Source organism: Microbacterium maritypicum, from assembly GCF_008868125.1.
Taxonomy (GTDB): domain Bacteria; phylum Actinomycetota; class Actinomycetes; order Actinomycetales; family Microbacteriaceae; genus Microbacterium; species Microbacterium maritypicum.
Map to the genome: position 1 here is coordinate 1 of NZ_WAAQ01000001.1, position 110,675 is coordinate 110,675.

Consider the following 110,675-nt stretch of genomic DNA (forward strand, 5'->3'; position numbering starts at 1 on the left):
TGAGTCGGTGACGTGCACGGCGGATGCGCCGTATACGGTCACCGAGCAGGACATCATCGATGGCGGTGTCGTGAACACCGCGACCGGTAATGCCACGACTCCTGAGGGTGTCGATCCGATCACCCCGCCGACCGATACGGTGGTGACGCCCACGGGGCCGGTTCCGGCGCCTCCGACGACGCCTCCTGGCGGCGGTCTCGCGACGACGGGAGCCGACAGCCTGGCTCCGATCCCGGTCGCGTTGGCACTCGTGCTCCTGGGTACAGTGATCTTCCTCGTAACGCGGCGCCGTCGGCAGAGCATGGAATCGAACTCCCAGTAACAGCAGGGGCCGCAGCGGGCAGACGTATCCTCAGCGGGTTACGTCTGCCCGCCGCCTCTCTGTGGCGTGTCGGTCCTGCGATAGCCATCGATGGCTCTGGTGCGCCCCCCAGGGAACTGGCGCCTGCGACGTTGCTGATCCCGGACGTGGCTCGGATCAGCAGTGTCACGCGTTCACTTGGTGTCGGTGCCGAAAACCGAGCAGCGAGGACTCGAACGCTGGCCGCGCCGGGCACGCGCAGGATGGCGATCCGTGAGGCGGCTGCGCGATTCCGACGGTGCGAGGCACACTTTCTTGCGGCAGCTCGGGTATTGCCGCTCGGACGCGAGAGGCACTGCGTGGAGGGTACGTCAACCTCGGATGCGGAATTGCACAGCACCTACTACTTAAGTCTAGACATTCTGGAACAACGTCCGCCCTGCTCCGGAGATGCTGTGGGTGGAGCAGGCGGGATGCCCGTCGGCGCTCTGATCTGCGGGGGAGGGCCGCTATCGGGGTGGCGCCCTATGGGGAGGCTCCTTGGGGGTGGCCTTGCGATGGGGAGCAAGGTCACCCCGGCCCTGCCTGCCGTGCGAGCAACGGCCGCGTCGAGAGTGATCGTGGGTCAGTGTCGCACGCGACGACGGGCGCGGAATGCGGCGATCGCCGTCCGCAGACGGCCGTCCTCCGTCTCCAGATAGCTCTTCTTGAGTGCGCGTCGAGCACGGTGGTAGAGCATCGCCTCTGCCGTCGCCGCGATTCCGAGGTCGGCGGCGGACTCTCTGTTGGACTTGCCCTCCAGCACCCGTGCCCAGAGCACACGCTGGTAGCGCTCGGAGAGCCCGGCGAACGCCGCCGCGAGATCACTGTCGAGGTCGCGTCCGAAGTCGGCGTGATCGGGCACGTGGTCGACCACGATCCGCTCGATGTTGTCGATCGTGTGCATCCTCGCCCGGTGTCGCAGCGCGCTGAACGAGGTGTTGCGCACGGTGGAGCGGAGGTACAGCGAGAAGGAGTCGGCGGGTCCACCGCCCCGACGGATCGCTTCCAGAACCCGGGCGAAAGACTCGCTCGCGATCTCTTCGGCCTCCGAAGGGTGAGGGGCAGTGCGTCGCGCAAGTCGCACCGCCATCTCGAAATGCCGTTGATACAGCAGGTGAGCGGAGTCGGCGTCACCAGCGCGGAAGAGTCGCACGAGCTCAGTGTCGCTGATGCTCTCGTCGACCCCGGCAGTGTCCTCCATCCCTGAATGATCCACCTCGGCGGGGCTCGGGAGCAAGAGCCGCGTCACCTATGGTGTCCATCCACACGCAGGAGGAGGGGCGGGGAGTCGAAGTTCCGGGCGGAGATAGGGGCTGCCCTCGGCGAGTCCATTCATGACTTCCATCGCGTCCTCGGAAGACCGAGCACGCGGATTGACCCATCGGAACCTCTGCTCCGTCGTCGTTCGGTCATTGCACGCACGATTGTGACGGCCGCGTAGAGGAAGAGTCCGCCGGCAATCAGGGGGACCAGGAGCACACGGACGTCACCGCTCAGGGTGTTCTGCACCCAGCCGAGACCCGGGACCGCGTAGAGGAGCTTGCCCTTAAGCTGCACTTCCCGCACGGCCTGCACATCGGGATCGAGGTTGTTGTCACCCTGCGTGCGGAAGACGTGGTCTCCCGCCGCGTTCACAGCGACTTCGATCACCCGGTGAGTGACGACAGTCGGCTCGCCCGAGTGCAGCTGAAACGTGATCACATCGCCGCCGCGGATGGCGTCGGCGGGGGTCGGCTGCACCACGATGAGCGTGCCGGGCGGGTAGGTCGGCTCCATCGAGGAGGTCAGCACAGCGAGCGGGGTGGCCCCGAGGAGAGCGGGGACGGCGATCGTTGCACCTGCGACGAGCAGCAACCCGACCAGGACGAAGAGGCCGATCCCCTGGCCCACGAGGTACAGCGATCGACCCAGGAAGCCTGTGGAGCGAGGACGTGTCGCCGGGATCGCGAGAGTGGTCATGGGGGTCCGTTCATCGAGTGCGTCGAAAGGACGCGGGGGACCGGGCGGGATGGGGATCCCGCCCGGTCGGGGAAATCAGGCGGGGTGGGAGTCCGCCCGCGGGGAGTCAGGCCTGGGTGGCGGTGATGGCGAAGTCTGCGAGAGACACGCTGCCGAGCTTGGCGAGGTTGTCCGTTGCCGGGTTTCCCGACGGCCAGCTGATGGTCACGGTGACGTCGACCGGCTGGGGTGTCCCGGTAGCGGTGAAGGTGTTGACCGCCGAGCCGTTGACGGTGAAGGTCGCCGACTCGGTCAGCAGAGCGGCGAGTTCGGTGTCTGCCGCGCCCGCCGTGGCGGGGGCGATCGACGCCGTGCCGATGCCAATCGTTCCGGTGAGGTTGTCGCCGATCGCCGTGACGTCGATCGTGGTCGTGTAGGTGAGCACGTCGCCCGGGACTGCACGGAAGCTCGCGATGTCGAGCGCATTGCCGTTCTGGTCCGTCCAGGAGCCGGCGGTCGCGTTCGAGAGCGACAGGGTTCCAGCGCTGATCGAACCGGTGGTACCGGCGTCGATCGTGTCGTTCCAGAAGGCGAGGGATCCAGCGCCTCCCATGAGGAGGGCGATTCCGGCGGTGACGGCGATGGAGCTCTTGGCCAGCTTGTTCATGTGGGTTCCTTTTCTAGGAGTGGAGGTCGAAGCTCTGGTGGTGCTTGTTTCATTGGAGAGACGGCGGGCGGGCGCATTCATAACACCTCCGCCGAGAGAGATCTGGTGGCTCATCGATCTCGTTGTGTTCCGGTGACGGTGGCCGTGAACGACGCCGACTGTCCGGCCTGTGTGATCGGTGTGGTGTCGAGGAGTGAGAGCTCGAGGCACACGATCACGGACTCGCCGGCCTCGACGGTCGCGTAGCCGGAGGAGCTGAAACCGTCGAGCGCGCCTTGTGCGCCGGCGAGATTCGCTACACAGCCCTCCCTATCCGCGACCGTCGTCACGCGTGCGCGCATGCTCTCCTTGATCGGCTCTGTGGACGACACCGCGATCGTCGTGGTCAGGTCGGCTGCCGTGGTCCCCGTGTTGGTCACCGTGAACGCATGGGCCTGTGGCGCTCCGGGGACCACCGAGTACGCTCCGAGTTCTGCGCTGTCGGTGCCGTTCACGGTGAGGTCGAGGCTTCCCGCTGTGATGGTGGCGCCGGGCATGGTCTGGCTCGCCGAGAGAGCCGCCGTGGTCGTCCCTGCCGCGGCGAGTCCCAGCGCGATCGCGCCGGCGACGACACCCGTAGCGATGAGCACGGGAGTTCTCCGGGTGCGGGGCCGCGATCTCCGCCTGCTTGTCCTCGTCATGGTCTCTCCTCCGGGGTGCCTCATGGTCTGGGGTTTTCAGGGGAGAGACGAGGAGAGCGCTCGTTCATAACGGTGCGGGCCTCAAGGCGCCGCGAACGTCCTCTACGAAGCGCTGTCTACGCCCGCGGTGTGACCGTGGTGGATGGCCTCGCCGCCGGCGAGCAGCGTAAGTGGAGCACGTCAGCCGATCTGCCGGAGTCGGCGACCAACGTCACCACCGTTCTCGGCGCCGTCATCATGGAGGCGTGAACGAACCGTCACGCGGACTCGCCAACCACCAGTCCGTCTTCGACAGCGCGCCGGAAGAGATCCACCTTGGTGAAGGCCGGCCGTCCTGCGACGACGTACTTCAGGCGGATGCGCTTGATATGGTCCACGACGGTGTTCCGGGTGATGCCCAGCGCTTCCGCGACCTGCGAGGCCGTAGCGCCGGCGGCATACAACTCCAGCACCTGGTGCTCACGCGGTGACAGCGAGACCTCGGGTGCGGAGTCGGGGGTTCGCATCTGGGAGCCGACGATCGACCACCCTGATCGACTCCGCTGCGCTGCACGTATGCCCGCGACGACCCGATGGAGCGGGTCGGTCTTCTGGATCGTCTCCACGCCTCCGTGCTCGAGCGCATCGAACGAGGATCGGGGTTGCGTGGCGGCTGTGAAGAAGAGAACCCCGATGCCGCACGACAACAGTGCCGCCACAGAAGCCGCCTGTGCCCGTCCCTCGTCGAGCACCGGGTCGACCAACACCACGTCCAGTGTCGTCCCGGCAGACAGAAGCTCGGGAACGCTGCGGAACGCGCCGATGAACGTCATATCAGGCTGAGCATTCACCAGGACCGTGATGCCCAACACCAGTGCCGGTTGATCGTCGATGATCCCCACACGTATAGGCACGTTTCAAGTCTTGGTGTTGCGAGTGCACGCAACCGCGATGCATCCCGCAATCGGTAACTGGAGGCCATGATCCTGCGTGCTCCCGAGACGGCGATGCGTAGGTCTTCGCTCTCGTGCCGTGGTGACGCAGATCCCACATCAGGGCTGGACGACCGTGGGGGAGGGGGAGAGTGGGCGTCCAGCCCTGAGCGTTGACCTCGTCATACCCTACGATCGCGCTCGATCGAGGGATAGACCCAGTTGTGGGGGGTGTCCTCGGAATACGAGTGGTCTGAGAGTCCTTGCCGCAGGATCGCGGTCCAGCGTCGTACAGATCGTCGCCGATGCGTGTCAGCGAGTCGAAGCGCGGGGTGTGGAAGATCGGCAGTTCGCCGTCGCGGCCCCGGCGTCACCGGTGACAGTGAGGGTGGTCATTGTGGTCCTTTCATTCCGAGCCGTGGGTAGCGGGGTGGGGGACGTCATCGGATGACGGGGAGACCGGTGGCCTCTGCGGCCTCAGAGATCCCGCCCGCGTCCTGCACGTCGAGTCCCGCGGCTTCCATCGCGGCGACCGCCTGCGCGGATCGGTTGCCGGACTGGCAGTAGACGACGTACTCATCCTCGGGATCGAGCTCCGAGATGGTCGTGTCGAATTCCGGGGATTGAAGGTCGATGTTGATGGCGCCGTCGAGATGGCCCTCGGCGTACTCCGCGGGGGTGCGCACATCGACAACGACCGTGTCTTCGCCGATCGCTACAGAGGGAGACGCCGTGGCAGCGCAGCCGCTCATCGCGACGGAGAGGGCGAGAGCCGCCCCGAGTGCGACGGCTCGCAGGCTACGCCGCGCCATGCGGGTGCCCCTCGCACCGCTGATCGTCGGGGACCCCGTAGAGCGCCTCCTCCACATGCTGACCGCAACCTTCCCACGTTGCTTTACCGCACTGGCCACACGTCACGCGAGCGCACATCTCCTGCACCTTTCCTTGGATCGAAGTGATTCCGATTATACCCCCCGGGGTATTATTTCGTCCATGCGCTCATCTCAGCCCGTGAAGGAACAGCCCGTCGTCGGTCAGTGGGTCGAGGGCATCGACACTCCGGTCGTGAACGAACGCGCGGTTCGAGCGTCAGCGGGGATCCTGTTCCTGGCTGGTTTCTCGGCGTGGCTCTGGAGTGTGATCACCGGTGACCTGCAGCCGATGCGGATCTTCGGAATCGTGTTCGCCATCGAGATGATGCTGCGGTTGTTCGTCGGAACAGCTTTCACTCCTACGCTCATCCTGGGTGCGCTGATCACTCGCCCGCAGCGTCCGGAGTGGGTGGAGGCGCGGTCGAAGATCCTTGCCTGGGGCATGGGGTTAGGAATGTCCCTCGCGGGGTGCTTCAGCTTGGGATGGTTGGGCCTGCCGACAATCGTCGCTCAGGTGATCTGCGGGGTGTGTCTTCTCCTGCTGTACCTGGAGACAGCCTTCGGGATCTGCCTGGGATGCGTTGTTGCCCAGCGCTTCGCGCGGCGCAAGCCGCAGTTGTGTGCGGGTGACACCTGCGCATACACACCGCCGGCGAAGGGCGAGCAGCACTCGATTCTCCGCGACTGAACCCGGGTCGATGCAGCGACCTCGATCAGCGAGAGGCGTCGCGACGCGGTGCGGTGTCGTCCCAGCGGGGCGAGGGGAGGTGCAGCAGCACCAGGCCGATGCCGGCGATCACCGAGTTGCGGAAGGCGGGGTCGAGTCCGTTCCACGAGGTGGAGCGCCACATCTGGAACCACTCGCCGCCGATCGAGATGAACCCGCCCACGAAGAGGAGGATGATCATCACCAGTCCGATCGACGACCACACGCGGGCGGCGTGGAAGCCGTGGCCGAGGAATCCGCGCACGAAGAACACGACCGCGACGATCAGGACGATCGCGCTCAGCGACTCCCAGATGATCACGCCGATGTAGGCGATGTTCCACAGCACAGGGTTGTCGATCGCCCGCCACATCACGTCGGGATCGAGCCCCTTGCCGGCCTCCTGGCCGAAGTTCGTGGTGTCCATCGCCAAGACGTGCTGCACGAAATCGAAGTTGGTGCCGTAGTCGGTGATGTTTCCGAGCGCCACCAGGAAGATGTAGAGCCCGTTCACGAGGACGAGCGCGGCCGCCGCGAAGGGCAGCGAACCGAGAAGGTGCCAACGAGGTGAGCGCACCGGCGCGTCGGTCGTAGTCATGACCAGACAGTATCGGTCGTCGTGTCCGGGCGTCGAGGGGGTGCTGCGGCGGGATCCGGATACCGTGGACGACGGTGATCGCGAATGGACGCTGAGGGGAGAGCCGTGGTGGACGACTCAGGGAGCGACCGGCGCATCCGAGACGGATACGCCGCACGTGCCGCCGAGTACACGCAGCTGTTCGGCGACATCGGGCAGATGGACGAGGCCGACCGGGAGCGCATCGGGGGCTGGGCGGATGCGGTCGACGGGCGCATCCTCGATGCCGGGTGCGGCCCGGGGCACTGGACCGCGTTCCTCGCCGAACGAGGGATCGACGCCGAAGGCATCGACCTGGTGCCGGAGTTCGTCGCCGGTGCCTGCGCGCGGTTCCCGCACGTTCCGTATCGGGTGGCATCGCTGACAGACGTCGGCGTCGCCTCGGGCTCCCTCGGCGGCGTGCTCGCCTGGTACTCGCTGATCCACGCAGGGCCGGATGAGCTCGCGGTCCTCCTCGCCCATGCTCGACGCGTTCTCCGCGACGGGGGAGCCCTGTTGGTCGGGTTCTTCGCCGGGGTCGACGGGGAGCCCTTCCCGCATGCCGTCACGACGGCGCACTACTGGTCAGTCGAGGGGCTGTCCGTGCTGCTGGAGCGCGCCGGCTTCCGCGTGGTCGACAGCGACGCCCGGGTGCAGGACGGACGCCGTCCGCACGCATCGATCAGCGCTGTCGCGGTCTGATCAGAGCGCCGGCGCTGTCCTTGCTGCGTCAGGGGATCGGCACGGCCCGATCGGCCCCGAGCCGCTTCATCACCATGGTCGAGGTGAGACGCTGCACGCCGGGCAGGGCGCCGAGGGTGTTGTCGTAGAGCTCCTGGTAGGCGCCCATGTCGCGGGTGAGGATGCGCAGCATGTAGTCGGGGTCGCCGAACAGACGCTGCGCCTCGACGACCGCGGGGATCGCCACGACGGCCTCTTCGAACGCCACGATCGTGTCCTTGTCGGTGCGCCCGATCGTCACGAAGACGATGGCCTCGAAGGTGAGGCCGACCGCTGCCGGGGCGACCACCGCGCGGTACCGCTCGATCGCGCCGGACTGCTCCAGTTCTTTGAGCCGGCGATGACAGGCGGACAGGCTCAGGCCGACCTGCGAGGCGAGGTGGGTCGCGCTCATCCGGCCGTCATCCTGCAGCAGAGAGAGGATCTCCCGGTCGAGTGCGTCCATGACGACAATTCTTGCAGGTGAAGGCGCGGATGGCTCGAAGAATCGGAGCACCTTTCGCTTGATCCTTCGTAGTCTCTTCCTCGGATTGAGGAGAACCGATGGATATCGCTCTGGTGATGCAGTTCTGGGTGGTCGCCGTCATGCTCGCGCTGACCCCCGGCGCCGACTGGGCGTATGCGATCTCCGCAGGCCTGCGTGCACGCTCCCTTGCACCGTCGATCCTCGGGATGATCGCCGGATACACCGTCGTGATCGTCGCCGTCGCTCTCGGTCTCGGCGCGCTGGTCACCGCGTATCCCGTCACCCTCACGACCCTGACGGTGGTCGGTGCGCTCTACCTGATCTTCCTCGGAGCCACGACCTTGGCCAGCCGTCCGGCTCCGATCGCGGAGAGCGGCGAGCCGATCGCGACCGGAGGGTGGGGGCAGTTCCTGCGCGGATCCGGTGTCAGCGGCATCAACCCGAAGGGGCTCCTGCTGCTCCTCGCCCTGCTGCCGCAGTTCACGAGTCCGAATGGCTGGCCGTCGACGACGCAGATGCTCGCGCTGGGCGGACTGCACCTGCTCAACATCGCGATCGTCTATACGACGGTCGGTCTGCTCGCCCGTCGACTGCTGCGCACCCGGCCCCGCGCGAGTTCGGTGGTCACGCGGATCGCCGGCATCGCCATGACCGTCATCGGCGTGGGCATCCTGATCGAGCAGGTGCTCGAATGGATGTGACGCCTGCGTGAGCGGCGGCTGACGAGGAGTCAGACGGTCACGGGCGGACGCGGACCGTTCGTCCCTCGAACGACACCAGGTCGCCGTCGCGCAACTGGCGTCCTCGGCGGCGGTCGATCTCGCCGTTCACCGTCACGTACCCGTCGATGATGACCTCTTTGGCGTCGCCACCCGAGTCGAGGAGTCCGGCGAACTTGAGGAACTGCCCGAGGCGGATCACCTCACCGCCGATGGAGATGTCGTCGATCGGATCGGAGTTCGTCATCCTTGAATGCTAATCGGCTTCGAGGCCCGGCGGATGCGACGGTGCCGCCGCCCCCGGGTGGGAGCGGCGGCACCGTCGAGTCGGGCGTCTCGGGTCCGCCCGACAGGACGCGGCCCTGATCTGCTCAGTCGATGTCGGTTCCGACGACGGCGAAGTCGGCGCTGAAGTCGATGTCGATCGAGCGGTTGTCCGAGGTGAGCACCGAGGCGTCGTAGGGGCTCACGTCGTCGCCGTCGACATCGAGGTCGGTGATCATCCCCTCGGCCTCGGCGAGTGCGGCGGAGACCAGGGCGCGGATCGTCTCGTCGTCGAGGGTGAGCGCGGGGCCGGTGTCGTCACCGTCGGCCGCGTCGGTGGAGGTGACGGATGCGACCAGGGCCTCGTCGACCCGGACCTCGGTCTCCGCCCCGGCGGCTGTCGTCAGCTGCACCTCCCAGGTGCCGTCGCGCTTCGCGTCGATCGAGGTGACCTCGCCATCGGCTGCTCCCCGCGCGGCGTCGGCGATCTCGATGAGCTCGTCGGCGGATGCCGTGCCGATTCCGGTCACCGGGCCGCGGCCGTTCGAGGGGGCGTTGCCGCGGTCGTCGTCTCCGCGGTCGTCGCCGCGCGGACCGTGGTCATCCGCATCGTGGCGGGGGCCGTCGTCGGACATCGACGAGCGATCGTCGTCGCCGAACTCGTCGCCGATCGCCGCGCCGACCGCGACGCCGCCACCCGCCAGGACGACGGCCGCAGCGATGCCTCCGCCGATGAGGAGCGCGCGCGTGCGGCCGGGCTTCGATGCGGCCGTCGCGGGAGCGGGCACGGGTTCTGCGGCGGGGAAGACCGGGTGCTGTCCGGAGCCCGCGATCGGGGCCTCCGCGCCGGGCGTCGGGGGCGGGGTCACCGGCACGGTCTCGGCATCCGGAGTGCTCTGCGGCGTCTGGTCAGGAGCGGGCGTCTGGTCGGGGGTGGGTGTCTTGTCGTCCATGTCTCGATGGTCTCCCGCGGGCGCTGAAGCCTCCCTGAAGCGTCCTGAAGACCTCTTCAGGAACCTCGGGTCCGTCTGGTCAGGCGCCGAGGGGCAGGGTGAGCACGAAGCGCGCACCACCCCAGCGGGAGTCGTCGACCGTGAGGGTGCCGTGGCCGCTGGCGGCGATGCCGCGGGCGATCGCGAGGCCCAATCCGCTGCCTCCGGCGTCGCGGCTGCGGGCCTCGTCGAGGCGGACGAAGCGTTCGAAGATCCGCTCCCGCTCCTCGGTCGGCACTCCGGTGCCGTCGTCCTCGATCGTGACGAACACGTATCCGTCCGATGGCGTCACCCCGATCGCGACGCGCCCGCGGCTGTGGCGCACGGCGTTGTCGGCGAGGTTTCGCACCAGCTGCCCGAGCAGTCGCGGGTCGCCGTGCACCCGGGCGGCGTGGATCCCGGAGCCGTCGACGTCGATTCCCGCGGCCCGGAGCCGGCGCACCTCGCCGAGGGCGATGTCGTCGAGGTCGACCGCCTCGTCATGGGTGCTCGCTCCCTCATCCAGGCGGGCGAGCAGCAGCAGTGATTCGACGATGCCCTGCAGGCGCAGTCCCTCCTCCGACACCACCTCGGCGAGTTCGCCGATGCTCGTCACATCGGGATGGGCCTGGGCCAGTTCGGCATGCTGACGGATCGTCGCGAGGGGCGAGCGCAGCTCGTGGGAAGCGTCCGAGACGAAGCGCCGCTGCGCGGTGGCCGCCGCGTCGAGCCGATCGAGCATGCCGTTCATGGTCGTCGCGAGCGCGGCGATCTCATCGGCGGTCTCCGGCACCGGTACCCGCTGGTGCAGGCGCTCTGCGGTGATGCCGTCGACCTCTTCGCGGATGAGCTCGACCGGGCGGAGGGCCCGGCCGACCACCGACCATGTGGTCACGGCGACGAGCAGCAGAAGCAGGGGGAGGGCGATGGCCAGCAGCGTCGCGACCGTGGCGAGGGTCTCGGCATCGTCCTCCATCGAGACGGCGAGCACGAGGGTCTGGTCGCGCTCGATGTCCTCCGAGACGACGAGGACGGTCTCTCCGTCGACAGTGGTCGTCTGCGGATCGTCGTCGACGGGGAGGGGTGTCGACCCGAGCTTCTCCCTGGCGTCTTCGCTGGCGGCGCGCACCGAACCGTCCGCACCGATGATCTGCAGGATCTCGTCGTCGAGCGCATCGATGCCCTTGCCGCCTGGGCCGTCTGTGCGTTCGGTGAGCTCTTCGAGGCGCTGTTCCGCCGCGCGCTCGGTGCTGCCGTGGATGCTGGCGCTGAGCACGCCGTAGAACGAGAAGGCGCCGATGAGGAGTGCGACGGCGACGACGACGGTGGCGCCGAGCGTGGTCCTGCCGCGCACAGAGCGCCAACTGCGACTAGCCACCGTCGGCCGCCAGCCGGTAGCCCGCTCCACGGATGGTCTCGATCGCCTCGCGTCCGAACGGCTTGTCGAGCTTGCGGCGCAGGTGCCCGACGTAGACCTCGACGATGTTGGGATCGCCGTCGAAGTCGTCGTCCCAGACGCCGTCGATGAGGGTGCGCTTCGACAGCACCTGGCCGCGATGACGCATCAGGTATTCGAGCACCGAGAACTCCCGAGCGGTCAGGCTCACGGGAGTCTCGCCCCGCCAGACCCGGTGCGCTGCGGGATCGAGCCGCAGATCGCCCGCTTCCAGGATCGCCGGACGCGCGACGGCTCCGCGCCGCACGAGAGCACGCAGGCGCGCGACGAGGATCGCGAACGAGAAGGGCTTGGTGACGTAGTCGTCGGCCCCGGTCTCGAGCGCTTCGACCTGGTCCCACTCGCCGTCCTTCGCCGTGAGCATCAGCACGGGGGTCCAGTTCTCTTCGGCCCTGAGCGCCTCGCACACCTTCCAGCCGCTCATGCCCGGCATCATCAGGTCGAGCACGATCGCGTCGTACCGTGTCTCACGCGCGCGCCAGAGTCCGTCGACGCCGTTGTGTGCCACGTCGACGGCGAAGCCCTCGGCCTCCAGGCCGCGGCGCACGCCCTCGGCCAGACGCACCTCGTCGTCCACCACCAGGATCCGCATGCCTCCAGTGTGGCCGCTCGACGCTGAATCGGGGCTGAAGCGGGTCGTGAGCCTCAGGCGCCGAGGGCGGCCTGGATCTCGCGGATCACCTCCCCGAGCGTGCCGGAGGCGAGCAGGCCCGGGCCGAGGGGGCCCGCGGTGTCGGAGCCGAGGGGAGGCAGTCGCCGGAGTGCGGATGCGACCTCGGGCGACAGGGCGGCGAGCTGCCACCGCACCTCGGCGGCGCGGGCATCCGGGTCCTCCGGGTGCGTGAGCTCCACGGCCTTCACGGCGTAGGCGGCGGCTCCGAGCGCATGGGCACCCATGTGCGCGACCCCTGCGGCCTGGGCGGCCGAGCGGGCTGCGGCGACCCCCGCGGGTGAAGCGGCGCTGTGGGCGGCCCGGCCCGCGACGAAGCGGCGACGGATCTCTCCCGCAGCCGTGAGCTCACCCCGTGCGAAGGCTCGAGCTCGCGCGATGGCGTCGCGCGCGCGGTCGTCGTCGGGTGCCTCCGCGTCGAACAGGGGCAGCACCCGTTCCGCGCAGTCGGCCGCCCACACCGCGACGATCCGTCGCTCGGTCTCGGTCATGCCCTGCGCAGTGGACATGCTCACCCCACCCGCCGTTCGGCACCCTGCGGGAAGCCGCGGACCGTCTCGATGATCTCCTGCATCTCCATCCCTCAATGATGAACCCCACGTGCTTATGTGGACTCTGATGCCGAAAGGATGGGGAAGATCATGACAAACCCTCCAGAGCATGTGATGACCACGGTCGCGCTCGGGCGACGGGTGGGGTACTCGGCGCAGCAGCTGCGCGACCTCGCCCGGGCGCTCGTCATCCGCGGCGTCGGACGGCTCGCCTAGGGTGGCTCGTATGACATGCAGCTCTCTGTCGGCGACGCCGACGCGCGGGGTCGCCGCGCCGACCCGGAAGCCGGGGGGCTGAACGTGCAGAAGTCAGGACGCTACGTCCGCGTCGGGAACACGGAGTACCCGCTCGCCACACCCGGAGGCCATTGGGCACTCTGGAGCTCGACCCCGGTCGAGGGTTTCCGGCGGATCGGGAACGGGTGGGTACGCAACATCTCTCCGGATGAACAGCTGGAGTGCTTCCGCGTCGAACACCGCGGTACGTATCGCGGCATCACGGTCACCGTAGAGCCCGGCAGAGACGGGCCGGACCGTCGAGGGCTGGCGCGACTCGGCACCCTCGATCCACGAGCAGCCGAGCAGGGATTCGAGATGCTCGGGTTCGAGCGGCCGGAGCTGCAGCCGTGGCTGAAGTTCGTACCCATGGATGATCCCGACCTCGACTTCGAGACGATCCGCACGCCTGAGCCGATGCCGTGGGCTGCGACGAGCCGAGACGCCGTCGCGCAGCGTTCCGTCCCGCGGGCATCCGACGCGCAGCCGTCGGCGTGGGGAGCCTTCGGGCTCCGTCTCGTCACGGCGCTCCGCGGTGTGACCGACCAGGTGTTCCTCATCGTGTCGGTCGACGGTGACCCGCTGCGCTACGTCCAGTTCGCCGGAGATCCCGACAAGCTGTACGCCGAGGCGCCGGGACTCGATGTGGTCACGGATGCCGACGAGACGGTGCTGAAGGCCGCCGGCTGGGAAGAGCCGGGGGTCGCGCAGCCGAACTGGACCTCGGAACTCGCGCTGCCTGCGTACGCGGCCGACTATCGGGAGTTCGCCGATAGGTGCGTCGCCGCGCTGCGCGACGCCTATCGGGTGTCGAGTCCCGACGTCCTCGTGCACCGTGCCTGGCGCGATCAGGAGCAGACCTCGCTCGACTTCCCCGGACTCGGTCGCGCCCAGCTCTGACCGGCGTCGGCCGGAACCGGAGGGGCGTGAAGCTCAGGGGATCATGCTCGTGCGCTCGCCGCCCACGCCCATCACTCCTGTCCGGCGATCCTCGACTCGACCTCCGCGGTGAGCGGGTTGTCGTCGGCCGGGTCGGTGATGATCGCGGTGACGGCGTCGAGCGCGAGGATGGGATAGCGCGCGACAGCGCCGATCTTCTCCTCGCTCGCGAGCACGACGGTCTCGGTGCAGCGCGAGGCCAGTGCCCGCTTGGTGACGGCATCGTCGAGCTCGCCGGTGGTCAGGCCGCGTGCGGGATCGATGCCGGTGGCGCCGAGGAAGAAGGTGTCGGCCGCGAGGTGCTGGATGGCCTCCATCGCCATTCCGCCGCCGGTCACCAGTGAGTGTCGAGAGAGCTCCCCACCGACCATGATCACCCGTGCGTCCGAGTGCTCCGCCGCCGCGAGTGCGACGGTCGGGCTCGCCGTGATCACCGTGAGCCCCGTGCCGGAGGGCAGTATCCGGGCCATGGCGAGAGTGGTCGTGCCGGCATCGAGGATGATCGTCGAGTCGGGCCGGATGGTGGCCACGGCCGCGCGTGCGACGCGCTCCTTGCTCGCGGTCGCCAGCTCGGTGCGTTCGCTCACCGGGGCCTCCGGGGCAGGGATCGGCAGGGCGCCGCCGTACACGCGCTGGAGCTTTCCCTCTTCGGCGAGTTCCCGGAGGTCGCGTCGGATCGCGTCCTCCGAGACCCCGACCTCGTCGGCGACGGTCTTGGCCACCACCCGTCCATCACGGGCGAGAAGGTCGAGCAGGTGGTCTTTGCGCTGGGCGGCGAGCATGCGTTTCCTCACGAAGTTGCACGATTGTGCATGATTCAGACTACAGTCATCCCCATGACGACGCCACTGCTGATCCTGATCGCCGGCCCCTACCGCTCGGGCGCCGACGGCGACCCCGCCCTCATCGCGAGGAACCTCGCCCGCCTGGAGGAGGCCGCGGGCCCGATCTTCCGCCTCGGCCACGTGCCGATGATCGGCGAATGGGTGGCGCTTCCGGTGCTGCGCACCCTCGACCCGGTGGATGCCGGAGAGGGCGACGTGATGTACGAGACGGCCCGCCGCCTGCTGCAGCACTGCGATGCCGTGCTGCGTCTGCCGGGGGAGTCGTCGGGTGCGGACAAGGACGTCGAGATCGCGCAGGAGCTCGGACTTCCCGTCTACCGGTCGCTCGACGAGATTCCCTCGGCCGCGACTCCGTAGGCTGGAGGCATGACCAAGAACATCTGGACCATCCTCGGCGTCATCCTCGCCGTCGTGATCGCGTGGTGGATCGTGAGCGCGCTGTTCTCGGTGCTGGCCTTCATCTTCAAGCTCATGATCGTCGCCGTCGTCGCGGTCGTGGTCTTCCTGGTGCTCCGCGGGATCTTCAGCCGCAGCGACGACTGACGTCACCTCTCACGCCTTCGCGAACGCCCCGACGCGGTACTTCGCGGCGCGGTGCGTGTCCTGCACCCGGTCGCCGCGGCCGTGGAGCTTGTTGCGAAGAGTGCCCGGCGCGTACTCCTCGGGATAGGCGCCGCGCTCGCGCAGCACCGGGATCACGTGCTCGATGATGTCCTGCCAGGTGCCGGGGGTGACCGCGTAGGCGAGGTTGAAGCCGTCGATGTCGGTCGCCTCGATCCAGGACTGCAGCTCGTCGGCGATCTCGACGCCGGACCCGACGATCGTGGGGCCGAGGCCGCCGATCGCGTTGTGGCGTCCGAAGTCGCCGACGGTCCATTCGCGGCCGAGGTCGGCCTCTTCCTTCAGATGCTGCAGAACCGACTGGATCGCGTTCGACTCGACGTTCCCGACCGGCTCGTCCTCGGCGTACTGCGACAGATCCACGCCCATCCACCCCGACATGAACGTCAGGGCGCCTTCGGGGCTCGCATAGGAGAGGTACTCCGCGTGCTTCGCCGTCGCCTCTTCGGCGGTGGCGGCGGTGATCACGGTGAGCAGCGTGTAGATGCGGGCGTCGTACCGGTCGCGTCCTGCCGCCTCGAGGGCGTCGCGAATGCGCTTGACCGTTCCGGCGAGCACCTCCTTCGAGGGGGCGGCGACGAAGATGGCCTCGGCGTTCTCGGCCGCGAACTTCACGCCGCGCGGACTCGCACCGGCCTGGTAGATCACCGGCGTGCGCTGTGGCGAGGGTTCGGAGATATGGATGCCGGGCACGCTGAAGTGCTTCCCCTCATGCCCGATCGGGTGCACCTTGGCCGGGTCGGTGAAGATGCCGCGCTCGCGGTCCTCGACCACGGCGTCGTCTTCCCACGACCCCTCCCAGAGCTTGTAGAGCACCTCGACGTACTCGTCCGCGTGGTCGTAGCGGTCATCGTGGGCGAGCTGGTCCTCCTGGCCCATGTTGCGCGCGGCGCTGGGCAGGTATCCGGTCACGACGTTCCAGCCGACGCGGCCCTGCGTGAGATGGTCGAGGGTGCTCAACCGGCGCGCGAACGGGTAGGGGTGCTCGAACGCGGTGCCGGCCGTGATGCCGAAGCCCAGGTTCTCGGTGACCGCGGCCATCGCGCTCACCAGCAGGATCGGGTCGTTCACCGGCACCTGCGCGCCGTTGCGGATAGCGGCCTCGTTCGTGCCGCCGTACACGTCGTAGGTGCCGAGCACGTCGGCGATGAAGATGCCGTCGAAGGTCGCGCTCTCCAGCAGCTTCGCAAGCTCCGTCCAGTACGAGATGGTGTTGTACTGGCGCGAGCGGTCGTCGGGGTGCCGCCACAGGCCGGACGACTGGTGGGCGACGCAGTTCATGTCGAAGGCGTTGAAGCGGATCTGACGGGTCATGCCCCCATGAAAGGGGAAGGGCGTGGACGAATCCAGAGTCCCCGAAATGCACGGACACATTCCGGTTGCGGGTCTGCCTCGCCCTGGCATTCGGCCACCCCCGCGGGCTCTACCCTTGACTGGTGACCGACGAGACCGTGACCGCCCAGCGGCTGGTGCGCCGCTTCGCCCGTGAGACCAACCTGCTCGTGTCGGGCCGGGACTTCTCGGTCATCGGGACGGATGGCGTGGCCGAGGCTCTCCGCGCTCTGCTTCCGGCGCTCGGTGCGCATCTCGGCGACGCGGGGGTCGTGTTCGCGCCGGGAGGGACGCCCGAGATCCTGCTCGACGGTGAGGCGCTGCCGCCCCGCGAGAGGGCCGAGGATCGCGTCGATGCGGCCGGACGCCATATGCCCGTCGCGACCGACCGTGCGCGGCGTCTGCGCGAGAACGGCACGGTGCGCGGAGTGCGCATCGGCATCGCGATGGTGCTCGAGCCGAAGACCGCCCAGCTCGCCCTGCTGCTGCGGGATGCGGGAGCCACGGTCGCCGTCTACGCCCACCCCGATGAGATCGACGTCGAGGTCGCCGAGGTGCTGCGTTCCCGCGGGATCCCGGTCGACGGCGATCCCTCGCTCTCGGGAGCCGCCGAACGCGCCGCCGCCGTGTCGTTCCTGCGCCGCGGCTTCGACCTGCTGCTCGACGACGGCTCGCACCTGATCCGCCTCGCGCATGAGGAGTCTCTCGCGCCGCAGCTGCGAGGTGCGGCCGAGGAGACCACGAGCGGTCTCACACCGCTGCGGCTCATGGAGCGGGAGGGCGTGCTCGAGATCCCCGTGATCGCGGTGAACGACGCCCTGACCAAGACCTCCTTCGACAACCGATACGGCACCGGGCAGTCGTGCGTGTTCGCGATCGCGGACGCGTTGGACGACGCCGGCATCCGCCTTCGTGACCAGCCGGCGGTCGTGGTCGGCTACGGGCCCGTCGGCGAGGGCGTCGCCGCCCACCTGCGTGCGCTCGGCGCGCAGGTCGGCGTCAGCGAGACCGATCCGGTGCGCGCCCTCAGGGCCGCGCACGACGGGTACCGCATCGGACGTCTGCACGATCTCGCCCCCGGTGCGCTCGTCGTCTCGGCCACAGGGGCGCCGCACACGGTCGACGCCGAGGTGCTGCGCACGGCGGCGATCGTCGCGGTCGCGGGTGGCGTCCCGCACGAGATCGACCTCGATGCCTCGACGCTGCGACCGTATGAGGGAGTGAACGGCGAGGTCTCCACTTTCGTCGAGCGCGCCGGCACCGGGGCGCTCGTGATCGCCCGCGGCGGATGTGTGAACCTGTCCGCGGGGGAGGGCAACCCGATCGAGATCATGGACCTGTCGTTCTCGGTGCAGCTCTTCGCCGTCGAGCACCTTCTCGCCCATGAACTGCCCGCCGGCGTGCATCCGCTCCCGGCCGAGGCCGACGTCACGATCGGCACCGCCGCTCTCGCCCTGCGCGGAGAGCACATCGACCAGCGCAGCCGCGCGCAGGTCGACGCGCAGCGCGAGTGGCGCTCGCCGCGATTCCGAGGAGAGTCCGCATGACCGCCGTCACCGTCTACTCGGCAGGTCTCGTGGTGCCGATCACCGCGCCTCCCATCGTCGACGGCGCGGTCGCCGTGCGCGAGGGGCGGATCATGCATGTCGGCGAACGCGAGTGGGTGCTCCGATCGCTGTCCGAGCGCGGCATCGACGCGGACGAGGTGCACTGGCCGGGCGTGCTGACCCCCGGACTCGTGAACGCCCACACGCACCTGCAGTACACCGGCATGGCCTCGGTCGGCCGTGGCCAGTACGACGGCTTCGACGACTGGGTGCGGGCATTCGACCCGGTGTACGAAAGCGGTCGCGACTGGGCGGCGGATGCGGCGGACGGCGCGGCTCAGGCGCTGCGCTCCGGCACGACGGCCGTGGCCGACGTGGTGACCGATCGTGCGGCGGCGACAGCTCTGCACGACGCCCGGCTGCACGGCATCACCTACTGGGAGGTGATGAGCTGGACCAACGCCGACTGGGCGCGCACCGGACGCACCCAGGTCGAGCAGGCCCTCGACGCGCTGCCGACCCCGCCCGGAACCGGCCTGTCGCCGCACGCCCCGTACTCGCTCGACATCGAGCCGCTCCTGGAGATCCCCGACATCGTGCGCGAGCGCGGCGGGCGCATCCACATCCACCTCGGAGAGGCCGCGTTCGAGAGCGAGTTCGCGCACGAGCATCCACAGGCCTGGCATACCGCGGGGCTCGCCAGCTTCCAGGAGCTGCGCAAGGCCGGATTCGGTACCAGCGCCACCGAGTTCGTCGATCAGCTCGGCGTGCTCGGGCCCGATTGCCATATCGCCCATGGTGTCTACATGAGCGCCAGGGACCGTGCCATCCTGCGCGAGCGCCGCACGACCGTGGCCCTGTGTCCGCGGTCGAACGCCGTCATCGGACTCGAGGAGCCGCCGATCGCGGCGTATCTGCGCGAGGGCAGTCCGATCGCCGTGGGCACCGACTCGCTGTCGTCGAGCCCCTCGCTCGATGTGCTGGCCGACGTGGCCGAGCTCGCGCGCATCGCCCGCTCGCAGGGCTACACCGACCGCGACCTGCATGCCCGCCTGCTGGGTGCCGCGACTCTCGGCGGGGCACACGCCATGGGGATCGACGTGGGCCCCGACCGCACCGGCTACCTCGCCGTGGGTGCCCTCGCCGACCTGACGTTCTTCGACGTGCAGGCCGGCCCCGACGCCGTTCCCGAACTCGTCGAGCACGGGGCGGGCCGCACCGCTGCCACGATCGTCTCCGGCGAGGTCCGTTTCGCGATCGACTCCTTCGACCGCGCCGCGGTCACCCCCGAGACCGGAGGTGTCTCATGACACAGCGCCCCACGACCGCCGAGCGGCTCGACCTCGCCCCGCACCCCGAGGGTGGCTGGTTCCGCCGAACCTGGACGAGCCCTCTGCCGGTCGAGACGCCGAACGGTCCACGACCGGCGGCCACCTGCATCCACTACCTCCTGCGTCCATCGGAGAAGAGCGAATGGCACGTCGTGACCAGCGACGAGCTGTGGCTGTGGCACGGACCTGGGCGGCTCGAGCTGAGCCTCGGCGGCGATGGCGCGGAACCGGGCGAGGCGACCGCCGTGGTGCTCGGCCCCGACGACGCCGCGCAGGTGCTGGTGCCCGCCGGCGTCTGGCAGGCCGCCCGTCCGCTGGATGCGGAGGAGGTCCTGGTGTCGTGCTTCGTGTCCCCAGGTTTCGATTTCGCCGATTGGCGACTGGCCGCATCGCCTACTCTGTAGAGGCAGACCCGTCTCTGCAGAAGCAGACCCGTCCTGCCTCGCCGTCTTCTCCATACCCTTCCTCGCCCTGGAGTCATCGTGCCCTTCGCCCCCTCCCTCCGCCGCGCGACGGTCGTCGCCGCTGCGGCCGCCGCCATCGCCCTCACCCTCTCCGCGTGCAGCACGCCGTCGACCGACTCCGGCAGCGGAGATGGCTCGGGACTTCCGACCGTGACCGAGGGCAAGCTCACCATCGCCACGGGTGAGCCCAACTACGAGCCGTGGTTCGTCGACGACGACCCCTCCAACGGCGAGGGCTTCGAGGGTGCGGTCGCCAACGCCGTCGCCGAGCAGCTCGGCTACACGGCCGACGACATCGTCTGGGTGCGCACCACCTTCGACGGCGCCATCGCGCCCGGCCCCAAGGACTGGGACATCAACCTGCAGCAGTTCTCCATCACCGACGACCGCAAGAAGGCCGTCGACTTCTCGTCGCCGTATTACACGACCACGCAGGCCGTCGTCGCGGTCGGCGGCTCGCCCGCGGCGTCGGCGACGACCATCGACGAGCTCAAGGCCACCAAGGTCGGCGTCGCCAGCGGCACCACCAGCTACACGGTCGCCAAGGCTCAGCTCGGCGAGGCCGACCTCAACGTCTTCAACTCGGTCGACGACGTCGTGCTCGCACTCAAGGGCGGTCAGATCGACGCCATGATCACCGACCTTCCCGGTGCCTTCTACGTCGTCGGCGCTCAGCTCGACGACGGCGTGGTCACCGGACAGTTCGCCGACGCGAACGGCGGAGACGACTTCGGCATCGTGCTGCCCAAGGGCTCAGCCCTCACGGCCGATGTCACCAAGGCGGTCGACGCCCTGCGTGACAACGGCACGCTCGACGAGCTGCAGCAGAAGTGGCTCAGCGACGCGGTCGACGTCCCCGTCCTGAAATGACCTCGACCTCCGTCGACGCGGAGTGGCAGCCGAGCGAGCTCGAGCTGTCACGCCGCGCTCTGCGGCGTCGGGCGACCACCCGATCCGTCCTGATCGCGTTCGGCAGCAGCATCGCGCTGTTGGCGGTGCTGATCGTGGTCGTCGTCAACACTCCAGGCTGGGCGATCGTCAGCCAGACGTTCTTCGACCCGCAGGTCGCACTCCAGAGCATCGGACCGATCTTCCAGGGCCTGCTCGTCAACCTGCTGGTGCTCGTCATCGCCGTGGTGTGCGTCGCGATCCTCGGCACGCTCCTGGCCACCATGCGCTCGCTGCGCGGCCCGGTGTTCTTCCCGCTGCGCGCGCTCGCCGCGGCCTACACCGACTTCTTCCGCGGCATCCCGCTGCTGATCGTGCTCTACCTCGTCGGCTTCGGCATCCCCGCGCTGGGGATCTTCCCGCGCATGCCTCCGATGTTCTGGGGCACGATCGCGCTGGTCCTGACCTACTCGGCCTATGTCGCCGAGGTGCTCCGCGCGGGCATGGAGGCGGTGCACCCCTCGCAACGCATCGCGGCGCGTTCGCTCGGCCTCACTCACGGCCAGACCCTGCGGATCGTCGTGATCCCGCAGGGCGTGCGCAAGGTCGTCCCCGCCCTCATGAACGACTTCGTGTCGATGCAGAAGGATGTCGGCCTGATCTCGGTGCTCGGGGCGGTCGATGCGGTGCGCGCGGCTCAGCTGATGGTCGCCGAGACCTACAACTTCACGCCCTACGTCGTCGCCGGTCTCATGTTCATCGTGCTCAGCTGGCCGATGATCCGCCTGACCGATGTCGTCACGGCGCGTCTGAACAAGCGCGAGCAGGCCGGAGGAGTCGTATGAGCGTCCCCGTGATCGAGGCCAGGGGCGTGCGCAAGCGCTTCGGCGACCACGACGTGCTGCGCGGCATCGACCTCTCGGTCGGCACGCACGAGGTCGTCGTGCTGATCGGCGCCTCGGGCTCGGGCAAGTCGACGCTGCTCAAGACCATGAACCTCATCGAGGGCATCGACGACGGACAGATCTTCCTGTCCGGCGAAGACATCACCGACCCGCGGGTCGACGCCGATGCCGTGCGGGCGCGGATCGGTGTCGTTTTCCAGCACTTCAACCTGTTCCCGCACCTCACCGTGCTCGACAACGTCACGCTCGCGGCGGTGCGCGTGCACGGCATGCGCAAGACGGAGGCGCGGGCCAAGGCGCGCGAGCTGCTCGATACTCTCGGGCTCGGCGCCAAGGCCGACGAGTATCCTGACCGGCTCTCGGGCGGACAGCAGCAGCGCGTGGCGATCGTGCGCGCCGTCCTCACGCAGCCCGAGGTGCTGCTGCTCGACGAGATCACCAGCGCGCTCGACCCGCAACTGGTCGGCGAGGTGCTCGACCTGGTGCGGCAGCTGAAGCGGCAGGGCGCCACGATCGTGATGGCGACCCACGAGATGTCGTTCGCCCGCGAGGTCGCCGACCGCATCGTGTTCCTCGAACACGGCGTCGTCGTCGAGCAGGGCCCGCCCTCTCAGGTGTTCGACGCCCCGCAGCACGCGGCCACCGCGGAGTTCCTGGCACGCGTGCAGCACTGAGTCGGGGTGCTCGACGAAGCGCTCAGGCGAGCTCGTCCTCCGGCCGTCGAGGACTCGGGTCGGGCGGCAGGATCTCGATCGGATGCGCGGCGGTGCGCTGAGCCCGCCACCAGATCACGAAGCCGATCGCGGTGAAGACGCCGTAGAACACGTACATGAAGCCCGTCGCGTAGTAGCCCGAGCTGAACAGCAGGGGCACCCCGACCACGTCGACGGCGATCCAGACCAGCCAGAACTCGGTCCAGCCCTTGGCCATGCCGTAGGTGGCGAGCAGCGACCCGACGAATGTCCAGGCATCGGCCCAGACCGGCTCCCACGACCCCAGCAGACGGAACAGCGGCGTGAGGGCTACGGTGCCGACGACCATCACCAGCACCATGCCGATGCGCGCGCTCGTCGGTGCCCAGCGCGGCACCACACGTCCGCCGTCGAGATTCCGCCAGCGGATCCAGCCGTAGATCGCCACGGCGATGAACATGATCTGCCGCCCGGCCTGACCCAGCAGATGCGGGAGTGACGGATCGGGGCTGAGTGCGGAGCCCAGGAACACCGTGAGCAGCAGCAGGTTGCCGATGATGCCGACCGGCCACGCCCACACCTTGCGACGCATGCCGCCGAGCGCACTCGCGAGACCGAACGCGTTGCCCACGACCTCGCGCACCAGGAGCGTCTGCCCGCCGGGCAGCATCCACTGCGAGTTGAAGGCGTCGACGAACCACTCGAGCAGGTTCATCGTCAGGAACCGGCGTCGGGCTCGACGCGGTCGTCGAGCACCAGCTGCAGCATGCTCAGATCGAGCCAGCGCCCGAACTTGGTGCCCACCTGCGGCATGCGTCCGACCTCGACGAAGCCCAGGCGCTCGTGCAGGGCGATGGAGGCGGCGTTCCCGCTCTCGATCCCCGCGATCATCACGTGCATCCCCGCGGCGGTGGCGCGCTCGACGAGCGCGGCCATCAGGGCCGTGCCGATGCCGCGACCGTGCTGACCGCCGAGAACGTAGACCGAGTGCTCGACCGTGAGTCGGTAGCCGCTGTGGGGACGCCACTGCGCGTATGACGCATAGCCCAGCACGCCGGTGTCGTCGACCGCGACGATGACCGGGTAGCCGCGGGTGGTGCGATCGGCGAGCCAGGCGACGCGGTCGGCGAGGTCGACCGCCTCCTCGTTCCAGATCGCGGTGGTGTGCAGCACGGCATGGTTGTGGATCGCGGTGATCGTTTCGAGATCGGCGGTCTCGGCATCCCTGATTCGCACGGCTGTCATCGGCGGGCGGTCTCTCTTCTTCAGCGCTTCGGGTGCGCGTGCTTCGTCGGCGCTCGGGTGCGCATCGCCGACGCTAGCAGGAGGAACCGGTGTCCGGGGGGAAGCAACCGAACAGTTACGCAGCTCAGCCCACGGGCCTCGCGCTCACGGCCTCGCGCACGAGGATCGCGCGCCTCATGTCGACCATGATCGGGTCGAAGAAGCGCTCCCGATAGCGGGCCTCGCTCACGGCGGAGAACACGAACGGCAGGGCCGCGATCACCGAGAGCAGGGTGGCCGCCTTGAGCAGGTTCACGGTGAGCGGCAGCTTCGCTCCGAAGAACTCCAGAGGCTGGACGGCGAGCGGCTGCGCGGCGCTGCCGGGGCCGAGCCAGATGCCGACGACCCCCGTGGGGACCGCGATGCCGCCGATCACGATCAGCAGCGCCGCGAGGAGGCCCGCGAAGAACAGCGCCTGCACCAGTTGCGCGACGGTCATGGCGAGCAGGATGTTGATGCGCTGCGGTGCGCGCAGTCGACCCGGAGCGCCGGGCAGGAGGCGGTGCCCTTCGGCGGGGGTGCCGAGCAGCAGTGCGCTTCGCTGTTCCGCTGTGGGCGCCTGCGCGTCGTCGTCGATCTCGGACGCACTGACCCGCAGTACGACGATGCCGGCGAGCACGGCGACGACGAGGCCGAGCAGGGCGATCGATCCCCAGGACAGGGCGGAGGCCATCTGCCACACCTCGGCCGAGAAGAAGGAGAACACGACGAGCATCAGGATGACCGGGAGAGCGATCGAGGCCATGTGTCCGATCGCCGAGGCGTTGCGCACCGCGAGGCGCGAGGCCCAGGAGATCATCGCGCCACCGCCCATGCCGGTGACCAGGATGCAGAGAGCGAGGACGAGTATCGTCCGCAGGACCGGACCGACGGTCGCATCCGGCTGGACGCTGTAGCCGTAGCTGATCGTGAAGGCGAGGCACGCGGCGATCAGGAGGAGCGCGACCGCCGTGCCGATGCCCATCGGGAGGCGACGCAGCACGGCGCGCACCAGGAAGTAGGCGGCCCAGGCGAGCCCTGCCGAGAGCGTGAAGAGTACGACGGCGACGACCACGACGAAGGCGGCCTCCTCGGCCGAGTCGTCGAGCGCGAAGTCGAACACGACCTCGATCCCGTCCTGGAAGAGATAGGCCGCCACCGCGACCCAGGCGATCAGCGGCGCGACGCGTCGCGGAAGGTCGGTGAACCAGCGCCGCAGCGGCACGAACGTCGGAAGGCCCTGTTCACGGAACCAGCGGTCGGCGTCGCGCTTCGTGCTGTGCGGCTTCGGCGAGGGCGGGGACGTGGGCATGGCGATGAGATTACGGCATCCGCGATGCCCGAGTTATCCACAACCCTTCTGAATCTTCGAATATATGTTCTAAACTGGAGGCATGGCGAACCCGCATCTGAACCCCGTCCTCGAGGCAGTGAAGTGCCTCGAAGACGTGTGGGGCGATGCGACGAACGCGAGCGACCTGACCCGAGCGGAGCTGCTCGAGGCGCACCGGGCGTTGGGGCTGGTGCAGCGTCGGCTCGACGGCGTCCACGCCGAGATCGCGGCGAGCATCGCCCGGGAATCGCGTCCCGAACTGGGAGCTGCGGGTCTCGCCAAGCAGCAGGGCTTCCGCAGCCCGGCGACCATGATCGCCGCAACGACCGGCGGATCGACAGGCGACGCGGTGCGGCTCGTGAAGGTGGGGGAGGCGACCGCGCCTCGGGCGAACCTGATCGGCGAGCCGCTTCCGCCGCGGTATCCCGAGGTGCAGCGGGCGATCGGTGCCGGCGTGCTCGGTGCGGCATCCGCGGCGCTGATCGTGACCCTGCTCGATCGGGCGCGACTCAAGGTCGGCGTCGACCGCCTCGTCGAGGCCGAGCGACTGCTCGTCGAGCGTGCCGAGGGGCTCTCGCTCGATGATGTGCGCAAGCTCGTCGCGCATGCCGAAGCCTGGCTCGACTCCGACGGTGTGGCACCGCGCGAAGAAGAGGCCCGGTCGCGGCGCTCGCTGACGATGTTCGAGCGCGACGGGTCGCTGCACCTCACCCTGCAGACCGACATCGCCTCCGGGGCTCCCGTGAAGGCGGCGATCCAGGCCTACGTCACGGCGACGTTCCAGACGCGGGCGCACGCGCTCGACCCCGAGGCGCCCGATGCCGACCGTCGCACGGTCGGAATGATCCAGGCCGACGCGCTCACAGAGATCTGCGCGCATGCGAGCGGATGCGACAACGGCGGGCTGCCGGTGTCCGGGGCGACCGTCGTCGTCCGTGTGGGGCTCGGCGACCTGACGACCGGCGCCGGGTTCGCGACGGTCGACGGCCTTGACGAGCCGGTCAGCATCGCTGCATGTCGTCGGATGGCGGCGGGCGGTGGCATCATCCCCGTCGTGCTCGGCGGTGCAGGCGAGATCCTCGACTGGGGACGCGAGAAGCGGTTGTTCACCCGTGCGCAGAGGCTCGCGCTCGTGGAGCGCGACGGCGGCTGTGTCATGTGCGGGCTGCCCCCGCAACTGACCAGGGCGCATCATCTGCGCTGGTGGCAACGTGATGGCGGATCGACCGATCTCGACAACGGCGTGCTGCTCTGCGACAGCTGTCACCACCGCATCCACGACAACGAGTGGGAGATCAGGATCGAGGGGTGCGGCTTCGCCGCGCGGGTGTGGCTCATCCTGCCGCCGAGCGTCGACCCCGAGCGCAGACCGAGACTCGGCGGCAGAGCCCGGTACGACATCGCGGCGTGAGGTGTGAGGGTGTGAGGGTGTGAGGGCGTGAGGGCGCGCTACGGTCGCTCGGCGCCGTCGCGTCGCTGGATTCAGACGTGCACGTCGGCGGGGGATTCCTCGCCCTCGTGGAAGTTGGGCGTCTTGCCGAACAGCCGCGCGACGCCCAGCACGATCCCGACGATGACCAGTCCCAGAAGAAGGCCAGCGATCGCGGAGATGATCGTGTCCACGATCCAGACCACGACCGGACCGAGGCCGTGGAGCGCGTGCTCCACGGCGTGCAGCATGTCGACCGGGAAGTGCCAGCCCACCTCGCCGAGGTTGACGAGCACCAGGTGGCCACCGACCCACAGCATCGCGACCGTGCCGAGGATGCTGATGAAGCGGAACACCGCGGGCATGGACCGCACGATCCTGGTGCCGGTGTGACGCACGCGCTGCACCGGGTTCTTCGCCATCTTCAGGCCGATGTCGTCGATCTTCACCAGCAGCGCGACGGCGCCGTAGACGACGCCCGTCATCAGAAGCGCGATCACGGCGAGGATCGCCAGCGTCGCCCAGATGTCGAGGCCCTTGTCCAGACTCGCCAGCGAGATCAGCATGATCTCGGTCGAGAGGATCAGGTCGGTGCGCACCGCACCCAGCACGAGCTTCTTCTCATCGCGCGCGCCTTCGTCGGCGTGGCCGTGCTGCACGCCGAACCACTCCAGCACCTTCTCGGCACCCTCGAAGCAGAGGTACGCGCCACCCAGGATCAGCAGGTACGGGAGCACCCAGGGCGCGAACGCGGTGAGCAGCAGGGCGGCCGGGATGATGATCAGGAACTTGTTCGCGAGCGACCCGAGGGCGATCTTGCCCACGACGGGCAGCTCCCTGGCCGGTGTGAGGCCCTGCACGTACTGCGGGGTGACCGCGGCGTCATCGATCACGACGCCGGCCGCCTTCGCCGACGCCTTCATCGCAGCGCTCAGGATGTCATCGACGACGGCGAGCAGTCCAACGGACATGGGCGGTTCCCCTCGGCAGGTGTGCAGTGCGGAGGCAACTCTATCGAGTCGGAGGGGCCTGGAAACTCACAGCCCGCTCCCAGGGCCACGGGACCAAAACGGGCCGCTCGTCGGTTCTCCTTCTATGACGCCGCAGCCAGCGACGTCGGACAAGGAGTCAGATCATGTCGAACGACTACCGCAAGACCCCCGAGGCCGTCAGCGGCCTCAGCCACCTGCAGTACGAGGTGACCCAGGAGGACGCGACCGAACCGCCGTTCCGCAACGCGTACTGGAACAACCACGAAGACGGCATCTACGTCGACGTCGTCTCGGGAGAGCCCCTGTTCTCGTCGACAGACAAGTTCGACAGCGGCACCGGGTGGCCGAGCTTCACCAAGCCCATCGAGGCGGACGCGGTGACCACGCGCACCGACCGCTCGCTGTGGATGAAGCGCACAGAGGCGCGTTCGGCCGGAGCCGACAGCCACCTCGGGCACGTCTTCGACGACGGCCCCCGCGCCGAGGGCGGACTTCGCTACTGCATGAACTCGGCGGCCCTCCGCTTCATCCCGGCTGCCAGTCTGGAGGAGGAGGGGTACGGTCGCTACAGTCCCCTCTTCGCCGCGACGACGGACACCCCCACCACCGACACCCCCACCGACACCTCTGAGGAGCAGTCATGACCGACACGGGAAACATCACCCGCACCCCTGGCACCGAGACCGCCGTGCTCGCCGGCGGCTGCTTCTGGGGCATGGAAGACCTGATCCGCCGCCAGCCCGGTGTGCTCAGCACCCGGGTCGGCTACACCGGCGGCTCGAACGACCACGCCACCTACCGCAATCACCCCGGTCACGCCGAGGCGGTCGAGATCGTGTTCGACCCGGCCCAGACGACCTACCGCGACATCCTGGCGTTCTTCTTCCAGATCCATGACCCGTCGACCCTGAACCGTCAGGGCAACGACGTCGGGTCGAGCTATCGCTCCGCGATCTTCCCGCTCTCCCCTGAGCAGGAGACGGTCGCGCGCGACACGATCGCGGATGTCGACGCCTCCGGCCTCTGGCCCGCGAAGGCCGTCACCACGATCGAGCCTGCCGGCCCGTTCTGGCAGGCCGAGGAGGAGCACCAGGACTACCTGATCAAGTACCCCAACGGCTACACCTGCCACTTCCCCCGTGCGGGATGGGTGCTGCCGAAGCGCGACGAAGCCGCCGCCGTCTGACGACAGCGGTCTCCGGCTGCGCGTAGCCCGGTCGTTTCGACCGGGCTACGCCTCTGCCAGGAACGCCACGGCCGCGTCCTTGAAGTCACGCGAGCCCGGGGCGTTGAAGTGATTCCGGTTCGGGATCTCGAAGAATCGTCCGTCGGGGGTCGCTGAGGCCAGCGCCCGCGAGCCCTCGATGATGGCGTCCTTCGATCCGGTGGCGAACAGGATGGGCCGGGTCGGCGCATCAGAGGGGTCGGGGTCGATCATGCCCGACGCCCGCATACCCTCCGCGAGTGCGACCAGCGCCTGCAGGTCGTTGCCCGGCACCCGCTCGGTCAGCGCGATGTAGTTCTGGGTCGTCCGATCCGCCACCGGCGTGCCGTCGGCGATGTATCTGCGCACCTGGTCGAGATCCAGGCGGGCCAGCGGAATGCCGTCAGGAACTCCGCCCAGCACCGCGCGTCCGATGCGGTGCGGCAGCTCGCGCACCACCTCCCAGCCCACGCGCGCACCGAGCGAGTACCCGACATAGAACGCGTCGTCGACGAGATAGGTGTCCATCACCGTCTCGACATCGGTGACGAGGGTGCGGATGCGGTAGCCGTCGGGGTCGTGCGGCTTCTCGCTGAGCCCGTGCCCGCGCTGGTCGAGCGCCAGCACGCGATAGCCCGCGCGGGTGAGCTCACGCACCCAGCCGGTCAGCACCCAGTTGTCGCGTGCGTTCGAGGCGAAGCCGTGCACGATCACCACGACGGGGGCGTCGGGCTCGCCCCAGGTGTAGGTCGCCAGCCGGGTGCCGTCGGCGGCGTACACCTGCTGGGGCTCGGGCATGCTGGTCAGGTCGGAGAGAGGGACGGCCACTCCTCCATCTTGGACCCGTTCCCGGGTCGTCGGCGCAGGACGGTTCCCCCGGGAAAGGCGACACGACGAAACGGCCTCCCGGGGACGAGGTGTCCCCGGGAGGCCGTGCGGATCAGGTGACCGTGCGGATCAGGTGACCCAGCCGATCAGATGATCGTGCGGATCAGAAGCGCGCACGCAGCGCGGCGCCGAGGTCGGCGTCGACGTTCGTCCAGTACTGGAAGAAGCGCTCGCGGATCGCGTCGATCGTGATCGAGCGCCCCTGGCCGGTGAGGGTCTCCAGGAAGCGCGCCCGCTGCTCGGCGTCGAAGACCTCGCGGTAGAGCGTGCCGGCCTGGCCGAAGTCGTCGTCTTCGGAGTGCAGGGTGGCGGCGGCGCGCATGAGCTCGCCGTCCGACTCCCAGCTCGCCTCGACGCCGGCCGCGGGATCGGCCTCGGGGCCGCCCGCAGCGCCGTAGGAGTTCGGGGTGTAGGTGCGGTGCTCGGCCGGGTTGAACCGGTACTGCATCTGCCCCTCGTGCATGTAGTTGCGCACCTCGGCGGCGTGCGGCTGGTTCACCGGCAGCTGGTTGTAGTTGGCGCCGATGCGGTAGCGCTGCGCGTCGGAGTAGGAGAACACGCGGGCCATGAGCATCTTGTCGGGCGAGATCCCGGTGCCGGGCACCTGGTTCCCCGGCGAGAACGCGGCCTGCTCGATCTCGGCGAAGAAGTTCTGCGGATTGCGGTTCAGCGTGAACGTGCCGACCTTGATGCGCGGGTAGTCCTTCTTCGACCAGGTCTTCGTGAGGTCGAAGGGGTTGAAGCGGTAGTCCTTGGCCTCGTCGTACGGCATGATCTGCACGAACACATCCCACGAGGGGTTCTCGCCGCGCGCGATCGCGTCGAACAGGTCGCGACGGTAGTAGTCGGCGTCCGAGCCGGCGAGCTTCTCTGCCTCGTCGGCCTCCATGGTCTCGAAGCCCAGGGTGGAGAGGAAGTGGTACTGCACCCAGAACCGCTCGCCGGCCGCGTTCACCCACTGGTAGGTGTGCGAGCCGTAGCCGTTCATGTGGCGCCAGCTGCGGGGAAGGCCGCGGTCGCCCATGAGGTACGTGACCTGGTGGGCGGTCTCGGGCGAGAGCGTCCAGAAGTCCCACTGCATGTCGGCATCGCGCAGACCCGAGTCGCCGAGGCGCTTCTGCGAGTGGATGAAGTCGGGGAACTTCATGGCGTCGCGCAGGAAGAACGTGGGGGTGTTGTTGCCGACGATGTCGAGGTTGCCCTCGGTCGAGTAGAAACGCAGCGAGAATCCGCGCACGTCGCGCCAGGTGTCGGGCGACCCCTGCTCTCCGGCGACCGACGAGAAGCGGATGAGTGTCTCGCTCACGGCGCCGGGCTGGAACACCGCGGCCCTGGTGTACGCCGACACGTCTTCCGTGACGACGAACTCGCCGAACGCGCCGCCGCCCTTCGCGTGCGGGTTGCGCTCCGGCACACGCTCCCGGTTGAAGGAGGCGAGCTTCTCGACCAGGTAGCGATCGTGCAGGACGGTGGGGCCGTCGGCGCCGACCGTGAGGGAGTGCGCGTCGCTCGCGACGGGGGTCCCGGTCTGGGTCGTGGTGGCAGGTTTCGTCATGGTGTTCTCCTTCTCCTTATCCGCATCCGCGCAGGCGCGACGAACACCCCATCCGAGGATGGGCGATCGGCGGACTGCTACTGTGCGGCGTTCTGGCAACTGGGGCAGAGGCCCCAGAAGGTGACTTCGGCTGTCTGGACGGTGAATCCCCCCGTCGAGGACGGGGTGAGACACGGCGCTTCACCGACGACGCAGTCCACATCGCCGATGGCACCGCAGGAGGTGCAGACGACGTGATGGTGGTTGTCGTCGATGCGCCGCTCGTAGAGCGCCGCGGAGCCTGCCGGTTCGATCCGGCGGATGAGGCCCGCCGTCGTCAGGTCCGCGAGGATGTTGTGCACCGACTGGATCGACGTGGTCGGCAGCACTTCGGACACAGCGCGGTAGAGCCGTTCCGCGTCTGAATGGGCCATGGAGTCGAGAGCCTCGAGAACGGCGACGCGGCCCGCGGTCGCACGAAGCCCGGCACCGCGAAGCGCTGAGTCGAGTTCCGTCTCCATGCCTCGAGTGTACCCCGTGATTTGAATAACTCAAAAGAACGAATGCCGGGATTCTGCCTCGGGTCCTTCCGGCACGTTCGGAACTCACCCAGGTGAAGTGGAAAAAACCTGTGGGCTCCGGTGACGCCTCCTGTACTCTGGGCAAAATCTCAGCTTGAGCGACGAGGACGTCGCTTCTGCGACGCGAGGGGGCCTCGATGCATTCTCAGACCAGCACGTCCGGTGCCATCCAGCGAGTGCGCGAGCGGCGGCGCGAATCGTTCCTCGCTCGTCTTCGGCTCTCCCGGGCGCGTCGCAAGCCCTTCGCCGTCGTCGCACTGCTGACGCTCGTGCTGGCGGGTCTCGTCGTTCCTGCGACGACGGCGGCGGCCGCCCCCGGTGACGCCGCCCAGCTCTACCTCGGCCCGTCGTTCGAGGCCGCGGTGGTGGGATCCGACAAGGATCTGACCGCGCCGACCGAGTGCCCATCGAACTCCGTGCTCACGGGAGTGCGGACCGAGAACCGCCAGAACATCAACCCGACCAGCGCGAATGCCATCCTGACGCGCTTCGCCGTGCAGTGCTCGACGATCACGGTGAGCAACGCCGGCGTCGTCACCGGCACCGTGAACCCGACGTGGATCAACGGCCCGGTCTACGACCAGAGCCGGGGCAACCTGCAGACCGGCACGTGCCCCGCCAACACGTTCGTGCATCGCATCACCGGCACGACCTTCGTCGGCGACGGGGTGGCGCGCTGGCCGTCCTCCGTCCAGATCACCTGCCGACCGATGATCCTCACCGCAGCCGGGCAGCTCCGTGTCAACCTGGCGGCCACCCCGACGGTGCTGACCATCGGCGAGAACTTCAACACCACCGGGGGGCTCCAGACTCCGACCCCTCGCTGCGGTCCCGGGACCACGACCGGCACGAGCGACATCGTGGTGCGCGGCTACCGCGCGCAGAGCGGCGGCGAGGGCATCGACGGATTCAACCCCTCGTGCGCCACCATCCCGGACGACTTCGGCGATGCTCCCGCCAGCTACGGCTCCGCCTCCCACGAGCTGAACGCCGCGACGTATCTCGGATGGTCCGCCGACACCGAGGCGGCGATGCAGTACAGCGCGAACGCGACCGGTGACAACCAGGTCGGCGGCGCGGCCCCGAACCAGTTCATCAACGACGAGAACGGCGTCTCGACGTTCGGGCCCATCACGGCCGGCATCACGAGCAGCTACTCCGTGTCGGTGCTGGTGGCGAACAAGGCGCCGGGAACGAACGCGACCCTCGTCGGCTGGGTCGACTTCAACCGGAACGGTGTCTTCGACGCCAACGAGGGCGTCTCCGCGCCCGTGCCTGCAGGAACTGCGGATGGTTCGTCCGTCACGCTCACGTGGCCGGGGATCATCTCCCAGACGGTCGCCGGCCCGACGTTCGCGCGATTCCGGATCGCGAACGGCACGGATCTGACGACGGCGACCCCGACGGGTGCCGCCATCACCGGCGAGGTGGAGGACTACGCCCTCACCATCGCCGCCGTGAATCCGGGGATCTCGCTGGTCAAGTCCGCGACACCCTCCGGCCCGGAGGCCTTCACCGTCGGGCAGGTCATCGACTACTCGTTCTTGGTGACCAACACGGGCGACGTGACTCTCACCGGCGTCGCGGTCACCGAGACCGCGTTCGACGGCTCGGGGACGATCTCGCCGGCAGTGTGTCCGACGACGACCCTCGCCGCCGGCGCCTCGACGACCTGCACGGCGAGCTATACGCTCACACAGGCCGACATCGACAGAGGCTCCCTCTCCAACACGGCGACGGCGACGGGAACACCTCCGGGCATCCTCGTTCCTCCGGTGTCTCCCCCCTCCACTGTGACGGTGCCCGCCGCGGCGGCCCCGGCGTTGACGGTGGTCAAGAGTGCGGACACGACGGAGATCACTTCGGCGGGTCAGACGATTGCGTATTCGTTCCTGGTGACGAACACCGGCAATGTGACGTTGACGGATGTGAGTGTGGATGAGACGGCGTTCACGGGGACGGGGACTGCTCCGGTGGTCACGTGTCCGGCGGGTGCGGCATCATTGGCTCCCGAGGCAGCGGTCACGTGCACGGCGACGTATACGACGACGGCAGCCGATTACCGCACCGATTCGCTCGACAACACGGCGACGGCGACGGGTACTCCGCCGTCGGGTGAGCCGCCGGTGTCTCCGCCGTCGACTCTGGAGATTCCGGTGGTGCCGGCTCCGGGGATCACGGTGGTGAAGTCGGCGGATGCGACGGAGATCAGTTCGGCGGGTCAGACGATCGGGTATTCGTTCCTGGTGACGAACACCGGCAATGTCACTCTCACCGATGTGAGTGTGGATGAGACGGCGTTCACGGGGACGGGCACCGCTCCGGTGGTGACGTGTCCGGCGGGTGCGGCGTCGCTCGCGCCGGGGGCCAGCGTGACGTGCACGGCGACGTATACGACGACGGCAGACGACTACCGCACCGACTCGCTCGACAACACGGCGACGGCGACGGGTACTCCGCCGTCGGGTGAGCCGCCGGTGTCTCCGCCGTCGACTCTGGAGATTCCGGTGGTGCCGGCTCCGGCGTTGACGGTGGTGAAGTCGGCGGACACGACGGAGATCAGTTCGGCGGGTCAGACGATCGGGTATTCGTTCCTGGTCACGAACACCGGCAATGTGACGCTGACGGATGTGAGTGTGGATGAGACGGCGTTCACGGGGACGGGGACTGCTCCGGTGGTGACGTGCCCGGCGGGTGCGGCGTCGTTGGCTCCGGAGGCAGCGGTGACGTGTACGGCGTCGTATGTGGTGACGCAGGCGGATGTGGATGCGGGTGGCGTGTCGAACACGGCGACGGCGACGGGTACTCCGCCGTCGGGTGAGCCGCCGGTGTCTCCGCCGTCGACTCTGGAGATTCCGGTGGTGCCGGCTCCGGGGATCACGATGGTGAAGTCGGCGAGCCCGAATACGGCTGATGCGTATGTGGTGGGTCAGGAGATCACGTATTCGTTCGTGGTGACCAACACCGGCAATGTCACTCTCACGGATGTGAGGGTGGATGAGGGTGTGTTCACCGGTTCGGGGTCGTTGTCGGCGATCACGTGTCCGGCGGGTGCGGCCTCGCTCGCGCCGGGTCTTCAGGTGGTGTGCACGGCGTCGTATGTGCTGACGCAGGCGGATGTCGATTCCGGGAGCCTGTCGAACACGGCCACCGCGACCGGTACCCCGCCGACGGGCGAGCCCCCTGTCTCACCTCCGTCGACGACCGAGGTGCCGGTGGACCCGGCCCCGGCGTTGACCGTTGTGAAGTCGGCGGATGCGGACGGGCTCACATCGGCGGGTCAGACGGTCGAGTATTCGTTCCTGGTCACCAACACGGGCAACGTCACCCTCACCGACGTGAGCGTCGATGAGACGGCGTTCACGGGGACGGGCACCGCTCCCGTGGTCACGTGTCCGGCGGGAGCCGCGACTATGTTGCCGGGGGCTGCGGTCACGTGCACGGCGTCGTACGTCGTCACGCAGGCCGACCTGGACTCCGGAGGCGTGTCGAACACGGCCACGGCGACGGGCACTCCGCCTTCCGGCGAACCGCCGGTGTCGCCCCCGTCCACTCTGGAGATCCCGGCGGACCCGGCCCCGGGATTGACGGTGGTGAAGTCTGCTGATCTGGACGAGTTGTCGGCAGCGGGTCAGACGATCGAGTATTCCTTCCTGGTCACGAACACCGGCAACGTCACCCTCACCGACGTGAGTGTGGATGAGACGGCCTTCACCGGGACGGGGACCGCTCCGGTGGTGACGTGCCCGGCGGGTGCGGCGTCGCTGGCTCCGGGAGCCGACGTGACGTGCACGGCGTCGTATGTGGTGACGCAGGCGGATGTCGATTCCGGAGGCGTGTCGAACACGGCCACCGCGACGGGTACCCCGCCGTCGGGCGAGCCCCCCGTCTCACCCCCATCCACCACCGACGTCCCGGCGGAGCGGGCCCCGGCGTTGACGGTGGTCAAGAGTGCTGACACGACGGAGATCACTTCGGCGGGTCAGACGATTGCGTATTCGTTCCTGGTGTCGAACACCGGCAATGTGACGCTGACGGATGTGTCGGTGGCGGAGACGGCCTTCACCGGGACGGGGACCGCTCCGGTGGTCACCTGCCCGGCGGGTGCGGCGTCGCTCGCACCGGGAGCCGATGTCACGTGCACGGCGTCGTATGTGGTGACGCAGGCGGATGTCGATTCCGGAGGCGTGTCGAACACAGCGACGGCGACGGGTACCCCGCCGTCGGGCGAGCCCCCCGTCTCACCCCCATCGACGATCGAGGTCCCGGCGGAGCCGGCTCCGGCGTTGACGGTGGTCAAGTCGGCGGACACGACGGAGATCACCTCGGCGGGTCAGACGATCGGGTATTCCTTCCTGGTCACGAACACCGGCAATGTCACCCTCACCGACGTGAGTGTGGATGAGACGGCCTTCACCGGGACCGGGACCGCTCCGGTGGTCACCTGCCCGGCGGGTGCGGCCTCGCTCGCACCGGGAGCCGATGTCACGTGCACGGCGTCGTACGTCGTCACGCAGGCCGACCTGGACTCCGGAGGTGTGTCGAACACGGCGACGGCGACGGGTACTCCGCCTTCGGGCGAGCCCCCCGTCTCACCCCCATCGACGACCGAAGTCCCGGCGGTGCCGGCTCCAGGGATCACGGTGGTCAAGAGCGCTGACACGACGGAGATCACTTCGGCGGGTCAGACGATCGGGTATTCGTTCCTGGTCACGAACACCGGCAATGTGACGCTGACGGATGTGAGTGTGGATGAGACGGCGTTCACGGGGACGGGGACTGCTCCGGTGGTGACGTGCCCGGCGGGTGCGGCGTCGTTGGCTCCGGAGGCAGCGGTGACGTGTACGGCGTCGTATGTGGTGACGCAGGCGGATGTGGATGCGGGTGGCGTGTCGAACACGGCGACGGCGACGGGTACTCCGCCGTCGGGTGAGCCGCCGGTGTCTCCGCCGTCGACTCTGGAGATTCCGGTGGTGCCGGCTCCGGGGATCACGATGGTGAAGTCGGCGAGCCCGAATACGGCTGATGCGTATGTGGTGGGTCAGGAGATCACGTACTCGTTCGTGGTGACCAACACCGGCAATGTCACTCTCACGGATGTGAGGGTGGATGAGGGTGTGTTCACCGGTTCGGGGTCGTTGTCCGCGATCACGTGTCCGGCGGGTGCGGCCTCGCTCGCGCCGGGTCTTCAGGTGGTGTGCACGGCGTCGTATGTGCTGACGCAGGCGGATGTCGATTCCGGGAGCGTATCGAACACGGCCACCGCGACCGGTACCCCGCCGACGGGCGAGCCCCCCGTCTCACCTCCGTCGACGACCGAGGTCCCGGCGGACCCTGCTCCCGGAGTGAGCATCGTGAAGTCCGCGACGCCGGAGACGATGACGACCGTGGGGCAGACGCTCACGTACTCGTTCGTGGTCACCAACACGGGCAACGTCACCCTCACCGACGTGAGCGTCGATGAGACGGCGTTCACGGGGACGGGCACCGCTCCCGTGGTCACGTGCCCGGCAGGAGCCGCGAGTATCCTGCCCGGCCAGTTCGTCACCTGCACGGCGGAGTATCAGACGACGCAGGCCGACGTGGATTCCGGGCTGCTGACGAACACCGCCACCGCGACGGGTACGCCGCCTTCCGGTGAGCCGCCGGTGTCGCCGCCGTCGACGGTCGAGGTGCCCTTCGACGGCACCAACTCGCTCGGACTCGAGAAGCGCGCGAATCCGGTCGACGTCAACGGGAACGGCGTGATCGATCCGGGTGATCGCATCGAGTGGACGATCATCGTGACGAACACCGGCGCTCAGACGGTCGCCGACATCGTGGTGTCCGACCCCACCGCGGGTGCGGTCTCGTGTCCGCAGACCAGCCTCGCCTCCGGAGCGCAGATGACCTGCACCGTGCCCGCGCACACCGTCACCGCTGCCGACGTGCGAAACGGACAGGTGCGCAATGTGGCCACGGCAACGGGAACCACGCCCGGTGGGGACCCGATCGACCCGCCGACCTCGGAGACGACCACACGGGTCTTCCCGTCGCCGCCGCCCACCCTCGCGGTGACCGGCGGAACGCTCTCGGCCGGTCTGCTCCTCGGAGGGTTGATGCTGGTCGTCGGGTCGGCGCTCATCCGGCGTCGTCGACTGACCTGACCCTGAGCGCCTGATCGTGAGGCGCAGTGCAGGCCCACGAGCTGGTCCCACGACCAGCTCGTGGGCCCGCACGGCCGACCGGCGTCAGACGAAGCGGACGGTCTGCTGCAGTCGGGTGCGCACGTCGAACAGTTCGTTCCCGCCGATCGCCCGCGCCTGCGGAACGCCCTGACGCAACACCATCGCCAGCGCGCTGCGGCGCACGACGACGACCGGAACGCCGCGGCTCGTGCCGAGCGGTGTGACGGCCTGCGCGAGGTCGTCGTCGGGCAGCACGATGATCGCACCGCTGAAGCGCACGCGGGCGGTCTTGGCGATCGAGCGCATCCGACCGAGGGCAGCCGTGACCGGCGCGCGGGTTCCCAGGCTCGGCCCGGTGATCTCGCCGCGCCGGAAGCCGACCACCCCTCCGAAGTCCTCCGACATCACCCCGTACAGGCCGGAGGGGCCCAGCACCACATGGTCGAGCTTGTCGTCGGCATCCGTCCCCACGGCCACGTCGTGCCACACCGTGAAGCCCATGCCGAGGTCGGAGACCGTGCGCGCCGTGGCCTCTTCCGCCAGGGCATCGGCGAGCAGTCGGCGCAGATCGCGGGGAGCCGAGCGCACCAGGGCGGGGTCGTAGGGGTCGGGGACCTCGACGCCACGGCCCGCCCATTCGCGGATGAGGACGAGGTAGCGCTCACGACGCCATCCGCCGGGGTGGCCGTAGGAGCGGGCGCGCGGACGGGTGTCGGTGCGCGCTGCCTGAGGGCGCCATCCGCTCCACCCGGTGTCGGCGTCGGGTGTCGCCGCTGACGCCACACCTGAGCGGCGGTCGTAGGCGGCACGGCTCTCGACGGTGCCGACCAGCTCCCACGCGCGCTGCACCTGGATGAAGATCGCGGCGTCGCCACCGGCGTCCGGGTGCGTCTGGCGCAGCCGCAGACGGTAGGCGCGGCGCAGCTCGGCGTCGTCGACGGAGGGGTCGACCCCGAGGATCTCGTAGGCCGAGGCCGAGAGCGGACTGTCGAACATCGCTCTCCCTCCGCGACCGCGGCATCCAGGATATCCGTCGTTCGTTGTGGTTTCGCCGATGCCCGTCGGTGTCAGGCGGGCACGTCGACGATGCGCTCGACACCGAGGACAGGCGCGATCGCACCCGCGGATGCCGCGGCCAGATCATCGACGAGCCGGGGGACTTCGGCCTCGGGGACCCACAGCTCGAGCGTGGCCATCGCGGCATAGCTCGGCGCGCCCAGCGTCGCACCATGATGGACCGCCCAGTCGCGCAGCAGATTGTCGTAGCGGCCGGCGTCTGCGTGCGGCACCTCGAGCGTCACCTGCCGGAGGGCTGCCCGCCGCACGAGGGACGCCAGATCGAGTGCCTCAGACACGGCGGACGAGTAGGCGCGCACGAGGCCTCCCGCCCCGAGCTTCACACCGCCGAAGTAGCGGGTCACCACCGCGACCACATCGGTCAGCTCGCGCCGACGCAGCACCTCGAGCATCGGTATCCCCGCGGTGCCGGAGGGCTCGCCGTCATCCGAGGACCGCGCCTGATCGCCGAGCAGACCCGTCACCATCGCGGTGCAGTTATGGTTGGCGTCCCAGGCCCTCTTCCGGATGGCGGCGATCACGGTGTCGGCCTGCTCGACCGAGGAGACGGGCTCGATGCGGGTGAGGAAGCGTGACTTGCGGATGACGGTCTCGTGCTCGACAGCGGACGCGATGGTCGCGGGATAGCTGCGGGCGGAGATCACCCGCCTCACGATACCGAGGCCGCGGAGGACTCAACGGTCGACGAACGCCATCTGCTGCGGGTTGTAGCGGTCGCCGCTCACCCCGACGCGCGTGGCGAGGGTCGAGAGGTCGGCGACCTCGTCGGCCGACAGGGCGACCGCCGTGCTTCCGGCGTTCTCGGCGATGCGCACGGTGCGTCGGGTGCCGGGGATCGGCACGATCCACGGCTGCTGTGCGAGCAGCCATGCCAGAGCGATCTGACCGGGTGTGGCCTCCTTCGCCGTGGCCAGCTCTGCCACGTGCGCCACGAGCGCATGGTTCGCCGCCCGGTTCTCGGCCGTGAACCGCGGGATCGTGGCGCGGATGTCGCCGGCTGCGAAGTCGGCTGCCGTGTCGACCGTCCCGGTCAGGAACCCCTTGCCGAGCGGACTGAAGGGCACGAATCCGATGCCCAGCTCCGCGAGCACCGGCAGGATCTCGGATTCGGGATCGCGGGTCCACAGCGAGTACTCGCTCTGCAGCGCGGTGACCGGGTGCACGGCATGTGCGCGGCGGATCGTGTCCGCCGAGGCCTCGGAGAGCCCGAAGTGGCGCACCTTCCCTTCGGCGATGAGCTCGCCGACGGTCCCGGCGACGTCTTCGATCGGCACGTCGGGGTCGACGCGGTGCTGGTAGAAGAGGTCGATCACGTCGGTGCGCAGACTCCGCAGCGACGCCTCGGCCACTCGCCGGATCTGCTCGGGCCGACTGTCGAGCCCCACGCTCCTGCCGTCCTGGATGTCCCACCCGAACTTCGTCGCGAGCACGACGCGATCGCGGATCGGCTCGAGCGCCTCGCCGACGAGCTCCTCGTTCACATACGGGCCGTACACCTCGGCCGTGTCGAAGAAGTCGACGCCGTGCTCGATCGCCGACCGCAGCACCCCGATCATGTCATCGCGGCTTCCGGGGTTGGGCCCGTAGCTCTGCGACATGCCCATGCAGCCGAGTCCGACCGCAGAGACCTGGAGGCCCTGTCCGAGAGTGCGCGTGTGCATGGGATGTCCTTTCGTCGTGGCCGCAGACGGATCGACGGCCTGCCCCGACGCTACGCGCACGCACGGTGCCGAGGGAGGTCCTGTCGGGACCCCGCTGGCCGGGACCCCGCTGGCGGGAAGGTCGCGGGCGGCAGGGCCGCATCCATCGAACGGTGGAGACGAGTCTCAGCCCCCCGCCCGATCCTCGGAAGGGCGGCGACGGCTGGACTGGATCCATGCTCCGCACCCTCCGCTCTCTTCCCCTGTGGCTCACCTCGCGACGCGGCGGGTGGATCTCCCTGCTGGTCGCCGTCGTGGCGTTCACCGCGCTCCTCGGGGCGCTCGGCCGGGCGTCGCTGCCCTCGGGCACCGATGTGGCTCCGCCGGATTCCGAGTCGGCCCGGACGGCCGCCCTCGCCGAGCAGTTCCCCGACGCGGATGAGTCCACGGTGCTGCTGGTCGCGTCCCGAGACGACGGTGAGCGACTCGCCGCCGACGACATCGCCGCCCTGCGTTCCCTCTCGGCAGAGGTCGAAGCGGAGACAGGGCACGAGCCGCACGGGCCGATCGTCAGCGAAGACGAGAAGGCCGCGGTGCTGCAGGCGACGCTCACGCTCGCCGACGACGATGCCGCCGCAGAGGCCGTGCACGGTCTGCGCGACACCGTGACGGAGCATCCGATCGAGGGGGTGAGCGTGCAGGTCACGGGTGGACCCGCGTTCGGTGTCGACGTCGCCTCCGCGTTCGACGGCGCCGACTTCACGCTGCTGATGGTGACACTCGGGATCGTCGCGCTGCTGCTCATCGTCACCTACCGCTCGCCCGTGCTGTGGATGATCCCCCTCGTCGTCGTCGCCCTCGCCGACCAGCTGGCGAACAAGGCCACCGCGGCGATCGGTGCCGGACTCGGGCTGCAGTTCGATTCCGGCATCGTGAGCGTGCTCGTGTTCGGCGCCGGGACGAACTATGCGCTCCTGTTGATCTCGCGCTATCGCGAGGAACTCGCGCATGAGTCCGATCACCGTCGTGCGCTCGTCGGCGCGTGGCGCGCCACCGCACCCGCGATCGTCGCCTCGAACCTCACCGTGGTGCTCGCCCTGTCGACTCTCGCCCTCGCGGTGATCCCTGGCACGCGTGGACTCGGCATCGCCTCGGCCATCGGCCTTCTGATCGCCCTCGCCGCCGTGCTGCTGGTGTTGCCGCCCGCTCTCGCGGTGTGCGGCCGCCGCATCTTCTGGCCGTTCGCGCCGCGGGTCGGCGATGACGCGAAGACCGGTCGCGTGTGGGGTGCTGTCGCGCAGCGCGTCTCCCGGCGTCCGTGGGTGCCGCTGGTCGGCGGGCTGGCGTTGCTCGGTGTCTTCGCGGGTGGTCTCGCCGGAGCATCCGTCGGGCTCACCCAGGTGGAGAAGTTCCGTGTCGCGTCGGAATCGGCAACGGGGCTCACGGTGCTGGGCGAGCACTTCCCCGCCGGTGAGGCTCAGCCGATGATCGTGATCGGTGACACGGCGGCAGCCGATGCGCTGGCCGGCGCGGTCGAAGACGTGCCGGGCGTGCTCCGGGTGTCGACGACCGGTGAGAGCACCGATGGCGCACTCACGCGACTGATGGTCGTCGGGGAACCGGCGCCGGGCACCCCGGAGAGCCTCGATCTCGTGAGTGCAGTGCGAGAGGCCGCGGCCTCGGTGCCGGAGGCCGATGCCGTGGTCGGTGGTCCGGTGGCGGCGGATCTCGACGCGCGCGAGGGCAATCAGCGCGACCTGCAGCTGCTGGTCCCGCTCGTGCTCGCGGTCAGTCTGCTCGTCCTGATCGTGCTGCTGCGCTCCCTGGTGGCACCCGTGCTGCTGCTCTTGGTGAACATCCTCAGCGCCGTCGCCGCGATCGGCGCGGGCACCTGGCTGAGCCGGGTGCTGTTCGGATGGGATGCCCTCGACCTGCAGGTGCCGCTGCTGTCGTTCCTGTTCCTGGTGGCGCTCGGAATCGACTACACGATCTTCCTGGTGCACCGGGCGCGCGTGGAGGCGCGGACGGTCGGCACGCGGCAGGGGATGGTCCGAGCGCTCACGGCGACGGGGGGCGTGATCACCAGCGCCGGTGTCGTGCTCGCAGCGGTGTTCGCCGCCCTCGGGCTGCTGCCGCTGGTCACTCTCGGACAGATCGGGCTCATCGTCGGCATCGGCGTGCTCGTCGACACCTTCGTGGTGCGCACCCTCGTGGTCCCCGCGATCTTCGCGATCGTCGGGGATCGGATGTGGTGGCCGGGAAAGAGCGGTGCGGATGAATCCACCACCGATCGAGGTGCGCAGCGACCGCACGGGGGAGAATACGAGGATGCCGCAGTCGACACCTCTCCCGCCGCGAGCTGACCCCACGCGGGCTCAGCGAGCCGGCCGCGACGAGCGCGCGGCCGGCTCGGGCACCCCGCGCACCTGGGCGAGCCTGGTCGGATCGATCCGGATAGGCCAGGCCGTCATCACGGTCGTGCTGCTCGTGGTCGGCGCCGGGCGCGCCGCAGCCGACGGAGTGCCGCTTCCGTGGGTGCTGGCCCTCTCGCTGGTGTTCCTCGGCTGGTACGGCGGCGGGCTGCTGCTCAGCGAGCGCATCTCCGACCGTCGGTTGGCGACGTGGTGGCTGCTCGGGCTGACACTCATCTGGCTCGGCGCGGTCGTGGTCTCGCCCGAGTTCGTGTGGCTCGCCTTCCCGCTGTGGCTGCTCGCCGGGTTCGTGATGCGCCTGCGGTGGGCGTTGCTGCTCAGCGTGGCGATCCTCGCGGTCGTGGTGAGCGCCCCGCTGCTGCACACCGGTGCCACGACCTATGCGAACGTGATCGGTCCCCTCGTCGGCGGCATCTTCGCGCTGGGGATATCCCGCGGATACCTCGAGCTCGTCCGTGACGGGCGGGAGCGGCGTCGGCTGATCGCCTCGCTCGTCGCGACCCAGGAGGAGATGGCCGCGCTGCAGGACGAGCTCGCCCGCACTCAGCGCGAGTCCGGGGCGAGCGCCGAGCGCACCAGGGTGTCGCGCGACATCCACGACACGGTCGCCCAGAGCGTGTCGTCGATCGGGATGCTGGCGCGTTCGGCCCTGGAGGCGGACGATCCGGCCCAGCGCACGCGAGCCCTCGAGCAGATCGGTGCCCTCGCCACGGAGGGGATGGCGGATGCGCGGCGCATCGTGAACGCGCTGATGCCGGCCGAGCTGGAATCCACCGCGCTCGGCGACGCCCTGGCCCGGATGCTCGAACGCCTGGCCGACGAGACCGGTATCGAGGTGACGCTGCACGCCGACGACGACCTGCCCTCGCTCGGCATCGACGCCGAGGTCGCCCTGCTGCGGACGGCGCAGTCGGCCCTCGCGAACGTCCGCTCCCACGCGTCGGCCACCCGGGTCGTGGTCACCCTCGCCGATGCCGGCGACACCGTGCGGCTCGACATCGTCGATGACGGGCGCGGCTTCGACGCCCGGCACTGGGATGCGCAGGGCGGGGTGGGCAGTCGGGGCGGCGGCTACGGGCTGCGCTCGATGCGTGCGCGCCTGCGGGAGCTCGGCGGTGGGCTCGATGTGGAGAGCGCCCCGGGTGACGGCACCGCGCTCTCGGCGCACATCCCCCTGGGCGGCACTGCTCAGGCACGGCGACCTGGGGGTGAAGGATGACCGCGGTGCGCGTGCTGCTCGTGGACGACCACCCCATCGTCCGGGCCGGGGTGCGCTCGCTGTTCGACCATCGCGACGACGTCGAGGTGGTCGGTGAGGCGGCATCCGGCGAGGAGGCCGTGACCCTCGCGCGGCATCTGCGTCCCGACGTCGTGCTGTGCGACCTGCGGCTGGGTGACGGCATGGACGGGGTGGAGACGACCGCCGCGCTGCGTGCGCAGCAGCCGGCCCCCGCCGTGCTGATCCTGACGACGTTCGACCGCGACGCCGAGATCCTGGGCGCTATCGAGGCGGGAGCGGCCGGCTACCTGCTCAAGGACGTCGCCCCCGACGACATCGTGCGCGCGATCCGGCAGGCGGCTTCGGGCGGACTCGTGCTCACTCCCGAGCTGAGCGCACGCGTCGTGCAGGTCATGCGCGCACCGCGGGTGCGCCTGACCGACCGCGAGCTGGAGGTGCTCCGACTGCTCGACACGGGGGCATCCAACCGCGAGATCGCGAAGACCCTGTTCGTGACCGAGGCCACCGTGAAGACCCACCTCGTGCACGTGTTCGAGAAGCTCGGCGCCGACAGTCGTGCGCGCGCCATCGCCATCGCGCGCGACAGCGGCCTGCTCTGAGCCCTCCGCTTGCGCGTCGGGCCCGCTTCCGGCATCTCAACCGTTCGATGGATCCCGGGAATCCGCGCGGCGACGAGGCTGGAATCAGACCGAAAGGATTCCCGATGCGCAGGCTCTTCTCCGCCGCGTTCGCCTACGGAGTGAGCTTCACTTCATGCAGACACCGAAGACGCTGATGCGCACGAGCCTGAACCGAGCCTGAACCCGTTGAGGAAGTCTTCTCCGACCAGCATCTCGGTCGGAGAAGTGCTCTCAGGGCAGTGTCACGGGGCGAGGAGCGCCGAGATGCTACCCGGCGTCGACGTGACGCCGGCGGTGTCGCTCACCTGATAGGGCAATGGGAACAGCGTGGTGTAGTCGACCGCGAAGGGGGCCTGCATCGTGAGCATCTGCGTCGTCGCGTCGAAGGCGACCGTGATCGTCGCGGCGTCGATCACGAAATCCCTCGTCTGCTGGATGCCGGGTGCGGAGGTGTCGAGATCGAAAGTCGTCCAGTCGATGGTCGCCTCGGGCGAGCTGGGCTCGATGACCACCGTCGCGAAGTTGAAACCAGCCGTATACCCGGTGTCGGTGAACGAGAGGAACTGGTCGATGACGATGTCCGGTACGGCGAACGGCTCGGGCTGGGGCGTCTCGGTTGGCGTCGGTGTTGGCGTCGGTGTCGACGTCGGCGTTGCAGTGGCTTCACTGCCCGGGAGACTGGACTCCGGCGCGCACGGGTCGACCCCCGCGGCGTGAGCTGACGTGGGGGCGATCGCGAGTCCGAAGGCTCCGACGGCCACGAGCACCGCGGCGGCGAGCACTGTCCCGCCGGTTTTGGGCGACCTGCGCTTCCGCAGTGCGAAGATGCCGGCGCCGACGACGATCAGGAGCACGCCTATGGCCAGCGGCAGGGCAGGATTCGCTCCGGTTTCAGCGAGGCAATCGGGTGTCATCGGTGGGGTCCTTCCGGGGGGGGCAGTGCGGCCGAACCCGGGAGAGCCGGGCCGTCGAGAGACGAATGGCGAGAGTGTGTCTGTCATAGAGATAGACACATGAACTGCGTTTTCATGACGCGATTACGTAGAACGCGAGCCCCGTCGGGAGAGCGCTTGTGCCTCGCCGGTATCGCCGCGGGGTGCGGAGAGTCGGTCCGGCGTGGCGTCTCAACCGAACGATGGATCTGCTGTCGGGGTTGCGGCGCGAGGCTGGAGTCGGCCTCGAAAGGACATTTCTCATGCGCAAGCTCTTCTCCGCCGCGTTCGCCTACATGCTCGTGGGCGTCGCCTCCGGACTCTTCTACCGAGAGTTCACCAAGATGAACGACTTCCCCGAGGGCGAGGCGACGCAGCTCGGCCTCGTGCACACGCACCTGCTCACGCTGGGCTTCGTCGTGCTGCTGATCGTCCTGCTCCTGGAGAAGGCGTTCGCGCTCTCCGAGAGCCGTCTCTTCAGCTGGTTCTTCTGGCTGTACAACGCCGGCCTCGTGCTGACGTCGGCGATGATGGTGTGGCACGGCTGCCTGACGGTGCTCGGCCAGGAGTCGTCGAGCATGATCGCGGGCATCGCCGGCATGGGGCACATCCTGCTCAGCGCCGGGATGGTCCTGCTGTTCCTGGCACTACGCAAGCGCCTGTTCGCCACGGCACCCGCGACGCCGGCCATCCCCGCGGCCCCCGCCTCTGCCGGCTAGTCCGCCTCGACCGAGTCGTCGCGCAGGTGGGCGATGTGCGCCGCATGCCGGGCCAGGTGGTTCGGTGAGCGGCGCACGAAGATCCACGCCACGAACAGCAGCACGAACCAGAGCGGCGTCACCAGAAGTGCCGTCAACGTGTCGGGCTGCGTCGTGAGCGCCCACAGGATGAACACGAAGAAAGCCAGCACCACGTAGACCATGAACACGCCGCCCGGCAGCCGGAACGTCGAGGCGGCGACCTTGTCCTTGCGGGTGCGCCGGTACACGAGGTAGCTGCACAGGAAGATCGTCCACACGAACATGAAGCACAGCGCCGAGACCGTCGTCACCATGTCGAAGGCGGTGCCGATGTCCTTGCCCGCGTAGAGCAGCACGACGCCGGAGAGCAGCAGGATGCTCGACAGGAACAGCGCGTTCTGCGGCACCCGGCGGCGGGAGAGCCGGGCGAACACCCGCGGGGCATCGCCGTCCTGCGCCAGGCCGAACACCATGCGCGAGGTCGAGTAGATGCCGGAGTTCGCGCTCGACATGGCCGAGGTGAGCACGACGAGGTTGACCACGGTCGCGGCGATGCCGAGCCCGGCGAGGGCGAACATCGCGATGAACGGGCTCTCGCCGGCGACGTACTCGGTCCACGGAGTGACCGCCATCAGCACGATGAGCGCGCCCACGTAGAACAGCAGCACACGGATCGGGATCGCGTTGATGGCCTTGGGCAGGTTGCGCTTCGGGTCCTTGGTCTCCGCCGCGGCGGTGCCCACGAGCTCGATGCCGACGAAGGCGAACACCGCGATCTGGAATCCGGCGACGAAGCCCATGAACCCGTGCGGGAACATGCCGCCCTTGTCCCAGAGGTTCGAGAAGCTCGCCGTGCCCGCGTCATGCTGGAAGCCGGTGAAGATCATCACGAGACCGGTGATGATGAGCGCGACGATCGCGACGATCTTGATCAGCGCGAACCAGAACTCCATCTCGCCGAACGCGGCGACGGTGGGGAGGTTCAGGGCGAGCAGGATGACGATGACGAGGACGCCGGGGATCCACAGCGGGACGCCGGGGATGAGAGCATCCGTGTACCCGGCGATCGCGATCACGTCGGCGACGCCGGTGACCACCCAGCAGAACCAGTAGGTCCATCCGGTGAAGAACCCCGCCCACGGGCCGAGCAGATCGCTCGCGAAGTCGCTGAACGACTTGTACTTCAGGTTCGACAGCAGCAGCTCGCCCATGGCCCTCATGACGAAGAACAGCATGAACCCGATGATCATGTAGACGAAGATCACCGACGGGCCCGCGACCGAGATGGTCTTGCCGCTGCCCATGAAGAGTCCGGTGCCGATGGCCCCGCCTATCGCGAGGAGCTGGATGTGGCGGTTGCTCAGCGCGCGCCGCAGGTGCTGTTCCTCTCCGTCCGCGGCGACGTCGTGCGCGCGTCCGGTTCCCCCCGTGTGCTGCGTGGTCACTTTCTTCCTCCGGTCGTCGTCGACGGTGTCGTTCCGACGGTACCTTCCGAGTCCGGGATGCTCGGAATCCTGATCCGGTATTCCGCTCCGCCGAATCGATTCGATAGGCTTGTTCCACCCCCGATCATCCCTTCAGTTCTGCGAGCCGCTCCTTCATGGCCACCTCCCTCACCACGGGCCGTCCGTGGCGCGTCATCCTTGCCTTCTCCATCCCCCTCCTCCTCGGCAACGTGGTGCAGCAGCTGTACCAGTTCGCCGATGCCATCGTCGTCGGCCGACACCTGGGCGTTACCTCGCTCGCGGCCGTCGGTGCGACCGGCAGCCTGCTGTTCCTGCTGCTCGGGTTCGCCTGGGGGCTGACGAGCGGTTTCGCGATCCCGATCGCGCAGGCCTTCGGCGCGAGAGACGACGCGGCCGTGCGTCGTTCGGTCGCGACCGGCGTTCTCCTGAGCGCCCTCACGAGCGTGATCCTGACCGTGGGAGCGCCCCTCCTCGCCGCCCCGATCCTCGCCCTGCTGCAGACGCCGCCGGAGCTGATGGCCGAGGCCACGATCTTCACGCAGATCAGCTTCCTCGGCGCGAGCGCGACGATGTTCTTCAACTACCTCTCCGCGATCATCCGCGCGATCGGCGACTCGAAGACGCCGCTGGTGTTCCTCACCGTCTCGTGCGTGCTGAACGTCGGGCTCGTCGTGCTCATGGTCGGCCCCCTCGAGTGGGGCGTGGGCGGAGCCGCCATCGCCACCGTCGTCGCGCAGGCCGTGTCGGTGGCGCTGTGCCTCGAGTTCGTGCGCCGCCGCCTGCCCATGCTGCATCTGCGCCGTGCGGACTGGCGCATCACCCGGGCCGACATCGCCGAGCACCTGCGCCTCGGCCTGCCGATGGGCTTCCAGGCGTCGATCATCGCGATCGGCACGCTCACCGTGCAGGTGGCGTTGAACACCCTCGGAGCCGATGCGGTCGCGGCCTACACCACGGGATCCCGCGTCGACAGCCTCGCGGTCGCCCTGCTCTCCTCCCTCGGCCTCGCGGTCTCGATGTACGCGGCGCAGAATCACGGCGGACGTCGTCCCGACCGCATCCGCCGCGGTGTGGTCGAGGCGACCTGGATGGCCGTCGTCGCCGGTCTCGTGCTCGGCGGGCTGCTGATCGCGTTCGGTGCGCCGATGGTGCGCCTGTTCATCGGAGAAGGGTCCGACGCCGTCGTCGACGACGCGCACCGGATGCTCATCATCAATGGCTGCGGCTACTGGGCGCTGGGCATGCTGTTCGTGCTGCGCGGCGCCCTGCAGGGGCTCGGCCATACTCTCGTGCCCACCGTGACCGGCGTGATCGAGCTCGTGATGCGCGTGGGGGCGGCCATCGTGCTGGGCGCGTGGATCGGTTTCGACGGCGTCGCCCTGAGTAACCCGCTCGCGTGGCTCGGCGCGATCGTGCTGCTCGTGCCCGCGTACGTCCGCGCCCATCGGGCGCTCGGGCGGCTGCCCATCGACCCCGCGGAGGCGACCGAGACCTCGGCCATCGCGATCGTCGGGCCGATCGACGGGTCGATGGTCGTGGATGCGGTCGTCACCCGGCCGGTGCGGGTGCAGCGGGCGCGCCGCCTGCGCTGGCCGAGACGCCGCTGAAGCCGCGTCTCGGTCTGTCCGATCCGTACGGATATCCGCCTCCAGGATGATGCGCGTCGCACTTGAGACGGATGCCCTTTCCGGGAGACACTTCTAATGTCGAATGAGTGGAGTAACCACTGACGGGGGGTCGTCATGACGACAATGAGAGTGGCCAGCGATCTGGCCGCGGTGATGGTGCCGATCGGTTACGCGGGTGCGGCGCTCGCCGCCATCTTCGCGATCGTCGCGGCGGTCGCGATCATCCGAGGAGCCGGTGGGCTCGCCGGGGGCGCGGTGGGTCTGTGGATCGTGGGCGCGCTGATGAGTGTCGCAGCCTCGTTCGGGCAGGACTGGACGCCGCTGATCGTGGCGTGCGGATCGCTCGTGGCGATGCTGATCGTCGGCGCCATCGTGCGTGCGATCGTGAACGCGGCCGGTGACGGACGGGTCGACCGTGCGGCCGAGGACGCGCTGCCGAAGGCGGTTCCCGCCTCGAAGGCACCCACGGCTCCGACCTCGAAGCCAGCACTGTCGAAGACCGGGCCGGCGACGGCATCGGTCGCGATCGTACGCTGAGCGTTCAGCGGTAGTCGCGATCGCGGTGCTGTCCGCTCTCGTCTCCTGATTCCACCCGCGCGGCCTCGCGAGCGCGCAGCTCGACACGGCGGATCTTGCCCGAGATCGTCTTCGGCAGCTCCGGAACGAACTCGATGATCCGCACCCACAGGTGCGACGACAGCCGCTCGTGCGCGTAGGCGAAGATCGCGCGCGCCGCGTCCGAGTCGGCGGCTGCGACATCGGAGGTCAGGCACACGTAGGCCTTCGGCACGGCCAGACGCGTCGGATCGGGACTCGGGATCACCGCCGCCTCGATCACGAGGTCGTGCTCCAGCAGCACGGACTCGAGCTCGAACGGCGAGATCTTGTAGTCGGAGGCCTTGAACACGTCATCGGAGCGTCCGACGTAGGTGAGGTAGCCATCGTCGTCGCGCACCGCGATGTCGCCGGTGTGGTGGTAACCACCCGCCCGGGACTCGGCGGTCTTCTCTGGGTCGTCGTAGTACCCGGCCATGAGCCCGAGCGGAGGCCGGGACAGGTCGAGCGCGATCTCGCCCTCGGCGTCGACGACCTCTCCGGTGACGGGGTCCAGCAGCACCACCGGGTATCCGGGCAGGGGGCGGCCCATGGAACCGACCTTCACGGCTTGACCAGGGGAGTTGCCGATGCAGGCGGTCATCTCGGTCTGGCCGAAGCCGTCGCGGATCGTTCCGCCCCAGGCGTCGCGCACCCGGTCGATGACCTCAGGGTTCAGCGGCTCACCCGCCCCCACCAGCTCCCGCGGCGGGTGGGTGAGGCGGGCGAGGTCGGCCTGGATCAGCATCCGCCACACCGTCGGCGGCGCGCAGAACGTCGACACGTGGTGGGTGTCCATGACCTGCATGAGCGTGTTCGCGTCGAAGCGGGCGTAGTTGTAGACGAAGACGGTCGCCTCTGCGAGGAACGGCGAGTAGAAGCTCGACCAGGCGTGCTTCGCCCAGCCGGGGGAGGAGATGTTGAGGTGCACATCGTCGGGGCGCACACCGAGCCACCACATGGTCGACAGATGCCCGATCGGATACGAGGCGTGCGTGTGCTGCACGAGCTTCGGCCGGTTCGTGGTGCCCGAGGTGAAGTAGAGCAGGGCGGTGTCGGACGAGGGGGTCGGGCCGTCGGGCTCGAAGACCGCCGTGGCAGCGGTCGAATCATCGAAGCGCGCCCAGCCGGACGGGATGCCGTCGCCCACACCGATGCGCAGGATGTCGGGCCCGATGCCGTCGAGGCGGTCGGCGAGGGCTCCGAGCGTGATGACCGCCCGCGCGCGGCCGTGGTCTACGCGGTAGGCGAGATCCGCCGCGGAGAGGAGGGTCGAGCTCGGGATGGAGACGGCGCCGATCTTCGTGATCGCCAGCATCACCTCCCACAGCTCGATCGTGTTGTTCAGCATCACGATCACGTGGTCGCCGCGGCCGATGCCGAGAGCGGCGAGCCAGGCGGCCACCTGGTCGGATCGTGCCGACAGCTCGCCGTAGGTCCAGGAGCGCAGGCTCAGGTCGGCCTCGACGATCTGCACCGCCGGTCGGTCGGGATTCTCGCCAGCGACCACGTCGAACCACTCCAGCGCGAAGTTGAACTCCGGCACCTGCGGCCAGGCGAACCCGGCCCGCGCCGCCTCGTAGTCCGTGGCGTTCGCGAAGAGGAAGTCCCGCATCTCGCGGACGGTGTGCGTGGCGGCGGTGGCGCTGCGGCTCATGGTGCTCCCTTGCTCCTGGCTGACGTGCATTCCATCCTCGCGCACGCACCGACGCCCCGCTCGTTCCGGTCGCAGTTCCTGCCGCCTGAGACGGAATCGGACGGCAGGAACTGCGACCGGAAGGGTCAGGTGGAGAGCACTCCCGGTCCGTCGCGCAGCTCGAACACGAGCTGGGTCTCGGTGCCGCGCACGACCGGATGGACCGTGATGTGCTCGAGCACGATGTCGCGCAGTGCCGTCGCATCCTGCACCGCCACGTGCACGAGGAAGTCGTCGACGCCGGCCACGTGGAAGACCTGCAGCACGCGCGGGATGTCGGCGAGGGCATCGAAGAGCGCGGTCACCTTCGCCCCGGTGTGGTTCGCGAGGCGCACCTTGATGATCGCCTGGAGCGGGAAGCCGAGGGCGGTCCCGTCGATGCGGATGCGGGTGTCGCGGATGACGCCGCGCTCGCGCAGCGCCCGCACCCGATGCGCGCAGGTCGACTCGGCGAGGCCGAGCCGATGCGCGAGCGCCTTGTTCGTCGTCTCGGCATCACGAGTGAGGACCGCGAGCAGTTCGAGGTCGATCTCGTCGAGTTGTGCTTTCGCCAACGGAAGGCCTCCTTGCCTGCTGGATATTGCACAGAGTAGCGTTCCGCATCGATTTTCTGGCGGCTTCTGTCGATCTTCTGCGCATTCATCGTGATTCCGGCAACGTGGAGGCATGACTGCACCGCTGCATCCCGACACCGTCGCCGTCCACAGCGGACGCTCCGATCTCGAGGGTCTCGGGGTCCACGCGCTGCCGATCGACCTGTCGACGACGAACCCGCTCCCCGACATCGAGCGCGGCGGGGACTCGTACGAGGCGATGGCGACGGGCGGGCGTCCCCCGGCCGACGGCAGCATGGTCTACGCGCGGCTGTGGAATCCCACGGTCGCCCGCTTCGAGGAGGCACTGGCCGAACTCGAGCACGCCGATGCGTCCGTCGCCTTCGCCTCGGGCATGGCCGCGATGACGGCCGTGATCCTCGCACACACCGGTGCGACGGGGGCGCGCCACGTGGTCGCGGTGCGTCCGCTCTACGGGGGCACCGACCACCTGCTCGGATCCGGGCTGCTCGGCGTCGAGACCACCTACTGCCATCCCGACGAGGTCGCGGCAGCCGTCCGTCCCGATACCGGCCTCGTGGTCGTCGAGACCCCGGCGAACCCGACGCTCGAGATCGCCGACATCGCCGACGTGGTGCGTCAGGCCGGGTCGGTGCCGGTCGTCGTCGACAACACCTTCGCGACCCCGGTGCTGCAGAATCCGATCGACCTGGGCGCTGCGATGTCGTTGCACAGCGCCACCAAGTACCTCGGCGGCCACGGCGATGTGATCGCTGGCGTGGTCGCGTGCGGGGAGGAGACGGCGCAGGCGCTGCGCCGCGTGCGGGCGGTGACCGGTGGGCTGCTGCATCCCCTCGGGGCGTATCTGCTGCACCGTGGCCTCACGACCCTGCCGGTGCGCGTGCGGCACCAGCAGGAGAGTGCGCGACGGATCGTGCAGTGGCTCATCGATCGGCCGGAGATCGCCGAGGTCTACTACCCGGGTCTGGACGGTGACCCGCGCGGCATCCTGGTACGGCAGATGCGGGGCACCGGTGCGATGATCGCGATGCGGATGCGGGGCGGTTTCGCCGCAGCCTCCGCCGTCACGACCGCGACGACCCTGTTCACGCACGCCGTCTCGCTGGGCGGCGTCGACTCGCTGATCCAGCACCCCGCCGCACTCACCCATCGCCCGGTGCCGCCGGAGGCGCGGCCCGCCGCCGACGTGCTGCGGCTGTCGATCGGCCTGGAAGACGTCGACGATCTCATCGCCGATCTGGCTCAGGCGTTCGCCGCTGCGCCGGCCTTCACGGTCGAAGCGCCCCTCTCCGACCGGGTCACCTCCTCGAGCGAGACACACCGGGGGGCTGTTCGCGCCTGAGGAGGTGGCTCGGCGCTGTCGAGCAGTGTCAGGGAGAGGGGAGCCGGATCGTCCCGGTGACGATGTGCTCGGTCGGCATCCGGTCTCGGTCGTAGGTGATCTCGGTGTAGCCGTGCGGAGTCGGTGTCCCGTCGTCGTCGAGGCTCACGAACACGATCTTCTCGATCGTGAGGATGCGCTTGCGCGTGATCATGTTCCTGGCCACCGCGCGCATCGTCAGGGAGGTCCTGCCGAAGTGGGTCGCCTGCAGGCCGATCTCGATCAGGTCGCCCTGCACGGCCGAGGCCTCGAAGTTGATCTCCGAGATGTGCTTGGTCACGGCGCGGTAGTTGCCCAGCTGCACGATCGCGTAGATCGCCGCCTCTTCGTCGATCCACTTCAGCAGGCTGCCGCCGAACAGCGAGCCGTTCGCGTTGAGATCCTCCGGGCGCACCCACTTGCGGGTGCGGAAGTTGAGTCCGTCCTCCGACCACTGCCACGCCGGTGCCTTCTGCTTCGCCATGGGCACGAGACTAGGCGGGCCGTGAGTCCACGATGTTACGTTCCGTTTTCGTGGAAGACACAGCGGTCTGCGCCCATCGTTTGTGCACTCGCCACAAGAAACTGAGTCCCAGGCGTGCTGAGACTTGGTATCGAACGGCAAATCCGGGGGTCGGGGTCGAGCCTGCCCATACAGTCGCCGGTGGCAACGACGCCACTGACCTCGGGAGTCCTCGATGACGAGTACCACACCCCATTCGCACGGCATCGGCATGCGCATCGCCGTGATCGTCCTCAGCCTGCTGCTGGCCGCCATGGTGATCCTGTTCTTCGTGACGACGAGCAAGATCGCCGCCGGAGCGTCCGAACTCGCCGACGGCACCACATCGGCGAAAGACGGTTCCGCCGATCTCGCCGCCGGCGCCGCAGACCTCTCGGCCGGCGCATCGCAGCTCGCCGAGGGCAGCATCGACCTCTCCGCGGGGGCAGCCAGCGCGCACGCGGGATCGCAGAAGCTGAGCGACGGTGCCACGACGGCCGCGACCGGTGCCACGACGCTCGCCGAGGGTGCCAGCAGCCTCGCCGCCGGAGCGTCTTCGGCGGTGGCCGGCGCGGACAAGGTCAGCGGGGGAGCGCAGACGGCGCTCGCCGGAGCTCAGGAGCTCGCGTCGAAGCTGGCGACGGCGGATGCCGGGGCCCAGGCGCTCTCCAGCGGGATGTCGACGCTCGCAGCAGGCGTCAACGGTGCGCACGCATACGCGAACGGCGTGCTCGTCGGCGCGACGGGTTTCAGCGACACGCTTCGCAAGGGTGTGACGCCCGCAGTGCAGGGCCTGGCGCAGCCGTCCACCGAGGCGACGCTCAAGGGTCTCGCGTCCATGGCCCCCGGCCACTCCCAGCAGCTCGCCGATGGCCTCGCCGATCTGCTCGCGACCTCCCCCGACGACGCGAAGCTCCGTGACCTCGTCACGCTCGCCATGCAGGTCGACGGGGAGGTCGACGCTCTGGTGGCCCCTGCGGCGTCGGCTCCCGCTCTCGCACAGGGGCTCGTTGCCGCAGCCGGTGGCTCCGCGAGGGTCACGGCCGGCGTCAACGCGCTCATCAGCGGAGACGCGTCCCAGAAGTGGCCCGGCACCGCGGCGCTCATCGCACCTCAGGGGGCGCCCGCCCTCGTCGCCGGCGCGCAGACTCTGCAATCGGGCACGTCGCAGCTCTCGGCCGGCGCCGCGAAGCTCGCCTCCGGTCTGCAGGCACTCTCCACCGGTGCATCGTCCCTCTACTCGGGCACGGCCAACCTCAGCGCGGGCGCGACCCGCCTGAACGACGGGGCGAGCACGCTCGCCGCCGGCGTCGGCGCGCTGCAGTCCGGTGCCGGCGACCTCAACATCGGCATCGGCGAACTCTCGACGGGAGCCTCCGCGGTCGCGGACGGCTCTGGTGATCTCGCAGCGGGCGGGGACAAGCTCGAAGTCGGAGCCGCCGATCTCGCCGAGGGCAACGGCCTGATCGCGGAAGGCTCCGGCACCCTCGCCACCGCCACCGCAGGGGCCGCGCCCTCGATGCTGCCCTGGATCCTCGGTGTCGCCCTGGCCGGGCTGATCGCGATCGGCTTCTGGGTCGGTCACCGCATCACCCACCGGCGCGCTCTCGCCCTCGCTGCCTGACCCCACCCACCCCCATCCCCACCCCCACCCGAGTCCCCCTGGGCGGATGCCGCCCCCACCAGCATCCGCCCAGGGGGCTCGGTGAACAGCTCCGAGGTGGACGCCACCGGTGAGCCCGCGTCTGCACGCATCCGCTCAGGGCAGAGCCGCCCACGGCAGAATCCGGTCCTGCTCGGAGCGCTGCGGCAGATGCTGGGGGCATGAGCGAAGACAACCCCATCCGGCAGTTCGGTCCTGAAGCCCGGCGGGCGCTGTTCCACGAGCGGGTGCTCGTGCTCGACGGTGCTCTCGACGACGACAACGGCACGCTGCTGATGACGCAGCTGCTCGCGCTCTCGACGGAAGACCCCCTCGCCGAGATCGCGCTCTGGATCCACTCGCCCGGCGGCTCCGTGCCATCGATGCTCGCGATCCGCGACATCATGCGGCTCATCCCCAACGATGTCGCGACCCTGGCCCTCGGGCTCGCGTGCAGCGCCGGGCAGTTCCTGCTCTCCTCCGGCACGCCGGGCAGACGGCGGGCGCTCGCGCACGCGCGCATCCTCATGCATCAGGGGTCTGCGGGCATCGGCGGCTCGGCCGGCGAGATCGAGACGCAGGCCGACGACCTCCGACACATGCGCGACACCGTGCTCGGGCTCATCGCCACCGACACGGGTCAGCCGGTCGCCCGCATCTTCGAGGACTCGCTGCACGACCGCTGGTACACCGCGACACAGGCGCAGGAGTACGGCTTCATCGACGGCATCGTCGCCTCGATCGCCGAGGTCATGCCGCGACGACGCACACGAGTCGGGCTGGGGACGGACGCGTGAGCGGCTACACGATCCCGAACGTCATCGCGCAGCATCCGCGAGGGGAGCGCATCATGGACGTGTACTCGCACCTGCTCGCGGAGCGCGTCATCTATCTCGGAACCGGCATCGATGCGGGGGTCGCGAACGCCCTCATCGCGCAGCTGCTGCACCTCGACGCGGACAGCCCGGAGTCCGGTGTCCAGTTCTACATCAACAGCGAGGGTGGGGATCCCGGCGCGGCGCTGGCGATCTACGACACGATGCGGCACATCCGTCCGCGCATCGCGACGACGTGCGTGGGGCAGGCGATCGGCCCCGCCGCGCTGCTCGTCGCCGCCGGATCACCAGGGGAGCGGGCTGCCCTCGCGCACGCCCGCATCGTGCTGCATCAGCCGGCCGGGCAGTCTCGAGGCGCGATCCCCGACCTGATCCTCGCGGCCGACGAGGTGGTGCGGGTGCGCTCGGATATGGAGGAGATCCTCGCCGGGCACAGCGGCCGCGCGGTCGCACAACTGCGCGCCGACACCGACCGCGATCGGGTGTTCACCGCCGCGGCCGCGCTCGAGTACGGACTGATCGACACGGTGCTGGGCGCGCGGGGCTGAGGTGGCGTCCGGGCTGGCGGACGGATGCATGAGCGTTGGACGGATGCATGACCGAAGTGGGACCTGTGGTCATGCATCCGTCCGTCGATCATGCAGATGACGGGTCCGGGGATCAGGCGGCGAGGGCGAGTGCCCCACGTGACACCGCAGCGGAGATCGACACCGCAGCGGATGCCGACACCGCAGCAGAGCGCAGCTCATCGGCCACGGCGCTCGTCAGCTCGATGAGGCTCGTGTCGAGAGCGCCGGCTATCGCAGCGATCATCTCGCTCGACGGCTCCTTCAACCCGCGCTCGACCTCGGAGAGGTACTGCGGAGAGACGCCGGCCTTCTCCGCGGTCTCCGTGAGGGTCTCTTCGCGGTCGTGGCGTCGACGCCGCAGCTGGTCGCCCAGCATGTGCCGCCAGAGCGGTTCGGGTCCGCTCGGCTGCGGACGGTCGGGGCGAGGGGCGCGCGGGAACGAGAGGATGTCGGCCATGCCTCACGATAATCCGGGGCATCAGGCGCGTTCGAGCGGTTCTGCTCAGAGCAGAACCACGCGGCTCAGGCCTCCGCGCGGTCGGATGCGGATGCCGCGGAGGGGAATGCCCCCGCATCCGTCGCCGCCCAGCTGGCGAGCATCCTCAGCTTGTCGGCCGAGGGTGTTCCCGGTTCCGCCGTATAGGTCGACAGGTGCAGGCCGGGATCGGCGGGCAGCTCGAACGCCTCGTATGTCAGCTCGATCTCCCCGACCACCGGATGCGCGATGCGCTTCACACCCGTGCGGTGGAAGCGCACGTTGTGGGCAGCCCACAGTGTGCGGAACCGCTCGCTCCGCGTCGAGAGCTCGCCGACGAGATCGGTGAGCCTGCGGTCGAAGGGGTTGCGTCCGGCTTCGCCCCGCATCGCGGCCACGAGCTCCTGCGTGTTGCGCTCCCATTCGGGGTAGAACTCCTGCGCCGCCGGATCGAGGAAGGCGAAGCGGGCGCTGTTCGGCTGCGGCTGGGCGAACACGGGAGCGTACAGGGCTCGCCCCAGGGCGTTTGCGGCGAGGTAGTCGAAGTGGTTGTCGCGCACGATCGCCGGCGCCTCGGTCATCGCATCGAGCAGACGGAGGATGCTGGGCCGCAGCACCGTCGACTTCTTGCGAGGTGTCCGCGCGACCGGGGAGGCGTTCGCGGCGCGGGCGAGGTCGAACAGGTGCGCGGTCTCGGCCTCATCCAGCTGCAGCGCGCGGGCGAGAGCTTCGAGCACGCTGTCGGAGGCGCCGGACAGGTCACCGCGTTCGAGCCGTGTGTAGTAGTCCACACTGACGCCTGCGAGCAGTGAGACCTCCTCGCGACGCAGGCCCGGAACCCGGCGGTTGCCACCGAATGCGGGCAGTCCTGCCTGGTCGGGGGTGATGCGTGCGCGCCTCGTGGAGAGGAACTCGCGCACCTCGCTGCGGGTGTCCATGCTCCGACGCTACGCGCTCAGTGACCGTGGAGGGAGGTACTGGCGGTACCGGTGACCGGCCCGCACCCGTTCACAGCGCCGCCGTCACGCCCGGCAGGAGCTTCCCGAGGATCGCCCTCAGCTGTTCGCGCTCCTCGGCGGTGAGCGGATCGAGCACGAGTTCCCGCACCTGTTCGACGTGCACGGGAGCGGCCGTGCGCAGCATCTCCCGCCCCGCCGGAGTCAGGGCGGCAGAGAGGGTGCGCTTGTCGGCGCCGCACGAGGCACGCTCGACCCAGCCTCGCTCCTCGAGCGAGTCGAGCGCGTGGCTCAGACGCGAACGGCTGAGCCCGGCGATGCGGGCGAGCTCGGTCATGGTGACGGCGCCCTCGCCCCGGCCCGCCAGGGTGACGAGGATGGCGTAGCGCGCGTGATTGAGCCCGACCTCTTCCTTCAGTGTGCGATCGAGCACCTGCGGCAGCAGCTGGACGAAGCGGATCACGGGCAGCCACGTGTCCATCTCGGTGTCGTCGAGTCGACGCGGATGCGGCTGCTCCGCCGTCATGGTGTCCTCCTGGACTCTCACGCCGCCGACAGGTCGAGCGTGTGCGCCGTGTGGTCCCGCTTGGCCTGCAGGTAGCGGGAGTTGGACTCCGACAGGTGCACCTCGGTCGGCACCCTCTCGGTCACGCGGATGCCGAGCTCCTCGAGCTGCACGGCCTTGTCGGGGTTGTTGCTCAGCAGACGGATGCCGTCGACCCCGACGGCCTTCAGCATCTGGGCGGCCACGGTGTAGTCGCGCTCGTCCTCGCCGCGGCCCAGGGCGACGTTCGCCTCGTACGTGTCGAGCCCCGCATCCTGCAGGGCGTAGGCGTCGAGCTTGGCGTAGAGGCCGATCCCCCGACCCTCCTGGCGCAGGTACAGCAGGAAGCCGCCCTCGGCGGCGATGCGCTCCACGGCCTCGCGCAGCTGGGGGCCGCAGTCGCAGCGCTCCGACCCGAAGACGTCGCCGGTGAGGCATTCGCTGTGCGGTCGCACGAGCGGGGCATCCCCGCCGTCGGTCGCGCGTTCGATCGCGGCGTTCCAGTCGCCGAGCCCCAGCAGAAGGTGCTCGCGGGCGTCGATCAGTCCGTCGAACGTGACCACGTCGGCGGTCGTGGAGAAGCCGTCGCCGAAGCGCAGCGGCACGCGGACGCGCGTGCGCTCCGTGGCGACCGGAGCGACGGTTGAAGTTTCAATCATGTCGGGTGCAACACGTGCTCCTGCGGAGTATTCCCGGATCTGTGAATCTCGAAGGGGTTCCCTCAGTACCTCCCATCCGAGGCGGAATCGGCGTAGACTGGATGTCACGCGAGAGAAGGAGCATCACGAATGCGCGGAGTAGTCATGCACGCCCCCGGCGACGTCAGAGTCGAGGAGCGGGAGAAGCCCACCATCACCCGACCCACCGACGCCGTGATCCGGATCGCGGCGACCTGCATCTGCGGCTCCGACCTGTGGCCGTACCGCGGTGCGAACGAGGTCGATCATGACCCGATGGGGCACGAGTACGTCGGCGTCGTGGAGGAGATCGGCGCCGAGGTGCAGACGCTGAAGGTCGGCGACTTCGTGGTCGGCTCGTTCATGGCGTCCGACAACACGTGCGAGATCTGCCAGGCGGGCTACCAGTCCCGCTGCGTGCACGTCGTGCCGATGGGCAGATACGGCACGCAGGCCGAGTACGCGCTCATCCCGCACGCCGACGGCACGCTGGTCGTCACACCCGGACAGCCCGATGCCGACCTGATCCACTCGCTGCTCGCCGCATCCGACGTCCTCGGCACGGGCTGGTTCGCGGCCGTCGCCGCCGAGGTCGGACCGGGCAAGACCGTCGCCGTCGTCGGTGACGGTGCCGTGGGGCTCCTCGGCATCCTCGCCGCGCGGGAGCTCGGCGCCGAGCGCATCATCGCGATGAGTCGGCACGCCGATCGGCAGGCGCTGGCGCGCGAGTTCGGCGCGACCGACATCGTCTCCGAGCGTGGAGACGCGGGTGTCGCGCGCATCAAGGAGCTCACGAACGGCCTCGGCGCGCACTCGGTGATCGAGGCGGTCGGCACGCAGGAGTCCATGATGCAGGCGATCCGCTCCACCCGCCCCGGCGGCCATGTCGGCTACGTCGGCATCTCCCACGACGTGGCGATGCCGGGCGACGAGCTGTTCTTCTCCGGCGTGCACCTGCACGGCGGTCCTGCGCCGGTACGCCGCTTCCTCCCCGAGCTGATCCAGCTCATCTGGGACCGGAAGATCGACCCGGGCAAGGTCTTCGACCTGACCCTCCCGTTGGAGGAGGCCGCGGAGGGCTACCGGGCGATGGACGAGCGCCGGGCGACCAAGGTGCTGCTCACGCTCTGACCTCCGGGGGTGCTTCCTGCTTCGCGCGTCGCCGGACGAGCTTCAGCTCGCTCGCGAGGATCCCGAGCACGACGAGCGCCCCGCCGATGAGTGCGGTCGCGGGCAGGCGTTCACCGGCGATGCGTCCGATGACCCCTGCCCACACCGGCTCTCCGGCGTAGATGATGGTCGCGCGGGTGGGTGACACCGACTTCTGCGCCCAGTTCATGGTCAGCTGGATCAGACAGCTCGCCGCCCCCAGCCCGACCGCGCAGCCGACCCAGACCCAGGAGAACTCCGGCACGCCCTCGCCCACCACCGGCATCGTGAGCAGCCCCAGCACTCCCGCGGTCAGCAGCTGCACGACGGTGATGCGTCCGAGGTCGATCTTCCCCGCGAACAGGCTGATCAGGATGATCTCCGCGGCGATCGGCACGGTGCTGATCATGGTCGCGATCTCGCCGGCGCCGAGCGTCAGCGCGAAGGCGTCGGGTCCCGCGATGAACAGCAGCCCGACGAAGGCCAGCCCCGCGCCGACGAACGCCATGGCGGGCGGACGCTTGCGGAACACGGCCCACTGCGCGAGCGGCACCAGCGGCACGTACATCGCGGTGATGAAGGCCGAGGTGCTGCTGTCGATGCTCTGCAGCCCCAGCGTCTGCAGACCGTAGCCGAGGTAGATCATCACGCCGATCGCGACGCCGGCGCCGATGTCGCGCCAGCGGATGCCGTGCAGCACGCGGCGGAAGATCACGACGCTGATGAGCCCTGCGATGAGGAACCGGATGCCGACGAAGAACCAGGGACCCGCGTGCTCCATCGCCCAGTGCACCAGCAGGAACGTGCTGCCCCAGACCGCGGTGATCGCGATGAGCGCGGCCTCCTGCGGACGCAGCCGCATGAAACGCAGACGAGAGGGCATCGTTGGCCCTTTCTCGACGTTGCCGGATAGAGCCTAACGGGCCGCGACCGCCGCACGGATCGTGACGGGAGAAGACGTACGCGCACCGGATGCCGTGGCCGACTCGGTAGCCTCGCAGCATGAGCGACTTCGTGAGTGCCGTCGAGCTGAACGACCTTCTGACCCGGGGAGAGCCGGTGCGCGTGATCGATGTGCGCTGGCGGCTCGACCGTCCCGAGGCGGGGCATGGCGACTACCTCACCGGACACATCCCCGGTGCCGTGTTCGTCGGGCTCGACACCGAGCTGTCCACCCACGGCGAGCCCTCGGAGGGACGGCACCCGCTGCCGTCGACGGCCGCCCTCCAGGAGGCGGCCCGTCGATGGGGCGTGCGAGCCGGTGAAACCGTCGTCGCCTACGACGACTTCAAGAGCATCTCGGCTGCCCGCGCGTGGTGGCTGCTGCGTCAGGGCGGCATCGACGTGCGCGTGCTCGACGGCGGTATCCAGGGCTGGAAGGCCACGGGGTTCGACGTCGCGACCGACGATGTGCGCCCGGAGCCGGGCGACGTCGTGCTCCGCCCGATCGGCGGCGATGCGATCTCGATCGACGAGGCTGCCGCCTTCCCGGCATCCGGCGTGCTGATCGACGCCCGTGCTGCCGATCGGTATCGCGGTGACTCCGAGCCCTACGACCCGGTCGGCGGGCACATCCCCGGCGCGCGCAACCTTCCCGAACCCGTGCACTTCGACGCGCAGGGGCGCATCCTCGATCGAGAGACGATCCTGGCGAGCTTCGCCGAGGTCGGCGTGACCCCGGGGACGACGGTCGCGGCGTACTGCGGTTCCGGTGTGACGGCCGCCCACACGGCGCTGGTCCTGCACGAGGTCGGCATCGACGCGAAGGTCTTCCCCGGATCGTGGAGTCAGTGGTCCAACACCCCTGGCCGTCCGGTCGCGACGGGCGATCAGCCCGGCTGATCCTCGCGGGGACCGTATCCCCAGTGCAGGCTGAGGGTGCCGGGGCCGAACGCCCTGCGCACCAGATGCACCGACGTTCCGCGCGGCGGCGGCAGCGGCGTCACCGTCACGCCGTCCGGCGTCTCGACGTGCTCCTCGCACCAGTCCGGGATGGCATCGGGGTGAAAGCGCGTCCACACCAGCAGCTCTCTGGCCTTCTGAGCCACGGCGTGACCGGTGTCGTGCGTCTGCGGATAGTCGGGCGGATACTCGACCGACCATTCGACCATCGCGGTCTCCGGCGCCGTCAGAGGCACGTCGAGCTCGAACAGCACCCCGTGCACCTCACCGTCCGGGTGGGAGTATCGAGCGGCGATCCTGCCGCCGGACACGGCCGCCAGCTCCGGTGCGGGGGTGCGCACCCCGGGGTTGATCTCCAGGAAGGGGATCGCCGTGATGGTGCCCACCGTGGACTGCACGATGCTGCGCGTGATGCTGGAGGCGATGTTGCCGTCGGCGCCCACATCGGTCACCGAATGGGTCGTGAGCTCGCGCGAGGTGTCGGGATACGAGGCGCCGAGCGCGCGGAAGGCCTCGATCACGGCCAGCTCGAGCTCTTCCTCCTCGATCGGGAACTGGTTAGGGCCGAGCGGCCCCGTGCGGTTCGTCGAGCGGAGCAGTCTGCTCAGGGCGCCGACGTCGAGCCCGAGGAGCTCCTCGATGTCGGAGAGCGCGGCCAGCGACTGCACGCCCTCCGGCCGTCGCGCGCCCGATCGCCAATAGCTCAGCGTCGCCATGGACACGCGATTCCCGCGGGCCTTGAGCTGCCGCTGCAGCCACGACAGCGTCACCGGCTTGGCGTTTATCGCGTCGCGCAGGGCGTTCGCGAAGTCATCGGATTCGGCTCTGCGCGCGTCATCTTCGATATTCATCACAGATCCCCTCCGGTATGTGAAGATCAGCGCCTTAGAGTGAGCATACGACCGCACGCGCGTACCTCAGGGGACCGGGTGGGCATGTGGGGTCACTTGGCCGTCTTCGCAGGCAGGGTGCCCAGTCCTGCGATCACCGGCCTGACGCAGTGATGCCCCCCTTGCTGCGTATGTCGTGAAGCCCGGCAATCGATCTGGGGAGATCAGCCGGGCTTCACGAATCCTCCCTCCGCGCGGCTCCCGGCGTTGCGTCTGCGCAGCCCCGCGTAGACTGGGAGCAATACCCCGGAGGACTCTGGACCGTCATGTCTGCCCCTGCTCGCGCATTCACCATGCGCCACGTGCAATTGCTGCGCGCTCTGTTCGCCGCAGTCGCTGCGCTGATGATCACGTTCTCGTCCGATCACTCGGCACCCGTCGGTCTGTCCGTCTTCAGCGGCTTCGTCCTCATCACCGCCCTCGTGCAGGTGCTCGCGGCCTGGCTGGTCGTTCCCGCAGGGGCGCGCTGGTCGTACGTGCTGCTCGCAGCGGTCGGCATCGTCGCCGGCATGGTGAGCGGCATCCCGGCCTGGCGCTCCGATGATCTGTTCTTCGTCGTCGTGTCGTCCTGGGCGATCGTCAGCGGCGGCATCGAGCTGCTCGCTGGGATCCGGGCTCGTCGCACCGGCGGCATGCTGTCCCGCGACGCGATCTCCGTGGGGGCGCTGGGTGTTCTGCTCGGTGTCGTCCTGCTGCTGATCCCGGCCGGTTTCCTGCAGGAGTACACGATCGACAAGGCCGGCACATTCGTGCTCTCCGGCATCATCCTCGGTGTCGGCATGTTCGGCGGCTATGCGGCGATCGTCGCCGTCTTCCTCGGCATCGCCGGCCTCACGCCGAAGCAGATCGACGCCGCGACCGCGGCATCCGATTCGAACGACAGCGCCGCTCCCGCGGAGCACGGAGGAGAGCGATGAGCGACGAGAAGCCCACCCGCCGGGACATTCTGCGGCCCCTGCACCTGCTCCTCATCGCGGCCGGCTGCGGCGTCTTCGCCATGGTCGTCACGCTGGTCTCCACCGGTGCCTTCACCTCTCGGGTGAACGCGTCGATCGCGAACGGCACGTACGACGGGCTGACCCCGTTGGCGCTGGGCCTCGTCGTCGGCGGTGGGGCCTTCATCGTGACGCTGCTGATCCTCGCGATGCTGATCCTCGCCGTCGATCCGGCCGACGTCACCAAGACGATCGATCGTCCGGTGCTGTACGACGAGGAGCCCGAGGGAGACGACCCCGACTCCGAGGCGACCGGCCGCCGCGCCTCCTCCTGATCCGCGCGCATCGCGCACCGGTCGGAATATCGGTGCGACCGATCGGCTTGTCCCTGTAGTGACTGCCTCCGTCGACCGCGCCTCCATCGGACTCCGGTCGGAGCGAGGCCCCATCCTCGGCGCGCTCATGCTCGCCACCGGCCTCATCGCGATCGATGCCACGATCCTCGCGACCGCGGTGCCCAGCATCGTCCGCGATCTCGGCAGCTACCAGCAGTTCCCGTGGCTGTTCTCGGTGTATCTGCTCGCGCAGGCCGTGAGCGTGCCCATCTACTCCCGATTCGCCGACACCGTGGGCCGCAAGCCGATCATCCTCCTCGGCATCGTGCTGTTCCTGCTCGGTTCCCTCCTGTGCGGATTCGCCTGGAGCATGCCGGCGCTGATCGTGTTCCGCATCATCCAGGGCATCGGCGCCGGTGCCGTCGCCCCCATGGCGATGACCATCGTCGGCGACATCTACACGGTCGCCGAGCGCGCCAAGGTACAGGGGTACGTCGCGAGCGTGTGGGCCATCTCTTCGGTCGTCGGTCCGGCACTCGGCGGAATCTTCGCCCAGCTCGACGCCTGGCGGTGGATCTTCTGGATCAACATCCCGCTCTGCCTGATCGCCGGGTGGATGCTGCTGCGCAACTACAAGGAGCAGAAGCAGACCCAGCGCCACAGCATCGACTACGCGGGCGCGGTGCTGCTCACGATCGGGTTGACCGCGGTCATCCTCGGCATGCTGGAGGGCGGCAACGCGTGGGCATGGCTGTCCGTGCAGAGCGCGCTCTGCTTCGGGATCGGGGTGATCGCCCTCGTGGCCTTCGGCATCGTCGAGCGCCGCGTCGCCGAGCCGATCGTCGACCTGCGTCTCGCGGCTCGTCGGCTCATCCTCACCACCACGCTCGTGTCGCTCGGCATCGGCGCGCTGATGCTCGGTGTCACCAGCTTCGCTCCGGCCTACCTCGAGGGATCCACCGGCATCGCCCCGCTGCTCTCCGGCCTCGCGGTCGCGGCGCTGACCCTCGGCTGGCCGCTCGCCGCGGCGAACGCAGGACGCCTGTATCTGCGGATCGGCTTCCGCCGCACCACGCTGATCGGCATGAGCATCACGACGGTTGCCGCCATCGCGCTGGCCGCCGTCGCCTCGTGGCCGAACCCGTTCGTGATCGCCGGCATCGCCTTCGTGCTCGGTTTCGGACTCGGGTGGAGCGCGGCGCCGACCCTGATCGCCGCGCAGGCCTCGGTCGGCTGGGGCGAGCGCGGGGCGGTGACGGGCATGAACGCGTTCGCACGGTCGGCCGGAAGCGCCGTGGGCGTCGCGGTGTTCGGCGCCATCTCCAACGCGGTCATCGCGCAGGGAGCGGGTCCTGACGACCCCGGCACGATCATCCATGCGTCGGTCTGGGTGTTCGTCGCGGTCGCCGTGACCGCCGTGCTCACCCTGATCGCCGCCGCGTTCATGCCGAAGGACAGGGTCGAAGAGCACTCCGGAGAGCCGGCTCCCTAGTCACGGGGCCGTGCGCTCGGAGTACCCGTCGAGCGCGAACCGCGCTCAGCGGGCGAGGCGCTCCGCGATGCCCGTGTACGTCGCCGGGGTCAGCGCGAGCAGGCGCTGCTTGGCGGCGTCGCCGATCTCGAGACCCTGCACGAACTCGGCGAGGTCTGCGGCCCCCACCCGGTGTCCGCGCGTCAGCTCCTTGAGCAGCGCATAGGGGTCGGTGATCGTGGAGCGTCCGGCGACGACCTCGGCGCGGATGACGGTCTGGATGGCCTCGGCCAGAACTTCCCAGTTCACGTCGAGGTCGGCCAGCAGCACGTCACGCGAGAGCGAGATCGCGTTCAGGCCTCGGCGCAGGTTGTCCAGGGCGAGCAGCGAGTGCCCGAATGCCACGCCGATGTTGCGCTGCGTGGTGGAGTCGGTGAGGTCGCGCTGCAGGCGGCTGGTGACCAGCGTCTGGCCGAGCGAGGCGAGCAGGGCACCCGAGATCTCGAGGTTGGCCTCGGCGTTCTCGAAGCGGATCGGGTTGATCTTGTGCGGCATCGTCGACGAACCGGTGGCACCGGCGACCGGGATCTGCGCGAAGTAGCCGAGCGAGATGTAGGTCCAGATGTCGGTCGCGAGGTTGTGCAGGATGCCGCCGGCGTGACGCACGCGGTCGTAGAGCTCGACCTGCCAGTCGTGCGACTCGATCTGGGTGGTGAGGATGTTGAACCCCAGGCCCATGCCCTCGATGTACTCGCGGGCGATGGTCGGCCAGTCGGCGTCGGGGTCGGCCGCGAGGTGCGCGGACCAGGTGCCGGTGGCGCCGGAGAACTTGGCCAGGTAGTCGGATGCCGCGATCTGGCCGCGTACGCGCTCGAGACGCCACGCGAACACCGCGAGCTCCTTGCCCATGGTCGACGGCGTCGCGGGCTGACCGTGCGTGCGGGAGAGCATCGCGGCGTCGGCGTGCTCGACGGCGAGCTCGCGCAGCTTCGCGATCACGGTGTCGAGCGCCGGGAGCCAGACCTCTTCGACGGCGCGCTTCACGGTGAGGGCGTACGAAGCGGAGTTGATGTCCTCGCTCGTGGCGGCGAAGTGCGTGAGCTCGGCGATGCCGTCGAGTCCGAGCGTCGAGAGCCGGTCGCGCACGAGGTACTCGATCGCCTTCACATCGTGCTGGGTGACCGCTTCCTTCTCGGCCAGCCAGTCGATCTCGGCCTGCCCGAAGTCGCGGTAGAGGGCGCGCAGGCGCTCCTTGTCGGCGTCGGAGAGCGGAGTCGTCTCGAACAGCGAGCGGTCGGTGAGTGCGATCAGCCACTCGACCTCGACCTCGACGCGCGCCCGGTTCAGGCCCGCCTCGGACAGGAAGTCGGCGAGACCGGTGACGGCGCCGCGGTAGCGACCGTCGAGCGGGCTCAGGGGCTGGGGCGGGAGCGAAGGCTGGAAAGTCAGGGGAGTCCTCCTGATCGGGCCCCTCAGAGGCGGGGCGTGCGGGGGAGACGCAGAGCGGGTTCGAGCTGACGGAACAGGCCCCGAGTCGCCGCCTCAATCATACCGAGCACGGAATCGAACATTTCCGCTCCCGCGTAGTACGGATCGGGCACATCGTGGCTCGAGGCGTTCGGATCGAAGGCCAGCAGCAGGGTGACCTTGCCCTCCTCATCCTCGTCGTGCGCCCACTCCCTCAGGATGCGCTCATGGGTGCGGTCGAGCGCGACGACGAGATCGTTGTCGGCGAACGCCGCAGCGGTGAACTGGCGGGCGCGGTGCTGCGAGCCGTCGTAGCCGCGTCGGGCCAGCGAATCGATCGTGCGGTGGTCGGCCCGCTCGCCGAGATGCCAGTCGCCGGTTCCCGCACTGCGCGAGACGATGCGCGGGCCGAGTCCCTGCCGTTCGGCGAGGTCGCGGAAGACGACCTCGGCCATGGGAGAGCGGCAGATGTTCCCCGTGCAGACGAAGATCACGCGGAATGGATCCGGGGATGTCACAGATACATTCTGCCCGCCCTCGGGCGTCCTGCACAGCGCGAGCCGTCTCCCGCGACCTTCTGCACATCCCGAGCGGGCGTTGCTCTCTCCACCGGTCGTGCGGATCGGGTGGGGCGGGTGGCCCGTGATCGCGGATGCTGAGGCCATGTACTCGTTCGCGCACGACCTGTCCGGCGGCTCCTCCACGGCGTGGGGGCAGGTCCTGGCGTGTCGGGAGATCGGCGAGGCCCTCTCGACGCTCGAGGAGGCAGGCGTGACGCTGGTCTCGCTCATCGATGCGTCCGACTGGCGATCCGCGGGTCTCCGTGCGCTGAACGAGCTGCTCGCGCGAGTGCGTGATGACACCGCCGTCGAGATCGGGAACCTCGAGGTGAGGCGGTGGGAGCTGGGTGAAGGGAGCGCCGGATGAGGCGGATCACGAGTGCGGAGGCGTCGACGAACGCCGGGGAGCTGGAGATCGATCACGGCGGGGCGATCGCCGTCGACACCGAGCAGCTGCGCGAGGTCGGCGCGCGCCTGCGCACGGTGGCATCGAGGTTCGCCGAGGCACGCGAGGCGGTCGGTCGCGCGCAGGCGCTCCTCTCCTCCTCCGCACAGGCGGATCCGCACGTCGACCTCGGTGCTCTCCGACGCAGCGGCGACCAGGTGGGCAAGCTGGGTGCCGAGATCGAGAACGCCGGCACCGGAACGCTGCTGATGGCCGATGCGTTCGAGGTTGTCGAGCTGCGAGCACAGGCGGAGGCCCTCGCTCTCACCGACGCCGCGGCGGCGAACGAAGCGCAGGCGCGCGCCGACGAGCTGGTCGAGGCAGACGCACGGCTGGGGACCATGGCGGACTGGCTGGTGGCGGGCTGGAAGCGGCAGCGCTTCGACGGGCTCGGCGACCAGTACGACCCGGACGGCCCGCTCCCGTCGGTGTTCGTGGCCGGCGCCCTGGTGGGCGTCGCTTCGGGGCTCGGCAAGGTCCGACCGGGCATGGTGCTGTCGGGGGTGACGGATCCCGTGCGGGTGACGCCGGTCAAGACCACGACTCCGAACGCGCCGACAGGCCTCGCGGCGGCCTTCCGGCGGGTACCAGGAGCGACCGCGCAGGTCGCGGTCGAGAAGTACACGATGGTCGGGGGCGCGACCCGGTACGTGGCCTACATCGCCGGGACTCGGAATTCGCTGCCGTGGCAGGCGGGGGAGTCGGAGCCGTGGGACATGAAGTCGAACGTCGAGCTCTATCAGGGCGGCCCGTCGGCGTCGTATCAGGCCACCCTCGATGCCCTCACGGCGGCCGGTGTGGAGCCGGGCGACCGGGTCGACGTGGTCGCGCACTCGCAGGGCGGGATGATCGCCGCCCGCCTGGCGATGGAGAGCGAGTTCGAGGTGTCGGTCATGATGACGGCGGGCAGTCCCACCGAGCCGAGTCTGACCGACGACCAGACTCTGCTCCAGCTTCGTCATACCGACGACGTCGTGTCCGCGCTCGCCGCGGGCGGGTCGGCGGAGGGGACGGGATCTCCCGACAGTTTCACCGCGTCGCGCGTCGGCGATCCGCACGGCGGAATCCAGGATCTGAAGCTGCAGACCCACGGCCTGGAGACCTACGTCGCGACGGCGGAGATGGTCGACGCGTCAGACGACCCGCGGGCCGAGGCCGTCGACGAGTACTGGGAAGAGCTCGGTGAAGCCGTGGAGGTCGAGCGTATCGAGTTCCACGCCGAGCGGGCGGGGTGAACCCGACCGACTCAGTCGCGGCGGTTCTTGCTCTGCGGTCGCAGGATGAAGCCGAAGATGCCGTTGATCACCGAGATGATGAGCGCGGCGAGCACGCCCCACCAGAAGTCGCCGACCGTCAGGCCCCAGCCGAAGCCGCTCGTGATCCACGCGGTCAACCACAGCAGGAAGCCGTTGATCAGGAAGCCGATCAGACCGAACGTGATGATGTAGAGCGGGAACGCGACGATCTTCACGATCGTGCCGATGATCGTGTTCACGAGCGCGAAGATCGCAGCCACCGCGAGCAGGGTCAGTACGAGCTGCAGCGTCTCGCCCGGCGGGAAGGCGGTGATCACGACCTGCAGGGCAGGGATCAGGGTGACGACCCAGAGGGCGAAGGCGTTGACGACGACGCGGATGATGAAGCGCATGGTCCGACCAGTGTCCCACGGGCGCCCGCGAGTTGTCAGCCTGCGGTGTCTTCTGCAATGTGTGCGGAGATGACCTGTGCGATCTGGTGCAGGTCCAGTCGGCTCTGTGCGACGTCGAGAACGAAGTCGAATGCCTCGTCGTTCGTGAACGTCACCTCGTATCCGTTGAGTCGGATGAAGATGAACGTGAGGTACAGAGAGATCCGCTTGTTGCCGTCGAACAGCGCGTGGTTCTGTGCGACCGAACTGATCAGCGCCGCGGCCTTCTCCGCGAAGGTCGGATACGCATCGACGCCGAACATCCCCGCTGAAGAGCGAGCGAGCGCGGAGAAGAGCAACCCTTCGTCACGGACGTGCAGTCCGAGCTTCCCTATCAGGGCGAGGGCCTGCGCCGGCTCGATGTACTCCGTCGTCATCGCTCAGGCGTCTTCGAGTCGCTTGAGAGTCTCGGCGTAGCGTTCGGTCACCTCGTCGGCGATCGAGAGCACGCGGTCTGTCTTCGACTCGCTGTTCGCGAACCGCGCTGCCGCCTCGATGATCACCGCGTGCTTCGAAGTGTGCCGGGCGCGCGCGATCGCCTCGAGCTGTGCATCGAGTTCTTCCGGAAGTCGCACCGTCATCGCCATACCAGAATGGTATCACCGCGTATCGAGTGCCGACAGGGGAGAAGCCGCAAATGGCCGATCCCGCCGCCCTCGTAGACTCGACCTCGTGACCGAGCCCATCCTGCCCCGCATCCGTCCCGCCATCGCCGCGCTCGCGCCGTATCGCCAGGGCAAGCAGGCAGGCCCCGACGCGTTCAAGCTCTCGAGCAACGAGAACCCGTTCGATCCCCTGCCCTCGGTGCTCGAGGCGCTGCAGAGCACGACGCCGATCAACCGCTACCCCGACGCCACGGCCGGGCGCCTGCGCGCGCGTCTCGGTGCCCGCTACGGGGTCGAGCCCGACCAGGTGCACGTCGCATCCGGCAGCGTGTCGATCCTGCACCAGCTGATCCTCGCGACCGCGTCGGTGGGTGATGAGGTCATCTACGCCTGGCGCTCCTTCGAGGCGTACCCCAGCCTGCCGCTGGTGGCCGGTGCGACCGGGGTGCAGGTGCCGCTCACCGCCGATTCCCGCCACGATCTCGATGCGATGGCGGACGCGGTGACCGATCGCACCCGCGCGATCATCCTGTGCACGCCCAACAACCCGACCGGGCCGATCATCACCTCGGCCGAGTTCGCCGCCTTCGTCGAGCGCGTCCCGAACGACGTCCTGATCATCCTCGACGAGGCGTACACCGAGTTCGTCACGGCGCCCGACGCGGTCGACGGCCTCGCCGAGCGCGTGTTCGAACAGCACCCGAACGTGGTGGTGCTGCGCACCTTCTCGAAGGCGTACGGTCTCGCCGGCCTCCGCGTCGGCTATGCGATCGGACACGAGAAGGTGCTCGACGCCGCGCGCACCACCGGTATCCCGCTCTCGGTCACCTCCGCCGCGGAGAACGCCGCGATCGCCAGCCTCGACGCCGAGCCCGAGCTTCTGGAGCGCGTCGCCGTGATCGTCGAGCGACGCGCCCGCCTCCTGGAGGGCCTCCGCGCGCAGGGCTGGGACGTGCCAGACTCCCAGTCCAACTTCGTCTGGCTGCCCGCGGGCGAGCGCACCGACGACGTGGCTGCGGCCTTCGTGGAGAACGACCTCATCGTCCGTCCGTTCTCGGGAGACGGCATCCGCATCTCGGTGGGCGAGGAAGACTCCATCGCCCGCGTGCTCGAGGTGGCAGCCTCCGTCCGCTGAGGCGGTCCCTCCCCCTGGTTCGGGCGGTTTTCCGCGGTTTTCTCCGGGTTCCCGCCAGTTACAAGGGCGTCCTAGGTATGCGTGACCTGGCATGCGGGCGCGGGTAGCGTGAGAGCGTGACCACCTCCGAGACACCCCTTGTGAGCGTTCTGGACGAGACCGGACGCTACGCGCCGTCCGCCGCCGCTGAGCGATACCTTCCCCTGATCGAAGCGATCGGCGACGCGGAACTCGAGCAGTTCTACCGGGACATGGTCGTGATCCGTGCGATCGACACCCAGGCGACGAACCTGCAGCGGCAGGGGCAGCTCGCGCTGTGGCCGCCGAGCCGGGGGCAGGAGGCGGCACAGGTCGGCTCCGGTCGCGCCGCCCGCGCGCAGGACACGATCTTCCCCTCGTACCGCGAGCACGCCGTGACCCGCATCCGCGGCGTCGATCCCGTCGACATCATCAAGCTGATGCGCGGCGTCTCCCACGGCGGGTGGGACCCGACCGACCCCAAGAACGGCAACACCCGGTTGTACACGCTCGTGCTCGGATCTCAGGTGCTGCACGCCGCCGGCTACGGCATGGGCCTCGTCTTCGACGGCCGCACCGGAACCGGCGATGCCGACCGCGATGAAGCGGTCATCGTCTACTACGGCGATGGTGCATCCAGTCAGGGCGACGTGCACGAGGCGATGGTCTTCGCCGCGAGCTACCAGGCGCCCACCGTCTTCTTCCTCCAGAACAACCACTGGGCGATCTCCGTGCCCGTGTCCACCCAGTCGCGCGTGCCGCTCGTGCAGCGCAGTGCCGGCTACGGCATCCCGAGCGTCCGTGTCGACGGCAACGACGTGCTCGCCAGCTACGCCGTCTCCCGTGTCGCGCTCGACGAGGCCCGCGCCGGCAACGGCCCGCAGGCGATCGAGGCCGTCACCTATCGGCTCGGCGCCCACACCACGAGCGACGACCCGACGAAGTACCGCGGCACCGACGAGGAGCAGTACTGGGCCGGTCGCGATCCGATCGTCCGGATGCGCGCGTTCCTCGAAGGGCGGGGCGCATCGGCGCAGCTGTTCGCCGACGTGGAGGCGGAGGCGGCGGATGCCGCGGAGGATCTGCGCGCCCGCACCGTGGAGCTCGGGCTGCCCAGCGCCGACAAGATCTTCGACTACGTGTACAGCGAGCCGCATCCGCTGATCGACCAGCAGAAGGCCTGGCGCGCGCAGTACGAAGCGTCGTTCGAAGGAGGAGCCCAGTGACTCTGGAGACGATGCCGCTCAGCAAGGCGCTGAACGCGGGTATGCGCAAGGCCATGGAGAACGACCCGAAGGTTCTGCTCATGGGCGAGGACATCGGCAAGCTCGGCGGCGTCTTCCGCGTGACGGAGCATCTGCAGCGCGACTTCGGAGACCGTCGGGTGCTCGACACCCCGCTGGCCGAGTCGGGGATCGTCGGCACCGCGATCGGCATGGCGATGGTCGGGTACCGTCCCGTCATCGAGATCCAGTTCGACGGTTTCGTGTTCCCCGCGTTCGACCAGATCACCACGCAGCTCGCGAAGCTCACCAACCGGCACGAGGGCGCGATCAGCATGCCCATCGTGATCCGCATCCCCTACGGCGGGCACATCGGCGCGGTCGAGCACCACCAGGAGAGCCCGGAGGCGTACTTCGCGCACACCCCCGGCCTGCGTGTGGTCTCGCCGTCGACGCCCAACGACGCGTACTGGATGATCCAGGAGGCGATCGCCTCGAACGACCCGGTGATCTTCATGGAGCCGAAGAGCCGCTACTGGCAGAAGGGCGAGGTCGAGCTCGATGCCTCCGCCGTGCCGCTGCACTCCTCGCGGGTCGTCCGCACGGGCAGCGACGTGACGCTCGTCGGGCACGGTGCGATGGTCACCACGCTCCTGCAGGCCGCGGCGCTCGCCGAGGCCGAGGGCACGAGCTGCGAGGTCGTCGACGTGCGCTCGCTGTCGCCGGTCGACTACGAGCCCATCCTCGATTCGGTGCGCAAGACCGGACGCATGGTCTACGCGCAGGAGGCCCAGGGCTTCGGCAGCATCGGTGGCGAGATCGCGGCGACCGTGATGGAGCGCGCGTTCTATGCGCTCGAGGCGCCGGTGCTGCGCGTCTCGGGCTACGACACCCCGTTCCCGCCGGCGAAGCTCGAAGGCGCGTACCTCCCTGATGCCGACCGCATCCTCGAGGCCGTCGATCGCTCCCTGGCATACTGACATCCCCGCTCGGCCGAAAGGACTCGTCATGAGCACGCAGAACTTCACCCTCCCCGATGTCGGGGAAGGGCTGACCGAGGCCGAGATCGTGGCCTGGAAGGTCGCCCCCGGCGACACGGTCGCTATCAACGACGTGGTCTGCGAGATCGAGACGGCCAAGTCTCTCGTCGAGCTGCCGTCGCCGCACGCCGGTGTGGTGGGCGAGCTGCTCGTCGCGGAGGGCACGACGGTCGAGGTCGGAACGCCCATCATCACGTTCGTCACGGAACCCGCTGCCGGTGCTCCGGTCGCTGCTGCTCCCGCCGCCCCGGCGGCGGAAGAGGGCGGCGGCTCGGTGCTGGTCGGCTACGGCACGGGAGGCGGGGCCACCTCGCGTCGCAAGCGCGCGGCCGAGCGTCCGGTGCGCTCCTCGGTCGGCGTGATTGCGAAGCCCCCGATCCGCAAGCTCGCCCGCGACCTCGGCGTCGACCTCACCGCGGTCGCCGCGACCGGCTCCGACGGCGAGGTCACGAGAGACGACGTCATGAAGCACGCCTCGCAGGCGAGTGTCTTCCGCAACATCGAGACTCCCGAGTGGGGGACCGTGCGCGAGGAGACCGTGCCCGCACCCCAGCCTGCTCCGGCAGGGCTCGCGCGAGGACTCACTCCGACCCAGCCTTCGGCTGCCGGCGATGACCGCACCGAGTCGATCCCGGTCAAGGGTGTGCGCAAGGCCACGTCTTCGGCGATGGTGCAGAGCGCGTACTCGGCCCCGCACGTGACCGTGTGGAAGGAGATCGACGCCAGCCGCACGATGGAGCTCGTCAAGCGCCTCAAGGCCTCGCCCGACTACGCCGACATCCGCGTCTCGCCGTTGCTGATCATGGCCCGCGCCGTGATCTGGGCCGCCCGCCGCACGCCCATGGTGAATGCGGCCTGGATCGAGACCGAAGCCGGCGCCGAGATCGCCGTGCGCCACTACGTGAACCTCGGTATCGCCGCCGCGACCCCGCGCGGCCTGCTCGTGCCGAACATCAAGGACGCGCAGGACCTCGGCATGAAGGACCTGGCGCGGGCGCTGAACCGCCTGACGCTCACGGCGCGCGAGGGCAAGACCCCGCCGGCCGATCAGCAGGGCGGCACGATCACCATCACGAACATCGGTGTGTTCGGGATGGATGCCGGAACCCCGATCATCAACCCCGGCGAGGCCGGCATCGTGGCGATGGGCACCATCAGCCAGAAGCCGTGGGTCGTCGACGGTGAGGTGCGTCCTCGTTGGGTGACGACGGTCGCAGGGTCCTTCGACCACCGCGTGATCGACGGCGACGGCATGAGCCGCTTCATCGCCGACGTGGCATCGGTCTTGGAGGAGCCGGCGCTGCTCGTGGACTGATATCGGACGTGAGGAGGTGCATTGGCGCACTCAGATGAAGGCTTTTGATCTTCGAACGCGCGCGAGCCGCCTATAGATCTTGATGTGACCGGAATGCGCCACTCTGCGTTCACCTAGTATCGGGAGGTGACGCCTAGTTAGATCAGGCCAGGGACAGGGGCATGCATGGCAACGAAGGCACGCATCGGCGCGGGCTTCACGCTCGGGGGGGAACAAGCGGAAGCTGATCCGCTCTCTGAGGGAGCGTTTGTCGAGTCCGGTCTGTACAGCGTGATTGCCAATCGTCAGGATCCGCGGTGTTTCGTGATCGGGCGGACCGGGTCAGGAAAGTCGGCGGCGCTACAGCACCTCGAAGAAGTCGAAGCAGACCGAGTCATTCGCATCTCGCCCGAAGACTTGTCTTTGCCCTACATCACCGACCTTCAGGTGATTCGTTTCATGGACTCGCTCAACGTCAAGCTCGACCTCTTCTGGATCGCGCTTTGGAAGCACGTGCTCCTCGTCGAGATCATTCGGCATCGCTACGGAGTTAACTCCCCCGAAACGAAGCAGCGCTTCATGGCGACCCTCCGCGACCGCCTCATTCGACAACCGGGGAAGCAGGCGGCGCTTGACTACCTCGAAGAGTTTGAAGGCAAGTTTTGGTGCGATACAGATGAGCGAGTTCGAGAGATCACCGATCGCTTCACAGAGCGCCTCGGTTTCGAAGGCGGCCTTAGCGCCGCGGCCGCTGGCTTCGGTGGCAAGCTCTCGTCTTCGGATGTAACGGAGCAGACGACCGAGTCGCGGGCGGAAATGGCCGACCGTTATCAGCGAATCGTCAATGAGACGCAGTTGGCGAAGCTCAATCAGATGCTCGCGGTACTGAACGACGAGATTCTGGATGAGGCGAACTTCACGTACATCGTGGTTGATGACCTCGACAGGGATTGGGTTGACGAACGTCTCTCTAATGACCTGATCAGGTGTCTTTTCAGAACTGTCCTCGACATGCAACGCGTCAGCAACCTCAAGATCGTTGTGGCGCTCCGGTCCAACATTTTTCAGGAGTTGGACTTTGGAGCAAGCGGGGGTCAAGAGGAGAAGTTTCGGGCGCTGATCCTTGAGATGCGATGGACGGAGCCGCTCCTTGAGGAGATTCTGAATGAGCGGGTGCGCGTTGCTGCCGCTAATTCATCGCTTGACGCCAGAGCATTTCGGGACCTAACACCGCAGCCGAACAACACGCGTGGGAATCCGATCCACTACATGCTTCAGCGGACGTTGCTTCGCCCCCGAGACGCGATTGCATACGCGAATCAGTGTTTCGCGGCTGCTGCGGGCAAGCATCGGATTGCCTGGGAAGATATCCATTCTGCGGAACGCCAATACTCGGCAAATCGCCTCCTCGCGCTACGGGATGAGTGGAAGCCAACGTACCCAGGCATCGACGAGGTGGTGATGAAGTTCAAAGGTGCGCCAGCGCGCATGAGCAAGATAGAGCTCCAGACGCGTCTCGATGACTGCATGCTCTTGATGACCTCTCCGGAGTTCTCGGGGGTGAGGTGGATGACGGAGCTCTCCCGTGCGATGTGGGGTTCCAGTGCGGAACACAGCTGGTTCGAGCTCTATCAGCCATTGCTAGCTCTTCTCTACCGCATTGGACTCGTCGGCTGCGCTGTGGGGACGAGCGCGGCTCCACTTTTCGTCGGTGACGACCCGCTGCTCGTCGACGCTCAATCGACCGTCGATCGATGCGAGTACTTTCACGTACATCGCATGTTTCACAAGGCACTCGATGTAACCCGCGCAGGAGATCGGCAGACGACGTAGGCGACGCGCAAGTAGGCCATGGTCAACTGCTCGTGGACTGACCCCGCGTCAGGCGCTCTGGCGCAGGCGCTCCTCGGCCAACAGCGGCACGGCATGCTCCCTCGCCGCACGTCGCGCCGTCGCCACGGCTCCTCGTGACACGACCTCGGCCCCGAGCGTCGAGGCCAGGATCTCGGGTGCCGGCAGGTGCAGCTCTTCGGGGAGGATGCGCCGGGCCGCGGTCAGCACGGGCTCGATGCTCTCGGCGACCGCTCCGCACACGATGACCCGCGCCGGGTCGTACATGCTGCCGAGCACGCCGACGATGCGGGCGACGGTGGCCCCGACGCGGGAGGTGACCAGCGCGGCATCCGCATCTCCTGACGCGGCGAGGGTCAGCACGAGCCGGGGATCGATGCGATCGGCCTCGACCAGCCGGCCGACCGCGCTGTCTGCGGCGATCTCGCCCTCATCCACCGCCGCGCGCACCTGATCCTGCACCGCGTAGCGGAGGCCGAACGCCGACCCCACACCGACGATGTGGTCGAACACGACGCCCTCGCCGACGCCGCCGTGCGCACCGTGAAGCACGTGGCCGTCGACGACCACGCCGCCGCCGAACCGCTCGCTCGCGAGCAGGGCGACATAGTCGCGGCACCCGATCGCTGCGCCCTCAGCGCCCTCGGCGATGGCGGCGAGCTGCGCGTCGTTCTTGATCTGGACGACCGGGGCCCAGTCGCGCAGGGCCTCGGCGAGGCCCGGGTTGGTGCGCTCCCAGAAGCCGTCGGGGTGGGGAGGGGAGATGCCGTCGCGGTTCACGGGGGCGGCGACGCCGACGCACACTGCGAGCACCTGGTCGCGCGTCACCTCGGCCTCGGCGAGCGCATCGCCCAGGCGCTCGAGGATCGTCGTGCGCCTCCCGGCGGCCGACTGCGACGGCTCGAACTCCACGCGATGATGCACGAGAGTCCGGTCGAGGGGATCGGCGACGGTGACGGCGAGGTGGGTGTCTCCCGCATCCACCCCGATCACGACGCCGAGGTCAGGGGCCAGCACGAAGCGGCGCGAGGGGCGCCCCGCGCGGTAGGTGCCGGCCGCGCGGGCGTTCGGGAGCTCGCGCAGCACGTCGGCGCCGACGAGCGTGTCGATCGCATCGATCGCGGTCGAGCGGGTGAGGGAGGTGCCCGCCATCGCCTCGGTCGCGGTGAACTCACCGGCCGTCCAGGCGAAGTCGAGGATGGCGCCGACGCTCGCGCGCCCTGTTCCCAGGTCTGCGGAGACTTCTGTCATGGCACTTGACCTCCCTGTCTTCCAATGAGAGAGTACCCTTCGGCAGAGTAAATTCGCTCACTAGATTTAGTACGCGGATCTACACGACGGAAGGACGACGGTGTCTGAGAGACGAACACACGCGGTGCGAGCGGTGGCCGCGGCCCTGGGGGTCACCCTGGTCGGCACGGCGCTGGCAGGCTGTGCCGCCGGCACGGGAGCGGAGACCATCCGCTTCACGTTCAGCAAGCGCGAGGCGATCGAGTTCATGACCGCCCTCGTCGCCGAGTACAACTCCTCGCAGAGCGATGTGAAGGTCGAGATCGACACCTCGGGCGTCGATGTCGTCTCGGCGAGCTTCGTGCGGGGCAATCCGCCCGACATCATGCTCGCCAACTACAACTACGAGATCGCCCGCTTCGTGCAGCGCTGCGCGCTCACCGACCTCTCCGAGACGGACGCCGCCGCCGGCATCCGCGACGACCTGCAGCCGCTCATGGACCAGTACGGATCCTGCGAGGGCCGCACGAGCGCGCTGCCGTACTCGGTGATGGCCGCATCCGTCATCTACAACAAGGAGATCTTCCAGGCGCAGGGCCTCGAGGTTCCGCAGACCTGGGACGAGCTGCTCGCCGTGTGCGACCAGCTGAAGGCCGCCGGCATCGATCCGTTCTACGGCACGTTCAAGGACGACTGGACCGTGGGGCAGGGGTGGTACGACTACTCCGCCGGCGGATCGGTCGACGTGGTCGACTTCTTCGACGCGCTCGCCGCCGAGGGAGCGGATGTGGGACCCGACTCCGACGTCTCGTTCTCGAAGGACTTCACCGAGCCGATGGACAGGATGCTGCAGCTCGCGAACGACTACACGAACGCGGATGCCCCGAGTCGCGGCTACGGCGACGGCAACCTCGCCTTCGGCAAGGGCGAGGCGGCGATGTACCTGCAGGGCCCGTGGGCCTTCAGCGAGATCGCGAAGACCGCGCCCGACCTGCAGCTGGGCACCTTCCCGCTGCCGATGACGAACGACCCCGCCGACCTCGGCGTGCGCGTCAACATGGACCTCGCCGCGATGATCCCGGAGGGCTCGCACCACCAGGAGGCCGCCCGCGACTTCCTCGAGTTCCTCTACGAGCCGCAGAACATCGAGGAGTACAACGCCTCGCAGCTCGGCTTCACCCCGACGAAGGGCGCTTCCGCCCCCGATGACCCCCGGGTCGAGGGCATGGTCGAGTACTACGACAACGGGCAGATCTATCAGGGCCCGTCGGTGCTCGTCCCCAAGACGCTTCCGATGATGAATTACGCGCAGGCGATGGTGCTCGGCGCCTCTCCGAACTCCATCCTGCGCACGATGGACGCGGACTGGGCCCGCATCGCCTTCCGCGCGCCGATCCCCTCGACGAAGGACACCGCGTCCGCGTCGGGCGACCCATCCGCTTCCGGCGAGACAGAGGAGTCCGCGCCATGAGCACCACCACCCCCACCGCACCCGCCGACAGCACGACCCTCATCGTCACCGGCGGCGACCGAAAGCTCCGCCGGCACACGCGTCGCGTCGAGCCGATCTACTACCTGTTCCTGCTGCCGACGCTCGCGCTCTTCACGCTCGCGATCACGGTGCCGGGTGTCATCGGCATCTTCTTCAGCTTCACCGACTCCATCGGCATCGGCGAGTGGAGCTTCAACGGGCTGACGAACTACATCGCGCTGTTCAGCGATCCGTCGATCCTGCAGAGCTACCTGTTCACCTTCGGTTTCTCCATCGCCACGGTCATCGTCGTGAACGTGGTCGCGTTCCTGCTGGCGGTCGGGCTCACCTCGCGCATCCGGTTCAAGACGGGCCTGCGCACGATCTTCGTCATCCCGATGGTGATCTCGGGCATCATCATCGCCTACGTTTTCAACTTCCTGTTCTCCAACTCGATCCCCGCGGCGGGTGCGGCAGCCGGCATCCCGTGGCTCGAGACGAGCCTGCTCGCCAACCCCGACCTCGCCTGGATCGCGATCGTCGTCGTCACCGCCTGGCAGGCCGTGCCCGGCACGCTGCTGATCTACATCGCCGGCCTCCTGTCGGTACCCGGCGAGGTCTACGAGGCGGCCAGCATCGACGGTGCCAGCAAGACGCAGCAGCTCACCCGCATCACGCTTCCGCTGGTGGCGGGGTACGTGGTGATCAACGTGATCCTCGGATTCAAGGGCTTCCTGAACGCCTACGACATCATCGTCGGCCTCACGAACGGCGGCCCCGGCACCTCGACCCGCAGCGTCGCCATGACGATCATTGCGGGCTTCAACGGCGGCGACTACGCCTACCAGATGGCCAACGCGACCATCTTCTTCATCGTCGCCGTGCTCATCTCCCTCCTCCAGCTGTCGCTGACGCGCGGAAGGAACGCACTCTGATGTCGACGCAGACACTCACCACCATCCCCACCTCGGGCAAGAAGCGCCGCGTGCGCATGGAGCGGGTGAACTGGTCGGGCACGATCATCCTGATCCTGTGCGCCGTCACCGTCCTCCTGCCGCTGTACGTGACCATCTCGATGGCCCTCAAGACCACGGGCCAGGCGGTCGACGGCAACGCCTTCTCGCTCCCGGCTCCGTTCAGCTTCGACGGCTTCGTCGAGGCATGGACCCTGACGAAGTTCCCCGTCGGCGCTGGTATCTCGCTGCTGGTCACCGCCGGCACCGTGATCGCGACGATCGTGCTGGCGGCCTTCGCCTCGTACGCGATCGTGCGCAACTGGGACCGCCGGCTGTTCCGCTACTCGTTCTTCTACCTGCTCGCGGCGATGTTCATCCCGTTCCCCGTCGTGGCGCTGCCGCAGATCCAGCTCACCGGACGCGTCGGGCTCGACAACCCGTTCGGGGTGATCATCCTCGCGACCATGTTCCAGCTGAGCTTCAGCGTGCTGCTGTTCACCGCGTTCCTGCGGTCGATCCCGATCGAGCTGGAGGAGAGCGCCCGTATCGACGGCGCGACGACGTGGCAGACCTTCTGGAAGCTGATCTTCCCCCTGCTCGCCCCCATGAGCGCCACCGTCGGCATCTTCGCGTTCCTGTACGCCTGGAACGACTTCATGATGCCGTCGCTCATCATCGCCGACCCGGCGCTGCAGACGCTGCCCGTGCGGCAGAACCTGTTCCAGAACCAGTTCAGCAACAACTACAACGTCGCGTTCGCCTCGTACCTGATGGCGATGGCGCCCGCGATCGTGGCCTACCTGTTCACCCAGAGATGGGTCATGGAAGGCGTCACGCAGGGCGCCGTCAAGGGCTGACGCTCACCGAAGCCCCCGACCCCCGGAAAGAAAGAAGGAGTTCCCCCCTCATGACCGACGCGCTTCTCGTCGAGACCCGCACCGCCCCAGACGCCGCCTGGTGGCGTCAGGCGGCCGTCTACCAGATCTACCCGCGCAGCTTCGCCGACGCGAACGGCGATGGGATCGGCGACATCCCGGGCATCGTCTCGCGGGCCGATTACCTCCGCGACCTCGGCATCGATGCGGTCTGGCTGAGCCCGTTCTATCCGTCTGCGCTCGCCGACGGCGGATACGACGTCGCCGATTACCGCGACGTCGACCCGCGGTTGGGCACCCTCGCCGACTTCGACGACATGGTCGAGGCGCTGCACTCCCGCGGCATCCGGGTGATCGTCGACATCGTCCCGAACCACTCCTCCGACCAGCACGAATGGTTCCAGGAGGCGCTCGCCGCCGGTCGCGGCTCGGCCGCGCGCGATCGCTACATCTTCCGTGAGGGCACCGGCCCCGACGGCTCCGAGCCGCCGACCGACTGGGACTCGGTGTTCGGCGGCAGCGCGTGGGAGCGGGTCGAAGACGGGCAGTGGTACCTGCACAACTTCGCCGTGGAGCAGCCCGACCTCAACTGGGATCACCCCGAGGTGCGCGCCGACTTCCTGAAGACGCTGCGCTTCTGGTCGGACCGGGGGGTGGACGGATTCCGCATCGACGTCGCTCACATGCTCACGAAGGACCTCAGCGAGCCGCTGCCCTCGCGCGCTGAGCTCGACGCGATGGACCGCACCTCGGGCACGCATCCGATGATCGACCGCGACGACGTGCACGAGATCTACGCCGAGTGGCGTGCGGTGTTCGACGAGTACGACCCTCCGCGCACGGCCGTCGCCGAGGCCTGGGTGGAGACACCGGAGCGCCGCGCGAAGTACGCCTCGGCGGAGGGTCTCGGACAGGCGTTCAACTTCGACCTGCTGGTGGCCGACTACGACGCGGCGCAGTTCCGGAGCATCATCGCCGACAACCTGCAGCAGGCGGAGGCGACCGGATCGTCGACGACCTGGGTGCTGTCGAACCACGACGTCACCCGGCACGCCACCCGCTACGGACTCCCGGCGCTGAACGGCCGCCCGGTCAAGCAGGGCACCGAGTGGGTCAAGGCCGGGGGCCCGGCAGAGGGCCTCGATCGTGACGGCGGGCTCCGCAGGGCGCACGCAGCTACCCTGCTGCTGCTCGGTCTTCCCGGCAGCACCTACCTCTACCAGGGGGAGGAGCTCGGGCTGCACGAGGTGGCGCAGATCACCCCGGAGCAGCGTCAGGACCCCGGTTTCTTCCGCGGTGCCGAGTTCGACGGTCTGGGCCGCGACGGATGCCGCGTGCCGCTGCCGTGGACCGCGGAGGGCTCGTCCCTGGGCTTCGGCGCGGGGGGTGCGCACCTCCCGCAGCCGGCATGGTTCGCGCAGTACGCGGTCGACGTCGAGGCGGCCGACCCGTCGTCGACGCTGTCGCTGTACCGGGAGGCTCTGCGCCTGCGGCACCTGCTGCAGACCGACGAGACGCTGGAGTGGATCGACACCGGACGCGCCGACGTGCTGCGCTTCGCCCGCCCGAACGGGTGGCAGGTGGTGTCGAACTTCGGTGCCGAGCCATTCGACCTGGGTGCGGACGCCGCCGACGCGGTGCTCGTGAGCCTTCCGCTCGAGGGTTCCGCGCTTCCCGGCGAGACCACGGTCTGGATCGCGCCAGCCGCCCTGCGCGCCTGAGTTCCGCCCACATCTGCGCCGAGACCCATCGCGCTCGCCGAGACCCATCGCCCCGGTCGTCTGCGGCGATGGGTCTCGGCGCGTGGAGTGGGTCTCGGTGAGATGGGCGAGAGAGAAACGGCGGGGATTTGATAATGGTTCTCATTAGCGTTTAGAGTGAGGGTATGAAGAAGCCCGTCGTCGCCCTCGCCCTCGCATCCGTCGCCGCTCTCACGCTGGCCGGATGCTCCACCCCGGCTACGGGCGAGGGCGACGACGGCACCATCACGGTGGTCGCGAGCACCAACGTCTACGGCGACATCGCCGCGACGATCGGCGGCGACCGCGTCGACGTGCAGTCGATCATCACGTCCGCCTCGCAGGATCCGCACTCCTACGAGGCGAGCGCCCGCGACCGGCTGACCGTGCAGAAGGCCGACCTTGTGATCGAGAACGGCGGCGGCTACGACGCCTTCATCGACACGCTGCTGCAGGATGCGAAGGACCCGCACGTCGTCACGGCCGTCGAGTACTCGCACGACTTCCCCGGCAACGAGGGCCACAGCGACGAAGCGCACAGCGACGAAGCGCACGCCGACGAGGCCGAGCACGACCACGCCGAAGACGAGGCGGGGCACGAGGGCCACGACCACATCGAGGGCTTCAACGAGCACGTCTGGTTCGATCCGCACACCATGATCCACGTCGTCGAGGCCATCGCCGACGAGCTGACCGCGCTCGACCCCGACGGCGCGAAGGAGTTCGCCGCCAACGCGGCCGACCTCACCGCCGACCTCGAGGGCTTCGAGACGGAGCTTGCGACCCTCAAGACGGATGCGCCGGACGTCAACGTCTTCATCACCGAGCCGCTGCCCGGTTACCTCGCCGCGGCCGCCGGATTCACCGACGTCACCCCCGAAGGATTCGCAGAGTCGGTCGAGGAGGGCACCGACGTCGCACCCGCCGTACTGCTCCAGGCGCTCGACGTGATCGGCAGCGGTCAGGTCACCGCGCTGCTGACCAACGCCCAGACCGGCGGGGCCGAGACCCAGCGCGTCGAGACCGCGGCGAAGGACGCCGGTATCCCCGTCGTCGCCTTCACGGAGCTGCTCGAGGACGGATCGTCGTACTCTGAGTGGATGAGTGACGCGATCCAGAGCCTCGCCGCCGCCGTCACCTCGTGAGCGGCGCCGCACAGCGCGAGAAACCGGTCCTCGCGATCTCCGACGCGTCCCTGCACCGCGGAGATCGCGAACTCTGGTCGGGCCTGGACCTCACGGTCGAGCCGGGCGAGTTCATCGCGGTGCTCGGCCCGTCGGGGTCGGGCAAGACCACGCTGCTTCGCAGCATCCTCGGGTTGCAGCCGCTGTCGTCGGGGACGATCCGCGTCGCGGGGGAACCCGTGCACCGCGGAAACTCCCGCATCGGGTACATCCCGCAGCAGCGCTCGCTCGCTCCCGACACCAGCATGCGCGCGCGCGACCTGGTCGCCCTCGGCGTGCAGGGCAGCCGCTTCGGCCTCCCGATCCCGCACCGCGGCGACCGGGCCAAGGTGGACCGTCTGCTCGAAGCGGTCGGAGCCTCGCACTTCGCCGACCGCAGGGTGGGACTCCTCTCGGGAGGAGAGCAGCAGCGCCTCCGGGTCGGACAGGCCCTCGCCGACGAACCCGCCCTGCTGCTGTGCGACGAGCCGCTGTCGAACCTCGACCTCGCGAACCAGGTCGCCGTGACCGACATCATCGACCGCCAGCGCCGCGAGCGCGAGGCGGCGGTGCTGTTCGTCACCCACGACATCAATCCGATCCTCGGGCGGGTCGACCGCATCCTGTACATCGCCGGGGGGCGGTTCCTGCTCGGAACCCCCGACGAGGTGCTGCAGACCCGCGTGCTCACCGACCTCTACGGCACCCCGGTGTTCGTGCTGCGCGCGGGGGACCGGCTGGTCGTCGTCGGGGTTCCCGACGCCGAGCCCCACCACGACCACGGCGACCACGAGCACGGAGGAGCGGCATGAGCGTCGCACTGGGCATGGTGCCTCTGGTGGACTGGAGCGACGTCTTCTCCTTCCAGGACTACGGCGAGCTCGTCGCCCTGCTCGCGAACTCGATCATCGCGGGCGCGGTGCTCGGCATCGTCGGCGGACTCATCGGCGTCTTCGTGATGCAGCGCGACCTCGCGTTCGCGGTGCACGGAGTGAGCGAGCTGTCCTTCGCCGGAGCCGCGGCAGCCCTCCTCTTCGGCGGCAGCGTCGTTGCCGGATCCCTCGGCGGAGCCCTCGTCGCCGCCATCCTGATCGGCGTCCTCGGAGCCAAGGCCAGGGATCGCAACTCGATCGTCGGCGTGCTCATGCCGTTCGGCCTCGGCCTCGGCATCCTTTTCCTCTCGCTCTACGACGGCCGCAGCGCCAACCGCTTCAGCCTGCTCACCGGCCAGATCGTCTCGGTCTCCAGCCCCGACCTGGGCTGGCTGATCGGCATCAGCATGGTCGTGCTGATCGGGCTGCTGGTGATGTGGAACCCGCTGCGATTCGATTCGCTCGACCCGGAATCGGCCGCCGCCCGCGGGGTGCCGACCCGTGCCGTCAGCCTGCTGTTCATGGTGCTGCTCGGCCTGATCGTCGCCGTCAGCGTGCACATCATCGGGGCGCTCCTGGTGATGGCGCTGCTGGTCACACCCGCGGCCGCCGCGATGCGCGTCACCGCCGGTCCCATCGCCGTGCCGCTGCTGGCCGCGCTGTTCGGGTTCGTCTCGGCGGTCGGCGGGATCCTGCTCGCCCTCGCCGGAACACTGCCGGTGAGCCCCTACATCACCACGCTGTCGTTCACGATCTACGTCGTCTGCTGGATCGTGCAGCGCTCGCGTGCCCGAGTTCGCCGTGTGCGGGTCTGAGATCCGCTCCCAGCCCTCCCCAACCCCCGCGGCCTAGACTCTTCCTATGGCTCAGCGGAACACCTGGCAGCGCGAACGCGTGCGCGAAGCACTCGCCGACGCCCGCGGATTCGTGAGCGCGCAGGGCCTGCACGCCTCGCTGCGCGAAGACAACACCGGCATCGGTCTGGCCACCGTGTACCGTGCGCTGGCGGGGCTCGCCGCCTCGGGCGACGCCGACTCGCTGCAGAGCCCGGAGGGTGAGGCGCTGTACCGCGCCTGCACCACGCAGGGCCACCACCACCACCTCATCTGCCGATCCTGCGGTCTGACCGTCGAGATCGAGGCGAAGGATGTCGAGCAGTGGGCGCACCGTACGGCGGCGCTGCACGGCTTCACCGAGGCCGCCCACGTGGTCGACATCTTCGGTCTGTGCACTCCCTGCGCGAACAAGCGCGACGCCGAGAGGGCCGCGTCCGCGTGAGCTTCTCGGCAGCAACGGCGACCCGTCACGGCCACTCCCATCGCCCGGCACCCTCGCCGCGATCGGCCTGGATCGGCGTCGGCCTCGGCGCCGCGATCATCGCTGCCCTGTTCCTGATCGATGCCTTCCTGCCGACGCTGTTCCCCGCCTCGCTGCCCACCAGGGCGCAGGACGGGCTCACCCTCGCGCTGAGCGTGCTCATCGAGGCCCTGCCGTTCGTGGTCCTCGGCGTGCTGCTGTCGATCGTGGTGCAGGTGTGGCTTCCGGCCGATGTGATCCACCGGTGGCTCCCGAAGCGCGCCTGGGCCCGTCGCGCCGTGCTGTCGCTGCTGGGCATGCTGATCCCGGTGTGCGAGTGCGGTAACGTGCCCTTCGCCCGCGGGCTCATGATGCGAGGGCTCGCCCCGGCCGAAGCGATGACGTTCCTCATCGCGGCGCCGATCGTGAACCCGATCGTGATCCTCACCACGCACGCGGCCTTCGGCTGGGACGGCGGCATCCTCGTCGCCCGCCTCGTCGGCGGCTACCTCATCGCCAACCTGATCGGGTGGATCTACAGCCGGCACCCCGATCCCGACGGCATGCTCACGCAGCGCTTCGTCGACACCTGTGATCGCGTCACCCACGAACCGGGAACGCCCGTTCGCCGCAGCCTCACGCAGTTCCTCGTCGAGCTGCGTGCCGTGATGCCCGCCCTCGTGATCGGCTCCGCGCTCGCCGGAGCCGTGCAGGTGCTGATCCCGCGGGAGTGGCTGCTCGCGATCGGATCGAACCCGGTGCTGTCGATCGTCGCGATGATGGCACTCGCGATGACCGTGGCCATCTGCTCGAACGTCGATGCGTTCTTCGCGCTGTCGTTCGCCTCCACGTTCTCCTCCGGCGCCATCGTCGCCTTCCTGCTGGTCGGTCCGCTCGTCGACATCAAGATGCTCGCGCTCATGCGCACGACGTTCACCGCTCGCACGCTGGTCGGCATCGTCGGTATCGTCCTGGCTGCGGCCTTCGCGATCGGGATCGGGGTGAACGTCCTTGTCTGAGCAGACGGCAACGCGCGCACGCGCACTCGGCACCCGCTGGCTGGGGGTGGGACTCGCCGCCGTGATCTCGGTGGTCACGCTCGGCCTCGGTCTCACCGGACGCCTCAATCTCTACATCAGCCCCGAGTCGGTGTGGTTCGCCTGCGCCGCCGCCGTCGTCACCCTGGCCGGAGCGATCTGGTCGTGCACTCTGCCGCTCGGCGAGGAGGGCGACCACGGCCACGACCACGGGCCTGCCGCCGCTGTTGTGGACGACACGGAGGGGCGCGAGGTCCCGGCTTCCTCCCGCCGCACGCTCGGTGCCGTCGCGGCCGTCACCGGTGGCGTCATCGCCTCGGGCGTCGTCGTCGCCGGTCTCATCCTGCCGCCGGCCTCGCTGTCGGTCGAGCTCGCCATGTCGCGCGCGGGGGAGCAGAGCGCGTTGTTCGTCGGCGCTGACACGGTAGCGCTCGGCGTGGCCGACACCTCGACCTTCGGCGTCGGCGACTGGGCCAGCGTCTTCTCGGCGGCGACCAACACGGCCGCCTACGACGGTGCAGCGGTCACGCTCAGAGGTTTCGTGACGCCCGGCGAATCGGGTGACGGTGTGAATCTGACCCGTCTGGTCATCACCCACTGCGTCATCGACGCCCAGACCGCCGTCCTGCCGGTGGATGTGAAGGCCGATGAGTACGCGACCGGCCAATGGGTCGAGATCACTGGAACCGTGCGAGCGGATGCCGACGGCAAGCTGCGCATCGAACCGACCGATGTCGTCGCGATCGACGAGCCGGGAGACCCGTATGAGTACTGACGACGAGCGCCCAGAGGTGCCCGCCGTCCCGCGCACCCGTGCGGAGATGCGTGCAGCGCGAGAAGCCGCCGAGGCGGCGGAGGCCGAGCGGATCGACCGCGCGGTCGCATCCGCCGACCACGTCGCCCCTCCCGTCGACCAGGGCACACAGCCCGCTGCACAGCCCGCCGCCGGTGCAGAGGATGCTGCTGTTCGTGAGGCCGCCGCTCGTGAGGCTGCCGCCCGCGAGGCCGCAGCTCGTGAGGCCGCCGTGCGTGAGGCGGGTGACCGCGAGGTCGCCGAGCAGGAGGCCGCCGCCCGCAAGATGGCCGCCTTCGAGGCCGCGGCGCGCGAGGATGCCGAGGCGACCGCGCTTCCGCCCGTCCCGCTCGCGACGGAGCCGGTGTTCGTCGGTGCCGCCCCGATCTCTGCCGACCCGATCTCTGCCGACCCGATCTCTGCCGCTGAGGCCGAGGCCGCCGAGGAATTCCCTGCGCCGCCGGCGCCTCGCGCCCCTGTGGGCCGGGAGGCCCCGCACACGCCCGTGAGTCGTCGCCGGTTCGCGCTCACGCTCGTCGCGGTTCTCGGTGTGCTCGTCGTCGTCGGAACCGGCTTGGGCATCGCCAGTCTTCTGCAGGGTCCGCGCATCAGCGACGTGCAGGTGAACGCCGCGCAGGCGATCGAGTCGTCCGGAAGCCGTGTCATCCTGACCGCCAACCAAGCCCTCGCCGACATCGACCCCGCGCAGGTGACGGTCGAACCGGCCGTGCCGTTCACGGTCGACGCCTCCGGTCGCGGCGTCGGCGTGCGATTCACCGTCCCGCTCGACGACTCGACCGAGTACACGATCCGTGTGGCCGATGCCGTGGGCGCCGGCGGCGGGCCGAAGACGACGCTGACCACGAGCTTCACGACGCCGCCTTCGAACATCTTCCTGCTACGCCGCGACGTCGAGGGCAAGGACAAGATCTTCCTCACCGACCTCAGCGGCGAGAAGGCCGTCCCGGTCTTCGAGCACGACAAGATCAACGACTTCCGCGCGACCTCCACGAAGCTCGTCGTGGCGGTGGAGGAGGACGAGGGATCCCGGCTGCTCGTGATGGACCGCGACGGCAAGAACCCGCGCGAGCTGAAGCTCCCCGGCGACGGCTATGTGGGTGCGATCCAGGTCTCCGAGCGAGGCGGCCTCGTCGGCTACAGCTACTCCGACAAAGAGCTCAGCGACACCGAAGGCCGTGCGAGCGTGCTCGTGACCCAGTCGCTGACCGGCGACGGCGACCCGCAGATCATCGAGGTCGCCGGAGCCGAGGCGAGCGTGTTCGTCTGGCAGTTCGTGCCCGACAGCGCGGCGGTGCTGTTCATCGACTTCGACGGTGCGCTCTCGCTCGTCGACCGTTCGACCGACGCCGGCGTGCAGGCGCTCGGCCTCGCTGCCACCATCCAGGGGATCTCCCGCGGTACCTACACCGCGATCGTCGAGAGGCTCGACGGTGCGGTGGTCGAGCTCAACCTGGCGGATGGCTCTGAGCAGCCGCTCGCGGCATCCGATCCCGACTACGGGATCGCGAGCTCGATCACGCCGTTCCCCGGGGGCACGCTGCGCCACGTCGTCGCCCGCGACGACGAGGGCCTCCCGATCGGACAGGTGGTCGTGCGCGTCGACGACGACGGGGCGGCGACCCCGCTGGTGGAGGTCGGTTCGACCGACTCGATCCTGCAGGCGTGCGCATCGCCGAGCGGCCAGTACGCCGCCGTGGTGGTCGCACCGGACCTGGCGAACAACGCCTACGACGGGATGCTGCTGCCACTGCCGGAGAACGTCGAGACGCACCTGATCGACATGGCCTCCGGCAAGGAGATCGTCGCCCTCACCGGCTTCGACGCCTCGTGGTGCCAGACGGCCCCGCGATTCTGAGATGCCCGGCGATCCCGATGTCGCCCGCGGCACCGACCGGCCGCAGGAGGCGCTGCGCCGTGCCGTCCGCGCCGACCTGAGCGACTCCGCGGTCGACGTCGCGCCGCGCCTGCTGGGGGGAGAGCTGCGCACGTTCGTCGCGCCCTCGACCGATGCCGTCGCGCTCGAGGTGCGGCTGCGCATCACCGAGGTCGAGGCCTATCACGGGCAGGGCACGGGCGGGATCCCGGACCCTGGCTCCCACGCCCGCATGGGCCGCACGGCGCGCAACTCCACCATGTGGGGCGAGCCAGGGCATCTGTACGTGTACCTCAGCCACGGCATCCACTCGTGCGTGAACGTCGTGTGCGGGCCCAAGGGGCAGGGTGACGGCGTGCTGCTCCGCGCCGGCGAGGTCGTGGCGGGCGCTGAGGCCGCGGCCACCCGTCGCGGTGCCGCCCTTCCGCTTCGGCGCACGACGTCGCGCGACCTCGCACGGGGGCCGGGCCGCCTCGGGCAGGCCGTGGGGCTGCATCATCCGCTGCACGACGGGATCGATGCCATCACGGGCGAGGAGCAGCACGGAATGCGAGCCGAGCTGTGGCTGGGCCCGCCGCGGGACGACGTGGTGAGCGGCCCGCGCGTCGGCGTCGCCGGCGTGGCCGGAACCGCGGCCTTCCCCTGGCGCTTCTGGATCGATGAGGACCCGACCGTGTCTCCGTTCCGGTGGGGGAGAGGTGCTCAGGCGGAGTCTCTCCACACGACCGGGGTGGGCAGGATGATGCCGGCGCGCGGGCGCTGATCGTCGCGCAGCTGGGCGAGCACAGCGGCCGCTGCGGCTGCACCGAGTCCTTCCGCCGGCTGGTCGACGGTCGACAGCGGCGGGGTGGTCCTGGTCGCCCAGGAGCTGTTGTCGAATCCCACGACGCCCACGTCCTCGGGAACGCGGCGGCCGGCTTGGCGCAGTGCCAGCATCGCTCCGGCGGCGACCGCGTCGGAGGCCCCGAACACCCCGTCGATGTCGGGGGCGCGCGCGAGCAGCCGCGTCATCGCCGCAGCTCCCTCGGCGTACGAGTACAGCGGCGCCTCCTCGACCAGGTCCGGGTCGAAGTCGGGGCCCAGTGCGTCGGTGAACCCCGCGAGGCGATCGGTGCCCGAGTCGCGGTCGAGCGCCGCGGCAATCATGCCGACGCGCCTGCGTCCTGTCGCCATCAGGCGTGATGTCACGGCGTTCGCGGCCCCGCGGTTGTCGACGCCGACCCAGGCCGCATCCACATCAGGGGGATGGCCCACGTAGGCGACGGGAAGGTCGAGTCGCATGACCGCGTTCGTGATCGGATCCTGCGCGCGGGCCGAGACGATCACTGCACCGTCCACGAAGCCGCCGTTGAGGTAGCGGGCGACGCGTTCCGTGTCGCGCACCGAGTCCACCACGAGGCACACCATCTGGTAGTCCGCCTCGGACAGCGTCTCGTTGGTACCGAGCATGATGGCGCCGATGTTCGGGTCTTCCAGGAACAGCGCGTGCGGTTCGTGCACGATGAACGCGATGGCCTGGGTGCGCTGGCGCACCAGGTTCTGCGCCGCGGTGTTGGGAACGTATCCGACCTCGCGGATCGCCTCTTCGATCGCCGCCCGAGCGGTGTCGGACACATAGCCGCCGTTGATCACGCGGCTCACGGTTCCCCTCGACACTCCGGCCACCCGTGCCACGTCGTGCACGGTGCTGCGGCGGCGGGCGGAAGTGGTCATGATCGACAGCCTAGCGACCCGGACTTGACGACCTCCACGGCGACATGCAACCATGTGTGCACGTTCACAGAAATTCCGATCAGTGCTTTCATGACCGAATCTGTGCACGTGCACACATCTTCGCAAAGGAGCGTCTCCGTATGGCCGCCGCAGTGTCCGACCGCATCGCCGCCCTCTCCGCAGGGCGCGGCCTCGTCTTCGGATGCGACTACAACCCCGAGCAGTGGGATCGCAGCGTGTGGCCCGAGGATGTGCGCCTCATGAAGCAGGCGGGTGTCGGCCTCGTCGCGATCAACATCTTCGGCTGGTCGTCGATCAACCCGGCCCCGGACGCCTGGGACTTCAGCGCCCTGGACGAGATCATCGGTCTTCTGCACGCGAGCGGGATCCGCATCAACCTCGGCACTGGCACCGCCTCGCCCGCCCCGTGGGTCACCGCCCGCCATCCCGAGATGCTCCCGGTGGGCGCGGACGGCACCGTGTTCCAGCAGGGCGGTCGTCAGGGGTACTGCCCGAGCTCTCCGCTCTTTCGCGCCTATGCCGCCGACGTCGTGACGCACGTGGTCGAGCGCTACGGCGATCACCCCGCGGTGTCGCTGTGGCACGTGTCGAACGAACTCGGCTGTCACAACGCCCTCTGCTACTGCGACGTCAGCGCCGAGGCGTTCCGCGTCTGGCTGCGTGAGCGCTATGACGACATCGACGCGCTGAACCGCGCGTGGGGGACGACGTTCTGGAGCCAGCGGTACAGCGACTTCGAGGATGTGCGTCCGCCCGGTCAGGCCCTGTCGCTGCGCAACCCCGGGCAGATGCTCGACTTCCAGCGGTTCAGCTCCGACGAGCAGCTCGCGCTGTACCGCGCGGAGGCCGCGATCCTGCGGGAACGGAGCAGCATTCCGGTCACGACGAACTTCATGGTCACTGCGCACATCCGCAACCTCGACTACTGGACCTGGGCGGGCGAGATGGATCTGATCGCCAACGATCACTATCTCGACCGCCGTCTCGACGATGCCCGCGGGGAGCTCTCGTTCGCCGCCGACCTCACGCGCGGCCTCGCGCAGGGCGAGCCCTGGCTGCTGATGGAGACCTCGACGGGCGCGGTGAACTGGCAGCCGTACAACCTCGCCAAGGCGCCGGGGGAGATGCGGCGCAACATCGCCTCCCACCTCGCCCGCGGCGCCGACGGGATCTGCTTCTTCCAGTGGCGGGCTTCGACGCAGGGCGCGGAGAAATTCCACACCGCTCTCGTCCCCCACGCCGGCGAGGACTCCGACCAGTGGCGCGAGGTGGTCGAACTGGGCGCGCTGGTCGATCGCCTCGGCGAGGTCGCCGGCACCAGGGTCGCGGCGGATACCGCGCTGTTCTTCTCGTGGGAGAGCTGGTGGGCGGCCGAGAACGAAGGGCGTCCGAGCGAGGCGCTGACCTACCTCGGGCAGGTGCATGCCGCTCACGCGGCCCTGTCGGACGCGGGTCTGACCACCGACGTCGTGCGCCCCGGCGCCGACCTCGACGGCTACGGTCTGCTCATCGTGCCGGCCCTGCACCTCATCAGCGATGCGGATGCCGCGGCCATCGCACGCGCGGTCGAAGGCGGTGCCGTCGCGCTCATCACCTTCTTCAGCGGCATCGTCGACGAGGAGGATCGCGTGCGCACCGGCGGTTATCCGGGGGCGTTCCGCGATCTGCTGGGCATCCGCTCCGAGGAGTTCGCTCCGCTGCGCCCTGGCGAGGTCGTCACCCTCACCGACGGCACGACGGGCACCGTCTGGAGCGAGCGGCTCGCGGCGACCGACGCCGAGGTCATCGCATCGTTCGTCGACGGCCCCGCTGCCGGGGGTCCAGCGATCACGCGGCGGACGGCCGGCGACGGCGCGGCCTGGTTCCTCTCCACCCAGCTCTCGCGAGCGGATTACGCCGGGCTGATGACGCGGATCGCCGCCGGCGCCGGGGTCGCACGGACGCCGGGCGCGGGGCCGGACGTCGAGATCGTCCGACGTGTCGGGGACACCGGCAGCTTCCTGTTCGTCGTCAACCACGGGGCGACCGACGCCGAGGTCACGGCGTCCGGTCATGAGTTCGTCACGGACGCCCCCGCCACCGGCATCGTGCCGGCTGGGGCCGTCCGCATCATCAAGGAGGATGTATGACCACCACGCTCACCGCCTCGGCGGTCTCTGCGCCCACCGCGGCGCGAGCCCGTCGGCGCGTCCCGCACAAGGGAGCCATCGCCTTCCTGATCGTGCCGTTCGGCGTTCTGTTCGCGCTCTTCTATGTCGTGCCGATCGCCTACGCGTTCTGGCAGTCCCTACTCGTCGTCGAGCGCGACGGCACCTTCGGCAAGGCCGAGCAGGTGTTCGGCGGCCTCACCCAGTACGTGCTCGTCTTCCAGAACGAGGCCTTCTGGAGCTCGATGGGGCGCATGCTGCTGTTCGGCGTCGTGCAGGTGCCTGTCATGCTGGGCCTCGCCCTGCTGTTCGCCCTGCTGCTGGACTCGCCTCTCGTGCGCGGGAAGCGCTTCTTCCGTCTGGCGTTCTTCGTGCCCTACGCGGTGCCGGGCGTGATCGCCGCGATCATGTGGGGCTCGCTCTTCTCGCCCAACCTCTCGCCCTTCACCGCGATCACCAAGAACATCGACTTCCTCGGCGCCGACCTGGTGCTGTGGTCGATCGCGAACGTCGTGACCTGGGTCTACGTCGGATACAACATGCTGATCATCTACTCGGCACTGCTGTCGATCCCGCAGGAGCTGTACGAAGCGGCTCGCCTCGACGGCGCAGGCCAATGGCGGATCGCCTGGTCGATCAAGATCCCGCTGGTGCGGCCCGCGATCGTGATGACCGCGATCTTCTCGATCATCGGCACGTTGCAGCTGCTCGCCGAGCCCCAGGTGTTCCGGTCGTTCAGCTCGGCCGTGACCAGCACCTTCACCCCGAACATGACCGTGTACGCCACCGCATCCATCCCGAACACCAACCTGGCCGCCGCCTTCTCGGTCGTGCTCGCCGTGACGACGTTCGTGCTGTCGTTCGGGTTCATGAAGTACATGCAGCGCAAGGAGCAGAACGCATGACCACCGCGTCGATCGTCGCGCCCGGCCGGCGCCGCAGCACCGCTCGGGAATCGGGCATCTCCCGCACGGGCGCCATGCTGATCATGGCCGTGTTCACGGTCTACTTCCTGCTGCCGCTGTGGTGGCTGCTCGTCGCCTCCAGCAAGGAGACCGGCGACATCCTCACCACCGCGCCGCTGTGGTTCGCCGACTTCCACCTCTTCGACAACATCGCGGAGCTGTTCACCTACCGGGATGGCGTGTACCTGCGCTGGCTGGGCAACTCGATGCTCTACGCCGCTCTCGGCGGGGCCATCGCCACGCTCCTGGCCGCCATGGCCGGGTACGCCCTCGCCAAGTACCGCTTCCCCGGCCGCGACGTGCTTTTCGACATCGTGCTGGGAGGAGTGCTCGTCCCCGCGACGGCTCTCGCGCTGCCGCTGTTCCTGATCTTCAGCCAAGCGCAGCTGACCAACACGTTCTGGTCGGTCTTCCTCCCCTCGATCGTGAGCCCGTTCGGCGTCTACCTCGCGCGCATCTTCGCCGCCTCCTCGGTGCCGGACGAACTCCTCGAGGCGAGCCGACTCGACGGGGCGGGGGAGATCCGCACCTTCTTCACCGTCAGCATCCGTCTGATGACCCCGGCACTGGTGACGATGTTCCTCTTCCAGTTCGTGGCCATCTGGAACAACTTCTTCCTGCCGATGATCATGCTGCGCAGCGAAGACCTCTTCCCCGTCGTGTTCGGTCTCTACAACTGGAACAACCAGCTGAACCAGCTCCCCGAACTCCGCGGTCTCGTCCTGATCGGCGCCCTGCTGTCGGTCATCCCGCTGATCGTGACATTCCTCCTGCTCCAGCGCTTCTGGCGCAACGGACTGGGCGCCGGCGCCCTGAAGTGAGCAGGTCGTCACGCGGACCTCCCGCGTGACGCACCACCCCTGCACCACCCCCATCGCATCCACGAAAGGATCGAAATGCAGCATTCGAAGAAGAAGGCAGCGGCCGTCATCGCCATCTCGGCGTTCGCGCTCGCAGGCTGCTCCGCCGGCGGCGGAGACAGCACCGGAGGCGGCGATGCCGCCGCTTCCTGCACCCCGGCCGACGGTGACGTCACCCTCGAGTTCACCTCCTGGATCCCCGGTATCGAAGACGTCGTGAAGATCTGGAACGATGCCAACCCCGAGATCCAGGTCGATGTGCAGACCGGCCCCAACGGCAACGGCGGCACGTACCAGAACTTCTTCAACCAGATCAAGGCGGGCGACGCGCCCGACCTCGGGCAGATCGAGTACGACGCCCTGCCGAACTTCCTCGTGCAGGACGGCCTCGAAGACCTCAGTACCTGCGAAGACGTCGTCGCCGCCGAGGACCAGTTCGTCGACTGGGCCTGGGGGCAGGTGACGCTCGGCACCGACGGTGTGTACGGCGTTCCGCAGGACACCGGACCCATGGCGCTGTTCTACCGCGCCGACCTGTTCGAGCAGAACGGCATCGCGATCCCCACCACCTGGGACGAGTACCGTGAGGCGGCCGTGAAGATCCGCGACCTGGGCGGCTACATCACCAACTTCTCGCAGTCGGACATCAACCAGTTCGCCGGATTCGCGTGGCAGGACGGCGCCCAGTGGTTCTCGAGCGACGACGAGGGCTGGACGGTCACGCTCGCCGACGACGCCACGACCACCGTGGCCGACTTCTGGCAGAGCATGCTCGACGACGACCTCGTCGCGACGGTGCCCGCCTGGACAGACGAGTGGAACAACGCCTACAACTCGGGCGAGGTCTGGACCTGGAACTCCGCGGTCTGGGGTGCCAACTCGATTTCCAGCGGCGCCCCCGACACCGCAGGCTCGTGGGCCGTCGCTCCGCTCCCGCAGTGGAAGGCCGGCGGATCCGCGGCCGGAAACTGGGGTGGTTCCTCGACCGCCGTGCTCAAGGGCAGCGAACACCTCTACGAGGCGACCAAGTTCGCGCTGTGGCTCAACACGTCGGATGAGGCGCTGACCGCGCTCGCCGAGGCGGCCAACCTCTATCCCGCCACGACGGAGGGACTCGCACTGCCGGTGTTCAGCGAGGGCGTGGAGTTCTACGGCGGGCAGAAGATCTACGACGTCTTCGCCGATGCCGCCACCCAGGTCTCTCCCGACTTCGCGTGGGGTCCGACCATGACCCAGACCTACGCCGACGTCTCGGACGGCTTCAAGGCCGCGGTCTCGGGCAGCGGAACCCTGCTCGACGCGATCGAGAAGGGCCAGACGGCGACCGTCGACGCGCTCAAGGCGGCGTCGATCCCCGTCACGGAGTAATGCCTTTCGGAGGCCCGCCCGTATGCTCACGGGCGGGCCTCCCTTTTCGTCTGGAGCGGCAATGAGCGAACTCGTCCATCTGACCTCCGGCGGCGTCAGCGTCGTCATCGACACGACCGGAGCGCGGCTGCTGCACTGGGGTGCGGCGCTCGACCCCGTCGACCTCGAGGCGCTCGCCGCGTCGTCGACCGGCGCCGTGAACTTCAGCTCGTTCGACGCTCCTCGGGCCTTCCCCCTGCTCGCCGTCGAGGCGGACGGCTGGTCGGGCGCACCGGCACTCGCCTGGCACCGGGCGGGGCTGCACAGCGCCCCGCTGCTGCGACCGACCGAGTGGGAGGCCTCGGCGACATCGCTGCGGGCGGAGTTCGCAGATGCCGAGGCCGAGGCCACCGTCATGCTCGACCTCGCGCTGGACGTCGATGGCGTGCTCACCGCGCAGCTGTCGGTCACGAGCACAGCCGCCGATGACGCCCAGCCGCTGGACCTGCTGGCCACGCGCATCCTGCTGCCGATCCCCGCGCACGCGACGGAGGTGCTCGACCACACCGGGCGTTGGACGGGCGAGCGGCGCCCGCAGCGCGGCGCCCTGCGTCACGGTGCGCATCTGCGTCAGGTGCGCCGCGGTCGCGGTGGCCATGACGCCCCCTATCTGACCGCGGTCGGCACCGACGGATTCGGCTTCCGCCGTGGCGAGCTGTGGACGGCGCACGTCGCGTGGAGCGGCGACGTCGAGGTCGGCGTCGAGCGGCTTCCCGAGGGTGCCGGAGTGCACGGTGCGGTGCTCGGCGGGGGAGAGCTGCTGCTGCCGGGCGAGATCCGACTGGGGGCGGGGGAGACCTACGTCTCGCCGCGGGTGCACCTCACCTACGGGGAGAGCGGTCTGGATTCCGTCGCCGCACGGCTTCACCGGATGGTGCGCTCGTTCTCCGCGCACCCCACGACGCCGCGGCCACTGGTGCTCAACACGTGGGAGGCGGTCTACTTCGACCACGACCCGACGCGTCTGCTCGCGCTCGCCGAAGCCGCGGCTTCGGTCGGTGTCGAGCGCTTCGTCCTGGACGACGGCTGGTTCCGCGGACGCCCCGACGACAGGTCGGGGCTCGGGGACTGGTACATCGACGACGTCAAATGGCCGGAGGGTCTGCGCCCTCTCGCCGATCACGTGCACGGCCTCGGGATGCAGTTCGGCCTGTGGTTCGAACCCGAGATGGTGAACCCGGTGTCCGACCTCGCCACGCAGCATCCGGAGTGGGTGCTGCAGGCATCGCCCGATTCGTCCACCTGGCGGCACCAGAAGGTGCTCGACCTCGCCAACCCCGCCGCCGCCGCTCACCTGCTCGAGCGCATCGACGGATTGGTCTCGGAGATCGGGGTCGACTTCATCAAGTGGGACCACAACCGCGATCTGCACGCCGCCGTCTCCCCGCACACCGGGCGCGCGTCCGTGCACGCGCAGACGGCCGCGTTCTACGCCCTGCTCGACGCGCTGCGCGAGAGGCATCCCTCCCTGGAGATCGAGTCCTGCGCGAGCGGCGGCGCCCGTGTCGACCTCGGGGTCCTGCGGCGCACACAGCGCGTGTGGGCCTCGGATTCGAACGACCCTGTAGAGCGTCAGCGCATCCAGCGGTGGACCGGCACCCTCATCCCTCCCGAACTCGTGGGCTCGCACGTCGGGCCGTCGATCGCCGAGACGACCCATCGGGCGGCTTCGCTGCCCTTCCGCATGACGACGGCGCTGTTCGGTCACGCCGGCATCGAGTGGGACATCACCCGCGCCGACGAGGGCGAGCGCGAGGCGCTGAGGCGCTGGGCGGCGCTCTACCGCGAGCTGCGCCCGCTGCTGCACTCGGGCGTCACTGTGCGCAGTGATGAGGTCGATGACCAGACGCTGCTGCACGGCGTGGTCGCCGCCGACGGCTCGCGCGCCGTCTACGCCTGGGTGCGCCTGGGCACATCCGTCGACGGCTTCACCCCGCGCACGCGGATCCCCGGTCTGCCGGCGGCGCAGCGCTATCGCCTGCGGATGCGGGAGGACCTCGGGAGGGTCGCGCGGCATCAGGTCGCCGACCCCGCGTGGACCGACGCCGGGGTGGAGGCATCCGGTGCCTTCTTCGAGACCGTCGGTGTGCCGCTGCCGCTGCTGGCTCCGGGGGCGGCTCTGCTGATCGAGGCCGTTCGAGCCTGAATCGCCGCCGTGCTAAACTGACTCTTTGTCTGCGCACACTCCTGTGCGCAGTTCGCGTGCTTCCCCTTCTGCGGCCGAGAGATCGGCGAGGCGGGGTCGCGTGCAGACAAGGGATCTTGGGTGAGGCCGTCCGGCCTCACGGTATAGAAGGAGTCACCATCATGGCAGCAGTGTGCCAGGTGACCGGAGCTGTTCCCGGCTTCGGTCACAACGTCTCGCACTCGCACCGCCGGACGAAGCGCCGCTTCGACCCGAACGTGCAGAAGAAGACTTATTTCGTTCCGTCGCTCGGTCGTAAGATCACGCTCAACGTGTCCGCCAAGGGCATCAAGGTGATCGACGTCCGTGGCATCGAGAACGTCGTCAAGGACCTCCAGGCGAAGGGTGTGAAGCTCTAATGGCCAAGAAGGCTCAGGACGTACGTCCGATCATCAAGCTGCGTTCGACGGCAGGTACGGGTTACACGTACGTGACGAAGAAGAACCGCCGCAACACCCCCGACCGCCTCGTGCTCAAGAAGTACGACCCGGTCATCCGTCAGCACGTCGAATTCCGAGAGGAGCGTTGATCAATGGCTAAGAAGAGCAAGATCGCTCGCAACGAGCAGCGCAAGGTCATCGTCGAGCGTTACGCCGAGCGTCGCGCCGAGCTGAAGAAGACCCTGGTCGACCCGAACGCCACCGACGAGGCCCGCGAGGCCGCACGCGTCGGCCTGCAGAAGCTGCCGCGCAACGCGTCGCCGGCTCGCGTGCGTTCGCGCGACGTCATCGACGGCCGCCCCCGCGGTGTCCTCACGAAGTTCGGCATCTCGCGTGTCCGCTTCCGTGACATGGCACACCGTGGCGAGCTGCCCGGCGTGACCAAGTCGAGCTGGTAAGTCTCAGCAGACAGTCGAAAGGGGCGAGGATCTTCGGATCCTCGCCCCTTTCGCGTATCCGGGGGATGCGCAGCGCGCCGCGATACCGATACCCTCTCTGTGAACCGGGGGGTGGAGAGGAATCATGAACGACTGCATCCCCGCCTCCGGCCTTCTCGCCGAGTCCGGCGCCGACCCGCTGACGCTCGCGGGTCTTCTCGTCCTGGCCGTGCTGCTCATCGCCGGCGGCCTCGTGCTGACAGTCCGCGTCGGTGGGCGCGGGCGCCGCGGCCGTCTCGCCGGAGGAGCGCTGCTGCTCGCCCTCGCGGTGGCCGGCGGGGGCCTGATCGCCGCGCCCTCTTCGGCGACCGCGGCCGAGTCGTGCCCCGCGGTCCAGCCGCAGCCGCAGCCGCAGCCGGACCCGCAGCCCCAGCCGGGCGTCGATACGCGTCTCGACGTGTTCGGTGCGAGCGCCCAGGAGTGGGCGGGAACGCACGACCGTGTTCCGGAGACGGTCGGCCTGTACAACCCCGAGCAGGAGCGCGGCACCGACACGATCCCGCTCGAGACGGCTCTCGCACAGTGCGACACCGACTACGTGCCTGGTCCTGTGCCGATGTGGCTGATCCTCGTCGACGCCGAGACCCGCGCCATCGCGTGGCGCACTCCGATCCGCAGCGCCGAGGCCGAGCCGCAGCAGTTCGTCGGCATCCCTCTCGGGACGTTCGACGTGTACCTGATCCCGGATGACCGCGCGGTCGGCGACGTGCTGCCCGAGGATGCGAACATCGGCGTGAACTCGGCCCGCAGCTGGCAGCTGACGAACTGCGACGTCGAGTGGGAGGACACGATCCTCACGGAGGGGGCGTTCACCACGGGCATCATCGGCTGGGTCTCGGCGTCGGTCGGCGAAGGCATCAGGGCGGAGGTCACCGCCGCGCATCCGGTGCTCGAGGTGCGTCTGCTCAGCAACCTGCCCTGACCTCCGGCACCGCCGCGGGCATCCGCGACCGCGCCGATCCGGCTTCCGGAGCGCGGATCCGCCCCCCGAATCTGTGACTGGAGTGACAAAAGTGACGCGACACGCCCAGTAATTGCCCAAAACCCGCGAAATGACGCGGAAATGAGGGTGGTGGTTGGTACATTCAAGGCGGTCGCTAGACCAGGAGCATCCGCTCCGACACCCACAACGATGCGACGGAAACTCGTCGCTGGAGGATGACATGGCTGACAAGTCCATCACCAAGACCGAGCTCGTCGCGAGCATCGCAAGCGCCACGGGCCAGAGCCAGGCCACCGTCTCCGGTGTCCTCGACTCGCTGTTCGCCACGGTCTCCGACGCCGTTGCCAAGGGCAGCAAGGTCTCCATCCCGGGCTGGATCTCCTTCGAGCAGGTCGACACCGCTGCTCGCACGGGCCGCAACCCGCAGACCGGCGCCGAGATCAAGATCCCGGCCGGCAAGCGCGTCAAGGTGACCGCTGGCTCCAAGCTCAAGGCTGCCGTCAAGTAATTCGACCGCACCTCTTCGCAGGCCGCTCCCGTTCCGACGGGGGCGGCCTGCGTGCTTTCTCACCGTCGGGCGCGCCTAGGCTGGAGGGGTGAGTTCCCGCAGCGAGTCGACGAGTCGGATTTCGGCGTATCGAGTCGCCGGCGTCATCATCCTCCTCATCGCCGCCCTGGTGGCGCTGGTGCTGGCGCTCCTCGTCGGCGGAGGCGCCAAGCCGCCGCTGCTGCAGGACCCCGGTCCCTTCGTGCTCTGGGGTACGCCGATCGCGAAGCTCGTCATGAACGTCTCGGGCGCGGTCATGCTCGGCGCGCTCGTGCTCGCGCTGTTCGGCCTGCGCGCGGGGGAGCGATCGTTCGACGCCGCTCTGAACATCGCCTCGGTCGGTGCGGCCGTGTTCACGGTCTCGGCCGGCCTCGCGGGGTTCCTCGCCTTCATGGCCGCGTTCAACCCCAAGCTCAGCATCGAGCGCGAGTTCGGCACGCAGCTCGGGCGCTTCCTGCTGGAGCTGCCGCTGGGGCAGTCCTGGCTCATAACCACCATCTTCGGCGCGATCATCACGGTGCTCGCGTTCGCGTGGCGTTCGTGGACGCCCACCCTCATCACGGCGCTGCTCGCCGCGGTCTCCTTCCTCCCGCTCGCGACGCAGGGGCATGCCGGCGACCTCGCCGGGCACAACATGGCGGTCAACTCGATCCTGCTGCACACCATCGGCGCCGCCGTCTGGCTCGGTGGGCTCCTGCTGCTGGTGCTGCTGCGCGGGCGCGCCGACATCGATACCCCGCGGCTCGTCGCACGCTACTCGTCCCTCGCGATCGCCGCCTTCGCCGTGGTCGCGTTCTCCGGGGTCACCCGGTCGATCGTGGCCGTCGGAGGCTGGGACGCCCTGTGGGCGACGCCCTACGGCTGGATCGTGCTCGCCAAGGTCGTGCTGCTGGGAGGCATGGGACTGCTGGGCGCCTGGTATCGCGCACGTCTGATCCCCCGGCTCGCAGGTCAGCGGACGGCCGGCTGGTTCTGGCTCCTCGTGCTGTGCGAGGTCGCGCTGATGGGCCTCGCCTCGGGAGCGGCCGCCGCGCTCGCGCGCACACCTCCGCCCACCGGCGAGGTCGCCGCCTTCGCCCAGACGCCCGCGCAGATCCTCACCGGCGCGACGCTGCCTCCGGAGCTGACGCTCGAGCGCTGGTTCACGGCCTGGGACTTCGACGTGCTCTGGCTCGTCGCCGCAGGCTTCGGCCTCTTCCTGTACCTCGCCGGCGTGCGGCGCCTGCACCTGCGCGGCGACCGCTGGCCGATCCACCGCACCGTGTTCTGGGTGCTCGGCATGCTGATGCTCGTCTGGGTGACGAGCGGCCCGCTCAACGCGTACCAGGAGTACCTGTTCAGCATCCACATGATGGGCCACATGATGCTGTCGATGGCCATCCCGCTGCTGCTGGTCTCCGGCGCCCCCATCACGCTCGCTCTGCGTGCGATCCACAAGCGCGACGACGGCACCCGCGGTGGTCGCGAGTGGATCATGTGGGCCGTGCACTCGCCGTTCTCCCGCGTGGTGACCCATCCGTTCGTCGCAGCGGCGATCTTCATCCTGTCGCTGTGGGCCTTCTACTTCACCGACCTGGTTCGCTGGTCGATGTACGAGCACCTCGGTCACGAGTGGATGGTCATCCACTTCCTGATCTCGGGCTACCTGTTCGTGATGAGCCTGATCGGCGCCGACCCTGTGCCGTACCGTCTGCCCTACCCCGGTCGCCTGATCACCCTGATCGCCGTCATGGCGATGCACGCCTTCTTCGGCATCGCGATCATGATGCAGGAAGGGCTGATGGTCGCCGACTGGTTCGGGTCGATGGGCCGCGACTGGGGTGTGGACCCGCTGCAGGACCAGTACGTCGGTGGCGGCATCGCCTGGTCGATCGGCGAGATCCCGACGCTGATCCTCGCGATCACGGTCGCGATCCAGTGGAGCCGCAGCGACACCAAGCTGCAGCGCCGCGCAGACCGGCACGCCGACCGCACGGGAGACGCCGAGCTCGAGGAGTACAACGCCAAGCTCGCCGCCCTCGCGGAGCGCGACCAGCGCGAAAGCCGCTGAGGCCGACGCTCGACCCGGTCAGTCGACGGCGGGGTCGCCGGGGGAGCCGATCCTGATCGACGCGGATCCGTCGGGCAGGATCGCGATCGTCCCGGTGAGCTGGAAGGGCACGTCCTCCGCCAACGGCTGGGTCTTGCCGTCGAACAGCGAGCGGATGTCGACCTCGACGTGGGCGACCGCGTCCGTCGTCGGGATCTGCCACTGCCCGCCGTCGGGGGTGACCGTGACCTGGGGCTGCGCCGCGATCGACCACTTCGGCGCGGAGGCGAGTCGGTTCGTGACGCGCAGGCCGAACGGGCAGGCCGTCGGCTGGAGCACCTCCTGCGTCGTGCACTCCGTGAGGAAGGCCTCGACCCTTTCCTGAACCACGTCGACGAATTCGTCGGTCGGCTCGGTCTGCACATCGAGCGGTGTGACGGCCAGGGGAGTGTCGGCGAGGACCCCGTGGCCCGAGGCGGTCGAGATCGCGGTGTCCACCGTCACCGCGTACAGGCCCGGCGTGAACACGAGCAGCGGCAGCGGGTCGAGCGCGACCGCATCGACGCCGTCGATCGACACCTGGCGCCGGTCGACCTCGAACCCGTTCACCGCGAACTGGTCGGCGCCGCGCACCGTCAGATCCACGACAGCCAGGGGGCTGGTGGTGAAGCGCCAGTTGGGGGTGACGCCCGCCCAACCGTCCTGCTCGACCAGGAAGGTGCTGGTGCCGGCGTGTCCGCTCGCCTGGTAGCTGACGGTGACGGCCGTGCCGCCCTCTGCCGGCTTCTCCGAGGTGATCGTCACGTCGGTCAGCGGGGCGAGTGCGGCGCGGCGGAGCATCGCCTCGGACGCTCCGGGATCGATCCCGGCGGCGTCGAGCGTCTCGCGGTCGATCGCGACGCCCGGTACGCGCAGCGCATCGGCGGCGCGACCGGAGGAGAGCAGGTCGAGGTAGCGGACGACGAACGCGGACGGGCCGTAGAACTGCTGGTACAGCGTGACGCCGCCCGCTCCCAGAGCCGCGATGAGCAGCAGGCCGACGACGGCGAGCATCGCCAGATCGACCCCCAGGCGCGCACGCCGGGGCGCGCTCGCACGTGCCCGGTCCATGGCGTCAGTCTAGGAGGGCGTCCTGGGGGGACGCCGAGCGTCGGCGGCCGTGTGCGGATGCCGGGACGTAGCATGGACGAGCGCCCTGTCCGTCCGCTGCCCCTGTGAGAACCGTGTCCCTTCCCGCCCTGTCCGAGGAGCAGCAAGAGCTGTTCCGACTCATCGAGGACACGGGCGAGCACGTCTTCATCACCGGGCGAGCCGGGACCGGGAAGTCGACGCTCCTGCAGCACTTCGCATGGAATACGAAGAAGCAGATCGCGATCTGCGCGCCCACGGGCGTCGCGGCGCTCAACGTCGAGGGGCAGACGATCCACTCGCTGTTCCGCCTGCCGATCGGTCTGATCGGGGATGCCGACATCGATCAGAACGACGCGACCCGTCGCATCCTGAACGCCATCGAGACGCTCGTGATCGATGAGATCTCGATGGTCAACGCGGATCTGATGGATGCGATCGATCGTTCTCTCCGCCAGGCGCGGGGGCGCAGGGGCGAGCCGTTCGGCGGGGTGCAGGTCGTCATGTTCGGAGACCCGTACCAGCTGGCGCCCGTGCCGCCCCGCGGCGACGAGGCCCGATACGTGCAGGACCACTACCGCTCGTTCTGGTTCTTCGACGCGAAGGTGTGGGCAGGGACCGGCGGCGGCACCGGCGAGTCGGACCAGGAGGGGTTGTTCGCCGTCGACACGCGCGCCGAGCTGCACGTGCGCGAGCTCGTGCAGATCCACCGGCAGTCCGACGACGGGTTCAAGGCCATGCTGAACGCCGTGCGCTACGGGCGGGTGACCGCCGAGATCGCGGGCGTGCTGAACACCCAGGGGGCGCGGACGCCACCGGATCCGGAGCCCGGCGAGGTCCCGATGATCACGCTCGCGACCCGCAACGACATCGTGAACAGCATCAACAGCCGACACCTGGCCGCGCTGCCGGGCAAGGAGCAGACCGCGCGCGCCGAGGTGAGCGGAGATTTCGGCAGGGGCGAGGCCGCGCTCCCGGCCGAGTCGGAGCTGAAGCTCAAGGTGGGGGCGCAGGTCATGTTCCTGCGCAACGACACCGCGATGTCCGGCGAGCCGCCGCGCTGGGTCAACGGCACGATCGGAACGGTGGTGCGCATCCTCGGCAGTGCCGTGCGCGTCGACATCGACGGTGAAGAGGTCGATGTCGAGCCCGCCGTGTGGGAACGGTTCCGCTACGCGTACGATCAGAACACGAAGAAGCTCTCCCGTGACGTCGTCGCCGAGTTCACGCAGTTCCCGCTGCGTCTGGCCTGGGCTGTCACGATCCACAAGTCGCAGGGCAAGACCTACGAGCGGGCCATCATCGACCTCGGCTCCGGGGCGTTCGCGCCGGGGCAGACCTATGTCGCCCTCAGCCGGCTGACCTCGCTCGAGGGTCTCTATCTGTCGCGTGCGCTGCGACCCCGCGACATCCGGGTGGACGAAGACGTGCGTCGGTTCATGCGCGATGCCTGGCTCGCGGCATCCGCCCCCGAGCTGCCGAAGAGCTGAGCTCCCGGGCGCGGGATCCGCTCAGGCGGCGGCGCGAGCGCGGTCGAGGTCTTCGAACAGCTCGGTGTTGAAGCGGTAGGCGAGGAGCACCTCGTCGATCACGCGCTCGCGCTCGGCCTCATCCCACGGGGCGGCATCGAGCTGCTCGCGGTACACGTCCTTGAAAGCGGACGGGTCGGCGATGTCGTCGAACAGGTAGAAGCCGATGCCGTTGGTCTCGAAGCCGAAGCGACGGGCCATCACACGACCGATGAAGATGCCGCCGGACAGATCGCCGAGGTAGCGGGTGTAGTGGTGCGCGACGAAGCCGCCGGCCCAGGTGGCGCCCACCTGGCGGATGCGGTCGACGTAGCGCTGAGTGGTGGGCAGGGCGACGATCTGCTCGCGCCAGTCGGCCCCGAGCAGGAACTCGAGGTCGGCCTCCAGCGCGGGGAGTCGGGTGAGCTTGTCGGTGATGAAGACCGAGGCCACCGGATCCTGACGCATGCGCTCGCCCGCGCCCTCGAGCGCCTCATAGATGAAGTAGTGCTGCGCGACGAGGGAGATGTAGTCCTCGCGCGACCCCTCGCCCTTCAGGAGGTCGGACATGAAGCCGGCGGTCTCGCTGCGGGAGTGCGATCCGGACGAACGCTCGCGCAGGGCGGCGGAGAAGGAGAGGATCTCGGGCATGAGGCCAGTGTAAGGGTTACCTAACCCCGGAGGGAAGTCGCAGTGTTCAGGCGTGCGGCCGCGGCTCGACGCCGAGGCGGGCGCAGGCGGCGTCGTAGAGAGCCACGACCTCGCGGCGCACGGCGGGGCGGTCGGCGATCGGGCCGCCGGGCCAGGGCACGCGCAGCTCGGCGACCTCACCGTCGCGGGTGATCTCCCACACGCCGGCGTCTCCGTCGAACCCGGTCATCACCGAACCGGTCACCTCGACATCCGACGGCTCCGCGAAGGCGCGGGCGATGAGGATGTTGTCATCGGTGTGGTCGCCGTTCATGTGGCGGAGAACGGCGGTGATCACGTCGGCGTCGAAGATATGGGGCACGGTGACCACCTTACGGCGGCTCCGAGATCGCTCCGGGGCCGACTTTCAGCCTCGGCGCTCTAGACTCGGGAGACACGTCCTCGGGGGTCCCTTTCATGCAGCTTCTCTCGTCGCGCCGGTGGCGCGCCGCAACGGCGACGGCAGCCGTGCTCGCTCTCGCTCTCACCGGATGCTCGTCCGAGGAGTCCTTCTCCTACACGCCGCCCGCGCAGGTCGACGGTCCGCTCCCGGACGACACGGTCGCCGCGATGCAGGCCGCGGTCGACAACGCGCTCGTCTCCTCCGGTGCGACCGGTGCGATCGTCGGTGTGTGGGCGCCCTGGAGCGGGAGCTGGGTGGCGGGCATCGGCACGCAGGATCGCGAAGGCGGTGCGGAGCTGTCGACCGACATGTCCTTCCGCATCGCGGACGTCACCCGTCTGATGACCTGCGACGTGCTCTATGCCCTCGCCGACCGGGACGTGGTGGAGCTCGACGCCAACGTCGCCGACTACGTCTCGGGCGTCGCCGACATGCGCGACGACGGCATCACCCTCCTCGATCTGTGCAACGGCACCAGTGGCGCGGGATCCTCCGAGGGAACCGTGAAGTCGGCCTGGCTGAACACCCCTGAGCGGGTGTGGTCGCCGCTGGAGCTCGCGGGCTTCGGGCTGGCGCGCGAGCGCGTCGCGCCCCACACGACCTTCCGCGACTCGGACGCCGGCTACCTGTTGCTCGGCCTCGCCCTCGAGCGCGCGTCGGGCATGACGGCCTCCGAGCTGATCGCCGAGTACGTCACCGAACCTCTCGCGCTGCCCGACACCTCGCTTCCCGGGCCGACCCCGGCAGTGCCGGGAACCGGCGCGGTGCTCGACGGTCACTACCTCAATGCCGTCGAGGGCGGATACGACTGCGCGGCCCCCGTCGACATCACGAAGCTGTCGTCCAGCTCGGGGTTCACCGACTCCGGTGTCGTCTCCACCATCACCGACCTCGGTCGCTACGCCCAGGCGGAGGCGAAGCAGGTCCTGCGCACGAAGGAGAAGCCGGAGCGCTTCGCCGATCCGCTCTCGGCGGCAGACGGCGCCGCATCCTGGTTCCAGGCCGCCGGCGGTGGCTACCTGGTGGGATCGATGATCGGCCAGCACGGCTGGACTCCGGGATACGCCACCGCGGCGTACTCCGACCCGGCGACCGGATTCACGGTGGCGGTCGTGCTCAACGACTCCACGGCCGGCGCCCAGTTCGCCCAGCACCTCTCGTGGGAGCTCGCAGCCATCGCCTCGAAGGCGCCGGCCGCCGACGGCCAGACGGCTCCCGAGTTCGGTCTTCCGTTCACCGCCGAGCAGTACCACCAGACGATCACCGACGCGGCGATCGCCTGCGTCGCTCCTCCCGCCGCGGAGTGAACCCGGGCTGACCCACAGGTACTCGAAGGGGCGACGATGGCGATCATCGACAATGCGATCTACGTGGATGGCGTCCGCACCGAGAACCCGGTGACCCTGAGCGAGACGTTCGAGCGCATGCGCGAGCGCGACGGCATGGGGTGGATAGGCCTCTATCGACCGAGCGAGGACGAGATCCGCGAGGTCGCCGAGGAGTTCGGGATCCACGCGCTCGTCGTGGAGGACGCCCTCTCCGGGCACCAGCGCGCGAAGCTCGAGCGCTACGGAGACGTGCTGTTCATGGTGCTGCGGCCGGCCCGCTATCTCGACGACCTCGAAGAGGTCGAGTTCGGGGAGGTGCATGTGCTGGTCGGTCCCGACTTCGTGGTGACGATCCGGCACGCGGAGTCCCCCGACCTCGGCCGCGTCCGGCGTCGCCTCGAAGCCGACCCCGCGCTCCTCGCCCACGGCCCCGAAGCCGTGCTGTACGCCATCCTCGACGAGGTCGTCGACGAGTACACGCCCGTCCTCGCGGGGCTCGAGAACGACATCGACGAGATCGAGAGCCAGCTGTTCGAGGAGAACACCGACGCCACGCAGCGCATCTACGATCTGGGTCGGGAGGTCATC

The 110,675-nt window shown here is 68.9% G+C and carries 114 protein-coding genes (1 of these 114 running past the window's edge); 67 read left to right on the forward strand and 47 right to left on the reverse strand.

The genetic code is table 11. The features are described 5' to 3' along the window. Positions 1-322: LPXTG cell wall anchor domain-containing protein (locus F6W70_RS00005; RefSeq protein WP_151485570.1), on the forward strand; the 322-nt coding region annotated here is incomplete at its 5' end. Positions 323-926: 604 nt separating this feature from the next. Here the strand turns inward: F6W70_RS00005 and F6W70_RS00010 are convergent. The 7 genes from F6W70_RS00010 to F6W70_RS18060 form a co-directional block, all read right to left on the reverse strand. Continuing rightward, positions 927-1,544: an RNA polymerase sigma factor gene (locus tag F6W70_RS00010; RefSeq protein WP_151485571.1), complete on the reverse strand. Its 618-nt coding sequence runs from the start codon at positions 1,542-1,544 to the stop codon at positions 927-929. 131 nt (positions 1,545-1,675) lie between these two features. Continuing rightward, positions 1,676-2,302 carry a signal peptidase I gene (locus F6W70_RS00015; protein WP_151485572.1) on the reverse strand — a complete coding sequence of 209 codons (627 nt, stop codon included), beginning with the start codon at positions 2,300-2,302 and terminating at the stop codon, positions 1,676-1,678. A 106-nt stretch (positions 2,303-2,408) separates the two neighbouring features. Then, complete coding sequence (locus F6W70_RS00020) at positions 2,409-2,948, reverse strand: alternate-type signal peptide domain-containing protein (protein ID WP_151485573.1); 540 nt, start codon at positions 2,946-2,948, stop codon at positions 2,409-2,411. Between the two features lie 110 nt (positions 2,949-3,058). Then, on the reverse strand, positions 3,059-3,577 hold the full coding sequence (locus tag F6W70_RS00025) for a hypothetical protein (RefSeq protein WP_151485574.1): 519 nt from the start codon (positions 3,575-3,577) through the stop codon (positions 3,059-3,061). Positions 3,578-3,885: 308 nt separating this feature from the next. After that, a complete protein-coding gene (locus F6W70_RS00030) occupies positions 3,886-4,521 on the reverse strand; it encodes a response regulator transcription factor (RefSeq protein WP_151485575.1) in 636 nt (211 codons plus the stop codon). A 458-nt stretch (positions 4,522-4,979) separates the two neighbouring features. Beyond that, positions 4,980-5,351: a rhodanese-like domain-containing protein gene (locus tag F6W70_RS00035; RefSeq protein WP_082531540.1), complete on the reverse strand. Its 372-nt coding sequence runs from the start codon at positions 5,349-5,351 to the stop codon at positions 4,980-4,982. Next, positions 5,338-5,469: a DUF8730 family Cys-rich protein gene (locus F6W70_RS18060; protein WP_489649022.1), complete on the reverse strand. Its 132-nt coding sequence runs from the start codon at positions 5,467-5,469 to the stop codon at positions 5,338-5,340. Before F6W70_RS18060 ends, F6W70_RS00035 begins: the two co-directional genes overlap by 14 nt. A gap of 81 nt (positions 5,470-5,550) precedes the next feature. Between F6W70_RS18060 and F6W70_RS00040 the strand changes: the two genes are divergently transcribed. After that, complete coding sequence (locus F6W70_RS00040) at positions 5,551-6,099, forward strand: DUF4395 domain-containing protein (RefSeq protein ID WP_170287831.1); 549 nt, start codon at positions 5,551-5,553, stop codon at positions 6,097-6,099. Positions 6,100-6,124: 25 nt separating this feature from the next. Here the strand turns inward: F6W70_RS00040 and F6W70_RS00045 are convergent, their stop codons facing one another. Then, positions 6,125-6,715 carry a DUF2165 domain-containing protein gene (locus F6W70_RS00045; RefSeq protein ID WP_055875194.1) on the reverse strand — a complete coding sequence of 197 codons (591 nt, stop codon included), beginning with the start codon at positions 6,713-6,715 and terminating at the stop codon, positions 6,125-6,127. Positions 6,716-6,820: 105 nt separating this feature from the next. On the opposite strand from F6W70_RS00045, the gene F6W70_RS00050 reads away from it, so the two are divergent. Beyond that, the gene (locus tag F6W70_RS00050) at positions 6,821-7,435 is read left to right on the forward strand and encodes a class I SAM-dependent methyltransferase (RefSeq protein ID WP_151485578.1); all 615 of its coding nucleotides are present in this window, start codon (positions 6,821-6,823) and stop codon (positions 7,433-7,435) included. Positions 7,436-7,463: 28 nt separating this feature from the next. Here F6W70_RS00050 and F6W70_RS00055 read toward each other — a convergent pair whose 3' ends face one another. Further along, positions 7,464-7,919, reverse strand: a complete 456-nt coding sequence (locus tag F6W70_RS00055; protein ID WP_017829836.1) for an Lrp/AsnC family transcriptional regulator — start codon at positions 7,917-7,919, stop codon at positions 7,464-7,466. A 98-nt stretch (positions 7,920-8,017) separates the two neighbouring features. On the opposite strand from F6W70_RS00055, the gene F6W70_RS00060 reads away from it, so the two are divergent. Continuing rightward, a complete protein-coding gene (locus F6W70_RS00060; protein WP_151485579.1) occupies positions 8,018-8,641 on the forward strand; it encodes a LysE family translocator in 624 nt (207 codons plus the stop codon). A 37-nt stretch (positions 8,642-8,678) separates the two neighbouring features. Here F6W70_RS00060 and F6W70_RS00065 read toward each other — a convergent pair whose 3' ends face one another. The 5 genes from F6W70_RS00065 to F6W70_RS00085 all read right to left on the reverse strand — a co-directional run bounded on the left by F6W70_RS00065 (position 8,679) and on the right by F6W70_RS00085 (position 12,529). Then, complete coding sequence (locus F6W70_RS00065; RefSeq protein WP_017829834.1) at positions 8,679-8,906, reverse strand: RNA-binding S4 domain-containing protein; 228 nt, start codon at positions 8,904-8,906, stop codon at positions 8,679-8,681. 124 nt (positions 8,907-9,030) lie between these two features. Beyond that, positions 9,031-9,876 (reverse strand): hypothetical protein, encoded by an 846-nt coding sequence (locus tag F6W70_RS00070; protein WP_151485580.1) that lies wholly within the window; start codon positions 9,874-9,876, stop codon positions 9,031-9,033. A gap of 79 nt (positions 9,877-9,955) precedes the next feature. Beyond that, positions 9,956-11,248: a sensor histidine kinase gene (locus F6W70_RS00075; protein WP_151485581.1), complete on the reverse strand. Its 1,293-nt coding sequence runs from the start codon at positions 11,246-11,248 to the stop codon at positions 9,956-9,958. A 16-nt stretch (positions 11,249-11,264) separates the two neighbouring features. Next, a complete protein-coding gene (locus F6W70_RS00080) occupies positions 11,265-11,942 on the reverse strand; it encodes a response regulator transcription factor (protein ID WP_017829831.1) in 678 nt (225 codons plus the stop codon). Positions 11,943-11,995: 53 nt separating this feature from the next. Further along, a complete protein-coding gene (locus F6W70_RS00085; protein ID WP_151485582.1) occupies positions 11,996-12,529 on the reverse strand; it encodes a putative immunity protein in 534 nt (177 codons plus the stop codon). Between the two features lie 132 nt (positions 12,530-12,661). On the opposite strand from F6W70_RS00085, the gene F6W70_RS17905 reads away from it, so the two are divergent. Both F6W70_RS17905 and F6W70_RS00090 read left to right on the forward strand, forming a co-directional pair. Next, positions 12,662-12,787 (forward strand): hypothetical protein, encoded by a 126-nt coding sequence (locus F6W70_RS17905; RefSeq protein ID WP_318278758.1) that lies wholly within the window; start codon positions 12,662-12,664, stop codon positions 12,785-12,787. 15 nt (positions 12,788-12,802) lie between these two features. Further along, positions 12,803-13,747: a TY-Chap domain-containing protein gene (locus F6W70_RS00090; RefSeq protein ID WP_055875176.1), complete on the forward strand. Its 945-nt coding sequence runs from the start codon at positions 12,803-12,805 to the stop codon at positions 13,745-13,747. A gap of 71 nt (positions 13,748-13,818) precedes the next feature. Here the strand turns inward: F6W70_RS00090 and F6W70_RS00095 are convergent, their stop codons facing one another. Continuing rightward, positions 13,819-14,568 carry a DeoR/GlpR family DNA-binding transcription regulator gene (locus F6W70_RS00095; protein WP_151485583.1) on the reverse strand — a complete coding sequence of 250 codons (750 nt, stop codon included), beginning with the start codon at positions 14,566-14,568 and terminating at the stop codon, positions 13,819-13,821. A gap of 54 nt (positions 14,569-14,622) precedes the next feature. Between F6W70_RS00095 and F6W70_RS00100 the strand changes: the two genes are divergently transcribed. Then, positions 14,623-14,988, forward strand: a complete 366-nt coding sequence (locus F6W70_RS00100) for a DUF4406 domain-containing protein (protein ID WP_318278759.1) — start codon at positions 14,623-14,625, stop codon at positions 14,986-14,988. 9 nt (positions 14,989-14,997) lie between these two features. Beyond that, positions 14,998-15,174, forward strand: a complete 177-nt coding sequence (locus F6W70_RS17715; protein WP_055871313.1) for a hypothetical protein — start codon at positions 14,998-15,000, stop codon at positions 15,172-15,174. A gap of 9 nt (positions 15,175-15,183) precedes the next feature. On the opposite strand, the gene F6W70_RS00105 is transcribed toward F6W70_RS17715, so the two are convergent. Then, a complete protein-coding gene (locus tag F6W70_RS00105; protein ID WP_151485584.1) occupies positions 15,184-16,566 on the reverse strand; it encodes an LLM class flavin-dependent oxidoreductase in 1,383 nt (460 codons plus the stop codon). Between the two features lie 122 nt (positions 16,567-16,688). Here F6W70_RS00105 and F6W70_RS00110 point away from each other — a divergent pair, with 122 nt between their 5' ends. From F6W70_RS00110 to F6W70_RS00135, 6 genes are all read left to right on the forward strand, one after another. Then, entirely contained in the window at positions 16,689-18,131 is a 1,443-nt protein-coding gene (locus F6W70_RS00110; RefSeq protein ID WP_151485585.1) for an adenosylhomocysteinase, read from the forward strand. Beyond that, a complete protein-coding gene (locus tag F6W70_RS00115; protein WP_151485586.1) occupies positions 18,128-19,441 on the forward strand; it encodes an amidohydrolase family protein in 1,314 nt (437 codons plus the stop codon). The genes F6W70_RS00110 and F6W70_RS00115 overlap by 4 nt, the downstream gene beginning before the upstream one ends. Then, a complete protein-coding gene (locus tag F6W70_RS00120) occupies positions 19,438-19,866 on the forward strand; it encodes a cupin domain-containing protein (RefSeq protein ID WP_055871295.1) in 429 nt (142 codons plus the stop codon). The genes F6W70_RS00115 and F6W70_RS00120 overlap by 4 nt, the downstream gene beginning before the upstream one ends. A gap of 78 nt (positions 19,867-19,944) precedes the next feature. After that, a complete protein-coding gene (locus F6W70_RS00125; protein ID WP_055871287.1) occupies positions 19,945-20,796 on the forward strand; it encodes an ABC transporter substrate-binding protein in 852 nt (283 codons plus the stop codon). Continuing rightward, positions 20,793-21,659 (forward strand): amino acid ABC transporter permease, encoded by an 867-nt coding sequence (locus F6W70_RS00130; RefSeq protein ID WP_017829818.1) that lies wholly within the window; start codon positions 20,793-20,795, stop codon positions 21,657-21,659. Before F6W70_RS00125 ends, F6W70_RS00130 begins: the two co-directional genes overlap by 4 nt. After that, complete coding sequence (locus tag F6W70_RS00135) at positions 21,656-22,393, forward strand: amino acid ABC transporter ATP-binding protein (protein ID WP_151485587.1); 738 nt, start codon at positions 21,656-21,658, stop codon at positions 22,391-22,393. Before F6W70_RS00130 ends, F6W70_RS00135 begins: the two co-directional genes overlap by 4 nt. Positions 22,394-22,415: 22 nt before the next feature. Here the strand turns inward: F6W70_RS00135 and pnuC are convergent, their stop codons facing one another. From pnuC to F6W70_RS00150, 3 genes are all read right to left on the reverse strand, one after another. Further along, positions 22,416-23,126, reverse strand: coding sequence for a nicotinamide riboside transporter PnuC (pnuC, locus tag F6W70_RS00140; protein WP_055871280.1), 711 nt, complete (start codon positions 23,124-23,126; stop codon positions 22,416-22,418). A 2-nt stretch (positions 23,127-23,128) separates the two neighbouring features. Continuing rightward, positions 23,129-23,656, reverse strand: a complete 528-nt coding sequence (locus F6W70_RS00145) for a GNAT family N-acetyltransferase (protein WP_055871278.1) — start codon at positions 23,654-23,656, stop codon at positions 23,129-23,131. 124 nt (positions 23,657-23,780) lie between these two features. Beyond that, a complete protein-coding gene (locus tag F6W70_RS00150; RefSeq protein ID WP_151485588.1) occupies positions 23,781-24,986 on the reverse strand; it encodes a hypothetical protein in 1,206 nt (401 codons plus the stop codon). A gap of 82 nt (positions 24,987-25,068) precedes the next feature. On the opposite strand from F6W70_RS00150, the gene F6W70_RS00155 reads away from it, so the two are divergent. Then, complete coding sequence (locus F6W70_RS00155; protein ID WP_151485589.1) at positions 25,069-26,418, forward strand: HNH endonuclease; 1,350 nt, start codon at positions 25,069-25,071, stop codon at positions 26,416-26,418. A 71-nt stretch (positions 26,419-26,489) separates the two neighbouring features. Here the strand turns inward: F6W70_RS00155 and F6W70_RS00160 are convergent, their stop codons facing one another. Then, the gene (locus tag F6W70_RS00160) at positions 26,490-27,407 is read right to left on the reverse strand and encodes a DUF808 domain-containing protein (protein WP_127483250.1); all 918 of its coding nucleotides are present in this window, start codon (positions 27,405-27,407) and stop codon (positions 26,490-26,492) included. A gap of 164 nt (positions 27,408-27,571) precedes the next feature. Between F6W70_RS00160 and msrB the strand changes: the two genes are divergently transcribed. Together msrB and msrA are read left to right on the forward strand one after the other, a co-directional pair. Further along, positions 27,572-28,072: a peptide-methionine (R)-S-oxide reductase MsrB gene (msrB, locus tag F6W70_RS00165; RefSeq protein WP_055871267.1), complete on the forward strand. Its 501-nt coding sequence runs from the start codon at positions 27,572-27,574 to the stop codon at positions 28,070-28,072. Next, entirely contained in the window at positions 28,069-28,614 is a 546-nt protein-coding gene (msrA, locus tag F6W70_RS00170; RefSeq protein ID WP_055871264.1) for a peptide-methionine (S)-S-oxide reductase MsrA, read from the forward strand. The genes msrB and msrA overlap by 4 nt, the downstream gene beginning before the upstream one ends. 45 nt (positions 28,615-28,659) lie before the next feature. Here msrA and F6W70_RS00175 read toward each other — a convergent pair whose 3' ends face one another. The 3 genes from F6W70_RS00175 to F6W70_RS00185 form a co-directional block, all read right to left on the reverse strand. Continuing rightward, entirely contained in the window at positions 28,660-29,460 is an 801-nt protein-coding gene (locus tag F6W70_RS00175; protein ID WP_151485590.1) for an alpha/beta fold hydrolase, read from the reverse strand. Between the two features lie 163 nt (positions 29,461-29,623). Continuing rightward, on the reverse strand, positions 29,624-31,075 hold the full coding sequence (locus F6W70_RS00180) for a catalase (protein ID WP_017829798.1): 1,452 nt from the start codon (positions 31,073-31,075) through the stop codon (positions 29,624-29,626). Between the two features lie 77 nt (positions 31,076-31,152). Then, a complete protein-coding gene (locus F6W70_RS00185; protein ID WP_017829797.1) occupies positions 31,153-31,575 on the reverse strand; it encodes a Fur family transcriptional regulator in 423 nt (140 codons plus the stop codon). A 197-nt stretch (positions 31,576-31,772) separates the two neighbouring features. Here F6W70_RS00185 and F6W70_RS00190 point away from each other — a divergent pair, with 197 nt between their 5' ends. Beyond that, on the forward strand, positions 31,773-37,781 hold the full coding sequence (locus F6W70_RS00190) for a beta strand repeat-containing protein (protein WP_151485591.1): 6,009 nt from the start codon (positions 31,773-31,775) through the stop codon (positions 37,779-37,781). An 84-nt stretch (positions 37,782-37,865) separates the two neighbouring features. Here the strand turns inward: F6W70_RS00190 and F6W70_RS00195 are convergent, their stop codons facing one another. The 3 genes from F6W70_RS00195 to F6W70_RS00205 all read right to left on the reverse strand — a co-directional run bounded on the left by F6W70_RS00195 (position 37,866) and on the right by F6W70_RS00205 (position 40,540). Further along, positions 37,866-38,798, reverse strand: coding sequence for a J domain-containing protein (locus tag F6W70_RS00195; protein WP_151485592.1), 933 nt, complete (start codon positions 38,796-38,798; stop codon positions 37,866-37,868). Between the two features lie 71 nt (positions 38,799-38,869). Next, a complete protein-coding gene (locus F6W70_RS00200; RefSeq protein ID WP_151485593.1) occupies positions 38,870-39,523 on the reverse strand; it encodes an IMPACT family protein in 654 nt (217 codons plus the stop codon). 30 nt (positions 39,524-39,553) lie between these two features. Then, positions 39,554-40,540 (reverse strand): aldo/keto reductase, encoded by a 987-nt coding sequence (locus tag F6W70_RS00205; protein WP_151485594.1) that lies wholly within the window; start codon positions 40,538-40,540, stop codon positions 39,554-39,556. A gap of 215 nt (positions 40,541-40,755) precedes the next feature. Here F6W70_RS00205 and F6W70_RS00210 point away from each other — a divergent pair, with 215 nt between their 5' ends. Genes F6W70_RS00210 through F6W70_RS00220 form a run of 3 tightly spaced genes read left to right on the forward strand, consistent with a single transcriptional unit; the run spans position 40,756 to position 44,790 of the window. After that, the gene (locus F6W70_RS00210) at positions 40,756-42,882 is read left to right on the forward strand and encodes an MMPL family transporter (protein WP_151485595.1); all 2,127 of its coding nucleotides are present in this window, start codon (positions 40,756-40,758) and stop codon (positions 42,880-42,882) included. Then, the gene (locus tag F6W70_RS00215) at positions 42,848-44,170 is read left to right on the forward strand and encodes a sensor histidine kinase (RefSeq protein ID WP_151485596.1); all 1,323 of its coding nucleotides are present in this window, start codon (positions 42,848-42,850) and stop codon (positions 44,168-44,170) included. Before F6W70_RS00210 ends, F6W70_RS00215 begins: the two co-directional genes overlap by 35 nt. After that, positions 44,167-44,790, forward strand: a complete 624-nt coding sequence (locus tag F6W70_RS00220; protein WP_055866687.1) for a response regulator — start codon at positions 44,167-44,169, stop codon at positions 44,788-44,790. The genes F6W70_RS00215 and F6W70_RS00220 overlap by 4 nt, the downstream gene beginning before the upstream one ends. Before the next feature lie 263 nt (positions 44,791-45,053). Here the strand turns inward: F6W70_RS00220 and F6W70_RS00225 are convergent, their stop codons facing one another. After that, positions 45,054-45,725 (reverse strand): LPXTG cell wall anchor domain-containing protein, encoded by a 672-nt coding sequence (locus F6W70_RS00225; protein WP_170287833.1) that lies wholly within the window; start codon positions 45,723-45,725, stop codon positions 45,054-45,056. Positions 45,726-46,006: 281 nt separating this feature from the next. Here F6W70_RS00225 and F6W70_RS00230 point away from each other — a divergent pair, with 281 nt between their 5' ends. Then, positions 46,007-46,462 (forward strand): DUF2871 domain-containing protein, encoded by a 456-nt coding sequence (locus tag F6W70_RS00230; RefSeq protein WP_151485598.1) that lies wholly within the window; start codon positions 46,007-46,009, stop codon positions 46,460-46,462. Here the strand turns inward: F6W70_RS00230 and cycA are convergent. After that, positions 46,459-47,928: a D-serine/D-alanine/glycine transporter gene (gene cycA, locus F6W70_RS00235; protein ID WP_151485599.1), complete on the reverse strand. Its 1,470-nt coding sequence runs from the start codon at positions 47,926-47,928 to the stop codon at positions 46,459-46,461. The genes F6W70_RS00230 and cycA overlap by 4 nt on opposite strands. A gap of 155 nt (positions 47,929-48,083) precedes the next feature. Here cycA and F6W70_RS00240 point away from each other — a divergent pair, with 155 nt between their 5' ends. Next, positions 48,084-49,556 carry an MATE family efflux transporter gene (locus tag F6W70_RS00240; RefSeq protein WP_151485600.1) on the forward strand — a complete coding sequence of 491 codons (1,473 nt, stop codon included), beginning with the start codon at positions 48,084-48,086 and terminating at the stop codon, positions 49,554-49,556. Positions 49,557-49,691: 135 nt separating this feature from the next. After that, positions 49,692-50,114, forward strand: coding sequence for a hypothetical protein (locus F6W70_RS00245; RefSeq protein WP_127483242.1), 423 nt, complete (start codon positions 49,692-49,694; stop codon positions 50,112-50,114). A 4-nt stretch (positions 50,115-50,118) separates the two neighbouring features. On the opposite strand, the gene F6W70_RS00250 is transcribed toward F6W70_RS00245, so the two are convergent. Further along, positions 50,119-51,828 (reverse strand): AMP-binding protein, encoded by a 1,710-nt coding sequence (locus F6W70_RS00250; protein WP_318278760.1) that lies wholly within the window; start codon positions 51,826-51,828, stop codon positions 50,119-50,121. A 125-nt stretch (positions 51,829-51,953) separates the two neighbouring features. Then, entirely contained in the window at positions 51,954-52,421 is a 468-nt protein-coding gene (locus tag F6W70_RS00255; protein WP_151485602.1) for an Lrp/AsnC family transcriptional regulator, read from the reverse strand. A gap of 112 nt (positions 52,422-52,533) precedes the next feature. On the opposite strand from F6W70_RS00255, the gene F6W70_RS00260 reads away from it, so the two are divergent. After that, positions 52,534-53,784 (forward strand): trans-sulfuration enzyme family protein, encoded by a 1,251-nt coding sequence (locus F6W70_RS00260; protein ID WP_151485603.1) that lies wholly within the window; start codon positions 52,534-52,536, stop codon positions 53,782-53,784. Positions 53,785-53,812: 28 nt separating this feature from the next. Here F6W70_RS00260 and F6W70_RS00265 read toward each other — a convergent pair whose 3' ends face one another. Further along, positions 53,813-54,286, reverse strand: coding sequence for an acyl-CoA thioesterase (locus tag F6W70_RS00265; protein ID WP_151485604.1), 474 nt, complete (start codon positions 54,284-54,286; stop codon positions 53,813-53,815). A gap of 214 nt (positions 54,287-54,500) precedes the next feature. On the opposite strand from F6W70_RS00265, the gene F6W70_RS00270 reads away from it, so the two are divergent. The 4 genes from F6W70_RS00270 (at position 54,501) to F6W70_RS00280 (ending at position 57,330) form a co-directional block, all read left to right on the forward strand. Further along, positions 54,501-55,928 (forward strand): hypothetical protein, encoded by a 1,428-nt coding sequence (locus tag F6W70_RS00270; protein ID WP_151485605.1) that lies wholly within the window; start codon positions 54,501-54,503, stop codon positions 55,926-55,928. Positions 55,929-56,009: 81 nt separating this feature from the next. After that, entirely contained in the window at positions 56,010-56,132 is a 123-nt protein-coding gene (locus F6W70_RS17910; protein WP_258185869.1) for a hypothetical protein, read from the forward strand. Then, positions 56,129-56,743 (forward strand): ClpP family protease, encoded by a 615-nt coding sequence (locus F6W70_RS00275; RefSeq protein WP_151485606.1) that lies wholly within the window; start codon positions 56,129-56,131, stop codon positions 56,741-56,743. Before F6W70_RS17910 ends, F6W70_RS00275 begins: the two co-directional genes overlap by 4 nt. Further along, complete coding sequence (locus F6W70_RS00280; RefSeq protein WP_151485607.1) at positions 56,740-57,330, forward strand: ClpP family protease; 591 nt, start codon at positions 56,740-56,742, stop codon at positions 57,328-57,330. Before F6W70_RS00275 ends, F6W70_RS00280 begins: the two co-directional genes overlap by 4 nt. A 112-nt stretch (positions 57,331-57,442) precedes the next feature. Here F6W70_RS00280 and F6W70_RS00285 read toward each other — a convergent pair whose 3' ends face one another. The 4 genes from F6W70_RS00285 to F6W70_RS00300 form a co-directional block, all read right to left on the reverse strand. Further along, the gene (locus tag F6W70_RS00285; protein ID WP_055866653.1) at positions 57,443-57,808 is read right to left on the reverse strand and encodes a helix-turn-helix domain-containing protein; all 366 of its coding nucleotides are present in this window, start codon (positions 57,806-57,808) and stop codon (positions 57,443-57,445) included. 65 nt (positions 57,809-57,873) lie between these two features. Next, positions 57,874-58,764 (reverse strand): helix-turn-helix transcriptional regulator, encoded by an 891-nt coding sequence (locus F6W70_RS00290; protein ID WP_055866650.1) that lies wholly within the window; start codon positions 58,762-58,764, stop codon positions 57,874-57,876. A 70-nt stretch (positions 58,765-58,834) separates the two neighbouring features. After that, the gene (locus F6W70_RS00295) at positions 58,835-59,308 is read right to left on the reverse strand and encodes a MarR family winged helix-turn-helix transcriptional regulator (RefSeq protein WP_055875088.1); all 474 of its coding nucleotides are present in this window, start codon (positions 59,306-59,308) and stop codon (positions 58,835-58,837) included. A 17-nt stretch (positions 59,309-59,325) separates the two neighbouring features. Continuing rightward, positions 59,326-59,985: a GTP cyclohydrolase II gene (locus tag F6W70_RS00300; RefSeq protein WP_017829773.1), complete on the reverse strand. Its 660-nt coding sequence runs from the start codon at positions 59,983-59,985 to the stop codon at positions 59,326-59,328. 129 nt (positions 59,986-60,114) lie between these two features. Between F6W70_RS00300 and F6W70_RS00305 the strand changes: the two genes are divergently transcribed. Continuing rightward, a complete protein-coding gene (locus F6W70_RS00305) occupies positions 60,115-61,134 on the forward strand; it encodes a zinc-dependent alcohol dehydrogenase family protein (protein ID WP_151485608.1) in 1,020 nt (339 codons plus the stop codon). On the opposite strand, the gene F6W70_RS00310 is transcribed toward F6W70_RS00305, so the two are convergent. Further along, positions 61,124-62,035: a DMT family transporter gene (locus tag F6W70_RS00310; protein WP_055875083.1), complete on the reverse strand. Its 912-nt coding sequence runs from the start codon at positions 62,033-62,035 to the stop codon at positions 61,124-61,126. The genes F6W70_RS00305 and F6W70_RS00310 overlap by 11 nt on opposite strands. A gap of 119 nt (positions 62,036-62,154) precedes the next feature. On the opposite strand from F6W70_RS00310, the gene F6W70_RS00315 reads away from it, so the two are divergent. Next, on the forward strand, positions 62,155-62,994 hold the full coding sequence (locus F6W70_RS00315) for a sulfurtransferase (protein ID WP_151485609.1): 840 nt from the start codon (positions 62,155-62,157) through the stop codon (positions 62,992-62,994). Here F6W70_RS00315 and F6W70_RS00320 read toward each other — a convergent pair. Beyond that, positions 62,982-63,905, reverse strand: coding sequence for a hypothetical protein (locus F6W70_RS00320; RefSeq protein ID WP_151485610.1), 924 nt, complete (start codon positions 63,903-63,905; stop codon positions 62,982-62,984). The two genes, F6W70_RS00315 and F6W70_RS00320, sit on opposite strands and share 13 nt — an antisense overlap. 305 nt (positions 63,906-64,210) lie before the next feature. Between F6W70_RS00320 and F6W70_RS00325 the strand changes: the two genes are divergently transcribed. The 3 genes from F6W70_RS00325 to F6W70_RS00335 are packed head-to-tail and all read left to right on the forward strand — an operon-like array spanning position 64,211 to position 66,706. Beyond that, the gene (locus tag F6W70_RS00325; RefSeq protein WP_151485611.1) at positions 64,211-64,861 is read left to right on the forward strand and encodes an acyl-CoA synthetase; all 651 of its coding nucleotides are present in this window, start codon (positions 64,211-64,213) and stop codon (positions 64,859-64,861) included. Then, positions 64,858-65,214: a hypothetical protein gene (locus F6W70_RS00330; RefSeq protein WP_017829767.1), complete on the forward strand. Its 357-nt coding sequence runs from the start codon at positions 64,858-64,860 to the stop codon at positions 65,212-65,214. The genes F6W70_RS00325 and F6W70_RS00330 overlap by 4 nt, the downstream gene beginning before the upstream one ends. Positions 65,215-65,272: 58 nt before the next feature. Next, a complete protein-coding gene (locus tag F6W70_RS00335) occupies positions 65,273-66,706 on the forward strand; it encodes an MFS transporter (protein WP_055875077.1) in 1,434 nt (477 codons plus the stop codon). A gap of 45 nt (positions 66,707-66,751) precedes the next feature. On the opposite strand, the gene purB is transcribed toward F6W70_RS00335, so the two are convergent. Together purB and F6W70_RS00345 are read right to left on the reverse strand one after the other, a co-directional pair. Next, entirely contained in the window at positions 66,752-68,134 is a 1,383-nt protein-coding gene (purB, locus tag F6W70_RS00340) for an adenylosuccinate lyase (RefSeq protein ID WP_051056563.1), read from the reverse strand. A 23-nt stretch (positions 68,135-68,157) separates the two neighbouring features. After that, positions 68,158-68,607 carry a low molecular weight protein-tyrosine-phosphatase gene (locus tag F6W70_RS00345; protein ID WP_017829763.1) on the reverse strand — a complete coding sequence of 150 codons (450 nt, stop codon included), beginning with the start codon at positions 68,605-68,607 and terminating at the stop codon, positions 68,158-68,160. A 160-nt stretch (positions 68,608-68,767) separates the two neighbouring features. Here F6W70_RS00345 and F6W70_RS00350 point away from each other — a divergent pair, with 160 nt between their 5' ends. Both F6W70_RS00350 and F6W70_RS00355 read left to right on the forward strand, forming a co-directional pair. Then, positions 68,768-69,079 (forward strand): hypothetical protein, encoded by a 312-nt coding sequence (locus F6W70_RS00350; protein WP_151485612.1) that lies wholly within the window; start codon positions 68,768-68,770, stop codon positions 69,077-69,079. Then, positions 69,076-70,392 (forward strand): hypothetical protein, encoded by a 1,317-nt coding sequence (locus tag F6W70_RS00355; protein WP_151485613.1) that lies wholly within the window; start codon positions 69,076-69,078, stop codon positions 70,390-70,392. Before F6W70_RS00350 ends, F6W70_RS00355 begins: the two co-directional genes overlap by 4 nt. An 11-nt stretch (positions 70,393-70,403) precedes the next feature. On the opposite strand, the gene F6W70_RS00360 is transcribed toward F6W70_RS00355, so the two are convergent. From F6W70_RS00360 to F6W70_RS00370, 3 genes are read right to left on the reverse strand one after another with little or no spacing between them, the layout of a single operon-like run. Continuing rightward, positions 70,404-70,805 carry a phage holin family protein gene (locus F6W70_RS00360; RefSeq protein WP_055866628.1) on the reverse strand — a complete coding sequence of 134 codons (402 nt, stop codon included), beginning with the start codon at positions 70,803-70,805 and terminating at the stop codon, positions 70,404-70,406. Positions 70,806-70,840: 35 nt separating this feature from the next. Next, positions 70,841-71,221: a type II toxin-antitoxin system death-on-curing family toxin gene (locus tag F6W70_RS00365; protein WP_151485614.1), complete on the reverse strand. Its 381-nt coding sequence runs from the start codon at positions 71,219-71,221 to the stop codon at positions 70,841-70,843. 3 nt (positions 71,222-71,224) lie between these two features. After that, a complete protein-coding gene (locus tag F6W70_RS00370; RefSeq protein ID WP_055866625.1) occupies positions 71,225-71,431 on the reverse strand; it encodes a ribbon-helix-helix protein, CopG family in 207 nt (68 codons plus the stop codon). An 85-nt stretch (positions 71,432-71,516) separates the two neighbouring features. Between F6W70_RS00370 and F6W70_RS00375 the strand changes: the two genes are divergently transcribed. The 5 genes from F6W70_RS00375 (at position 71,517) to F6W70_RS00395 (ending at position 77,992) form a co-directional block, all read left to right on the forward strand. Next, entirely contained in the window at positions 71,517-72,584 is a 1,068-nt protein-coding gene (locus F6W70_RS00375; RefSeq protein ID WP_151485615.1) for a histidinol-phosphate transaminase, read from the forward strand. A gap of 116 nt (positions 72,585-72,700) precedes the next feature. Next, a complete protein-coding gene (locus F6W70_RS00380) occupies positions 72,701-73,828 on the forward strand; it encodes a thiamine pyrophosphate-dependent dehydrogenase E1 component subunit alpha (protein ID WP_151485616.1) in 1,128 nt (375 codons plus the stop codon). An 11-nt stretch (positions 73,829-73,839) separates the two neighbouring features. Then, on the forward strand, positions 73,840-74,805 hold the full coding sequence (locus F6W70_RS00385) for an alpha-ketoacid dehydrogenase subunit beta (RefSeq protein ID WP_055866953.1): 966 nt from the start codon (positions 73,840-73,842) through the stop codon (positions 74,803-74,805). A gap of 28 nt (positions 74,806-74,833) precedes the next feature. Further along, positions 74,834-76,180 (forward strand): dihydrolipoamide acetyltransferase family protein, encoded by a 1,347-nt coding sequence (locus F6W70_RS00390; protein ID WP_151485617.1) that lies wholly within the window; start codon positions 74,834-74,836, stop codon positions 76,178-76,180. 165 nt (positions 76,181-76,345) lie between these two features. Continuing rightward, entirely contained in the window at positions 76,346-77,992 is a 1,647-nt protein-coding gene (locus tag F6W70_RS00395) for a P-loop ATPase, Sll1717 family (protein WP_151485618.1), read from the forward strand. Positions 77,993-78,040: 48 nt separating this feature from the next. Here the strand turns inward: F6W70_RS00395 and F6W70_RS00400 are convergent, their stop codons facing one another. Next, positions 78,041-79,261 carry an ROK family protein gene (locus tag F6W70_RS00400; protein ID WP_151485619.1) on the reverse strand — a complete coding sequence of 407 codons (1,221 nt, stop codon included), beginning with the start codon at positions 79,259-79,261 and terminating at the stop codon, positions 78,041-78,043. A 100-nt stretch (positions 79,262-79,361) separates the two neighbouring features. Here F6W70_RS00400 and F6W70_RS00405 point away from each other — a divergent pair, with 100 nt between their 5' ends. The 12 genes from F6W70_RS00405 to F6W70_RS00460 all read left to right on the forward strand — a co-directional run bounded on the left by F6W70_RS00405 (position 79,362) and on the right by F6W70_RS00460 (position 92,099). Further along, entirely contained in the window at positions 79,362-80,711 is a 1,350-nt protein-coding gene (locus F6W70_RS00405; protein ID WP_318278761.1) for an ABC transporter substrate-binding protein, read from the forward strand. After that, positions 80,708-81,646 carry a carbohydrate ABC transporter permease gene (locus F6W70_RS00410; protein WP_055866606.1) on the forward strand — a complete coding sequence of 313 codons (939 nt, stop codon included), beginning with the start codon at positions 80,708-80,710 and terminating at the stop codon, positions 81,644-81,646. Before F6W70_RS00405 ends, F6W70_RS00410 begins: the two co-directional genes overlap by 4 nt. Beyond that, positions 81,646-82,524 carry a carbohydrate ABC transporter permease gene (locus F6W70_RS00415; protein WP_055875050.1) on the forward strand — a complete coding sequence of 293 codons (879 nt, stop codon included), beginning with the start codon at positions 81,646-81,648 and terminating at the stop codon, positions 82,522-82,524. The genes F6W70_RS00410 and F6W70_RS00415 overlap by 1 nt, the downstream gene beginning before the upstream one ends. A gap of 50 nt (positions 82,525-82,574) precedes the next feature. Continuing rightward, on the forward strand, positions 82,575-84,263 hold the full coding sequence (locus F6W70_RS00420; protein WP_151485620.1) for a glycoside hydrolase family 13 protein: 1,689 nt from the start codon (positions 82,575-82,577) through the stop codon (positions 84,261-84,263). A 164-nt stretch (positions 84,264-84,427) separates the two neighbouring features. Beyond that, positions 84,428-85,426, forward strand: a complete 999-nt coding sequence (locus F6W70_RS00425) for a metal ABC transporter solute-binding protein, Zn/Mn family (protein ID WP_151485621.1) — start codon at positions 84,428-84,430, stop codon at positions 85,424-85,426. Beyond that, positions 85,423-86,256, forward strand: coding sequence for a metal ABC transporter ATP-binding protein (locus F6W70_RS00430; protein WP_055866537.1), 834 nt, complete (start codon positions 85,423-85,425; stop codon positions 86,254-86,256). Before F6W70_RS00425 ends, F6W70_RS00430 begins: the two co-directional genes overlap by 4 nt. Further along, the gene (locus tag F6W70_RS00435; RefSeq protein ID WP_017829746.1) at positions 86,253-87,131 is read left to right on the forward strand and encodes a metal ABC transporter permease; all 879 of its coding nucleotides are present in this window, start codon (positions 86,253-86,255) and stop codon (positions 87,129-87,131) included. Before F6W70_RS00430 ends, F6W70_RS00435 begins: the two co-directional genes overlap by 4 nt. Positions 87,132-87,177: 46 nt before the next feature. Then, on the forward strand, positions 87,178-87,594 hold the full coding sequence (locus tag F6W70_RS00440) for a Fur family transcriptional regulator (RefSeq protein ID WP_017829745.1): 417 nt from the start codon (positions 87,178-87,180) through the stop codon (positions 87,592-87,594). Beyond that, positions 87,591-88,631 (forward strand): permease, encoded by a 1,041-nt coding sequence (locus F6W70_RS00445; protein WP_318278762.1) that lies wholly within the window; start codon positions 87,591-87,593, stop codon positions 88,629-88,631. The genes F6W70_RS00440 and F6W70_RS00445 overlap by 4 nt, the downstream gene beginning before the upstream one ends. After that, positions 88,624-89,424: a TIGR03943 family putative permease subunit gene (locus F6W70_RS00450; RefSeq protein ID WP_141386919.1), complete on the forward strand. Its 801-nt coding sequence runs from the start codon at positions 88,624-88,626 to the stop codon at positions 89,422-89,424. Before F6W70_RS00445 ends, F6W70_RS00450 begins: the two co-directional genes overlap by 8 nt. After that, positions 89,414-91,318, forward strand: coding sequence for a TolB-like translocation protein (locus F6W70_RS00455; protein ID WP_318278763.1), 1,905 nt, complete (start codon positions 89,414-89,416; stop codon positions 91,316-91,318). The genes F6W70_RS00450 and F6W70_RS00455 overlap by 11 nt, the downstream gene beginning before the upstream one ends. A 1-nt stretch (position 91,319) precedes the next feature. After that, a complete protein-coding gene (locus F6W70_RS00460; protein WP_151485622.1) occupies positions 91,320-92,099 on the forward strand; it encodes a DNA-3-methyladenine glycosylase in 780 nt (259 codons plus the stop codon). Here F6W70_RS00460 and F6W70_RS00465 read toward each other — a convergent pair. Beyond that, the gene (locus tag F6W70_RS00465) at positions 92,039-93,049 is read right to left on the reverse strand and encodes a LacI family DNA-binding transcriptional regulator (protein ID WP_055866525.1); all 1,011 of its coding nucleotides are present in this window, start codon (positions 93,047-93,049) and stop codon (positions 92,039-92,041) included. The two genes, F6W70_RS00460 and F6W70_RS00465, sit on opposite strands and share 61 nt — an antisense overlap. A 140-nt stretch (positions 93,050-93,189) precedes the next feature. Between F6W70_RS00465 and F6W70_RS00470 the strand changes: the two genes are divergently transcribed. From F6W70_RS00470 to F6W70_RS00520, 11 genes are all read left to right on the forward strand, one after another. Beyond that, positions 93,190-95,199, forward strand: coding sequence for a beta-galactosidase (locus F6W70_RS00470; RefSeq protein WP_151485623.1), 2,010 nt, complete (start codon positions 93,190-93,192; stop codon positions 95,197-95,199). Beyond that, positions 95,196-96,122 carry a carbohydrate ABC transporter permease gene (locus tag F6W70_RS00475; RefSeq protein WP_047524211.1) on the forward strand — a complete coding sequence of 309 codons (927 nt, stop codon included), beginning with the start codon at positions 95,196-95,198 and terminating at the stop codon, positions 96,120-96,122. Before F6W70_RS00470 ends, F6W70_RS00475 begins: the two co-directional genes overlap by 4 nt. After that, positions 96,119-97,003 carry a carbohydrate ABC transporter permease gene (locus tag F6W70_RS00480; protein ID WP_017829737.1) on the forward strand — a complete coding sequence of 295 codons (885 nt, stop codon included), beginning with the start codon at positions 96,119-96,121 and terminating at the stop codon, positions 97,001-97,003. The genes F6W70_RS00475 and F6W70_RS00480 overlap by 4 nt, the downstream gene beginning before the upstream one ends. A 75-nt stretch (positions 97,004-97,078) precedes the next feature. After that, complete coding sequence (locus tag F6W70_RS00485; RefSeq protein WP_151485624.1) at positions 97,079-98,410, forward strand: ABC transporter substrate-binding protein; 1,332 nt, start codon at positions 97,079-97,081, stop codon at positions 98,408-98,410. Positions 98,411-98,471: 61 nt separating this feature from the next. Then, a complete protein-coding gene (locus F6W70_RS00490; protein WP_151485625.1) occupies positions 98,472-100,595 on the forward strand; it encodes an alpha-galactosidase in 2,124 nt (707 codons plus the stop codon). Between the two features lie 161 nt (positions 100,596-100,756). Further along, positions 100,757-100,993 (forward strand): 50S ribosomal protein L28, encoded by a 237-nt coding sequence (gene rpmB, locus F6W70_RS00495; RefSeq protein WP_017203559.1) that lies wholly within the window; start codon positions 100,757-100,759, stop codon positions 100,991-100,993. Then, positions 100,993-101,163: a 50S ribosomal protein L33 gene (gene rpmG / locus F6W70_RS00500; RefSeq protein ID WP_017203558.1), complete on the forward strand. Its 171-nt coding sequence runs from the start codon at positions 100,993-100,995 to the stop codon at positions 101,161-101,163. Before rpmB ends, rpmG begins: the two co-directional genes overlap by 1 nt. A 3-nt stretch (positions 101,164-101,166) precedes the next feature. After that, positions 101,167-101,472, forward strand: a complete 306-nt coding sequence (rpsN, locus tag F6W70_RS00505; protein WP_017829734.1) for a 30S ribosomal protein S14 — start codon at positions 101,167-101,169, stop codon at positions 101,470-101,472. A gap of 124 nt (positions 101,473-101,596) precedes the next feature. Continuing rightward, positions 101,597-102,433, forward strand: a complete 837-nt coding sequence (locus F6W70_RS00510) for a hypothetical protein (protein ID WP_151485626.1) — start codon at positions 101,597-101,599, stop codon at positions 102,431-102,433. A 241-nt stretch (positions 102,434-102,674) separates the two neighbouring features. Next, positions 102,675-102,962 carry an HU family DNA-binding protein gene (locus F6W70_RS00515; protein WP_017203554.1) on the forward strand — a complete coding sequence of 96 codons (288 nt, stop codon included), beginning with the start codon at positions 102,675-102,677 and terminating at the stop codon, positions 102,960-102,962. Between the two features lie 88 nt (positions 102,963-103,050). Next, complete coding sequence (locus tag F6W70_RS00520; RefSeq protein ID WP_151485627.1) at positions 103,051-105,051, forward strand: bifunctional copper resistance protein CopD/cytochrome c oxidase assembly protein; 2,001 nt, start codon at positions 103,051-103,053, stop codon at positions 105,049-105,051. Between the two features lie 18 nt (positions 105,052-105,069). Here F6W70_RS00520 and F6W70_RS00525 read toward each other — a convergent pair whose 3' ends face one another. Continuing rightward, the gene (locus F6W70_RS00525) at positions 105,070-106,140 is read right to left on the reverse strand and encodes a hypothetical protein (RefSeq protein ID WP_151485628.1); all 1,071 of its coding nucleotides are present in this window, start codon (positions 106,138-106,140) and stop codon (positions 105,070-105,072) included. Between the two features lie 113 nt (positions 106,141-106,253). Here F6W70_RS00525 and F6W70_RS00530 point away from each other — a divergent pair, with 113 nt between their 5' ends. Then, entirely contained in the window at positions 106,254-107,648 is a 1,395-nt protein-coding gene (locus tag F6W70_RS00530; RefSeq protein WP_055866505.1) for an ATP-dependent DNA helicase, read from the forward strand. 21 nt (positions 107,649-107,669) lie between these two features. On the opposite strand, the gene F6W70_RS00535 is transcribed toward F6W70_RS00530, so the two are convergent. Both F6W70_RS00535 and F6W70_RS00540 read right to left on the reverse strand, forming a co-directional pair. After that, entirely contained in the window at positions 107,670-108,317 is a 648-nt protein-coding gene (locus tag F6W70_RS00535; RefSeq protein ID WP_055875006.1) for a biliverdin-producing heme oxygenase, read from the reverse strand. A gap of 46 nt (positions 108,318-108,363) precedes the next feature. Beyond that, positions 108,364-108,678: a DUF2470 domain-containing protein gene (locus F6W70_RS00540; protein ID WP_055866941.1), complete on the reverse strand. Its 315-nt coding sequence runs from the start codon at positions 108,676-108,678 to the stop codon at positions 108,364-108,366. Positions 108,679-108,773: 95 nt separating this feature from the next. Here F6W70_RS00540 and F6W70_RS00545 point away from each other — a divergent pair, with 95 nt between their 5' ends. Next, positions 108,774-110,066 carry a serine hydrolase domain-containing protein gene (locus F6W70_RS00545; RefSeq protein WP_151485629.1) on the forward strand — a complete coding sequence of 431 codons (1,293 nt, stop codon included), beginning with the start codon at positions 108,774-108,776 and terminating at the stop codon, positions 110,064-110,066. Positions 110,067-110,102: 36 nt separating this feature from the next. Further along, positions 110,103-110,675, forward strand: partial view of a magnesium/cobalt transporter CorA gene (gene corA, locus F6W70_RS00550; RefSeq protein WP_055866495.1) — the 5' portion only. Its footprint extends 444 nt past the window's final position; the window shows 573 of its 1,017 coding nt (coding positions 1-573); its start codon is at positions 110,103-110,105; the stop codon falls past the right edge of the window.

What these genes read in the sequence shown, in the direction of transcription:
- F6W70_RS00260 (WP_151485603.1), top strand. Translation starts at nt 52,534, where the DNA reads ATGACTGCACCGCTGCATCCCGACACCGTCGCCGTCCACAGCGGACGC.
- F6W70_RS00320 (WP_151485610.1), bottom strand. Translation starts at nt 63,905, where the DNA reads ATGAATATCGAAGATGACGCGCGCAGAGCCGAATCCGATGACTTCGCG.
- F6W70_RS00095 (WP_151485583.1), bottom strand. Translation starts at nt 14,568, where the DNA reads ATGCTCGCCGCCCAGCGCAAAGACCACCTGCTCGACCTTCTCGCCCGT.
- F6W70_RS00250 (WP_318278760.1), bottom strand. Translation starts at nt 51,828, where the DNA reads ATGAGCCGCAGCGCCACCGCCGCCACGCACACCGTCCGCGAGATGCGG.
- F6W70_RS00080 (WP_017829831.1), bottom strand. Translation starts at nt 11,942, where the DNA reads ATGCGGATCCTGGTGGTGGACGACGAGGTGCGTCTGGCCGAGGGCGTG.
- F6W70_RS00395 (WP_151485618.1), top strand. Translation starts at nt 76,346, where the DNA reads ATGGCAACGAAGGCACGCATCGGCGCGGGCTTCACGCTCGGGGGGGAA.
- F6W70_RS00090 (WP_055875176.1), top strand. Translation starts at nt 12,803, where the DNA reads ATGCAGCTCTCTGTCGGCGACGCCGACGCGCGGGGTCGCCGCGCCGAC.
- F6W70_RS00490 (WP_151485625.1), top strand. Translation starts at nt 98,472, where the DNA reads ATGAGCGAACTCGTCCATCTGACCTCCGGCGGCGTCAGCGTCGTCATC.
- F6W70_RS00220 (WP_055866687.1), top strand. Translation starts at nt 44,167, where the DNA reads ATGACCGCGGTGCGCGTGCTGCTCGTGGACGACCACCCCATCGTCCGG.
- F6W70_RS00465 (WP_055866525.1), bottom strand. Translation starts at nt 93,049, where the DNA reads ATGACCACTTCCGCCCGCCGCCGCAGCACCGTGCACGACGTGGCACGG.
- msrB (WP_055871267.1), top strand. Translation starts at nt 27,572, where the DNA reads ATGTCGAACGACTACCGCAAGACCCCCGAGGCCGTCAGCGGCCTCAGC.
- F6W70_RS00135 (WP_151485587.1), top strand. Translation starts at nt 21,656, where the DNA reads ATGAGCGTCCCCGTGATCGAGGCCAGGGGCGTGCGCAAGCGCTTCGGC.
- F6W70_RS00100 (WP_318278759.1), top strand. Translation starts at nt 14,623, where the DNA reads ATGACGACGCCACTGCTGATCCTGATCGCCGGCCCCTACCGCTCGGGC.
- rpmG (WP_017203558.1), top strand. Translation starts at nt 100,993, where the DNA reads ATGGCCAAGAAGGCTCAGGACGTACGTCCGATCATCAAGCTGCGTTCG.
- F6W70_RS00315 (WP_151485609.1), top strand. Translation starts at nt 62,155, where the DNA reads ATGAGCGACTTCGTGAGTGCCGTCGAGCTGAACGACCTTCTGACCCGG.
- F6W70_RS00210 (WP_151485595.1), top strand. Translation starts at nt 40,756, where the DNA reads ATGCTCCGCACCCTCCGCTCTCTTCCCCTGTGGCTCACCTCGCGACGC.
- F6W70_RS00390 (WP_151485617.1), top strand. Translation starts at nt 74,834, where the DNA reads ATGAGCACGCAGAACTTCACCCTCCCCGATGTCGGGGAAGGGCTGACC.
- F6W70_RS00435 (WP_017829746.1), top strand. Translation starts at nt 86,253, where the DNA reads ATGAGCGTCGCACTGGGCATGGTGCCTCTGGTGGACTGGAGCGACGTC.
- F6W70_RS00045 (WP_055875194.1), bottom strand. Translation starts at nt 6,715, where the DNA reads ATGACTACGACCGACGCGCCGGTGCGCTCACCTCGTTGGCACCTTCTC.
- F6W70_RS00195 (WP_151485592.1), bottom strand. Translation starts at nt 38,798, where the DNA reads ATGTTCGACAGTCCGCTCTCGGCCTCGGCCTACGAGATCCTCGGGGTC.
- F6W70_RS00205 (WP_151485594.1), bottom strand. Translation starts at nt 40,540, where the DNA reads ATGCACACGCGCACTCTCGGACAGGGCCTCCAGGTCTCTGCGGTCGGA.
- F6W70_RS00020 (WP_151485573.1), bottom strand. Translation starts at nt 2,948, where the DNA reads ATGAACAAGCTGGCCAAGAGCTCCATCGCCGTCACCGCCGGAATCGCC.
- F6W70_RS18060 (WP_489649022.1), bottom strand. Translation starts at nt 5,469, where the DNA reads ATGTGCGCTCGCGTGACGTGTGGCCAGTGCGGTAAAGCAACGTGGGAA.
- F6W70_RS00470 (WP_151485623.1), top strand. Translation starts at nt 93,190, where the DNA reads ATGGCCGCCGCAGTGTCCGACCGCATCGCCGCCCTCTCCGCAGGGCGC.
- F6W70_RS00510 (WP_151485626.1), top strand. Translation starts at nt 101,597, where the DNA reads ATGAACGACTGCATCCCCGCCTCCGGCCTTCTCGCCGAGTCCGGCGCC.
- F6W70_RS00420 (WP_151485620.1), top strand. Translation starts at nt 82,575, where the DNA reads ATGACCGACGCGCTTCTCGTCGAGACCCGCACCGCCCCAGACGCCGCC.
- F6W70_RS00415 (WP_055875050.1), top strand. Translation starts at nt 81,646, where the DNA reads ATGTCGACGCAGACACTCACCACCATCCCCACCTCGGGCAAGAAGCGC.
- F6W70_RS00365 (WP_151485614.1), bottom strand. Translation starts at nt 71,221, where the DNA reads ATGACGACGGAGTACATCGAGCCGGCGCAGGCCCTCGCCCTGATAGGG.
- F6W70_RS00065 (WP_017829834.1), bottom strand. Translation starts at nt 8,906, where the DNA reads ATGACGAACTCCGATCCGATCGACGACATCTCCATCGGCGGTGAGGTG.
- F6W70_RS00185 (WP_017829797.1), bottom strand. Translation starts at nt 31,575, where the DNA reads ATGGAGACGGAACTCGACTCAGCGCTTCGCGGTGCCGGGCTTCGTGCG.
- F6W70_RS00270 (WP_151485605.1), top strand. Translation starts at nt 54,501, where the DNA reads ATGACGAGTACCACACCCCATTCGCACGGCATCGGCATGCGCATCGCC.
- rpmB (WP_017203559.1), top strand. Translation starts at nt 100,757, where the DNA reads ATGGCAGCAGTGTGCCAGGTGACCGGAGCTGTTCCCGGCTTCGGTCAC.
- F6W70_RS00265 (WP_151485604.1), bottom strand. Translation starts at nt 54,286, where the DNA reads ATGGCGAAGCAGAAGGCACCGGCGTGGCAGTGGTCGGAGGACGGACTC.
- F6W70_RS00325 (WP_151485611.1), top strand. Translation starts at nt 64,211, where the DNA reads ATGTCTGCCCCTGCTCGCGCATTCACCATGCGCCACGTGCAATTGCTG.
- F6W70_RS00275 (WP_151485606.1), top strand. Translation starts at nt 56,129, where the DNA reads ATGAGCGAAGACAACCCCATCCGGCAGTTCGGTCCTGAAGCCCGGCGG.
- F6W70_RS00310 (WP_055875083.1), bottom strand. Translation starts at nt 62,035, where the DNA reads ATGCCCTCTCGTCTGCGTTTCATGCGGCTGCGTCCGCAGGAGGCCGCG.
- F6W70_RS00460 (WP_151485622.1), top strand. Translation starts at nt 91,320, where the DNA reads ATGCCCGGCGATCCCGATGTCGCCCGCGGCACCGACCGGCCGCAGGAG.
- F6W70_RS00515 (WP_017203554.1), top strand. Translation starts at nt 102,675, where the DNA reads ATGGCTGACAAGTCCATCACCAAGACCGAGCTCGTCGCGAGCATCGCA.
- F6W70_RS00545 (WP_151485629.1), top strand. Translation starts at nt 108,774, where the DNA reads ATGCAGCTTCTCTCGTCGCGCCGGTGGCGCGCCGCAACGGCGACGGCA.
- F6W70_RS00145 (WP_055871278.1), bottom strand. Translation starts at nt 23,656, where the DNA reads ATGACAGCCGTGCGAATCAGGGATGCCGAGACCGCCGATCTCGAAACG.
- F6W70_RS17715 (WP_055871313.1), top strand. Translation starts at nt 14,998, where the DNA reads ATGACCAAGAACATCTGGACCATCCTCGGCGTCATCCTCGCCGTCGTG.
- F6W70_RS00345 (WP_017829763.1), bottom strand. Translation starts at nt 68,607, where the DNA reads ATGGCCGAGGTCGTCTTCCGCGACCTCGCCGAACGGCAGGGACTCGGC.
- F6W70_RS00290 (WP_055866650.1), bottom strand. Translation starts at nt 58,764, where the DNA reads ATGGACACCCGCAGCGAGGTGCGCGAGTTCCTCTCCACGAGGCGCGCA.
- F6W70_RS00330 (WP_017829767.1), top strand. Translation starts at nt 64,858, where the DNA reads ATGAGCGACGAGAAGCCCACCCGCCGGGACATTCTGCGGCCCCTGCAC.
- F6W70_RS00120 (WP_055871295.1), top strand. Translation starts at nt 19,438, where the DNA reads ATGACACAGCGCCCCACGACCGCCGAGCGGCTCGACCTCGCCCCGCAC.
- F6W70_RS00425 (WP_151485621.1), top strand. Translation starts at nt 84,428, where the DNA reads ATGAAGAAGCCCGTCGTCGCCCTCGCCCTCGCATCCGTCGCCGCTCTC.
- rpsN (WP_017829734.1), top strand. Translation starts at nt 101,167, where the DNA reads ATGGCTAAGAAGAGCAAGATCGCTCGCAACGAGCAGCGCAAGGTCATC.
- F6W70_RS00400 (WP_151485619.1), bottom strand. Translation starts at nt 79,261, where the DNA reads ATGACAGAAGTCTCCGCAGACCTGGGAACAGGGCGCGCGAGCGTCGGC.
- F6W70_RS00455 (WP_318278763.1), top strand. Translation starts at nt 89,414, where the DNA reads ATGAGTACTGACGACGAGCGCCCAGAGGTGCCCGCCGTCCCGCGCACC.
- F6W70_RS00155 (WP_151485589.1), top strand. Translation starts at nt 25,069, where the DNA reads ATGGCGAACCCGCATCTGAACCCCGTCCTCGAGGCAGTGAAGTGCCTC.
- F6W70_RS00215 (WP_151485596.1), top strand. Translation starts at nt 42,848, where the DNA reads ATGCCGCAGTCGACACCTCTCCCGCCGCGAGCTGACCCCACGCGGGCT.
- F6W70_RS00535 (WP_055875006.1), bottom strand. Translation starts at nt 108,317, where the DNA reads ATGCCCGAGATCCTCTCCTTCTCCGCCGCCCTGCGCGAGCGTTCGTCC.
- F6W70_RS00105 (WP_151485584.1), bottom strand. Translation starts at nt 16,566, where the DNA reads ATGACCCGTCAGATCCGCTTCAACGCCTTCGACATGAACTGCGTCGCC.
- F6W70_RS00150 (WP_151485588.1), bottom strand. Translation starts at nt 24,986, where the DNA reads ATGCCCACGTCCCCGCCCTCGCCGAAGCCGCACAGCACGAAGCGCGAC.
- F6W70_RS00370 (WP_055866625.1), bottom strand. Translation starts at nt 71,431, where the DNA reads ATGGCGATGACGGTGCGACTTCCGGAAGAACTCGATGCACAGCTCGAG.
- F6W70_RS00475 (WP_047524211.1), top strand. Translation starts at nt 95,196, where the DNA reads ATGACCACCACGCTCACCGCCTCGGCGGTCTCTGCGCCCACCGCGGCG.
- F6W70_RS00360 (WP_055866628.1), bottom strand. Translation starts at nt 70,805, where the DNA reads ATGCGCTTCATCATCCGCGTCGTCGTCAACGCCTTCGCCCTCTGGGTC.
- F6W70_RS00240 (WP_151485600.1), top strand. Translation starts at nt 48,084, where the DNA reads ATGGCCACCTCCCTCACCACGGGCCGTCCGTGGCGCGTCATCCTTGCC.
- F6W70_RS00525 (WP_151485628.1), bottom strand. Translation starts at nt 106,140, where the DNA reads ATGGACCGGGCACGTGCGAGCGCGCCCCGGCGTGCGCGCCTGGGGGTC.
- F6W70_RS00010 (WP_151485571.1), bottom strand. Translation starts at nt 1,544, where the DNA reads ATGGAGGACACTGCCGGGGTCGACGAGAGCATCAGCGACACTGAGCTC.
- F6W70_RS00485 (WP_151485624.1), top strand. Translation starts at nt 97,079, where the DNA reads ATGCAGCATTCGAAGAAGAAGGCAGCGGCCGTCATCGCCATCTCGGCG.
- F6W70_RS00225 (WP_170287833.1), bottom strand. Translation starts at nt 45,725, where the DNA reads ATGACACCCGATTGCCTCGCTGAAACCGGAGCGAATCCTGCCCTGCCG.
- msrA (WP_055871264.1), top strand. Translation starts at nt 28,069, where the DNA reads ATGACCGACACGGGAAACATCACCCGCACCCCTGGCACCGAGACCGCC.
- F6W70_RS00190 (WP_151485591.1), top strand. Translation starts at nt 31,773, where the DNA reads ATGCATTCTCAGACCAGCACGTCCGGTGCCATCCAGCGAGTGCGCGAG.
- F6W70_RS00015 (WP_151485572.1), bottom strand. Translation starts at nt 2,302, where the DNA reads ATGACCACTCTCGCGATCCCGGCGACACGTCCTCGCTCCACAGGCTTC.
- F6W70_RS00440 (WP_017829745.1), top strand. Translation starts at nt 87,178, where the DNA reads ATGGCTCAGCGGAACACCTGGCAGCGCGAACGCGTGCGCGAAGCACTC.
- F6W70_RS00385 (WP_055866953.1), top strand. Translation starts at nt 73,840, where the DNA reads ATGCCGCTCAGCAAGGCGCTGAACGCGGGTATGCGCAAGGCCATGGAG.
- F6W70_RS00130 (WP_017829818.1), top strand. Translation starts at nt 20,793, where the DNA reads ATGACCTCGACCTCCGTCGACGCGGAGTGGCAGCCGAGCGAGCTCGAG.
- F6W70_RS00115 (WP_151485586.1), top strand. Translation starts at nt 18,128, where the DNA reads ATGACCGCCGTCACCGTCTACTCGGCAGGTCTCGTGGTGCCGATCACC.
- F6W70_RS00035 (WP_082531540.1), bottom strand. Translation starts at nt 5,351, where the DNA reads ATGGCGCGGCGTAGCCTGCGAGCCGTCGCACTCGGGGCGGCTCTCGCC.
- F6W70_RS00295 (WP_055875088.1), bottom strand. Translation starts at nt 59,308, where the DNA reads ATGACGGCGGAGCAGCCGCATCCGCGTCGACTCGACGACACCGAGATG.
- F6W70_RS00480 (WP_017829737.1), top strand. Translation starts at nt 96,119, where the DNA reads ATGACCACCGCGTCGATCGTCGCGCCCGGCCGGCGCCGCAGCACCGCT.
- F6W70_RS00085 (WP_151485582.1), bottom strand. Translation starts at nt 12,529, where the DNA reads ATGTCCACTGCGCAGGGCATGACCGAGACCGAGCGACGGATCGTCGCG.
- F6W70_RS00230 (WP_151485598.1), top strand. Translation starts at nt 46,007, where the DNA reads ATGCGCAAGCTCTTCTCCGCCGCGTTCGCCTACATGCTCGTGGGCGTC.
- F6W70_RS00060 (WP_151485579.1), top strand. Translation starts at nt 8,018, where the DNA reads ATGGATATCGCTCTGGTGATGCAGTTCTGGGTGGTCGCCGTCATGCTC.
- F6W70_RS17905 (WP_318278758.1), top strand. Translation starts at nt 12,662, where the DNA reads ATGACAAACCCTCCAGAGCATGTGATGACCACGGTCGCGCTCGGGCGA.
- F6W70_RS00055 (WP_017829836.1), bottom strand. Translation starts at nt 7,919, where the DNA reads ATGGACGCACTCGACCGGGAGATCCTCTCTCTGCTGCAGGATGACGGC.
- F6W70_RS00305 (WP_151485608.1), top strand. Translation starts at nt 60,115, where the DNA reads ATGCGCGGAGTAGTCATGCACGCCCCCGGCGACGTCAGAGTCGAGGAG.
- F6W70_RS00300 (WP_017829773.1), bottom strand. Translation starts at nt 59,985, where the DNA reads ATGATTGAAACTTCAACCGTCGCTCCGGTCGCCACGGAGCGCACGCGC.
- F6W70_RS00070 (WP_151485580.1), bottom strand. Translation starts at nt 9,876, where the DNA reads ATGGACGACAAGACACCCACCCCCGACCAGACGCCCGCTCCTGACCAG.
- pnuC (WP_055871280.1), bottom strand. Translation starts at nt 23,126, where the DNA reads ATGAACCTGCTCGAGTGGTTCGTCGACGCCTTCAACTCGCAGTGGATG.
- F6W70_RS00180 (WP_017829798.1), bottom strand. Translation starts at nt 31,075, where the DNA reads ATGACGAAACCTGCCACCACGACCCAGACCGGGACCCCCGTCGCGAGC.
- F6W70_RS00245 (WP_127483242.1), top strand. Translation starts at nt 49,692, where the DNA reads ATGACGACAATGAGAGTGGCCAGCGATCTGGCCGCGGTGATGGTGCCG.
- F6W70_RS00285 (WP_055866653.1), bottom strand. Translation starts at nt 57,808, where the DNA reads ATGGCCGACATCCTCTCGTTCCCGCGCGCCCCTCGCCCCGACCGTCCG.
- F6W70_RS00410 (WP_055866606.1), top strand. Translation starts at nt 80,708, where the DNA reads ATGAGCACCACCACCCCCACCGCACCCGCCGACAGCACGACCCTCATC.
- F6W70_RS00160 (WP_127483250.1), bottom strand. Translation starts at nt 27,407, where the DNA reads ATGTCCGTTGGACTGCTCGCCGTCGTCGATGACATCCTGAGCGCTGCG.
- F6W70_RS00355 (WP_151485613.1), top strand. Translation starts at nt 69,076, where the DNA reads ATGAGGCGGATCACGAGTGCGGAGGCGTCGACGAACGCCGGGGAGCTG.